This window comes from Flavobacteriales bacterium (assembly GCA_020635855.1).
GTDB lineage: Bacteria > Bacteroidota > Bacteroidia > JACJYZ01 > JACJYZ01 > JACJYZ01.
Genome location: JACJYZ010000003.1, coordinates 749,730 through 865,072 on the forward strand (window position 1 = coordinate 749,730; position 115,343 = coordinate 865,072).

Sequence of the window (115,343 nt, forward strand, 5' to 3'; positions counted from 1 at the left end):
ATCACGTCCCAGAAGGTGCTGTCGTCCACATGGGAAATATCCACCATGATGCCGAGGCGGTTCATTTCAGCAACCACTTTCTCGCCGAACGGACTCAGGCCGCTATATTGATGAATGGTGTCGTAGGATGAGTCGCAGATGAGGTTGGATTTGGAATGGGTGAGGGTGATGTAGCGGATGCCACGTTGATAAAAGTGCGTCAGGTTTTCGATTTTGTCTTCAATGCCAGCACCGTTTTCCATGCCCATGGCGAGGAGTACTTTTCCCTGGCCGGCGTTCTCGGTCACTTCGGAAACAGACTGCACCACCTTGAACTTGTCGGGATGGTCTTTTTGAAAGCCTTCCACCATGTCGATCAGGCTATCGGCCAATGCTTTTGCACCACCGGTTTCCTGGAGTTCTGCAGGGATATAGATGGACATGAACGGCACGTCGAGTCCGCCGGTCACGCATCGCTCGTAATCGAAGTCGCCTTTTTCCGTGCGTTTGGAAATATCTTCCCATTCTTCCCTGAGTCGGTAGGGCACGTCGATGTGCGTATCGGCGATGATGAATTTATGAGCCAGTGCTTCGGCTTGGGCGGTATGGTCCATAGCGGTGGTATCGGGTTGGGGATCGGTGGCTTCGTTGCCCTGTGATTGACAGCCGGCAACTGCAATGGCCATACCGAGCAGGGTGAAGTATGCGAAGTTTTTCATAGCGACGGGTAATGTTTCATGCGGGAGAAACCGGACGGAAAGTAGTGCTTTCCGGTGGGAATACAAAAGGGTGAATGTGGCAATGAGCCAATGAGAGAATTTGAAAATGGGATGGCAGACGTGAGACGTTGGATGTTAGATGGGCGCCATCATTCGTCATTCGTAATTAAAAAAAGAACGGCAACCTTGGCGTGTCACCGTTCCTTCGTTACAACCCTATGGCGCTTTCCTTGACGCTAAAATGGCAACCACACAGGTTGGTGAAAGTTCAGCTTGTCGGGTGCAGTGATGTAATGGTTGTTGAGTTGGCTATACGCTGAACTATGCGGATGCGCCGGCGGGAAGGCCCCGGGGTATTGGGTGATGCGTGGAACGGTTGACTTTTCCTGGCGGCATCATGTTTTCGTTGCGGTGCTTCATGGTTGTTCGGTTGAAGGTTTACTTATCGTTGTTTACAAGTCACAGCCCGGAATGCATTGTCCTTTCTTAAAGCGGAAAACAACTTCACTTATCAAAGTGCGCATCTCATTAAGTTGCCACCCTTAGCTGACCGGCACTCCGGGCCTGACTCGACTCTACAAGTATGTATGAAGCTGAACAGGAACAAGGGTGCGGCTGTATGGCTGCACGCTACGGCAACTTTGATCCCTCTTCGAATGGTTGCCGTGGTCACCCTAACCTTGGTTGTATCTGACCTGTTCCGGTACCGCTGCTATACAGATACGAAAGTATCCATGAAAAGAATCCAAACGAAAAAGTAATATAGATAAAATGATAGTCAGAAAGTTTGACATAGTGAAGTATTTGTCCTTAATTAGATTTGAAAAGTATGTGTATAAATGATATTCTAAAAGTGGATTATGGCAGGCAACCAGCATCTTTTTGACCTGATTCATTCCCTTACTCGGAATGAGAAGGGGTACATCCGGAAACAGGTAAAAGCACATGGAGGAGAGCAAACCAAGAATACCATGAAGTTGTTTGATCTGATTGATAAGCAACAAGCGTATGATGAACGGGTCATTCGCCAGGTATTTAAAAACACATCGCTGGCAGCGCATCTGGCGGAGGCCAAGTATTATTTGCAGAAACAGATACTGAAGAGCCTGCAGCAATTTCATTCCACCACTTCGGTGGATATGCGGTTGCTCGGGTACCTCCAGCAGATCGAAGTGCTTTCCAGCCGGGCCCTGTATGACCTCAGCCTGGCCACATGCCGCAAAGCACGGACTCTGGCGAGGAAGCACGAGAAGCATCGTTTTCTGTTATCGATACTGCACATGGAAAGAGACATCTACTGGAACCAGCAGGCGAATAAAAACATCCAGTCTTTGTTTCTGGAAACATATCAGGAGGAAGCAAAAGTGCTGGAAGCCCTTCAGCGACATCATGAGCTCAGCAAAAGTGCCCAATCGAACTACAATGCGTTCAAAGTGCACGGACTGGGTTGGTCCAAGGCCGACAAAGATCGGCTGAAAGAAAGCGTGCCCTTGTTTAAAAAGCTGCAGGCTAAATCGACATCATCTTTCGATAATTCCCGGGAGATCCATCATGGACTGCATACCTATTTCTGGATGAACAAAGACCTGATGAAAGCCTATGAGATCATTGCCAGTAGCATCGGGCAGTACCATCAAAACAAGGACCGTTTCGGGGACCGGTTGTTCCTTAAAAATTACCTTATGTTGTTGCATCAGTATGCATCAATTGCAGCCAAGCTGGGAAAATACACGGAGATGAACAGCGTGCTGAAGGACATGGAAGCCGTCCGGAAATTTATCCCCAAGAAGCAACTGACCAAAGATGTGATCAACCTGTTGAACCAGTTCTACTATGTCACAAAAACCAATTATCACTTACATACATGCACTTTCAAAGAAGGCGTGAAGTTTGTTCAGTTGTCGGAAACGCAGGCGTACCTGAGCCACATGAAAGGTAACATCGACCGATCTTTCGAAGTGGTGCTGAAAATGAACATTTGTGGATTGTATATGGGTGATGGACGGTACAAAGATGCCGTGTCGTGGAACTATGAAATTATCAATGGAAATTATGGTCGGTTGCGCAATGACCTCTATGCGCTGGCACGGATTCATCAACTTGTGATCCACTATGAACTCGACAATACGGACCTTTTGCAATCGCTGTTGACCTCCACCGGGAATTACCTGCGGGTCCGGAAATATACACTGAAATTCGAGCCAATTGTACTTGAACACCTGAGTGTTTTCAGTCCGACCCTTGCCCCGGCCGAGAAACAGAAACAATTCAAATCATTACGGAAAAAGCTGGCACCCCTCGCCAAAGACGAATTTGAAAAAATGGCGTTTGAGGATTTTGATTTTCTGGGATGGGTGGAGGAGAAACTGCATACAGCATACAGCAAGAGCAAGGGGGTTTAATGTGGCAATGTGCCAATGTGGTTATTTGAAAATGATGGATGTTAGATGGGTGCCATTATTTGTCATTCGTCATTCGTCATTCGTATTGCGTCACTCGTAATTTTTCCTGGGTTAACTTGCTTGCCCGCCGAAGCTTTAGCATAGGTGGGAAACTCGCCACTTGAGACTCCCTCCCGGGATACACCAATCCCCGCCCCTGCCTGCCGACGCAAGGGTCATCGCAATGGCAGGCAGGCCAGATCAAGTTACGACAATGTACAACATGAAGGGAGCGGAAGTGATGTTAGAACTTACTGGTGTAAGAAGGGGCATGAGAATGCGGCAATGGGCCAATGTGCGAATTTGAAAATGGGGTGATAGACGTTAGATGTCAGACGGGGCTATCATTCGTCTTTCGTTATTCATAATTAGCAAAAAGGAAACGGTAACCTTGGCGTGTTACCGTTCCCTCTTTACAACCGGCATGTTGAGTTAACAGACGCTATGAGAAGATACCGGGTTGTTATCGGGTATATTGTCGCGATTGTAGGTTTGTCTGCGCGCAGCATGTCTATTTCATCATTAGTTGAGCTACGGCGCTGGCATCCTTGCCGATTACCTTCACGAGGTAGAGGCCTGCGGGCGCATTCAGTGAGATATTAAAAGTGCCGGAGCCCTGATTGGCTTCCAGGCGTTCGAAAACTTTCTGACCGGTGACGGTGAACACTTCAATGGTTACCGGGCCTTCCAGGTGAGTGACCTCAACCCGGAATGCACCGTCAGAAACAGGGTTGGGGAACAACTTCACCCTTGACGGTGCGCATCGTAAGTTGTTCCCGCCCGTTGACATGCACTCCGGGTCCTGGTCTGACCCTACAAAAATAGTGGCGGCCGACCGCGGACTTGAACAGGATTGTCCCGTCACTTCCCAGTCGTAGAAATAGTAGTAATACCCGTTGCAGTTGTTGGCATCATAGGTGTTGCAGGTGATGGAGACGTAACCGGATCCATCGGTGTAGGGAAAAGAAATGCCTGTGCCCTTGTCGCGGTAAAGGTCGCCGTTGGCGGCTCCCAGGATTTTGTACCCTGTGCCGGCAGCGATGTCCCAGTTGAGCTGCACACGTTGTTCGCCTGCAGCCACGTTGCCCGTGAATGTTTGCAAAACGGTGCCTCCGCTATTGGTGAGCGTGATGGTTTTGTTGCCGGCGGTGTTGTTGTATACTTTCACCGAGGTCAGGTGGATGTCTGATTTGGCATCGAACACCAATCCTTCTTCTGTGGCGCTGTAGTACCCGCCATTGTCAGACACTGCATTGGCGGTGGGTCCGGCGTGATCCACAGGTCCCGATGCGGATTGTTCTTCCACATAGTAGGTGGTATTGGTTGTGGGCCTGGGTGAGATGGTAACCGGACTGCCGGTACCTACCACGGTACCGCCGGTGCCGCTGTCGTACCATACCAGTGTGCCGCTATAGTGGCCGGTAGCCGACAGTTCGGGTTGGCCGGCAGGGCACAGGGTGATGTCAGACGTGCCCGGTGCGGTGTTCATAACGGCAACGGTCACATAAGAGGTCTTGGTCTCAATGTCGCTTCCGATGCTGTTGGTGGCGGTGAGTTTCACCGTGTAGGTTCCCGGGGTGGCGTAGGTATGCACGGGGTTCTGGCTGGTCGAGGATTGCCCGTCACCGAAATCCCATTGCCATTGAGTTGGGGCGTTGGTTGAAAGATCACCGAAGGAGACGACGCCTGTGCAGGTTTCCTTGTTGACGATCTCGAAGTCAGCAACAGGAGCTTGGGTAACGGAGCATCCCTCGTCCAAACATGTTCTGCTGTCACGGTGCGCCTCTATCCGGCTCCGGGTGCCGCTTGTGACCGTGCGGTTGGTGGGAGCCGTTCCGTTGTTTCCGTAGATGCTGGGTGACATCATGTACTGGGCATTGTCCTGCACGTGTATGGCATTCCATGTGTGTCCCAGTTCATGGATCCAGATGCTGGCGTGTGCGTTTTGTCCGGTGGTGAAATAATCTTCCACGATGTTGTAGCCACTGCTGTTGCAGATGCCGGCAAACATGGAGTATCCGATGTTGCCCGTGTTGCTGCCGTCTTGTATGTTGCGGTCGGTCCAGAAGGTGGCCACGTCCCTGTGTGTGGCGGCGAAGGCATTGCCGGGGTTCACGATGTTTTCACCCCAGTCGCGGAACTCCCTCAGTACAGTACCTTTTGCACATGAGGGGTTCCCGCTTCCTTCCTGGCAACTCTCCGTGTTGGTGTCGGAGATGAATTCGTCTTTCACACATTCGTAGATCAATACGAGCTTGTATTCGATGTTGAACTCCTGTTCCCAGAAATCGGAAACCAGGTTCAGGCGGGCGGTGATCTCGGTTTCAGATGCCGTGGATCCGCCGATGCGGCTTTTGTACGGTTGGTCGTATGTCACGGCGATTTCCGTGCATTTGTTCACGGCCGCATGGCGCTGGGTATAGCTTTCGTCGGGCGCTTCCGATACCGATGTGCTGTTTTGTGTGCAGATGGATTTTTCGCCGGGTTTTACATCCGACAACCGGTATACCACGAACTGGTCCCGGTCAGCCGACGCTTCGAAATGCTGTAAGGGTTCGATGTACCAGGTGGTTTCCTCCTGCTGTACATATCCGGCCATGTAGTGGTCGCGGATGGTCATTACCACGCGGTTGTCTTTCGCATCCCCTTCATATCCGCGGTAGGTGAAGGCGGGTGTGCGCGGCATGGTCACAACGCCGAACCCGGTGTTGACCTTCATCTCATAGGAGGCAGACCGGATGTCATATACATGCAGGTGCAGTTCCCACTGTTGTTTTTCCAATTGGAGGTTGAATGACAGGGAGCCGTTGGGCGCCTTGTTCAACCGGGAGGCGATGGCCGGTACGTCCAGTTTGTAAACGGCGAAATCCCGGAAGGCTTTGCTCAGGGCGGGATGAACGTCCTGAATGCCCGGCAACCGGCTATCGACCACAAAATCTCCCCAAAATGCTGGTACGGATGGTTGGTTCTGCTGTGCATGTGAAACACACCAAAACATACCTGCGAGCATGGCAATGTATACCTTTTTCATACGCTTCCGGTTTAAGATGAACACTTGTTGATTGGCAAACTACACAGTTACGAAAGTACAGCATCGCGCATCCGGAAGAAAATAATAATAACTTTGAAATGATAAACGGAAATGCTATTATAGTGGATAAATGTCTATCTTTTAAGGCGAAAAAAGTTTAAGTGTAATGATAATCAGTATTGAAAACCATGCCGGCCAATCAACATCTTTTTGACCTGATCCGTTCCCTATCCCGCAATGAGAAGGGCTACATCCGCAAACAGGTACGGGTGCACGGAGGCGATGAAACACGCAACACCATGAAGCTGTTCGACCTGATCGACCGACAGCAGGTGTATGATGAGGAAGCCGTCCGGCATGCGTTCAAAAACACCACGGTGGCGAAACACTTGCCGGAAGCGAAGTACTATCTCCAGAAGCAGATCATGAAATGCCTGCAACAGTACCATTCTTCTTTAACGGTGGACATGAAGCTGCTCGGCTACCTTCAGCAGATTGATATTCTGTCGAGCCGTGCCCTGTACGACCTGAGCCTGGCCACATGCCGCAAGGCACGGAGCCTGGCGAAGAAGCATGAGAAATACAGGTTCATGTTGTCGATCCTGCACATGGAAAGAGACATCTACTGGAACCAGCAGGCGAACAAAAACGTGCAGGCGCTTTTCCTGGAAACCTACCAGGAAGAGGCGAAGGTGCTGGAGGCGCTCCAGGAGCATCACCGGTTGAGCAGAAGCGCACAGTCGAACTACAATGCATTCAAGGTGCACGGCCAGGGGTGGTCCAAGGCCGACAAGGAACGCATGGAAGAGCATGTTCCGTTGTTAAAGAAACTGCAAACAAAAGGAAGCGCTTCCTTTGATATATCCCGGGAGATCCACCACGGGTTGCATACCTATTTCTGGATGAACAAAGACCTGGTGAAGGCCCTGGACATCATCGCCACCAGTGTGAAGCAGTACCAGGAAAACAGCGACCGTTTCACCGACCGCCTGTTCCTGAAGAACTACCTCATCCTGCTGAACCAATATGCATTTGTGTCGGCCAAGCTGGGTAAGTGGGAGGTAATGGACAAGGCATTGAAAGACATGGAGTCGCTCCGCAGTACGCTCACCAAAAAGCAACTCACCCGCGATGTCATCAACCTGCTCAACCAGTTTTATTATGTGAACAAGACCAACGCCTTTTTGCAACGACGTGCATTCAAAGAGGGCGTGAAGTTCATCCGGTCCGACGAAGCACGCACATATCTCAACCACATGGAGGGAAACATTGACCGTTCATTTGCGGTGGTGTTGAAAATGAACATCGCCTCCCTCTACATGGGCAACCGACAGTACAAGGAGGCGTTGCCCTGGAACTATGAGGTGGTCAACGGAAACTATGGTAGGCTTCGCGGCGATTTGTATGTGCTGGCACGCGTTTTCCAGCTGGTGATCCACTACGAGATCGGGAATGAAGACCTCCTGCAGTCGCTGGTGAACTCTACCCGGAACTACCTGCGCAACCGCAAGCGCACGCTAAAGTTCGAGTCGTGTGTGCTGGAACACCTGAGCATATTCAGTCCGACCCTTGATCCTACAGAGAGACAAAAACAGTTCAAGGCGCTCCGGAAAAAGCTGGCGCCCCTCGCCAAAGACGAATTTGAAAGGGTGGCCTTTGAGGATTTTGACTTTTTGGGATGGATTGATGAGCATACAGCATACAGCAAGAGCAACAGTAGGAGCAAGTGAACATTCCGCCTGCCGGTATGATTCCGATGTGCGAACAGAATGCCGTTGCTCATCCCCAGGCTGCGCATAGGAACATGGGCGCCAGCCCGGCGTTCACCCCATTCTTCAAAGAGATTGTCTGACAGGGCGGTCTCTTTTTTTAAGTAATGATCGGGAGTTTCCGTTACCTCCACCTGATTCCGGTCTATCAAGAATCTATACCAGTTGCTAAATAAGAATGTCCGTATCCTAATACGGCCGGAATTACCCTGTTGCACCCCCTAGATTTGTCTTCATCAAACCCCTAAAACTTTAAACAAATGAAACTCATTGCAACAAAATTATCGGTGCTCCTGCTCTGTGCGTCTTAAAACAAATCCGGACAAAAGGCGATCTAATTTAAGTCATAGATTTAACATTTGCTGACGGTGGTATTTTCTTCTTTGTTTCATGGTTCTTTCTTTGATTTGTTTTCGTCTGGCCAGGATCTGTTTATCCCTGCCGAAGAATACGTCGGCAGGGGTGAGATTTTCCAGTGATTCATGGTATCTACGGTTGTTGTAATATTCAATGAACTCAGCCAGTGCCTGGCGCAACTCATCGGGTGAATAGTAGTTGTCCAGCTTGATCACATTCTTCATGGACTGATGCCAGCGCTCGATCTTTCCCTGGGTCTGTGGATGACGGACTCTTCCGCGCACATGCTTGATCTCTCTGTCCTGGAAGAAGTCAGCCAGGTCTTTGGCGATGTAACACGGGCCATTGTCGCTGAGTACTTTGAGAGACTGTGTGGTTTTGTCAGGAACCACACCGGTGATCTCAATGGCCTTATCGATATTGCGCTGTACGTCATCGGCTGCCATGTTGGTGCATAGTTCGGCATGGATCACGTAGCGGGAGTAATCATCCAGTACCGTGCAGAGGTAATACCATCCCCAGTGTCCCACTACTTTCAGGTAAGTGAAATCGGTCTGCCACATCTGGTTGACCCGGGAGGTCTTGTCTTTGTACTGGTTGGCAGCATGATCCACCACAAAGGCCGGTGCAGTGATCAGCCCTCTTTCTTTGAGAATGGCATGCACGCTGGACTCGCTGATATACCAGCCCCGGTGATCTACGATGTGCCAGGCCAGTTCTCTGGATGAGAGGTCTTCCATGTCCAGGGCCAGCTCTACCACCTCCTGGCGTTTCTCATCGGGGATCCGGTTCCACTGGCTTCTTGCCGCCCGCTTCTTGGGAGCCAGTCCTTCAAACCCTTCCCGCAGATACCGGTCGTACCAGTCATAGAAAGTCGCCTTGGGAATGTCCAGCTCTTTCAGGGTGGCCCGTACGCTCAGATCACTGTTTTCCACTATGGAAATGATCTCCATTTTCTCTGATTGACTGTATCGCATATACCGCTGCCTTTTTAAGCGTCCCCACTCAAACTTTTTTTTAGGACCCTATTCTGCAGGGTGAGCTCGGCGACCACTTCTTTCAGCTGGCTGTTCTCCTTGCGGAAATGATCCACTTCGGTGGTGTTGGCCTCTCGGAGGGTATCTCCTAAAAGCCGTTTCTTACCGGCTTCCAGGAAGTCTTTGCTCCAGCGATAGTAGAGGTTGGCGGCAATACCTTCACGGCGACATATCTCTGAAATGGATAGCTCGCCCTTGAGGCCTTCCAGTACGATTCTGATTTTCTCCTCAGCGGAGAACTTGCGGCGGGTCCTGCGTTTGATCTCACGGACTACCGCTTCGGGACTTTGATCTTTCTTTTTCATGTTTGGACTGTTTTTCAAGGTTCCGGTTTTTTACCTTGAAAGCTAGCTTTCAAGGTAAAAAACTGTGACTAAACTATTGTACCTTAACAGTCCGAATTTTGCTTACGCTGGACAGATGGGTCTCTTAAAATATCAACTGGTGCGGATGGACGGCGCAGCCATCGAGGCGTTCGTGAAAAGGAGCGGGGCCTCTTCGGATGTAGTGCTGGAACTGCCCGCAGGTGATGTGGTGCTGCACCTTCAGGCATATGATGTACGTTCAGAGAATTACAAATTCCGGGTAGGGCAGGCCGACGGAAGCATTGTGGAATACCCCCGGTCGGCGAACATTACTTATCGTGGCTATACCGGAAACGATGTGTCGGATGAGGTACGCGTCAGCATCTATAATCACAAGATGCTGGGGTTTTATCAGCGCAACGGTATCACGTATTATATCGAACCCGTGGCCAGCTATGATCCGGATGTGGAGAAGGATGTGTTCGTCATATATAAGGCATCGGATATGGACAAAGACCGACACATGTCATGCGCTGCGGAAACCCGGAACATGCCGTTGGGCCTGAAAGCGGCACATCCCGAATCCGTTTTGAAACAGGAAGCTTCTCCGTTGGCATGCAAAATGGTTGAATACGCCCAGGCCGCCAACTCCTCCCTGGTTTCCATATACGGAAGTGCATCCGCTGTGGAAAGTGAAATGCTTGCCGTCTTTAATGCGGTGGCAACCAAGTACAGCGAATCCTCGATCGACATACAATACAAATTGGTGGAGACCTATGTGTCTACCTCAACCAATACCAACATCGGGGAAGGCTATACGGATTGGTACAGCCTGAATGACCAGTTTGTTGCCTGGGGAAATTCAGGTGGTTTTTCCAACACGTTTGATGTGGCCAATTTATGGACCGATCAAAATTCAGCGGCGTATGTGGGTGCATCCTATGTGGGATCCATCTGTACGTCCAACCGGTACTCCACGTGTAAATGGAACAGCACCTGGTACCAGCACAACTTTGCCGAACGATGGTCGCTGCTGGCGCACGAGCAGGGGCATGCATGGGGTGCGTATCACACCAACACCAAGGGCGACATCATGTACTCCACACTGTATGACGTCAACGTCAACTGGGATGCCGTGACCATCTCATCCATTACCACATATAAGGCTTCGGCGTCCTGTCTCAGTTCGTGTGGAAACACCACGCCTGCGCCGGTAGCGGATTTCAGTAGCTCGTTGTCAGCTCCATGCAGTGGTAAAGTGAATTTTACAGACCTGTCGACCAATGCGCCCACTTCCTGGTTGTGGAACTTCGGTGATGGCGGTACCTCATCCGCCCAGAACCCTTCACACACCTACACGACGGCGGGCAAATACACGGTTTCTCTGAAGGCAACCAATGCCGGCGGATCCGATACCGAACAAAAGATCAATCATGTTACCATTGCGTTTGCGACTCCACCTACTACATCCGATGGGTACAGCTGTGGTCCCGGCATAGTAACCATGTCGGCAACAAGTACCAATGGGGGTGGATTGGAATGGTATGATCAGCCAACAGGTGGTTCGCTGGTTAATACGGGATCAACTTACAGTCCTAATTTAAGTGTCAGCGATACATTCTATGTGCAGGAAGTAGCCGGTGCAACAAGCGATCACATGGGGCCGGCGGATGAAACTTCCCTGGGAGCATCCGCCAGCAACAACTCCAACTACGGTATGTTTTTCGATGCGTTGACCGACTTCACCCTGAACAGTGTGCTTGTTCATGCGGATGGAGCGGCGAACCGCACCATTGAGATTCTGAGCGGCGGGGCTACGGGAACCGTGGCATATACCAAGACTGTGAACATCCCCGACGGAACGAGCCGCGTCAACCTTGGCTTCAACATCGTTGCGGGCAACAATTACTTCATTCATTGTAACAACACCACCTATGCGGCCAACATGTACCGGAACAATGCGGTTCCGGGAGGCACCTATCCGATTACATTGCCCGGCGTTGCATCCATTACGGGTTCCAATGTGGCCGGGTCGGAATTGTTGTATTACTATTTCTTTTATGACTGGGATGTGAGCTGGGCCGGTGGCTGCAGCAGCACCCGCTCCATGGTGGTAGCGAATGTGGGTTGTGTGGGTTCCGAGGAATTCTCCGATGCCCGCGTAAGCGTATACCCCAACCCGGTGAAACAGGGCCTGTATGTGCGGATCGAGAATGGTACGGTTCAGGAAGGACAGGTGCAGATCGTTGATGTACTCGGACGGGTGATCCGGGAGCAGTCTTTTTCATCTGCCCGGGAACGGTTGTCTTTCGATATATCCACCGAACCCGATGGTGTATACTTTGTTAAAGTCTTGAATGGAGACAAGTACTCCATGACGCGGGTGGTAAAGGTTCAGTGAGGAATGTGTTATCGTACATGGGAATGGTGATAGAGGCGCTTTTTCAACCTGACAGGGTCATTCATACTTAGAGGGTTCTGCTGTTCCCTGGGGGAATCCATGCCGCAAAACCATGCGACATCGGGTTCCCCTTTTTTTTACAGGTGGACCTGTGGGGCAGGATACAGCATACAGGATACAGCATACAGCATACAGCATACAGCAAGAGCATACAGTAGGACCGTGAGCTTTCCTGCTCCAAATTGTTTTTTACGGGGAGGGGCTATGATGTGAGGTTAGGCGAAGGTTTTACCTTCGTATGGCTATCCTATAGCATTCGCTATTAGAAAAGCACAACATGAGTTACTCACGATTATGGTTGTTCTGTGAGATTATTTTCAATGATCCCGGTGGGTAAAATAAATGCCCGCCATGGTCCTGATAAACGATGGATCATGGCAGGCATCATCTGAATTGGGTGTTGCTACAGCTGTTTTTTTTGCAATGGCGTCTAGCGAGCACATTCCCACTCATTTCCGATCAATGATTCTACGTGCCCGCTGTTGCTCTTGCTGTATGCTGTTGCTAATTGTTATGCGGGTTGCTTTGTGCCTTCCTGCATTTCCTTCACCCTTCGGTATTCGGGTTTTTCCAGATCGGCTAGGGTAGGGGCGGTAGGTACGGGTCCGCTGACGGCACATGCATCCCAGTATTCCTGTAGGGTTTTGTTTCCGACCATCTCATCCACGGCTCTGAAGGCTATCTGGGTATACACCTGGTACTTTCTTAAAACCTGGGACACCTTGGCCCTGCCAAAACCACCTTCGAATTCGCCGTACACCTTGGTTTCCATGTCACGGATCACATAAAACGTGCAGAAGCCCGGGTTTCCGACCAGCTTGAATGTTTTGGTTTTTTTGTCCATGGTCTCCCGTGCCTTGGTAACAATGGTAGAAAACTCCGTGGCTATTTCACCTCTGTAGGTAGCGCTTACATCCACGATGCCTTCAATTTTGGTGGCGGCGGTCAGCTCAAACGAGTTTTTGGTATTCAGCTTGTCGGTTTGTTGCACTGTGTATTTGTCCACTTCCACCAGTTCGTCGGTGGCGGCTTCTTCCATGGTGTTCAGGCCCAGGAAATTTTCGAATGAAACCACCCGGACGGCCACTTCTTCATTGACCGTACCATGGCGCAGGGCTGTGTTCATGTACTCATTGGCACGGATCAGGATGGGTTCGGCTCCTCCCTTGAACCTGGGGGTGCGGATAAAGGTGGAGGTTTTTGATGGATCATAACTAGCGGTGACCTTCAGTTCTTTCATGTCCCAATTGTCGTGGTACAGACCTGCGCCCCGTGGCCTGATGGCAATATCGGACACGCCGCCTATGTCTTTCTCGTAAAATTTGAAGACATTGGTTTGGTGGGGTTCGAAGTCGTCGCCCGGGCCATCCATCAATTGATATTCTTTCCAGGCGCCTTTGGTGCCGATCAGTAAGATCTCGATATCGGCATTTGTACCCTTGGCACCTGTGGTTACGGTAACTGTAAATGAAACTTCGCTCATGACTTTAATATGTATGGGTGAATAAATGAGAGGAGTGCCGAATGTACGTTTTTTTGATAAACATGCCCATTCTTTCCAAGCGCCAATTAGCTTCCCACAAGCCCGTCGCTAAAATTCGCGCCAACTACCCGTGGGAACACTGATGCCAGTTTGGGTATCACTACAACCGCGCGCCTTCCCGCCCCACCTCCGACCAATAATTCTACGTGACCGCTGTATGCTGTATGCTGTATGCTGTTGCTGTATGCTGTTGCTGTATGCTGTATGCTGTATGCTGTATGCTGTTGCTGTAACGGGATTACCTTCGGTGATCCTGGGGTGGGACCTGCAGTGAAGTAAAGGCCCGCCTTCGTCCTTCGTTCATCAGCACTATGGCGCGCACTGCCCGACCTCCGCGTCGCTACGGTCGTTTTTTGTTTTCAGGGTTCTGCCATCTCAAGCAAGCTTGGATGCTGGGAATGCGCGCCATTCGGCCTCATCCCTGGCCAATGATTCTACGTGTCCACTGTATGCTCTTGCTGTATGCAGTTGCTGGATAAGCCTGCACCCTGAAGTAAAGGCCCGACCTCCGCTACGCTACGGTCTCGCTTTTTGTTTTCAGGGTTCTGCCATCTCAAGCAAGCTTGGATGCTGGGAATGCGCGCCATTCGACCTCATCCCTGGCCAATGATTCTACGTGTCCACTGTATGCTCTTGCTGTATGCAGTTGCTGGATAAGCCTGCACCCTGAAGTAAAGGCCCGACCTCCGCTACGCTACGGTCTCGCTTTTTGTTTTCAGGGTTCTGCCATCTCAAGCAAGCTTGGATGCTGGGAATGCGCGCCATTCGACCTCATCCCTGGCCAATGATTCTACGTGTCCACTGTATGCTCTTGCTGTATGCAGTTGCTGGATAAGCCTGCACCCTGAAGTAAAGGCCCGACCTCCGCTACGCTACGGTCTCGCTTTTTGTTTTCAGGGTTCTGCCATCTCAAGCAAGCTTGGATGCTGGGAATGCGCGCCATTCGACCTCATCCCCGACAAATGATTCTACGTGTCCACTGTATGCTCTTGCTGTATGCAGTTGCTGGATAAGCCTGCACCCTGAAGTAAAGGCCCGACCTCCGCTACGCTACGGTCTCGCTTTTTGTTTTTGGACGCTATCATCTCAAGCAAACTTGGATGCTTACGTCCAAAAAACAAAAAGCCCCGCTATCGCAGGGCCTTTTACTTCAGGGGCGGAGAGAGGTTTACAAGTTTCGAACCAATTCATCAATGGGCTTCAGGAAATTCTTGAACGCGGCATCATTTAGCAGGCGGATCGGAGAGGTTCTTCTTTCATTGGTATTGTTTGCCAAATAAATATCCTGGCTTGAAAATCCCATCCATTGTCGGGTTCGTGTTCTGTCATTGACGTCAATGACGGGTTGCTGGCCTCCTCTGCCTGCTGTGTAATTATCGTGTGTCCAGCGTAAGCAAAATTCGGACTGTTAAGGTACAATAGTTTAGTCACAGTTTTTTACCTTGAAAGCTAGCTTTCAAGGTAAAAAACCGGAACCTTGAAAAACAGTCCAAACATGAAAAAGAAAGATCAAAGTCCCGAAGCGGTAGTCCGTGAGATCAAACGCAGGACCCGCCGCAAGTTCTCCGCTGAGGAGAAAATCAGAATCGTACTGGAAGGCCTCAAAGGCGAGTTGTCTATTTCAGAGATATGTCGCCGTGAAGGCATTGCCGCCAACCTCTACTATCGCTGGAGTAAAGACTTCCTGGAAGCCGGTAAGAAACGGCTTTTAGGAGATACCCTCCGAGAGGCCAACACCACCGAAGTGGATCATTTCCGCAAGGAGAACAGCCAGCTGAAAGAAGTGGTCGCCGAGCTCACCCTGCAGAATAGGGTCCTAAAAAAAAGTTTGAGTGGGGACGCTTAAAAAGGCAGCGGTATATGCGATACAGTCAATCAGAGAAAATGGAGATCATTTCCATAGTGGAAAACAGTGATCTGAGCGTACGGGCCACCCTGAAAGAGCTGGACATTCCCAAGGCGACTTTCTATGACTGGTACGACCGGTATCTGCGGGAAGGGTTTGAAGGACTGGCTCCCAAGAAGCGGGCGGCAAGAAGCCAGTGGAACCGGATCCCCGATGAGAAACGCCAGGAGGTGGTAGAGCTGGCCCTGGACATGGAAGACCTCTCATCCAGAGAACTGGCCTGGCACATCGTAGATCACCGGGGCTGGTATATCAGCGAGTCCAGCGTGCATGCCATTCTCAAAGAAAGAGGGCTGATCACTGCACCGGCCTTTGTGGTGGATCATGCTGCCAACCAGTACAAAGACAAGACCTCCCGGGTCAACCAGATGTGGCAGACCGATTTCACTTACCTGAAAGTAGTGGGACACTGGGGATGGTATTACCTCTGCACGGTACTGGATGATTACTCCCGCTACGTGATCCATGCCGAACTATGCACCAACATGGCAGCCGATGACGTACAGCGCAATATCGATAAGGCCATTGAGATCACCGGTGTGGTTCCTGACAAAACCACACAGTCTCTCAAAGTACTCAGCGACAATGGCCCGTGTTACATCGCCAAAGACCTGGCTGACTTCTTCCAGGACAGAGAGATCAAGCATGTGCGCGGAAGAGTCCGTCATCCACAGACCCAGGGAAAGATCGAGCGCTGGCATCAGTCCATGAAGAATGTGATCAAGCTGGACAACTACTATTCACCCGATGAGTTGCGCCAGGCACTGGCTGAGTTCATTGAATATTACAACAACCGTAGATACCATGAATCACTGGAAAATCTCACCCCTGCCGACGTATTCTTCGGCAGGGATAAACAGATCCTGGCCAGACGAAAACAAATCAAAGAAAGAACCATGAAACAAAGAAGAAAATACCACCGTCAGCAAATGTTAAATCTATGACTTAAATTAGATCGCCTTTTGTCCGGATTTGTTTTAAGACGCACATGCAAAACATTTACCCTATTCACATCACTATTGCTGTACTTATTGTTCTAGGAGGAATTGGCTTTACTACATTACAAGATGTTTTTAATCTGGACAGAATAAGAAAATTATTGACAAGGAAGAAAACGTCCTTACCATTGCAAAGTAAGATTGCTGTATTTTGTTCAGTATTGCTAATTGTTCTAGGGGCAATTTTCTTTTTTAGTATTGAAAAAGAGAATATTCTCTCCAATCAATCATTTTCAGAAAAAATTACAACTTCAATTTTTCAATCTATAACTGCGAGAACAGCAGGATTTAACACGGTTGATTTTGGTAGCTTAGGTTTGCTTTCCCTATCCTTGATTATGTTATTAATGTTTATTGGAGCCTCATCTGGATCAACAGGGGGAGGCATAAAAACATCCACATTTACAACCTTAGTAATCGCAGTGTTAAAAAGAAAAGAAAGACCAACCAATTATGGAAAATCTTTTCTTACCAAAATATTAGTTCAGAAGGCAGTAACAATAACTGTTTACTCACTAGTCGTTATTACAGTTGGTACTGTCATTTTAATGATTTCCGATGCTGAGAAGAAATGGAGTGATTTATTATTTGAAGAAATCTCTGCTTTTGGCACTGTAGGTTTATCTACTGGTATCACTCCGGATCTCTCATTAATTGGCAAATCAGTTATAATGGCGAGCATGTTTATAGGAAGAATTGGTCCTTTAGCACTTGCTTATACCCTGATAAAGTCCACAACATTTACCGAAGAGAAAGAAGAGCAGGGAATTATGATTGGGTAATTATTGCAGGAAACAATCAAAGGAAATAAAACTAAATATTTGTGTTACAAATGAATGAAAAATTAGAACAAAAACTACTATCAAAAGAAATCAAACCAACCACCATGCGGTTACTGGTGTTGCAACAATTGATGCAACGCTCCAGTGCAATAGGGTTAACTGAATTAGAAAATTTATTTGGTCAAGCAGATCGTACCACCTTGTACCGTACCCTCAAAACTTTTGAAAAAAACCACCTTGTTCATAGTATAGATGATGGAACCGGAGTTCCCAAATATGCCCTTTGCATGGAAGGTTGTGAATGTAAGCCAGAAGACCTTCATGTACATTTTCATTGTACTGTATGCAAAGAGACATTTTGTGTTACCCAAACCAGTGTACCAATGGTGCAACTACCCGTAAACTTTGAATTGGCAGAGATTAACATGGTCATAAAAGGCACTTGCGGAAACTGTAAAAGGTAACTTTGCAATACCATTGCACAAATTCATTTGTTATATTTGTCCCTGATGCAAATTATTAGGTCTGCCATATCGCTTTTTTTACTATTGGTTTATTCCATAAGTTTCGCACATGACCTGATACCTCATTGTCATTTTAGTGAAGCAACAGAAAAAATCGCAGCAGAACACGGAGAGCAACATCACCATCTGGAAAACCACAAGCACGCTAAAATTGAAGATTTAGATGATGATGATATCCTACATGAAAATCATCTGGATGACAGCTTGTTTGATTTTGTGGTTTGCCTGCTAAGTGAACTGGAGCATCCTGCATCTGATGCAGCACACCAGCATTATATTCCGGTAAACACGAATGATAATTCCAAAAACGAACTTACCAAAATCAAGTTGGTTGCTGTTCTTACAGTTGTATTCAATCTGTCCGCAGTTACCGAATCTCCCCTGCCGTTTGGTAATAATACGACCCTTGTCCTTCAAGTCCCGGACATTGTATCCTCCCCTCACAGAGGGCCTCCTTTTCTTTCTTGTTAAGCGATTGCTCCTGATTACTTCGGAGTAGCAGTCCTTTATACCTTTTCGGATTTCCGTAGAAGCATTGTTGTATTCCGTTAACAAGAAATTTATTCATTATGATTGATAAACTAATCGGATTTTCTATCCGTAATAAACTAATAATTGGCCTTATGGTAATTGGGCTGATTGCCTGGGGAAGTTATGCTGTTAAGCAGCTCCCCATAGATGCTGTACCGGATATTACCAATAACCAGGTACAGGTAATTACCGTAGCACCCTCCATCGCAGCACAGGAAGTAGAACGCCTCATTACCTTCCCGGTAGAAATTACAATGGCCACCATTCCAGGTATTGAAGAAATACGTTCTTTTTCAAGGTTCGGTTTGTCTGCTGTTACCATTGTTTTTGAAGACGATGTGGATGTGTATTGGGCAAGGCAACAGGTAAACGAACGCCTCACAGAAGCCAAAAATCAAATACCCAAAGGCATTGGAACTCCTGAAATGGCTCCGGTAACTACTGGCTTGGGAGAAATTTACCAGTATGTAGTTCATACCAAAGAGGGATATGAGGATAAATATTCTGCAATGGAACTTCGTACCATTCAGGATTGGATTATCAAGAGACAATTACTCGGCACACCTGGAGTAGCAGATGTGAGTAGTTTCGGAGGTTATCTCAAACAATATGAAATAGCCATTAATCCCGAAAGACTACGAAGCACTAATATCAGCATTGCTGATATTTTTACTGCACTGGAAAAAAACAACCAAAATACAGGAGGTGCATACATTGACAAAAAGCCCCATGCCTATTTTATCCGGAGTGAGGGAATGGTGGGAAGTATCTCCGATATTGAAAAAATAGTAGTGAAAACCAATCCTTCCGGTATCCCTGTCTTAGTGAGAGACATTGCTACCGTTCAATATGGAAGTGCGGTAAGATACGGTGCTTCTACCCGAAACGGAAAGGGAGAAGTCGTTAGTGCCATTGTAATGATGCTTAAAGGAGAAAACTCTGCGCAAGTCATTGCCGACATTAAAGAACGCATTGCTCAAATTGAAAAAACCTTACCCGAAGGTGTGGTGATTGAACCCTTTCTCGACAGAACCAAATTGGTGGACAATGCCATTGGAACCGTTTCCAAAAATCTTATTGAAGGGGCATTAATTGTCATCTTCATCCTAATTCTGTTCTTAGGAAACGTTCGAGCAGGATTGGTAGTAGCATCTGTGATTCCTCTGGCCATGCTTTTTGCCTTTGGTATGATGAACCTCTTTGGTGTATCCGGCAATTTAATGAGTTTAGGAGCTATTGACTTTGGGTTAATTGTGGATGGAGCCGTGATTATTGTCGAAAGTATTGTTCATCGCATAACCTCTAATAAAACACAATTAGCAGGTATCAATATACTCAGTCGGAAGCAAATGGATGAACAGGTCTATGAGGCATCTTCTAAAATAAGAAGTTCCGCTGCTTTTGGAGAGATTATCATTCTTATTGTGTATTTACCCATACTGGCGTTGGTTGGAGTGGAAGGCAAGATGTTTAAACCAATGGCTCAGACCGTATCTTTTGCCATCTTGGGAGCTTTTATTCTGTCATTGACCTATGTGCCAATGATGTCTGCTTTGGTACTCAATAGAAAAACAGAACACAAGCGAAACATATCTGATAAAATGATGGACTTTTTCCAACGTTTATACAGCCCGTTGATTCACCTGGCGTTAAGACGAAAATTAACGGTGATTAGTATTGCTATAACCTTGTTTGCCGTCAGTCTTTTCACTTTCTCAAAAATGGGTGGAGAATTTATCCCAAGCCTGGACGAAGGAGACTTTGCAGTAGAGACACGGGTAATGACAGGCAGCTCTCTTTCAGAAACCATAGAAGCAGCAACGAAAGCCGAGAAAATTCTACTGGATAATTTCCCTGAAGTAAAGCAGGTAGTAGGAAAAATTGGTTCGGGTGAAATTCCTACCGACCCCATGCCGGTAGAAGCCTGCGACCTGATGATAATTTTGAAAGATAAAGACGAATGGACAAGTGCCGAAACACGGGAAGAACTGGCGGATAAAATGGGCGAAGCCTTATCTGTTATTCCCGGAGTAACATTTGGGTTTCAACAACCCATCCAGATGCGGTTCAATGAACTAATGACTGGAGCAAGGCAGGATGTGGTAATTAAGATTTACGGAGAAGATTTGGATGTGCTGTCTGAATATGCAGGAAAGATTGGTAAGCTGGTCAATACTGTGAAAGGTGCAGAAGATTTATATGTAGAGCAGGTTACAGGACTACCGCAAATACAAATTCAGTTTAACAGGGATGAAATAGCCAAATACGGGCTGAATATCCAGGATGTGAATACGGTGATTGAAAGTGCCTTTGCAGGAAAATCTGCTGGGATGGTCTATGAAGGTGAACGCAGGTTTGATCTGGTCGTTAGATTGGATAAAGCACACCGGAGTAACTTGGAGGATGTGAGTAATTTATTTATCACCACTCCTGACGGACATCAAATCCCATTAAATCAGGTGGCGGAAGTATCTTTTAAAGTAGGGCCAAACCAAATACAACGAGATGATACCAAAAGAAGGATTACCATTGGATTTAACGTGCGAAATAGAGATGTAGAAAGCATTGTAGAGGAAATTAAAACAAAGGTGAATGATAACATTGATTTTCCGGCAGGATATTATCCTACATACGGTGGCCAGTTTCAAAACCTGGTCGAAGCAAGGCAACGTTTATCCATTGCTGTACCGGTAGCCTTATTGCTCATATTCATCCTGTTATTCTTTACGTTTAAATCCGTAAAACAATCCATCCTGATTTTTACCGCCATACCCTTATCCGCTATTGGTGGGGTCTTTGCACTTTATTTCAGGGATATGCCCTTTAGTATTTCAGCAGGTGTTGGATTCATCGCCTTGTTTGGTGTGTCGGTACTAAACGGCATTGTTCTAATAGCAGAGTTCAATCGACTAAAAGAAAAAGGCATTACTGATTTAAAGGAAAGGGTGCTGAAAGGTACGGAAGTCCGATTACGGCCTGTGTTAATGACAGCTTTGGTAGCTTCTTTCGGTTTTCTACCAATGGCATTGTCCAATTCATCGGGAGCCGAAGTGCAACGTCCATTAGCAACCGTAGTAATTGGCGGACTGTTTACGGCTACTTTTTTGACCCTCATTGTCTTGCCAGTATTGTATATCTATTTTGAAAAAGGAATGAAAAAAGTAAAAATAAATACCATGCTCTTACTGCTCGGAATCTTTCTTTTTCCAGTAATAAGTCAGGCACAAGGCGATAGTGCGCAAACTCTTTCTTTGGATGCAGCAGTCAATATGGCCTTGCAGAACAACCCGACTATAAAAGCTGCAAAGCAGGAAGTGGAATGGAACGAGCAAATGAAAAAAACCAGTCTGGACATTGGCAAAACACAATTCAACTGGCAGCATGGACAGTACAATAGTATTATCAACAATGACAACTACTTTGATGTCTCTCAAACCTTTGCATTTCCAACAGTTTATGCGAAGAACACCAATGTTGCTAATGCAAACATCAAAAGTAGTGAGTTGCAACAAGCGGTTACAGAAAATGAACTCGCAACCAAAGTCAAGTCGGTTTACTACCAGTTGGCGTATGCAAAAACAAACCAGAAGTTACTGTTACGATTAGATAGTATCTATGTGGATTTTGCCAAAGCTGCGAATCTGAGATACAAAACAGGTGAGAGTAGTTTACTTGAAAAAACCACTGCGGAAACACAACTTATGGAAATCAGGAACCGCTTAAAGATGGCTGAATCAGATGTGCAAATTTACTTTACCCAATTGAAAACCCTGTTAAATACTGATAACCCAGTTGAAATTGAGTATGAAGGGAAAATGGCAAAAAGGGGTTTAATGATTCAGTCGGATAGTAGTTCCTACAACAATAATCCGGGATTGGCTTATTTACAACAACAGATTAAAATACAGGAAGAACAGCAGTCGCTTCAAAAAGCGAAGATGATGCCCGACATAACACTTGGTTACTTTAATCAGTCGCTAATCGGCACACAGACCATCAACGGAACTGAACAGTATTTTGGTTCAAGCAATCGCTTTACAGGCTTTCAGGTGGGCATTGCCATACCGATATGGGTAAAACCCCAAATAGCCAAAGTACAAGCTGCCAAAATCAAAGCTGGAATTGCGGAAAGCAATTATGAAAGCTATCAGAAGAAGCTGGAAGGAATGTATCTCCAGGCAGTTCAGGAATACATAAAATATAAAAACAGCCTTGAATATTATGAAACCAGTGCGTTAGGGCAGTCAGAATTAATGCTGCAAAACGCAAAAAAAGGATTTAAAAGTGGTTCCATCGGATACTTTGAATATGTACAGGTAGTCAATCAAAGCATGGCTATTCAAACTGCCTGGTTGGAATCGTTGAACAGGTACAACCAGTCTGTTATTCAATTAGAATATCTGGCAGGAATAAAATAATTACAAAACGTAAAAAAATATAGAAATGAAAACAATCATCAATCACCATAAGGGCAGTTCATATAATTTATTGTTCATGATAATGATAATGAGCCTTGTTATTTTCTCCGGATGCAGTAATTCACAGGAAGAAACAGTTCAGCATACAGAAACAGAACACCATGAAGAAGAAACAGTTGTAGAGCTTTCGGAAGCTCAGTACAAAGTGGCAGGAATTAAAGTGGGTAATATAGAACAAAAAAACCTGAGCAACGTGCTAAGGGTAAATGGCGTAATGGATGCTCCCCCACAAAATCTGGTCAGTATTTCTGCTCCTTTGGGTGGGTTTGTTGTTAGCACAGAACTCCTGCAAGGTATGAAAATAAAGAAGGGACAAGTACTGGTAACAATGGAACATCCTGATTACGTTCAGTTGCAACAAGATTATCTGGACAAGAAAAGTAAGTTGGAATACCTTGAACAGGAATTTAAAAGGCAGGAAGAATTATACAAGGGAAATGTAAATTCCGGGAAGATCTTTCAGCAGGCCAAGTCAGATTATATCAGCATGAAGATACAGGTAAAAGGATTGCAAGAGAAACTGGCCATTCTCGGTATTGATGCTTCTAAATTATCAGAAGACAACCTCTCCAGAAAAGTGAAAATTTATTCTCCAATCAACGGTTATGTGTCTGCGGTAAATGTGAACATTGGCAAGTACGCTAATCCAACCGATGTCATGTTTGAGATTGTGAATACCGAACATTTACATGCAGAGTTAACTGTTTATGAAAAGGATGTGGTTAAACTAAAAATAGGACAAAAAGTACGGTTTACTTTACCCAATGACAATGGAAAAGAACGCATTGCTTCCATATATCTCATAGGGCGTAAAATTGATGCTGACCGCTCCGTTCGTGTCCATGCCCATTTGGAAAGTGAGGACACCGACCTGTTGCCGGGCATGTACATTAATGCTAACATCGAGATAAATGAGAATAAGGTAAATGCCGTTCCCGAAGAAGCCATTGTCATGTCTGAAGGAAAGCATTTTGTTTATGTGCTTAAAGGTGAACAAACCGAAAACAATGAAATGGTGTATCATTTTGAAATGATGGAAGTGCAAAAAGGCGTATCAGAAAATGGTTATTCCGAAATATCATTTGCGGACAGTTTAAATCCAGGTACTGTTCAATTTGTTACTAAAGGAGCTTTTTCATTGCTGGCTAAAATGAAAAACACGGAGGAAGATGAAGGAGGGCATGGACATTAATAGTTATGAGTAAAAGTTGTTGTAAAGAAGCATTGAGTAACGAGCAGAAAAAAATATCCTGGCTTGATAAATACCGTCCATATTTCCCGGCAGTATTCAGTTTTATTTTACTGTTGACCGGGATTATTCTGGAGCAAGTCCGACCGGAGATTTTTAAACAGGAATTGCAATTCCTGGTCTATGGTATCGCTTATTATGCCGTAGGCAAACCGGTTGTTTGGAAGGCTCTGAAAAAGCTCTTTACAGCCGACCTGTTCAACGAGTTTTTCCTGATGAGTTTAGCCACCATTGGTGCTTTTGCCATTGGCGAATATGCCGAAGGAGTTGCAGTCATGTTGTTCTATACCGTTGGCGAGTTGTTTCAGGAAGCAGCCGTAAACCGGGCCAAGCGTTCCATAGAATCACTTTTGAAATTGCAGGTAGAGGAAGTAACGGTGCTTAATAATGGCTCTACAACCGTGAAGCACCCCAAAGAAGTCGAAATAGGACAGGTAATTCAAGTCAAATCCGGTGAAAAAGTAGCATTGGATGGAGAGTTATTAACCGCACATGCCTCCTTCAATACCGCAGCTCTTACAGGAGAATCTGTACCCGATGACAAGAAAGAAGGAGATACTGTACTGGCTGGAATGGTGAACCTAAACAAGCTGGCAGAAATAAAAGTTACCAGTACATACGAAGACACCAAGCTCTCTAAAATCCTTAAACTGGTACAGGATGCCACTGCCAGGAAAGCTAAAACACAACGGTTCATTACCCGCTTTGCCAAAGTATATACCCCCATTGTGGTGTTTCTTGCCGTAGCATTAACCTTTCTCCCTTATTTCTTTGTAGAGGATTATATCTTTAACGATTGGCTGTACAGGGCACTTGTCTTTTTGGTTATTTCCTGCCCTTGTGCATTGGTGGTATCCATTCCACTCGGATATTTTGGTGGTATCGGAGCAGCATCGAAAAATGGTATCCTTTTTAAAGGCTCCAATTATCTCGACCAGGTAACACAGGTAGATACGGTGGTGATGGACAAAACCGGAACATTGACCAAAGGGGTTTTTGAAGTCCAAAAAGTTATATCACCCGAATTTAATGAAGAAAAGGACTTTCTTAAAATGGTAGCTGCATTGGAAGCTAATTCCACACATCCAATTGCACAAGCCATTGTTCAATTTGTAGGTGAGACTTATAAAGAGGTTTCGGTTTCTGAAGTTGAGGAAATTTCAGGGCATGGCTTGAAAGGAAAAATAAACAATGATGAAGTATTGGCAGGGAATGGAAAACTGCTCGACAAATTCAATGTGTCTTTCGACAAACAATTAAATAACCTTACAGATACAACGGTTTTGGTTGCCGTAAATGGAAAATATGCAGGCCATATAACCATTGCCGACACCTTGAAAGACGATGCCGAAAAAGCCATAAAAACATTACATCAAGCAGGTATTAAAGAGGTTATTATGCTGTCGGGAGATAAGCAGGCAGTGGTAGATAAAATAGCTGGTCAATTAGGCTTGGATAAAGCCTATGGAGGTCTGTTGCCGGAAGACAAGGTAAAGGAAGTGGAGCGATTAAAAAGCGAAGGAAGGCTGGTTGCCTTTGTAGGTGATGGGGTAAATGATGCTCCGGTTATCACAATTGCTGATGTAGGTATGGCAATGGGCGGACTGGGCAGTGATGCTGCCATAGAAACAGCCGATGTTGTAATTCAAACTGACCATCCTTCCAAGATTGCCACCGCAATAAAAATAGGAAAAGCTACGAAACGAATTGTATGGCAGAATATTGGGTTGGCTTTTGGTGTCAAGCTAATTGTGCTGGCATTAGGAGCTGGTGGCGTAGCTACTATGTGGGAAGCGGTTTTTGCAGATGTGGGAGTAGCGTTGTTGGCAATATTCAATGCGATACGGATACAGGAGATGAGATTTTAGTTCTATTTTAAATACGCCATAACCGCCAGCTTCAACTCAACATTGCCAGTTGGAGAATCGAGATCGGAATAATGAAAAATTACAAACGGTTGGGCTTGTCCGTCTTTTTGGTAGCGAACACCAATCATTTTTTGACCGTTATTTTCCTGAATGGATAGTTTTAGTATTTCAATCATAGCAATTGGGTTAATAGACTTCCGGTACACCTCCCGATAAAAGGGCTTTTACAGTTCCTAAAATTGCATTGGGTTTTGATTCTAATGCTTTGGCAAAAGTGCCCGGCCAGGAAGATGATGAAGCGTAACCTCTTCCATGAACATCACCGGTATAAATGTTGTCTCCAATATTTACAGGAAAAACAGTCATTTTAATATCAGCAATACCTGATGTTTGAATGGTTACCAATTGACCTATTCCACCGCCAGTTTTCACTACACCAATAACATCTTCGCTGTAATACAAATTGGTGGTCGTTACCGACAAAGGATTATTTTTCTCAATGATTACTACATCACCGGATTCCAAAATTTGAGCCGAACGGTTTGTTAGTTGAATTTCACTACCTCCAGTTCCACCACCCGGATCCGTACCACCAGTTTGCTCAACGATGGTTTGACTAGCCTTTACAAAGCGTTGTTTATTGATATACCTCATGCGTTCTGTGGAGATTGATAGTGTCCAGCGTAAGCAAAATTCGGACTGTTAAGGTACAATAGTTTAGTCACAGTTTTTTACCTTGAAAGCTAGCTTTCAAGGTAAAAAACCGGAACCTTGAAAAACAGTCCAAACATGAAAAAGAAAGATCAAAGTCCCGAAGCGGTAGTCCGTGAGATCAAACGCAGGACCCGCCGCAAGTTCTCCGCTGAGGAGAAAATCAGAATCGTACTGGAAGGCCTCAAAGGCGAGTTGTCTATTTCAGAGATATGTCGCCGTGAAGGCATTGCCGCCAACCTCTACTATCGCTGGAGTAAAGACTTCCTGGAAGCCGGTAAGAAACGGCTTTTAGGAGATACCCTCCGAGAGGCCAATACCACCGAGGTGGATCACTACAGAAAGGAGAACAGCCAGCTGAAAGAAGTGGTCGCCGAACTCACCCTGCAGAACAGGGTCCTAAAAAAAAGTCTGAGTGGGGACGCTTAAAAAGGCAGCGGTATATGCGATACAGTCAATCAGAGAAAATGGAGATCATTTCCATAGTGGAAAACAGTGATCTGAGCGTACGGGCCACCCTGAAAGAGCTGGACATTCCCAAGGCGACTTTCTATGACTGGTACGACCGGTATCTGCGGGAAGGGTTTGAAGGACTGGCTCCCAAGAAGCGGGCGGCAAGAAGCCAGTGGAACCGGATCCCCGATGAGAAACGCCAGGAGGTGGTAGAGCTGGCCCTGGACATGGAAGACCTCTCATCCAGAGAACTGGCCTGGCACATCGTAGATCACCGGGGCTGGTATATCAGCGAGTCCAGCGTGCATGCCATTCTCAAAGAAAGAGGGCTGATCACTGCACCGGCCTTTGTGGTGGATCATGCTGCCAACCAGTACAAAGACAAGACCTCCCGGGTCAACCAGATGTGGCAGACCGATTTCACTTACCTGAAAGTAGTGGGACACTGGGGATGGTATTACCTCTGCACGGTACTGGATGATTACTCCCGCTACGTGATCCATGCCGAACTATGCACCAACATGGGAGCCGATGACGTACAGCGCAATATCGACAAGGCCATTGAGATCACCGGGGTGGTTCCTGACAAAACCACACAGTCTCTCAAAGTGCTCAGCGATAATGGCCCGTGCTACATTGCCAAAGACCTGGCTGAGTTCTTCCAGGACAGGGAGATCAAGCACGTACGCGGAAGAGTCCGTCATCCGCAGACCCAGGGAAAGATCGAACGCTGGCATCAGTCCATGAAGAACGTGATCAAGCTGGACAACTATTATTCACCCGATGAATTGCGCCAGGCGCTGGCTGAATTTATCCGATACTACAACAACCGCAGGTACCATGAATCACTGGAAAATCTCACGCCTGCCGACGTATTTTTCGGCAGGGATAAACAGATCCTGGCCAGACGAAAACAAACCAAAGAAAGAACCATGAAACAAAGAAGAAAATTCCACCGTCAACAAATGTTAAATCTATGACTTAAATTAGATCGCCTTTTGTCCGGATTTGTTTTAAGACGCACACTTTTGGATCGCCTCACCCAACCCATCTGACACAAATTATCGATGTGGTGCACGACCGTTTTCCGAGATAGTTTAAGGTCGGAAGCTATTTGACCTTCTACCTCCCGGGTATATCCGATGAGTCCACTCGAATGGAATTGAAGCCAACAATAGATCCTAAGCGAGTTTATTGCACGACGCTTGTGTGCAACCTTGCATAGGGCAAGTGGTAGCTTGAGTGACAGATTATGTGCAGGGTGGGACATCAACAACCTATGACTCGATCTTCAAATCCAGATTGGCCTCGTCGCTTTCCATTAGGTTCATGGCGTGTTCAAGGTCATACAGATGGGTGCCGCCCATCTTTTGCCATTTGAGCAGGCCCTTGTTCCGGAGGGCTTTGATCTTGCCCTCGCTGATACCACCCAGGGCTTTTCTGAGCACATTGAGTTTAACCCACTTCTGTGGTGCCTTCTCGGGTGGGGTTCGGCTTGCCTGAATCTGTTGAAGAATTTCTTCCTTCACCGCCATCAGGTCTTCCAGGGTAATGATTTGTGTTGGCATTTTCTTCGTTTTGATTGGAATCTTTAAAATGTCTTATAACGCTTTGTTTTTTTTCACGAGGGTTGAGGGGATTTGAGTTTCCTGCATCCCATGGTCATGCGTTCTGGTCGCGTATTTTTGCATGAGTTCCTTCATGCTTTGCTTGATGCGATGGGGCATGAGCCGGGCGTAATGTTGCGTGGTCCGGATTTCGGAATGCCCCAGGACACGCTGAACAACCTCCATAGCCACCCCATTCGACAACATCAGGGTTGCAGCGGTATGTCGGGCCACATGGGTCGTGAGCTCCTTTGTAAACCCACACAGGTCCCTGATCTCTTTCAGGTAGGCATTGTAGTTGGCATTGGCGGGAACAGGCAACACGTTATCAATGCCTCGGATGGACTGGTACTCCCTATACCTGTCGATTATCTCAACCGCAGGTGGCGCCAGCGGGATGTTATACGGAATGTCTGTCTTCTGCCTCCGGTCAAGAATGCAATAGTCACCATCCATATCCCTCGAGATGTCATCGTAGGTGAGTTTCTTCACATCGGCATAGGCAAGGCCGGTGAAGCAACAGAAGACAAAGATGTCACGGATGCGTTCCAGTCGTTCGGTGTGTACCCTGACTTTGCGTAAAACGTCCAGTTCATCTTCATTCAGGTATACCGTATTCACCGGTTGCTTCTTGATCCTTATTCCTGCAAATGGGTTGGAGGTGGCCCATCCCAGGTCCATCGCATACATGAATACCGACTGGCAATGTGAAATATACTTGGCGGTGGTATTCGCCCCTTTCGGTGCAAACCCTCCTCCTCCCAGGAGGAAATAGTTGGCAAGCTCCTTAACATGCTGAGGCACGAATCTTTTCAGCGGAAGGTCATCAACCTGTAGTTTGGTCCGAAAGAATTCCCCGACCTGAATACGGATGGTTGCATACTTCTGGTAGGTAGCCCGAACACATTGACGTGTGTTTACCTTGACCAGGTAGTCGGCAAGAAGGGCGTCGAACGCTTCGAGGTAGGTTCTTTTTACCTGCCCCTTTTCGGTGAGGATGTTCTTGATGGTGGTGGGGGAGATCGGTCGGTTCTCTTCGAGCAACTCCTCAAAGATCTTCATGATCTTGTTGCGTATGGTCGCAATCTTCTCATTGATCAGTCGGATGCTCCCGGTGTCTCCATTCGGGTGACTGGCCATCTGGCGCTTCCGGTTCCAATGCTCTCGAAGGATCAGTTTGCCTATGGAGAACTCTTTGGGCTTCTGTCCGGCAATGGATATCCGGCAATAGATGGGTTCCAGGTTAGATGCCTGATTCCTTTTCCTCCCGTTGGGGTAGAAGTACAAAGTCAGCTTTTCTGATGATTCCATGTCTTTTGAGGTTTAAAGGGTTTGAAATGGATCTTCAAAACCTTCTATACCTCTTCAAAACTTTTGGAACCCTGATCTGTGACCAAAAGTGACTTTTTATTTTAGGTCACAGATTCGGACACGGATCAGATCGGATCAAACCATATTCACGGAAACAAAAAAGGCCCTTGAACAGGGCCTTTCGCTTGATTTGGTGGTGGTCTGAGGATTTTTGACGATCCTCTTTGCGGAGAGGGAGGGATTCGAACCCCCGGTACCTTGCGGTACAACGGTTTTCAAGACCGCCGCATTCGACCACTCTGCCACCTCTCCGGGGGCGAAAATAGTAAAAAAAGGAATCCGCAAATCATCGGGATGTATTTCTGTCCTTGTGATGGCAAGGGAATCGGTTGGTTAAAGGATGAAAAGAGGCTGTTAACAGCCAAGTTTGTATCTTGTTTCATAGATACACGCGGACCAATGTTGAATATGACCTTTTAACCCTGAATGCACATTTTGAGAATGAGATTACATACTTATTTGCGATTCGTATGCATAGCAATATGCTTTGCCGCCTGTCGCTCATCCAATAAAGATCTGGAAGGCACATGGCTGGCTGCATATAAAATCAATGATGGTGATAGTGCCATTGAGCACATCGGACCGTTTATCCTGGATTTTATGGGAGATAAAGTTGGAATTAAATCGCTGATGATACCCGCTGGTTACGAAGTGGACACCACCACCGAATGGTCTGCCTTTTCCCGCTTGGGGAATGAAATCCTGATCGGGAGTGACAGTGATACCACCCGGTTCTCCATTCAATCTCTTGACCAAACGTACCTGAAAGTAAGAATCCCACGGATGGAGAATGCAATGTGTGTTTTCATGAAACTCCCCGTTTCCGTGTCACCGTTGGTAGGTGACCTTTCAGGAAGAGCATTTGCCATAACAAATCAACGGGATGGAAAAAATGGTATGGTCGACTTTTTGCCAAACCAAAAGGCTATCTCTCTTTATGATTCTGAAGATGGCATAGATGTTTTGGATTGGGGTATTCAGTCGTTCCGGCAATACCAATTGATCACTATTAACTTTATGATGCAATCAGCATGGTTGCTTACTTCCATGCCGAACGGTACCTTGGTGATGATTCAATATGATGGTAAGATCCTTTTATCCGAGATCAACGAAAGGAAGGATACAACCGGTTTATGTGGAAACTGGGTGAACCACTCCGAAGACAGCATACCCCTTCCACCTATGCCCAATGGTGAACCGCTGGATCAAAGTCAATACCTGCGGATCGCTGAGGATTCTTTGTCTATTGTTCAATACGGGAAGCCTAAGACCTTTGCCTGGCGGCTAAGTTCTACGGGTGAATATATCTACTTTCCGGATAGGATGGTAGCGCATGATGGGGTATGGAAAATTGTTGAACTTGGGCCGGATCATTTAACCGTTCGGTGCGCCGTTTACCCCGCGAGCGGAGGGTACGAATGGCAAAATATAACTTATGGTAGATGACTCCTTCGGATTGCACTTTCTTCACTCTTTCCGCTCAAACCCATACCAGTTACACGTCATCCCATCATATACGAACGTTTCAATGAAGGTCAGCCCGACTTTGGTCAGCACCTTGTTCGAAGCGATGTTCTCCACATGGGCGGCCGCGTAGATCGCATCCACGCCGAGTACATCAAAGCCATACTTCAGTGACGCTACGGCGCACTCGAAAGCAACGCCTTTGCCCCAGTGTTTCCGGAGCAGCCGGTAGCCGAGGTCGTAGTAGTTTGTGTGGTTGTTGATGGGTTCCTGCTGCAGTTTGAGTCCGGCCCAGCCCAGGAAATCGCCCGAAGCCTTGTCTTCAACTGCCCAGCGTCCGATGCCGTTGTCCGTATACTGTTTGCAGATGAATTCGATGGTGGCTATGGCTTGTTCACGGGATTGAATGGGTTTGTTGCCCAGGTAGCGGTGCACCTCGGGGTCGGCATCCAGTTCGAACATTCCGTCTGCATCATCGGGAGTGAGTTCTCTGAAGAGGAAGCGTTCTGTTTCGAGGATGGTTTTCATGGTTCAGAACGCGGGACAACTGACAGTCCTATATTTCGCGCGATGGTTGCCCCGCTCGGAATACCGGTAATCACCGTCGGTTTCAATGGTGAACTTTAAATCTTTCTTTTCCGTTTGGCCGGGCGACAGACTCAGCAGCCATTCGACTTCGCCGGTCTCGTAGTCGATCGCTCCGTTGGAGATGTTCTCAAGTTCTACTTCTGCCGATTTGTTCTGGGAGATGGGGAACTGGTCGAGCAGGCGGTACCTGATAGGGAAGCTGTTGTTGTTCTTAACGGTGTAGGCAAACGCCATGGTGCTCTTTTGTTTCTTGAAGGTGCTTCCATCGCGTGTTGTGCTTTGGTTGGCAACCTCCTGCCGCTTCATGTATACGCTGTTGTCTTTGCCGATGGGCAGTAGCAGTGTGTCCTGTGCTTCGCTGAAGCGGATGATTGATTTGCCGATATTGGTTCCGTTGTAGGTGATGTCAGCTACCCCGTCAGCAAAGCCGATTGTGTCCCATCCCGTAACTTCCGCCGCAAGGTATGTTTCCGGGTCAATGCCGGGAAATCCATAATAGTAGAAGGTGGCGGGAAGGTTGACTGTGAGCATGGGAAAGCTGAATACGGTGCTGTTGGATTTCAGGGAGTAAGTGCCTTCCAGCTTACGTAGCTTCATCAATGTCGGTATGCGGATGTCCTGGTATTCGACTCCTTCCAACCGGTCGATCTGTCCGCCGGTTCCATCCTCTGCATTTGACTGGTCTTGTGCGGTAGGTTGCGGCCGGCCATAACGGTTCAGCACCCAGGGCTCTTCTGCCACAGGCAGGGTGGTGGGTGATTCCAGCGGGAAGGAAGAAGAGAAAGAGAGCGATACGTGTTCCCAGTTTTCCCCGGTCTGGCTCATGACCTTTGCGATGTACTTTACCTCGATTGAGGTTCCCGAAGAGCTGCTTGCGTTGATCTCGTAGGCCGGGCTCCACCCGATGCCGCCCACAACGTACTGAAATGCAACCTCGCCACGTACGGGAGTTGCTGCGGATATTGTCACCTTCAGGATGGCTGCATGTTCGTCACCCAGGTCGATATTCTCTAGTAGTTCCGCTTCTGAAATCTCTTTCTCCACCTGCCTCAGGTTGCGTTTCACCTCCAGGATCTTGTCGGAATAATACGTGATCATGCTTTCCAGGTCGCTCACTTCCTTCACAAAACCGGGTTCATTGAACTTGGTTTCCAGTAACTGCAGCTGGTTCTTCAGGGCATCCCTCCGGTCATTCAGCACCTGGCGTTCTTCATCGGTAAGCTTTCGTATCAGGGTTTTGTTCAACACCGTCAGGTCACGGTTTTGGAACTTCAGGGTGTTGAGTATCATCTTGGACGAGATTCCCCTGAAGGAGAGTTCCGTTACGCCGGCCCTGAGGTCAACTTGGGCGGTGCGGTTCACCATGGCGCCCGAATGATACACAGTAATGCGTTCGGCTGCGGATGATACGTCCGTTTCCGTGGCGTTAACAACAATGGGGGAGGCGAGTGCTATCAGGATGCAGCACGCCTTTGTAAAAACAGAGGTGGTTTTCATGGATGCGAAGATAAATGATCAGATGCACGTTCAGATATAAAGGTCCGGGAATTGATATATTCCATAAATCTACTTCCGTTATCCGAGGAATACGAGCAGGTGGTAGTGTGCAGTTGCATGGAGTCGTTTGCACGGAAGCTATGAGATAATCAACACCACACAGAATTCCTTCAGAATACCCCCTTATCTTTGAAAGCACGTTCCGATGCGGTGATTAGCCCCGCCCTTTTTTTATGCGTAAACTTGATTTTTCATTGATCGCCATGTTCCGATTCCTGCTTACCTGCACGCTTGCCTTATTGGCGGTTTCCGCATCGGCTCAACATACCTTTACCGCCATTGTTAAAGATAAATCCACCGGGGAAGCACTCCCCGGCGCCACCGTTTTGCTGAAAGGAACATCCAACGGCGGGGCAGCCGATGTGAATGGGAAGGTCTCCCTCACCGGTATTCCCTCCGGTTCGCAAACATTGGTGTTTTCCTATGTGGGGTATGAATCGCAGGAGAAGACTTACACGTTTCCTTTGGCATCCTCCCAGCCGGTAACCATTATGCTGACGGGAGGGGAGGAACTGGAAGAGGTGGTCATCTCATCCACCCGCACCAACAACCGCATCGAAGACATCCCCACCCGCGTGGAGGTGCTGGGTGCAGAAGAAATGCAGGAAGAGAACGGCATCGTGCCCGGCAATATGGCCAGCCTGCTCGGCGATCTGTCTGTGATTCACATCCAGCAAACATCATCCGTCAGCGGAAACATGGTGGTGCGCATGCAAGGGATGGACAGCAAGTACACCCAAATGCTGCGTGACGGACTGCCCATCTACGGCGGGTTTTCAGGTAACCTGGGCATTCTCCAGATTCCGCCGCTGGACCTGAAGCAGGTGGAAATCATCAAAGGAACCTCATCCACCCTGTATGGCGGTGATGCCATTTCCGGGATCATCAATTTCATTTCCCGCGATCCCGGGGAAGATCCCGAGCTGTCATTCACCCTCAACCAAACCACGCTGAACGAAACCAACCTTAATGCCTACTACGCGGCAAAGAAAGACCGCACCGGCGTTACGCTTTTTGCAGGTTCCAATCGGCAGCTGGCCACCGATGTGAACGGCGATGGACTGTCGGATGTGCCCGGACTTTCATCCATGCTCTTCCACCCGAGACTGTTCTTTGATCTGGGCAAACGCACCCATCTTAAAGTCGGACTGGCGGGTATGACTGAAGACCGCAAAGGGGGCGACATGAAGGTGCTGGAAAACCGCCCTGACAGCCTGCACGGCTATCTCCTGTCCAATATATCCCAACGGTATACTGCCGATGCCGACTTCACCGTACAAGCAGACAACAAAGCAATATGGACTTTCAAAGGGGCTGCCAGCTCACTGGAACAAACCACCACGGATGATGACACGACGTTCAGTGGTCGCCAGGTGTCATCCTATTCGGAGTTGAGTTATTACCTGCCGAAAGAAAAGCACGAATGGGTAATGGGCGGCAATGTGGTGTCGGAAGACTTCCGCAAACTGCCCGGAGATACCAGTTTGCTGGATGACTTTCGCTACGTTACCCTGGGCCTTTTTGCGCAGGACGATTGGAAGGTAATGAAAAACCTGACGGCGGAAATGGGATTGCGGACCGACTTCCACAACACCTTCGGTGCATTTTTCTTGCCGCGCGTGTCACTCTTCTGGAAGCCGTCGGATGTATTCAATATCCGGGCCAGTGCAGGTACCGGTTACAAGGCGCCCGACGTGTTCACGCAATCCACCTTTTCCGGAAACCTCAATAACATTGAACCGGTTGCCGGTGATCTGGCATCCGAAAACGCTTTTGGTACAAACATGGACCTCACCTACAACAAACTTTTTGACAACGGTGTGTCGCTACAGGTGGATCAGGCATTTTACTATACGAAGATCAACGACCCCATCGTGTCCACGCTCACCACCGCAAACCACATCCGGTTGGATAATGCACCGGGGTACCTGGAAAGCATCGGGACCGATTCGTATGTGCAATTGCATTGGAAGCAAATTGAATTGTATGCGGGATTCAATCATACCCTCGCACAAAATGTGGATAGCATCACAACACATATTCCTTACAGTCCGCAAACCAAAGTGTCCGGCACCTTCCTGTATGAACCCGGTGAACATTGGGCCATCGGAATCGAGTATAGTTTTGTGGGTGATCAATACATCGGACAGAACCAGGCGGTGGATCCTTATCATTTTGTGGCGACCATGGTGAGGTATCAAACCGGCAACTGGACGTTCGTGCTGAATGGCGAGAACATGCTCAATGTGCAGCAAACCGATTTCGCTCCCGTGTATTCAGGTTCCATCCGCCACCCTCATTTCAACCCGATCTGGGCGCCGGTAAGCGGAAGGGTGATCAATGCGGCGGTGGTGTACAAGCTGCGGTTGGGTGCATAAGTGGGAGGCCCTGTGAACCTGTGCGGTTCGGGGGTTAGATGATCCGGTATAATTTCACCACCACATTGTCAATCAGGAATGCTTTTCTGCCCGGATTCCAGATGTACATTTTCATTTGATCGCCGGGTTCGCGCACATGGGTGAGCTCCACGTGATAGGTGAACCGCTTCCAGGTTTGAATGGTTTCCGATGGGAATTCGTTGATGCGAAATGCATAATAGGTAAAGTTGGTTCCGCTGGTGTCTGTCATTTCAATGGTGAACATGGCCGAGGTACAGGCCCAGGGGGTGAGTTCAAACCGGTCCAGAGCGATCTCTGCGTAAATGCCACGGTCACCCAAGAATGTGGAGTCGGCTTTCAGGTCGATGCTGAAATTGTATTCCCGGTTGGTATAGTCACATACCCGGTTGTGTTCAGCGCCATGGTCGATGGTATATGGTGTACCAAAGTAGGGGTATGTTCGCTCGAAGTCGTTACTTGCTTCCAGGATGGGTTCCAGGTGGGCTTTGTAAGGAATGATGTCTTCATTGCCACCCAGGCAGTAGCGGTAGCGGGCTGCGGTCTTGAGAAAAACATACCTGTATTTTGAAAAGTTCATGTCCCACGCCGAAAGAATGCCCGTGTGATACTGGTAATGTTGCAACAGGTTATAGCCGGTTAACAGCACCGCTGCCGACCATGCCGTTGTTCTTTTCCACCTGCTTAATTCCTGGAAGGCAAATGCCAGTGGCAGCCCAGCCAATGCGTAAAAGTCGATGAAGGCACGGTGCCCGAATGAAGGACCGTAGTACCAGTTCCACTAGGAGCTGATAACATACGTGATGGCCAGGAAGAACACCGCCAGGTTGATGGCTTCAAACCGGTTCCGTTTCATCCAGAGCCATGTTCCACACACGGATAATAGCAGGAGAGGTGTATATATGAAGAGCCCTTTTCGGAGTCCGAACAACACCCTGAATGGAGCGGGGTGAAGCCAGTCGAATCCTTCGTTGGGGTAGCTCCATACGATCCATTGCCCGCTTTGGTAATGCCAAAGTCCCATTTGAATGCTACCAATGGCGAAAACGATGATGCCGGTAAGCAATACATGCCGGAGGCGGATACCTGAAATACGCTGCTTCAGGTTATGTGCGGATTCTGCGAGAAAGGGCAGGGCGAGGAGCACCACGCCATTCACCGGGCGGATCAGTACAACAATGGACCACCAGAGTGCTGCATAATACAGGTATCGCTCACCACCGGTGGTCATGCCCTTTTTGCTGTGATACAGGAACACAGCAACGAAGCACCATGAGTATATATGCGACCAGGAAGGGTGAAGGGTAGCGTATGCCAGCAGGTTGGTGCCTACAGCCATGAATATCAGCACAGCGATTCGGGTGAGTGTTCTCATCCTGTAGAGTTGCAGCAGGCGATCCAGGGAGAACAACCCCAGCAAAAAATAAAAGATGCCGCCTATGCCGATGGCTTTCTGATAGGGATCGGAGTAACCGTCTTCTTCCAGGTGAGATAGGCGTGCCATGATATAGCCGGCTCCGAAGAAGGGCAACATGGCCATGGCTGTTCCTGCCGGGTACTTGATCACACCCTGGCCATTCACATCATAAATGAAACGCTCATCAGGTGCTTCCTCCCCGAAAGTGTGCGACAGGAAAATGTCAGGGAGATACTTATAGTAGCCCTTCCCGTCACTTGCAACGATGCGCATGTGTCCTTCCGTGTCATGATCACGCCATACGTAGCGGTTCACCCCGGCCAGGCAAAGTAAACCGATGATGAATATGACAAGGGTGGATTTCACAACGGGAAAATACTAAAAGTGAGCATACAGCATACTGCATACTGCATACAGCAACAGCATACAGCATACAGCAATGGGTTGATGTATCAAAACCGAATCGTTATCGCTATTCACTGTACATCCCAATGACGTTTGTTGAGATTACCACCCTGTATGCTGTTGCTGTATGCAGTATGCTCTTTTTGCATCACATCATCCCCCTGGTTTTAATTTCCAGGTAATGGTTGATAACGGTGGTCGATAATTTTAGCGGGTCGCACATCATGGCATGAATTCCCTGGCGTTCGAATTCGCGGATGATCTGTTCTTTTTCCATGATGAACTTCCGCGCCATGGTGTGTTGGTAGATGTCTATGATGGTTTGTGATTCGGATTCGCTGTATGTTTTCAGCTCGGTATTCTCAAAGAACATCACCACCAGCAGGTGTCGTTTGTGGATCATCTTGAGGATGGGAAGCACCCTGTTCATGGCATGAACGCTGTCGAAATTGGTATAGAGAAAGATCAGGCTGCGATTGGGAACATACCTTCGGATGTGCAGGTACAGGTCTTCGTAGTTGGATTCGCAATAGTTGTATTTCGATTTATAAAGGGCATGCAGGATCTTTTTCAACTGGGTGGAAGAGCGGTCGGCTTTGACAAATGTATCGGCCTGGTTTGAGAAAGTGATCAGACCGGCCTTGTCGTGTCGCTTCAGCGCAATGTTGGAGAGGGCGAGGGAAGTGTTGACGCCGTAATCGAACAGCGTAAGTCCATTGAAAGGCATCTTCATCACACGCCCTTTGTCGATCACGGAATAGACTTGCTGTGAGCGTTCTTCCTCGTAGCGGTTCACCATGAGGGAGGTGGACCGGCTGCTGGCTTTCCAGTTGATGTTGCGCGGATCGTCACCCGCCACATAGGTTTTAAGCTGGTCGAATTCGTAACTCTTGCCAATTCGTTTCGATTTGTTCTCGCCCTGCAGCACCATTTGTCCGGTGACCGCCAGTTCTTCCTGTTTCATCTGGATAACCGACGGGTATACGGTCACGTCCGTATCCGCATGTGTGGTTTCTTTTCTGGATGCCAGTCCGATCCGGGTGCGCACGAACACCCGGATGGCGCCGAACCTGTATTCACCCCGCACGGTGGGGCGAAGCATGTACGACATTTCCTTTTCTTCTTCATCGGCCAGGGATGTCTTGATCAGCATGTCGCGGATGTTGAACTGGTAGGGCACCTCATCGATGATCTCCAGCCGGAGTTTCAGTTGCGACCGGTTCTTTAGTTTCATTCGAACCAGGTTGTTGTCGCTCAATGAAAATATACCCGGCATATGTCGTGATACTTCCACATTGCCCGATTTGCGGTACAGCAAGAACAGATCAGCCAGGAAAAACAGCCCCACGACTCCGAGCAATCCGAAAGAGACCTTATATAAGGGTCCGATCGTGAACGACAGCAGGAACAGCAGGATGATCGTTCCCATGATGAAAAAGAAACGATTGGTCAGATACAAGGCACGTAGGGCGCGGATCACCTGGGAACTTCTATGTTGCGGATGATATCGCTGATCACATCCATGGTGGTAACTCCTTCGATTTCTTTTTCCGGCGCCATGATGATGCGGTGATTCAGAACGGGATGACACACGGTTTGTATGTCGTCGGGCGTAACGAAATCACGGCCGCGAATGGCGGCGATGGCTTTGGATGTTTTCATGATGGCCAGGGATGCGCGTGGTGATCCTCCCAGGTACAGGTCGCTGTTGTTACGGGTTTCGTAGACGATCTTCGCGATGTAATCAAGCAAATCATCTTTGATGTGCACGGACTCCACAAGCTTCATGCATTTCAGGATGTCGTCCGATGACGCCACTGCCTTGATGTCTTCCAGTATCTGCATGTTGAAATCTTCCCGGAACCTTTTGAGGATCTTTGATTCTTCCTCCAGGTTGGGGTATCCCACGATCAACTTGAACAGGAACCTGTCGAGCTGAGCTTCGGGTAGTTTGTAAATCCCCTCATGTTCCACCGGGTTCTGCGTGGCGATGACAAAAAACGGCAGGGGCAAAACACGGGTCACACCGTCAAGGGTGATCTGTCTTTCCTCCATCACCTCGAACAGGGCCGACTGCGTTTTGGCCGGGGCACGGTTGATCTCATCAACCAAAACCAGGTTGGAAAACAAGGGACCTTTCCTGAATTCAAACTCGGACCGCTGCATGTGAAAGATGTTCGTTCCGATGATGTCAGACGGCATCAGGTCGGGTGTGAACTGGATGCGGGTGAAATTGATCTGCATGCATTTTGCGATCAGTTTTGCAGTGAGTGTTTTGGCCACGCCGGGAACACCCTCAATGAGGATATGCCCTCCTGAGAACATGCCGGTCATGATCAGTTCGATGAGTGGGTCGTTCCCGATCACGATGTGCTGAATCTGTTCCTTCACCCGTTGGAATACCGTGCCTACAAAATGATTGCCATTGCCGGCGCTTACGGTATGCGGTGCATCAGTCTGAGTGGTTGTGGGCTGCGGTGCAACGCCATCGGCTTCCTGGTTCGGATGAGCCGGTGCGGGGTTGTTCGGTGTGGTGTTTTCTTCCATTACTTGCAGTTTTTATAGAAATGTTCGATTGCCTGGTTGAGTTTTGACAGGTCGTCAACGTACGTACCTGATTGGCCATACCGGATGGCAAAAAGATGTTTGTAGATGCGGTCAACGTCTTTAACGGACAGTCCTGAGCGTGTCGCCACCTGTTCCACCAGTGGCTTCCGCTCCAGCTTCGTGTCAATCCTGTACCGGTTGCGGAGATAGTTGTTGAACAGGAGAATGATCTCTTCCGCCATGAGTTTCGGACTTCCTTGCTGGAAATACAGGGTGCCCACCGCTTTTGCATATTCGATGGATGCATTGTTGTTTGCCGGAAGGATGGGGATGACCCGTTGGCGGCGTTTGGATCCGAAGAACAGGTAAAGCAAGATCAAGCCGCAGGTCATGTACCAACCCGTTTTCAGTGAACGGTGTGAAAAGAGAAAACGCAGCGGGTTGGTTGTGTTTGTTGCATCGCCTGAGTTGTCGCTGGGATTGTGACTGATGCGATCCCAGTATATCCGGTCACTTTTCAGGTATCCGAGTACCCGCTCCGTATAACGGAACCCATCTTCGGTCAGCAGGTGGTAGTTGGTGAATATGATTGGATTTGTATGCAGGTAAATGTAACCCTTTCCATAGGGGAGGCGAACGAAATTCACGAATTGCCGGTTCTTGAATTTGCCTAGAATTTCTATCGGATACGATTCGGATATGAACTCCGTGAAATCATCAAATTCTATGTAGTTCCAATCATAGTAGACAGGACGTGATATCTCAAGGTGCGTGAACCGGCAACTCTTTTCATGCCGGTAAGCCGCATCGGTGAACCGTATGTCTATGGAGGTGTCCCTTTCGGCAGAATACAGGATTTGGTCAGACGGTAGGTCTCCGAATACATGCCTGAGGAATTCTTCCGGGTAGGTGTTGGTTGCAAGGAACACGTCATTGCCCTTGTTGACATATGACAACAACCGGTCGGTGGCAAGGGAATCCGTGAAATAGGAATAGCCGATGAATACATAGGATGTGTTGCACGCGGATGTATCCACATCGCGCGTAACATTTTGCACATCCCGCACGGTATAATCTTTTTTGATCCATTCATGTAACACTTTGGTGGCGTAGGGTTGGTTGGCAGTATCATCATAGCTTTCATGCCACTGGTACTTGGGCGTGAATTGCCGGATGAAAAGAACAAACAACACCACAACGGCCACGACCACGCCCGCGATCACCACGGCCAGAATGCTACTTCTCTTCATGGCCGGTTTGGGGTTGGATGAATGCATTGTACAAGAGGCTGAGCGCTTCGTAGCCTTCTTGGGTTAACGGATGCTCGCCGTACCAGATCCGCTCGTAGCTCAGGATGATCTCCCTGAAACGTTCTTTCAGTTGCCCTGAACGGAGTTCCGAGTGATACTCCCAGTTGGTTTTGTCTTGCTTCCAGGAGATCAGCTCCCGGTTGGCCAGGTGTTGGATCACCATCAGGAAATGAATGCGCAGGGCAAACGGGAAGTTCTGTTCGTTCAGGGCTTGTTGAAGCAGGGTGTTCAGATCTACATCCGGCAGGTTGGCTTCCGCTTCAAGGATGGTATCGATGCTCAGGTCCTGCTTCTTCAGAACGGGGTTGTTATTGAGGTTGACAAGAACACGGAATAACAGAATCAACAGCAAAACGATGACCATCCCGTAAAGGACATATTTCAAAAAACCGAAATTCCATTTGATGGAAGGAGTTTCCATGTGTGGTTTCCGGGTGGACGGTTTGTTTTCCGGTAGCTTGATGTTTTCCGAGTAATCAACACCCCGGGTGACCTTTTCCCATGAGGTCCGTGTCAGGCTGGGAGCGCTTTTCTGTTGGGCCCATCCGGGTACAAACAAGCCCAAGAGCATCAAGAAGAAAAACAGGAGTAGGAGCCGTGGTCTCATTTGGCCCGGATGTTTTTTATCCTTGTGATCAGGTCGCCGGCCTCAAATGTTTCCTTCAGCGAAAAGTACAATATCACGCACAAGCTGGTCATCATGTAAATGGAGGTAAAGAACGAGAACGAAACCACAAATGCGGATGTGCCGTTGATGAAAGCCTGGGCCGACGCATTGGAATTCGACACCCCCCATACGAGGTTGGGAATAATGTACCGTTTGAATATCCATTGGTTGATGGCAAGCATTCCTCCGGTGATCAGCGTTACCCGGAACATCAACCCGAAAAACTTCACCCAGTCCTGATGCAACAATGTACCGGTTTGTTCGGCTGCCTTCCATGGTGTGGTTCTTTGCCAGCTGGAAACAAAAATCATGGCAAGGAAGAAGGGGAGCACCAGGAATGCGATCAAGTGGGTCCACATCATGTCCATATAAAGGAGGGCGGAGAAAAGCAGGATGCTCATGAAGGTCATCAGCAACAGCCGGATGAAAGGAGGTTGAGGATGTTGCTTCAGATCGGGGTCTGTGGTTGAAAGGAAACTGAGCGTGTGCCGGATGGACAGGGGAATCAGCATCACCAGACATGCTCCCACCCAGGTGCCCAACAGGGGGAATTCCAGGAAGCGCGTCAGGTCCCGCAGGTAGAAAAAGGGCATCTCATTGTATTGCACCCTGCCGAACAACCCCAGCGGGTTTATGGCTACGAGGCATGCGGTAGACAAAGCCATCAATCCAACGGGCCAGAAAAAGCACGCAAACCGACGGTACAACATTTGACACCCGGTGGCAAAGATCTGCATGCCGGTGTAGATTCGGGCAGACTTGAAGTTAACGGGTGCTTCTTCAATGTCGGGTACTTCCGTGAATTCCGATGCTTCGGTAGATCTTGCCAGCTTTCGGGGGTACCAGAAAAAATATGCGATGACAAAGGCGAAGCTGAGTAGGATAAAACCGAAGCGGATTGCATCCGGGATGTCGGTATGGCGGGTCAGAAAGCTTTCGATGAATGCGGCCAGGATCACCATGGGAGTGATGCCGATCATGATTTTCATGGCTTGCCGTGCAGACACACGAAAGGCCAGAAAGCGCGAATAAGTTCCGGGGAACAGGATGCCTTTGCCGAGGGTGAGTCCGGCACCGCCCGACATGATGATGGTCGATATCTCAAGTGTGCCGTGTGTCCATATGGAAAGGAACGACTTCCAGAAAAGGTCACGCTCGATGAAGAAGTATTGGAATACACCCACCATCACACCGTTGTACACCATGATGATGAGCGAGCCGAGTGACATGAATATGCCGAAAATGAAAGTTCGGAAAAGAACAACCAGGTTGTTGAATGCGATGCTCACAAACATTTCCACGGGCTCAGCCGAGGCATAGATTCCCATGGGGTCTTTTTTCTCTATGTTGTTTTTCGTAACGGATACGTAATCGGATCCCAGGATGTCGGCGGCGAAAGTCGGATCATGCCAGCTGGTAACAACCCCCAGGGTGAAACATGCCACGAAAACCAGGAAGGATACAAGCATGGGGCGCCTGCATGCATAGAACGTACGCGGCAGATCACGCCGCCAGAAGTTGATCATGTTCCGGAAAGTGAACCTCTGGTTGTTGGTGATCTTTCCGAACAATACCCGAACCACGCCGTTCAGGTACTTGGTTACCGAACGGCTGGCATAGAAGGTCTGGGCATACGACAGGTCATCCGTGATCTGAACAAACAGCTTGCTGACCTGGTTGGGGTTATTCTGATTGCTTTTCAGACCCTGCTCGAAAGCCTGCCATTTTTCTTTATTTTGCTGAACGAATTGTGATTCTTTCAATGTATACGCGATTCAAACAGGGAACACAAAATATGAAATATTATGATGGAAACTTATGGCTGACATAGAAATTACCACAGACCAGAATGTGACCATCAGCTATGTGCCCGCAAGTGTCATCAAGCGGTTCGCTGCTTTGGCCTTGGATGTGATCATTTATGCCCTGGTTGTGGGCATCCTGTTTATTGTTTTGGCTGCCCTGGATGTGAATCCCAAGTGGATCTTTCTGTGCGTGGTGTTTCCCATTGTGTTCTTTTACAGCCTGGCTTTTGAAGTGTTTAACAATGGGCAATCCATCGGGAAAAGGGCCATGCAGATTCGGGTGGTTCGTCTTGACGGAAGGAAGCCCACGTTGATCGACTACGTGATGAGGTGGTCTTTCCGGGTGCTTGATATATATGCAAGCCTGGGAGGGATGGCGGTGCTTTTCATCAGCGTTTCTCCCCGTTCACAACGTCTCGGGGATGTGCTGGCCAATACGGTTGTGGTGGAGAGCGGGAAACAGGAACGAATGAACATATATAATTTACAGAACCTCGAAAAGGAACTTGCTTCCTATACACCCCAGTTTCCACAAATCATCCGGTTGTCGGAACAAGACATGCTCGTGGTGCATGAGGTGCTGACAAGATTCCGCAAGTTTCCGAACTACGCCCACCGAATGGCATTGGAACTAACCGCGAAAAAAATCGAACATGAACTGAACATAAGGGGGCCGGAAAACAAACAACTGTTCCTGCAGATCCTGATCAAGGATTACGTGCGTCTGTCCAGGTGATTAACGGGCGTTCACCACATAGGTATTGGTCCATGTGTCATGCCATCCCCGTGCCGTATTTCCAAGGAATGAGAAAGGTTCGAACGGAACAAACCGGCTGAGCGAACGCAGAAAAGCATCTTTTGTAGAAGGCTTGTTGCCATACTGATCCACCACTTTTGTGCCGGTTACGAACTTTCCCAAAGTGCGTCCGGCAGCGGCTTCAAATACGGTATAATAAAGGGGGTAAACCAGGTACATGCTCATGTAAAGCAGCGGTGTTTCAGCGTCCAATCCTGTTGCCAACAGGACAACGGTCAGGATGATGACGGAGAAATAAATCGCGATGGTGTCAATGATGTAATTAAGGAAACGCTTGCCGGCGCCTACGGGTTTTGGTGGTTCGGGTGTGTGCGTCTTAAAACAAATCCGGACAAAAGGCGATCTAATTTAAGTCATAGATTTAACATTTGTTGACGGTGGAATTTTCTTCTTTGTTTCATGGTTCTTTCTTTGGTTTGTTTTCGTCTGGCCAGGATCTGTTTATCCCTGCCGAAAAATACGTCGGCAGGCGTGAGATTTTCCAGTGATTCATGGTACCTGCGGTTGTTGTAGTATCGGATAAATTCAGCCAGCGCCTGGCGCAATTCATCGGGTGAATAATAGTTGTCCAGCTTGATCACGTTCTTCATGGACTGATGCCAGCGTTCGATCTTTCCCTGGGTCTGCGGATGACGGACTCTTCCGCGTACGTGCTTGATCTCCCTGTCCTGGAAGAACTCAGCCAGGTCTTTGGCAATGTAGCACGGGCCATTATCGCTGAGCACTTTGAGAGACTGTGTGGTTTTGTCAGGAACCACCCCGGTGATCTCAATGGCCTTGTCGATATTGCGCTGTACGTCATCGGCTCCCATGTTGGTGCATAGTTCGGCATGGATCACGTAGCGGGAGTAATCATCCAGTACCGTGCAGAGGTAATACCATCCCCAGTGTCCCACTACTTTCAGGTAAGTGAAATCGGTCTGCCACATCTGGTTGACCCGGGAGGTCTTGTCTTTGTACTGGTTGGCAGCATGATCCACCACAAAGGCCGGTGCAGTGATCAGCCCTCTTTCTTTGAGAATGGCATGCACGCTGGACTCGCTGATATACCAGCCCCGGTGATCTACGATGTGCCAGGCCAGTTCTCTGGATGAGAGGTCTTCCATGTCCAGGGCCAGCTCTACCACCTCCTGGCGTTTCTCATCGGGGATCCGGTTCCACTGGCTTCTTGCCGCCCGCTTCTTGGGAGCCAGTCCTTCAAACCCTTCCCGCAGATACCGGTCGTACCAGTCATAGAAAGTCGCCTTGGGAATGTCCAGCTCTTTCAGGGTGGCCCGTACGCTCAGATCACTGTTTTCCACTATGGAAATGATCTCCATTTTCTCTGATTGACTGTATCGCATATACCGCTGCCTTTTTAAGCGTCCCCACTCAAACTTTTTTTTAGGACCCTATTCTGCAGGGTGAGCTCGGCGACCACTTCTTTCAGCTGGCTGTTCTCCTTGCGGAAATGATCCACTTCGGTGGTGTTGGCCTCTCGGAGGGTATCTCCTAAAAGCCGTTTCTTACCGGCTTCCAGGAAGTCTTTGCTCCAGCGATAGTAGAGGTTGGCGGCAATACCTTCACGGCGACATATCTCTGAAATGGATAGCTCGCCCTTGAGGCCTTCCAGTACGATTCGGATCTTCTCCTCTGCGGAGAACTTGCGGCGGGTCCTGCGTTTGATCTCACGGACTACCCCTTCGGGACTTTGATCTTTCTTTTTCATGTTTGGACTGTTTTTCAAGGTTCCAGTTTTTTACCTTGAAAGCTAGCTTTCAAGGTAAAAAACTGTGACTAAACTATTGTACCTTAACAGTCCGAATTTTGCTTACGCTGGACAGTGGATGCGGATGCGTCGGGTGTTGCTTTCGGTGTGAACCCTGTTACTGGTAACCGCCGGGAAAAAGTGGTGTCTGCTGTGTATGGCCTCGGTGAAGGATTGGTGTCGGGCGCCCTGAACGCCGACTCATTTGTGCTGACCGGTCAGGGGATTCAATCCAACGTGGTGGCGAAGGACCGGGCAATGATGCAGGACCACGTGAACGGGGGTACGGTTTGGGTGGATGTGGATGAAAAGCGCAGGGAGAAACCCAGCCTCAATGATGCCATTCTACGTGAGTTGAATACGATCCTTCATCAGCTCGAAAAGAAATGCGGCGGGCCGCAGGATGTGGAGTTCGCCGTGAAGAACGATGTGCTTTACCTCCTGCAGGCAAGGCCGGTATCCGCTGTTTCAAAGGAAGAATACACCGTATGGGACAACAGCAACATCGTGGAATCCTACCCGGGTGTCACCACACCGCTTACATATTCCTTTATCACCAAAATGTATGAGGCAGTGTACCGCCAGTTCGTGCATTTGCTGGGTGTGCCGATGACTACCATCGACAAGCATGCACATGTTTTTGCCAATACGCTGGGCCTGGTTCGCGGACGCGTATATTACAACCTTCTCAGCTGGTACAAGATGCTGGCCATGGTGCCGGGCTACTCCGTGAATGCCGCCTACATGGAAACCATGATGGGGGTGAAACAACGCTTCGAACTCAGGGAAGACTACCGGATGGGTAAACAGCAGGCGTGGTTCCGCATCGGCCTGATGGTGGTGAAAATGATACGCCTTCAGATGCTGCTGCCCGTGCATCGCCGCCGGTTCCTGAAGCACCTGGATCATACCATGCAAACCTACCTGCAGATGAACCTGTCGGCCATGACACTTCCCGAACTGAAAAAGGCATACCTGGGTTTTGAACATACGTTGGTGACGAAATGGAAGGCGCCGCTGACCAATGATTTTTTTGCCATGATCTGGTTCGGTATCCTTCAAAAGCTGACCCGGTCATATGGTATCTCCGGCAATCCCAATATCCACAACGACCTGCTGTGCGGAAGCCACGACATTATCTCCACGGAACCCATTCACATGGCTGTGGCCATTGCGGATGACATCCGTGCAAAACCCGATGCCATAAGTTGGTTCGGAGCAACATCCGCCAAGGAGATTTGGGATGGACTTCAGTCGGGGCGTTATCCGGAAATCCTGCGTGCATTTGAAACGTACATTCAAAAGTTCGGCGACCGGTGCGTGGGAGAACTGAAATTGGAAACGGTGTCGTACACACAGGATCCTTCCCGCCTGGTTCAGGTGGTGCAATCCTATCTGGCCAACGGCATCAGCGGGGCATCCATGCGGAAGCACACCGACCCCGAACTCCGGTCACGCGCGGAAGATCAGATGAACAAAGCGCTGTCCGGACATCCAGTGAGAAAGTGGTGGTTCGGTTTCGTGCTGAAACGTGCCAGGGATCTTGTCAGCAACCGCGAGAACCTGCGCTTCGAACGCACCCGCGGCTTCGGTATGGTTCGCAGGATCATGCATGCAATCGGTTCTCGAATGACGGAGCTGGACATGTTGGCTTCGCCCTCGGATGTTTTTTATCTGTCGCTTGATCAGGTGCTCGAAGCCTGTGACGACCCGAAGAAAAAAAATCTCAAAGACATCATCTCAGAAGCAAAGGAAGCCTTTGATGCCTATAAGCGTCAACCTCCTCCGGCCGAGCGTTTCCATAGTTACGGTAATGATTTCAGCGACCGGAACATCTATTCCGAAGAAGAGGAAGGAGCCGCCGAAGGAGACCTGCAGGGAACCGGTTGTTGTCCGGGTGTCGTTAAAGGCCGCGTACGCGTGGTTGCCGGTCCGGATGAAACCCACAGCCTTAATGGCGACATCCTGGTTACGTCCAACACCGACCCCGGTTGGGTGACCCTGTTCCCAACCGCATCCGCGATTCTTGTGGAAAGAGGAAGTCTGTTAAGTCATTCCGCCATCGTATCCCGCGAAATGGGTATTCCCTGTATAGTTGGCATCACCGGGCTATTGCGCGCCCTTTCCACCGGTGATGTTGTGGAAATGAATGGAAGGGAAGGCACCGTTCGCATCATCAGCAAGCATGGAGAAACAACTGCATAACATCGACCACAGTTACCTGCGTTATGCCAACTGCTGGGAAGATGCGGATGTGCTGCTGGCGGCTTTGTCGCCACAGCCGGGTGCCAGAATCCTGTCCATCGGTTCCGCTGGCGACAACAGTTTTTCTCTCCTCACATCAAATCCCGAAAAGGTGGTGGCCGTGGATGTGAATCCCGTGCAGCTGCATCTGATCGAATTGAAGAAAGCTGCATTTGAAGTTTTGGAGCATGCGGAGTTCATCCGTTTTCTCGGATTTGTGCCGGCGAATGACCGCCTGCAATGGCTGTCAAAAGTGTCGGCTGCGATGCCGGAACTCAGCGCCCGGTATTGGCGGCAAAAGACAGGGCTGATCGATGCCGGTATCATTCACGGTGGAAAGTTTGAGCGGTATTTCCGCATCTTTCATTCCAGATTGTTGCCGTGGATTCATGGAAAGGAAAGGGTGGAGGAATTGTTGACGCTCAAATCATCCGAAGCACAGGAACGTTTTTATGTGGAGAAATGGAACAGCCGACGATGGAAGGTTTTCTTCAAATTGTTTTTCAGTCGCGCCGTGATGGGTAAATTCGGTCGCGACCCGGCCTTTTTCAAAGAGGTGAAAGTGCCTGTGGCCACTGCGATTTACGAAACGGCCGCCCGCCACCTCAGGAAAGCGGAATGCGCCGACAATTACTTCCTCAGGTACATCATGCGGGGTACATTCGGCGATCAGCTTCCGCATTATGCACGCCGGGAAAACTTCGATGCCATCCGCAACAACATTTCACGTATCAGTACCTGGCAGGGATTGGCGGAAGTATGTGCCGACATCGATGATTTTTCCCATTTCAACCTGTCCAATATCTTTGAGTACATGTCCACACCCGTATTCAAGGAAGTGGCCACAAAACTGGCCAACGGATCCCGCGCCGGTGCTACGTTTGCGTACTGGAACCTGATGGTGTCGCGTGGACTGGCGGATGTGTTACCGGATCGTTTCAGATCGGATACACAACGGTCGGAAGAATTGCATCGGGTCGACAAAGGTTTTTTTTACCGGCAACTGCACATCGACAAACGGATATGAACAACAACCTGCTGCATGTGGCGCTCCTGGCATCCGCTTTCCTGTTGCTTTTTGCGACTGCCGAGTTGCTGTACCGGGTATTCAAGGTAAAGGCGGAAGTCACCCGAAAAATGGTACACATCGTCACCGGTTTGCTCACGTTGCTGTTTCCGCCATTCATCGATGGTCACTGGTGGGTGATGGCCCTCTGCGGTTCGTTCTTCCTGATCCTGGCCGTGAGCATGCGCACCGGATGGTTGCCTTCCATCAATGCGGTGGATCGCGTCACGCGTGGCAGCCTGCTGTACCCGGTGGTGGTCTACGGATGCTACCTGGCATATGCGCATCACCGCGACATGACGCTCTACTACATTCCCATCCTTACCCTTGCCATTGCCGACCCTATGGCGGCATTCGTGGGAAAAACATTTCCCAGGGGCAGGTACGTGTTGCTCGGGCATGCAAAGACGCTCAGCGGAAGCTCTGGGTTTCTGGTCGCTGCTGTCCTGGTGGCAGTGGTTTCTTTCCGCATCACTACAGAACTAACTGTGTCGGCAATGATCATACCGGCATGTGTCATCGCGGTGGTTTCCACACTTGCGGAAGCTGTGAGTCACAAAGGATACGACAACCTGTCGATCCCGGGTGTGTCCCTTGCCGCACTCTGGCTGATCCGTTACTTTTTTCATATGGTATGACCAACAAAGAACCGGTACTGACCCTTCCCAACGTGTTGTCGTCGCTCAGGCTGATGGCCTTTCCGGTACTGATGTACCTGGCATTTTCGGGTATGGAAAGATGGTTTGCCATTGTGTTTTGCTCAGGCCTTGTGACGGATATTCTTGATGGATGGATCGCACGTACGTTCAACATGCGTACGTCCCTCGGTGCGAAACTGGATTCCCTGGCCGACATCGGTATGTACATCGCGGCCTTCACCGGTGTGTACCTGTTCAAGTGGGAAACCCTTGGTACACACAAACCGATGCTGGTGCTTTACCTGATCCTATATGTGGGAAGCCAGGCGATATCCTTCATCCGTTTCGGTAAACATCCCACCTTGCATTTGTATTCATTCAAGATCGGCGGCTACTTGCAGGGGATCTTGTTCTTTACCTGGTTTGCATCCGGGTTATATGTGTGGTATTATTATGTGGCGCTGAGTTGGGGCGTGCTGGCTTGTGTGGAGGAAGCGGTGGTGCTGATATGGTTGCCGGCCTACCGTTCGGATGTGAAAGGATTGTATTGGTTGATGAAGGAAAAGAAGTGATGGTGGAACGGGTCATAGCAGCACTTTTGGTCTGTACTGCCCTGGGTGGATGGGCCGTCAGACGTGTGGCGGGGAATGATGTGGACAATGCCCGGCAACATTGGACCAAATACCTGGTTTACCTGGCGCTTGTGGTCATATGGGTGACAGCCATCCTGCTTGATGGGGCTGTTTACCTGGCGGGTGGGATGGTATTGGCGGGCTTTTTGGAGTTCATACACGCAACCGTCAACAACAAGCCTTCTGTTTTTAAAGCCATACCGATGTTGTTGCTCTTTGGCTTAGCATCCTCTTGGTTAGTGGATTTTGTTTCGCATGCGCCGGTCGATTACATCCTTACGGTTTACACAATGGTGGTGGTTATGGATGCTTTCAGCCAGCTATCCGGTCAACTCTTCGGCCGGCACAGAATTTCGAATATCAGTCCGAACAAAACATGGGAAGGACTTGTTGGCGGATACCTGGCTACCTGTGTCGCATTTTTTGTGATGACATGGAAGCTGGACGTTGCCCGCGGTTTGAAGCCGGTGTATGAAATGGATGCACGTTTGTTCTGGAACGGACTGGCCTTTGCCCTGCTGCTTTGCCTGTTTAGTTTTGCCGGCGACATGACCGCTTCCTGGTACAAGCGGGTGTGCGGCATCAAAGATTATTCAAGCCTGCTCAAAGGCCAGGGCGGTGTGCTCGACAGGTACGACAGCCTGCTGGCCATGGGAATGTTTTATCAATGCGCCGTATACCTCGATCTATGTCCGCACTTTCCATCCTGACATGCCGCCCCGGTGACCCGGCGTTCTACAGGTTCCTGCAGGTGCCGGGGAATGTGTATCCCGATCTGAAAGAGCGCATGCCATTGCTGCATGCACCCGACCTGAAAAATGTACACGTTGCATGGGTGGCGATGCAAGGGGGGCAACCCGTGGGGCGACTGGCATTCTACCTGAACCCGGCTTTGAAATATCAGGATGGGCCTGCGGCATGCATCGGAAGTTATGAATGTGTAGATAATCCGGAAGTGGCGTTAATGTTATTGAATGACGCATCGCAACTGGCAAAGGATGCCGGTTGTAAATGGCTGATCGGACCGATGGACAGGTCGACATGGAACGGGTACCGCTTCAGTACAGATCACAGCCATCCGAATTTCACCATGGAACCTTATCACCATTTGTATTACAACGACCAGTTCCTGGCCAACGGTTTCGAGGTAATCGGCGAATATGTCTCGAACCTGAGTGAAGACCTCACGGTCAACCTGGAGGCGCACGAGCAGGCCCGTGCGCAATACCTGCAGGCCGGTGCACGAATCCGGCATATGGATATGTCGCGGTTGACGGAGGAATTGGGTCGGGTTGCTGACCTTTGTCTTGAAGCGTTCTCCGGTAATTTCCTGTATACGCCCATCACCCGCGAGGCCTTTGTGCAAAAGTACCTGGCTGTAAAAAACCTGATTGACCCGGAATGGGTATGGCTGGTGGAGGATGAGCAGGGAATGTTGCAGGCTTTGTACTTTGCGGTGAAAGACCACCTCGACCCTTTGAACCAAACCATCATCGTAAAAACCGTGGCCAGAAGGAAAGGCAGTCCGTTCAAGGGCATCATCCGTTTCCTGACATCGGAACTCAAACTGCAGATGCAAATGACCGGACACAGCCGGATGGTGCATGCGTTCATGTACAGCGACAACACCTCCGCGGATATTTCCGGGGACTTTGCAGGGAAACCATATAAACGTTACGCGTTATACGCACGGTCACTCAAAGGATGAAAAACATCGCACAACTCTTCCTGGAAGCCGCAAGGAAGTATCCCGATCATGCGGCCATCATTCAGGGCGACCGCCAAATCAGGTATGACCAACTGGCCGAACAGGTGCGTTCCACCGCTGGCTATTTCCGCAAGAAAGGCATCAAACCCGGCGACCGTGTGCTGGTGTTCGTGCCCATGGGCATCGACCTGTACAGGATTGTTCTGGCACTGTTTTACATGGGGGCCGTGGCGGTATTCCTGGATGAATGGGTGAGCAGGGAGCGACTTGCTTTGTGCTGCCGGATGGCAGATTGCAAGGCATTTGTTGCCGGTGGAAAGGTGCGGTTTCTTGCGCGTTTTATACAGCCCGTTCGCAAAATTCCCATCTGGATCGGTACATCTGTTCCATCCGCACCGGCGGTTGACATGAAGGAAGTGGATGAAAGCACGTCCGCCCTGATTACTTTTACCACAGGCAGCACCGGTATACCCAAGGCAGCTGATCGCACTCACGGTTTTCTTAAAGCCCAGTTCGATGCCTTGCTGGAAGAAATCAATCCGCAACCGGGTGATGTAGATATGGTGGTATTACCTGTCGTGCTGTTGGTGAACCTGGGCGTGGGATGCACATCCGTGATCGCACCATTCAATGCACGCAAGCCTGAAAAAATGAAGCCGGATGCCATCGCCGGTTGGATCGCTAACCACCATGTGAACCGCATCATCGCATCTCCATATTTTATTGATCGATTGGCCATGTGGATGCTGGACAACAAACAAACCTTTTCGTCCGTGCAACGGATCTTCACAGGAGGTGCACCGGTATTTCCTCTGCAGGCGCAAACCATCCGTCAGGCATTTCCGGATGCCGGCATCCGCATCGTATATGGTTCCACCGAAGCCGAACCCATTGCCTCGGTAGGTGCCGATGAATTGCTGTCGGAAGGGAGGGTGACCGATGGTTTGTATGTGGGGAAGGTGTTTCACCGCACACAGGTAAGCATCATCGGAATATGGAACAGGGAGATCACAGTTTCGGATGAGGGACAATTGAAAGTGTTGGAAGTTCCCCCGGGTAAGATCGGGGAGATCATCGTAAGCGGTCCGCATGTGCTCGACAGGTATTACAGGAACGAGGAAGCGTTCCGAAGAAACAAGATCATGGTGGATGGAAAGTTATGGCACCGCACCGGCGACAGCGGATATCTGGGTGAAGATGGGAGGCTGTACCTCACCGGAAGATGCGAACAGATCATCCGGTACGGAGAAAAAATATATGCGCCGTTTGTGATTGAGGAAATGCTGGGTAGGATGGATGGTGTGGAACTGGGTACGATGCTGCTTTCGGAAGAACAACATCCGGTGGTTGTGGTGGAGTTGAAAAAGGGTGCAGATGTACAAAGGGTGGAGGAGGAAGTGCGCAATGGAATTCCCGACATGGAGCGCATGCAAACAGTTGCCAAAATGCCCCGGGATCCGCGGCATCATTCCAAGATTGATTACGAGAAGTTGAGAAAGATGGTGAATGGTTAATTGCTATCCTGCTTCAGACCCAAAACGCCATTCATGGTCTGCATCCCATCTGCTGATATCTGCAGTCTATGGTCTACCATCTCACATCTAATGTCTACAGTATAACATCTAACTTACCCCAATCTTAACTTACCTTTGCCCATCCCTTAATACAGATCTAAGCCTGTTTGCAGAGCTTTTCGGGCGATGGAATTCCAGCACTACCACGGCGAAACGCTCGTGCGTTAAATGTTTCAGTCGTTTGGCAGCCGGCACGCCACATACTCCGTAGAATCTTCTCGGCGGATTTACCAAGTCATAACATCACGACCACGAACACGTCATTGCCCACTTCCAATTTTGGCAGCGGAAAGAAGATTCTTTTCATGAACCCTAAACAAAACCATTTATGAAAAAACAGTTGACCACATGGTTGATGGGCATGTCATCCTTGTTGGCCTTCCAGCAGGAAAGTCAGGCCCAGATTACCTTGCTGCAGGACTACGAGAACGACGTATCGCCTGCTATCGGAACCTTTCAGGGTATCGACTACCGTGAATCAGGTTTCTCCGCTCTGTATCCCATCCCGGGTACGAACGGAACCGAGTTCTGGACATGCACCGACCGCGGTGTGAACATCGATGCAGCCAACGCAAACCCTGCCGGCTGCCATCCCGAGTATGACAAACTGTATGCGTTTCCGGCATATGCACCGAAGATCATTCGTCTGCGCCTGAACGCAAGCGGAGCGTTGGATGTTCTCCAGGTGCTCCCCATGAGACGCCCCAACGGCACCCCCGCCACAGGCATCATCAACCCGACCGGCTTCGGCAGCACGGCCGCTGAATTGCCCATTAAAGATACCGTGCAGGATTGTGCCAACTTCAACCTGAAAGTGGTTGCCAAGGATGTATATGGCATCGACTCTGAAGGCGTCATTGTTGATAACGACGGTAATTTCTGGATCTGCGAGGAAGGTGGTCCGGTTGTCTGGAAACTCAACAAGAACGGTGTGGTGTTGCAACGCTTCACCCCGTATGCGAATCAACCCGGCGCCGAGCCCATCGACATCGCCATTGACTCGGTATTCAAATACCGCCGCAACAACCGCGGTTTCGAAGGCATCGCACTTTCTCCCAACGGAAAGATCTATGCCATCATCCAAAGCCCCATCCTGTATCCCGATGCAAGTACCGGTGAAAACACACAGGTGCACCGCATCCTGGAGATCGATCCCCAAACCAACGCAACCCGCATGTTCGCCTACCTGAACGACGGTGAGATCGGCAGCGGTTCCAACAAGATCCGTCTGAAGGATTGGAAAATCGGTGACATGGCCGCCATCAACGACCACGAATTCCTCGTGCTCGAAGCAGCAGCCCGCGGTACCTCCGACATCAAACGCATGTACAAGATCGATATCAGCGCCGCTACCCCGGTGCATTCAGGCCTGTACGGCGGTCAAACCCTCGAACAGCTTGTTGATGCCACCGGCCTTTCCAGTAACGGCATTACCCCGGTTGCCAAAACCCTGGTGATGGACCTGCTCGCCAACGGATGGCCCGCCGACCTCGACAAAGCCGAAGGCCTTGCCATCATCAACGACAGCACCATCGCCATCGGTAACGACAACGACTACGGTCAGGCGTCTCCCGACGAAGACGGTATCGCCATCGCAACCGGTAAGAAGAGCCACGTGATCACCTTCCGCCTGAGCGGCAGCGATAAACTCGCCGGCTATGTTGCTCCTTCTACCGATCTGCTTGCCGACGGTCAAACAGGCCCCAGCACATTCACCACCCCTTATTTGCAATCTTCCATTGCTCAAGGCAAATTCACATCCATCCTCACAGCAGGCGATGTGGTTGGCGGATACAAAATGGTGGGTATTCCCGATGGAACAGGTGCATTTGACAATGGCGACGGAACCTTCACCCTGCTCGTGAACCACGAGATTTCCAAAGGCGGTGGTGCCGTTCGCGCACACGGCTCAAACGGTGCTTTCGTATCACATTGGATCATCAACAAATCGGATCTGAGCGTGGTAAGCGGCGGCGACCAGATGCAGAATGTGAAACTGTGGAATGGCAGCGGTTACGATGCCTACAATGCAGGTAATCCTTCTGCACTCGCCAGCTTCGATCGTTTCTGCTCTGCCGACCTCGCAGCTCCTTCTGCTTTTTACAACAGTGCATCCGGACTGGGAACCGAAAACCGCATTTTCATCAACGGTGAAGAAAGCGGAACCGAAGGTCGCGTAATGGGCCACATTGCAACAGGTTCGGAAGCAGGTACTTCTTACCAACTGCCTTACCTCGGACGTGCAGCATGGGAGAACGTGGTTGCAAGTCCGTACGCCAGCGACAAAACCGTTGTTGGTGGCATGGATGACGGAACCAGTGGACAGGTACACTTCTACATCGGTACCAAAACCAACACCGGCAGCGACATTGAAAAAGCGGGTCTGACCAACGGTAATTTTTACGCCGTGAAGGTGGACGGACTTCTTTCCGAAACCAGTGCATCCGTACCTGTCCCGGGAACGGCCTTCAGCCTGGTGAACCTCGGACAGGTGCAGAATACTTCAGGTACTGCGATCAACACCCTGTGTGACAATGCAGGTGTTACGCACTTCCTGCGCCCCGAAGACGGTGCATGGGACCCTTCCAATCCAAATGATTTCTACTTCGTGACCACCAACAGCTTCAGCGCACCCAGCCGCATGTGGAGGCTTCGCTTCAGCGACATCAACAACCCCGAACTGGGCGGTACAATCGAAGCCGTACTGGATGGAACCGAAGGTCAGCACATGTTCGACAACATGACCATCGATAAGTACGGTCATGCCCTGTTGCAGGAAGATGTGGGCAACAATGTTCACATCGGCAAAGTGTTCCAGTACGACATCGACACCGATGTACTGACAGAAGTAGGTCACCACGACCCGGCCCGCTTCCTGAACGGTGGTCCCCTTTACCTGACACAAGACGAAGAGTCTTCAGGTGTGATTGATGCCCAGGATATCCTCGGCGGAGGCATGTTCCTGATGGTGGTACAAGCCCACTACAACATTCCCGGTGAAGTGTACCAGGGTGGTCAGCTGCTTGCCTTCTACAATCCCGACAGCGAACAGGATTACTACTGTGCACATGCCGGACTGGGTGTGGATGCCGGTGCCAACCAAGCCGTATATGTTGGGTATTCACCGGAAGAATGTGCCGATCTTACCGCCAGCATCTCAGGTGGTGCTGCACCATACAGTGTTGAATGGAGCACAGGAGAAACCACTCCTGTCATCAACGTGTGTCCGGTCAGCGGAACTCAATACAGCGTAACCGTTACCGAAGCCCGCGGTTGCACCGCCAGCGATGACGTAACCGTTTGCGCTACGGACGTAACCTGTGGCAACAACGGAAACAAAGTGGAAGTATGTGCCACCACCACGGTTCATGGCCAAGTGGTTTGCCACAAAACCCTGTGCATAGCAGCTCCCGCCGTGGATGCACTGCTGGCTCACTCGGGTAACTCTAACACCACCTACAGCCTCGGTGCTTGTGATGAAGCAGGCGAGTGCGAAGATGGTGGCGAAGCCAAAACCATTTCAGGCGACTTCGGTCAACTGTCTATGACAGCTGAAGAAGCCAACCTGATCTACGGCGAAGGTTCATTTGTACTGTACCCGAACCCGGTTGCCAACGCTTCCGCTATTTCCCTGGTCGTTTCTGACGTCCTGGGAAGCCAGGCGGATGTGACCGTGACCAACGTTCTCGGTCAGGTGATGCTGCACGAATCATGGACGCTGAATGCAACCGTGCAACGTGCCCTGAACCTGGGCGGCAACGTACCTGCGGGCACCTACATGGTAACTGTGAAAACAGAAACCAGCCAGATCACCCAGAAACTCGTGATCAAATAAAAGTGAATGGATAATGAGATTACGGGCGCCCCGTAAGGCGCTTATGACTAAACCCTCCTTCGCCTGTGCGGAGGAGGGTTTTTTGTTATGGATGATGGGTTTAATGACACACGTATGCTGGAATAGAAATAAGGATGTGTATCTTTTGCCGATGGATGTATTATAACTTCGGAACTGATTCATCATATGGTGCGGAAGATTTTTCTGTTTTTGTTTCTGTTGATGGCTGTTTGTGCATGGGCGCAGGAAGCGGAGGATGGCCCTCTTTATTACAAACTCGCCGATGCGGTGCGCATCCCGCAGCATGTGCGTTACCTGGAGATCGAGCCTGACGCAGCCTCCTTCCGGTTGCTGCGAAACAACAGCCAGGCACTAAACCGCGTGGAGCATATCCGGTTCACCGGTCAGGTACAGGGGCCCCTGTTGCAGCGTTTGGTGGATGAGGCCGCCAAGTTGCCCAACGTGACCGAGGTGATCTTTCAGGACAACAACCTGAAGAAAATGCCCGACATGTACGGGGAAATGTACCCGTCGCTGCAGGCGCTGGTGATCTCGGGAAGTCCGGATATGGACTATGAGTCCGCCATGCGAAACCTTGCAGCGATGAAGAACATCAGGTCGCTGCATCTTGATCAAAACGAACTGGAGGAGCTGCCGAAAAGCATGGGCAGGTTATCCGGCCTGGAAACCCTCCGCATCACCAACAACCCCGAGCTGGATGCCAGCCAGGTAATCGGGGTGCTCACAAAGCTGGACCGCCTGTCGAGCCTTTCCCTCCCGCTCAACAACATCTCCGAATTGCCCGAAGACATCGGAAAACTCAAACACCTCAAGGAGCTGGATATCCGCAACAATTTCATTTCTGAATTGCCAGACCAGGTGGGAAAACTCGACAGCATGTCGCGCGTGCAAATGGAAGGAAACATCCTGGTGGATCCCGTGAACGATGCGGGTAAGATGGCAAAGTTGAACATCCGGTACCTGTCGCTGAATGATGATCTGTCGGATGAAGACAAGGATAAAATCGCCGCCCTCTTCCCGGACGCGGAACTGGTATTCAAATCGGATCAGCCCGATCCGGAAGAAGAACCCGAACTCCTGCCACAACCTGAGGAAAAAGAAGAGAAAGAAGATGGTGTGATCCGGATCGCACCTGAGAACTTTAGGGTGTACTCAGAAGCTTACCTTCGCTACCCTGCCATCTTTTCGCAACTGTATAACATAGCGGCGTTCGATACCACATCATTTCAGGAAAGGTATCTGGATACCAACTACGTGAACACCGTTAGGTTCATGCTTCCGCCCTGGCTGAATGGCGACACGAAAAAGATTAGACGGCAGAAAAGGAAATTCATGGAAACGCAACCCGGGAGTTTTGTGTACCTGAAGGCGGATGCCAAGGGAAGATACTGGACAAACAAAAAACTGCACTTCCAGATCGCCGGAAGCGATGCCCAATTCGCGGCTACACGCATGGGTGAAATGCGGGCGTTTACCGGTATGCAGTGGGTGGTGCACGACCAGATGTCGCAGCGTGTTTTTAAAAAGCGGTTCGCGAAACACAAACGCTGGAACGATGTACGGCTGTACTACCTGCCTTCTGAAAAACTATTCACCCTTGAGTTGAAATCGTTCTCGGGCTTCGAACGCCTTACTGTTTACCCGATATATGGCGGTGTGAACACCCCAAAAACGAGTGCTGAAAAGCAATACGACAAGCGGTTCGGAAAGTATGCTATATACCTACGGAAAAGGGAAAATGCATTTATCCAATCCCAGCTCACGCAAATGGCAAGACTGGAAACCTGGCGGGCACAGGCGGTCAGGGATGCCTGGGATGCGCTCCGTATGTACATGAGCGATGAAGAGAAACTGATGTCGAAGGAAGAATGGCTCGCTTACTACGACCGCGTGATCGCCAACGAAAAAGTGGCGCTGGGCAATGGCGCCGCCAACGGCGTGAATTTCTGGAGAAGCATGCAGCTTGATGGCTATGGGACGATGGTGCCGAGGGCCACCTATGATAAATCGCCGGTGAAAATCATTCAGTATAATGTGGACCTGCAGGATGAAAATGGGAACGTGCTTCCCGTGAAAAGCATGTATGTGGTACGGAAAGAAGAACGGCAGGTATCCGTTCGTCCGGGTTCACTCGGACTGTCACCCGAGCAGATTTACCTGGAAATGTCTGTCCCCTATGTGATCGTGGCCGAACTGCGCAACGGCGACCTGGTCACCTCGGGTGTGTTCACCAACTTTGACCTGCGCCAGGACGTCAGGAGCCAGGTGGTGCGCGTGAAAACATTCGATCGGAAACTCTATAACATCGCCCAGGTAAGACAAGCGGCCGGACTTGAATAACCGCGGTTTTGTGAACTTGTATCTTTTTTGTCCCCCTGTATTATATGTGTGTAAGTTCAATATGGAATGAACAACAACCCGCAATACCACTTTACAAAAGACCAACTCCGGAAGGAGGTTGCTGACATCCATGCGGCCCGGAAAAATCCCGCAAAGTTCGAAGTGCTGTACAAACGGTACTACGAACAGATCATGCGGTTCATTTACCAGCGCGTGGACTCCAGGGATGTTGCATCCGACCTCACCTCGCAGGTGTTCCTGAAAGCCATGATCAACCTGAAGAAGTATACCGACAAAGGTGTGCCCTTCGCATCGTGGTTGTACAGGATTGCACTCAACGAGGTCAGGCTGCATTTCCGCGACGACAAAGCTGCACATGTGGTGAACGCGCGAACCGAACACCTCGTGGGCATGATCTCCGAAATGGAGGAAGAAGCCGACGACAACCAGGTGGAACAATTGGTTAGCGCCATCGACAAGTTGGATGATGCCGACGTGGAGATCCTTGAGCTGCGTTACTTCGAGCAGCGGTCTTTCAAAGAAGTGGGGGAGATTCTTGAGGTCACCGAGAACAATGCCAAGGTGAGAACCTATCGCGTGCTGGACCGGCTCAGGGAGGTCATGCAGGTGCAAATACACACAAAATGACAAAGCGCAAAATACAGATCAACCGCCCCGACCTGTCCCGCGAAGATGCCACGAAGGACATGAACTTCTCCAAGGTGATGAAGAGCTACAAGGCACTCCGTCCGTTCTACAAAACCTGGCAGTTCATGGCCGGCGGAACGGCGCTGGTGGTGGCCATGCTCGCCCTCACCCAGCTTCCGGTGAAACAGAAAGAGGATGCGCAGGTTCGAACCGAAGCAACATCTGCGGTATCAGCGAACGATTCAATGAACGCTGTTGCAGCAACGGAAGTCACGCCCGGAAAGAAGCCGTTTGTGAATCCGCCCTTCCCGGATTATGACATCCCTTACCAGAAGTTCAATGTGATGGCAGACAAGGCCTGTAAGCTCACTTACAGCAAAACCGGTTCGGAGATCATCATTCCGGCCGGTGCGTTCGTGGATGAAAAAGGGACCCCCGTGCAGGATAACGTGGTATTGGAATACAGGGAGATGCATGACGTGGTCGACTTCTTCGTGAGCGGCATTCCCATGACCTATGACACCCTCGGTGAAACACGGCATTTCGAGTCGGCTGGTATGCTGGAGGTACGTGGCTGGCAGAACAACAAACCGGTGTACCTGGCACCCGGAAAGGAAATGAAGGTGCTGATGGCGTCGAGGGACGACCGCGAAATATTCAACAGGTACCACCTGGATACCGTGGCCAAGAAATGGGTGTGCGACGGAAAGAGCAAGGTGATTCCGTGTGAGAAGAAAGTGGAACAACCGGCGAAGGTGGAAGAAAAGAGCAGGCCGGTAGTTAAGGAATTGTTTCGGGCAGAAGCAGAGGAAGTGCCTGTAGGCTCACCCCTGCCGGTATACCCCCAAGCGGCAAACCCGTCCCAGCAAAGATTTAAAGTGGATGTTGACCCGACGGCCTATCCCGAACTTGCATGTTACAAGGGGCTTTCCTTTGAGGTCAGTGCACGCGACCGTTCTTTTGATAAGAAATGGTTTGGTGTGAACTGGACGGGAATGGAACTGCAGAGAAGCGATCCATCTTCCAATTTGTACAACCTGGCTTTGTCTCGACCGGATACATCGGTGCATGTACTGGTTAAACCTGTTGTGGATGCGGAACATCTGGATGAAGCAATGGCCACATATACGAAGCTGAAAACAGAACGCATGAAGGATGTTCAGGGGGATGGGAAGCAGGTAAAAACGTTCAATGAAGCGCAGGAATCATCCCGACCGGAAATTGCCGTGGCCGACAGGGTGATGGAAATGGGCTATAAGGTGGCCGGAGTACGACCCATTGCCATTCCGCAAATGGGCATTCATAACTGTGACTTCCCCGCGCCATTGCCCCGGTTCCCGGAGGTCAGGGTGAAATCCAATGCATGCACGGTTGCCGCTGCATATAAGGACGCTGATGGCGGAGGCGCCTTGAAGAAAGGAAACGTCTTCCTGGCCAGTACTGAAAAAAACCAGTTGATCGATTACGGTTCCGGCAATGTGATCGTATTCCGGAGAGATGCTGACAACATGCTATGGACGATCACGGGCGACGGCAAGCTCGCGATCTATTCACCCGAAGAATTTAAAACGGTGGAAAAAGGCGCACGCAATCACACCTTTGTGCTCACCAAATATGAAAGCATCCGTGACGGACTAGACAAACTCCGGGAGATGATTGCCGAATAAACTTGCTCGTGTAAGATTTGACATGTAATATAAACTTTATATAAAAAGAAATAAATAATTTGTTGTTTTAGAATTTCCATTGTACGTTTGCGGTGCAGGTTAGGTCCTGCGTCATTTCCGTGTGAGGGCAACGGCAATGCGCCACAGACAGGTTTGTTGTGTGGGGTAGTGTTTCAGATACTCTCAACCTCCCCATGTGCATATCAAGGAAAGAATTTATTACAAATTTCCCCGATGTCCTGTCTGCTCCGACCCTGCGAGCGGATGCCGAAAAGCTCACAGAGTAGGCGACATTCAAATCTCTATTGTTCAATGAAACGAATATCATTTGCTGTATGGCTGGCGTGCGGACTGCTCTCCTGCACGAAAGAAAGTCAACAGCCTGTCGCATCCGTGAAACAAGATGTAAAGGACGCATCGGTGGAATTGAACCCGGTGCTGGAAGGCAAAGTGGGGTTGTGTATTGAGTATGGATACCACCTGTATGGAGGTGAAAATGATTCTAACCATTGGTTCTGTGATCCTGGTACACCTCAGAATTGTGCGAAGATTATCCCTTGCAGCGCCATGCCCACCAACAAAACCGATAAAGCGGCGCTCAATGATGTGCTGGAAAGGTTCGTGAAGGCTCACCAGAACCGATCGGTGACGAAGTTCTTCCGGGAAGACAACTGGCAAACCCTTTTCCCGAGCCTGAAGGGTCAGGCATCCTTGCTCAGCCGGTTGCAGAAAGGGGACGTAGTGTTCCGCTCGGTGAAGAACCAAAACGGACATGTGGTGTTCATGGCAGAACCCACACGTGTGCATGGTGTGCAGGGCGAAGCACTACCGGCCAACCTGGTGCTGGAAGTGGATTTGTGATGAAAGGTTGAGGGGATGTAGGGACGCAGCCGTATCTTCGGACTTTTCACCTCCGTGCGGCTGTGTCCTTTTTTATATTCAAAAGATACATCATGCGCATTACCGTTATTGTTTTTTTATTCCTCCTCGCTGTAGCCACGGGTTGTTCCCACCGCGGGATCCAACTGGTGCCGGTAAAAACCATTCGCACCGGTGAGGCCGGTACACCGGTTTTCTTCAGCGGTGCATATAGCCATCTGAAAGAGGGTGAATACTGGATTTACTTCGATCCCGATAGGGATGCTCTTCGGTACATTCCATTGAAAGGAGATTCGATTGCAGACACGCCTCTGGACAGCCTACCGGTTGTGGACCGCACACCTGAAGGACTCGCGTTCTACGTACACAACCTTGATTCCATTTTTGCATTTCCCCACCATGAAAAAACAGTGTTCCTGATCAATCGGAACGGAGAGATCCGGAACCAATGGGTCATCGACCGGCCACTGCCGTCGGGTGAAACAAACTACAGCGTTTTGTCTATTTGGTTGGCACCTATGGTTTATAGAAATGAACGCTTTTATATGACGGGCATTCGTAACAGTGGCTCTGTTCGAACACCGGATGGACTTAGCAAAACGTACGATGTGTCGTCGGATCTGTCCATAGATCTTACCCGCACACCTTATGTGATCCACAACAGCACCGGCATGTGGCCTGCCATCTACCGCAAGAATTATTGGGATGACTCCGTTCCGCAAAGATGTGTGGACCATCGTGGGAATGTCATCTACAATTTCTCGGTTACGCCACAGGTGGATGTGTACCGGAATGATTCCTTGGTTTTTTCTGGCCAGGCGAAAAGCAGGTACCTGAAGAAAGAGAGACAGCCTTATGATCTCGACAGCATCGGAAATTTTGTGTACCTGAAGCGCTACTATGTTGAGCAGCCTATATATAAAACTATCGTGGAAGATCCTTACCGAAAGCTGTATTATCTACCGGTGATTCTAGGAGGTGATTATCTTGACAGTGATGGATTGATCCGGAGGTCCACTGACAATCCCTGGTCGCTGATCGTAATGGATACCACATTCCGTGTTGTGGATGAAGTGTTGATGGATCCCAGAAGATATGGCCGCATGGTGGTGCCTACCCCAGAAGGCGTGATGTTGAATACCAAAGATGGAACCGATAGCCTAACTTTTACCGTATTCAAACTGCAAATGCCATGAAGTCTTTAATCGTCACTTTGGTCGGTATGGTATTCCTGCTCACCTGCAACGATGCACCTGAGAAACCGAATAAGAACACAGAGGTGTTCTCCAATTACCTCCGGAATCAGTTTCAGACCGAATTGCCGGAAACGCCGCATCGCTATCTACTGCTGCCTGCCATCTATTGTAAGGGTTGTGTGCAAAAGTACTGGATGGACCTGACCCAATGGGGTGAAACAAATGACCACAACCTCATCACCATCATCACCACCCAACCGAAAGCCATTCCCGATAGCATCTCACAACAGTTCGAAACACGCGTGGACCGCTCCGGGATGCTGGACCGCCTGCCGCTTCGGGTGGCCAACCTCACCATCCTGAAAAGCGAAAACAGAAATGTGTATTCGGTGTTTTCGATACCTACGACGGATACGACATACGTCGGGAAGTTGTTGGAATGACGGATTGTTTTTTACCCGTTGTGTGTGATTCTTTACATGGGTAATCATATATTTGTTGAATATGTCGTAGTCGATGAAAAAGAAACGTCCTGAGATTTTAACATTGCTTTTGTTAGTCGTAAGCGGTTTGCTGATAACCGGAAAAGGATTCGGGGCAATGAATGGCGCCTATACGATCAATCAGGGTGCGCCGGCATCCGCAACAAATTATATGTCCGTCAACTCAGCCATGTCCGATCTTCAGTTCGGATGGCGCTCGGATGGTGGACCTGTTAACGGGCCTGGTGTTACTGGGCCGGTCACATTGCGTATCGTTCCCGGTTCTGGGCCCTACTATGAGCAGGTGAGCGTGTCCTTTATACCTGGTACTTATCCAAATGTACCGGTTCGACTAACAGGAGGAGCCACATACGAAACCATTGAGTTTACACCTGATAGTGTTCCAGATAAGCACGTGATAAAGCTTTCCGGTGTGATGAATCTTATTCTGGATAGTCTGACCATCCGGAATGGCGCAAGAACGTCCGGGTATGGTGTGTGGATCACCGATAATTCCGATAACAACACCATTCAAAATTGCAGGATCGAACTAGACAGTATATCCACCTCAGCCGGCTTGATGGGAATAGCCATGATTTCAGCTAAGGGCACCCCAGGGTCTAATGGCAGCGGTAATGTAATAAGTGGGAACGAAATTGTTGGGGGTTACAAAGGAATTGTATGCAACGGCAAAGGCACCACCGAGCATGCGCAGAAAAATCAAATTTTAGGGAATCGAATATACCAAAGCACCAATTCAGGGATAAGCCTATCCTATCAGGATGCTACATTGGTGTCCAGCAATGTCGTGCACTCTGAAAGAGATCCGTACGGAGGCTTAAGAGGAATAGAGATTAATTCTGGCGATAGCGTCGTCGTGGAGAAAAATGAGGTGGTGATTAGTGGCTTTATGGGGATCATAATCGCCAATGTAAATATTGGATTACCTAAAAAAACCATGGGTGCGATCGCCAGGAATAATATGGTCGTGCTGAACAGAAAAAAAGGCTACCAACACTATAACGCCCCAAATGGTTATGGGTTTTATTTATATAATTCAAATATTGTGGGTGTCGCTCACAATTCGGTTTCCTTTTCGCTTTCGGATGCCGGTAGAGGTATTTGTGTGGAAAAAGGTAGTGATTATGATATACGCAACAACTCCGTCTACATGCCCGAGGCGTATAATGGGTATGTGATATACACCGACTCTATGTCTCGCATAAAGGTGTTAGACTACAACAATTACTATGTAGCAGGTCGAGCCCGGCATTTCATGTACCTAGGCAATGAATACTTGGATACCAATTATGTAGGCGTTGGTGGATTTAATCTGCATTCCAAAGTCGGGAACCCCTATTACCTGGATCCGACCCGGGATCTGCATACCTATTCATTGGATCTGGATGGGGCCGGTGATCCAACCGTAGGTGTTGGTGAAGACTTTGATGGTGAGGTAAGGCCGAATTCGCCATCAGGTTTTCCGGATATCGGCGCCGATGAATATATGCCTCTTGCCATCGATGCCCGGGTCATAAAACACCTGACCCCGTTGGATGCAATATGTCCTGACGACAATGTGGTGGCCGTTGTGATTGAAAACATGGGCACAAACCCATTGAACAATATCAACATCACATCAAATATCACGGGTGCATCCAATGATGTTATTTCTGCCAACTATTTCGGGCCACTGCCTTCACATAAAAAGGATACCTTGTATGTGGGTGCATTTAACCCCGGATCGGGTGGGAAGGTTCAGATAGAAACCTATTGTTCTGTTTCAGGCGATCAGTATTTGAGAAATGACACGATACGCGACAGCGTCTTGATCAATCCAATCCCCCCTCAACCGGTCATTCTGAAGGCAGATACAACTTGCGAAGGAGGCCAGGTGGAACTGGTTGTTTCAGCATCCGCGGATAGCTACTGGTATGATGCTGCTTCGGGAGGGAATCTGGTGTATGTGGGTGATACGTTGAAAACGGATACCCTATCGGCTAATCAGTCATTGTATGTGGAAACACGGTATCAAAAATTAGGTTCTTTAACGGGTGGTTTGGGAGGTACACCCCTAGGTTTCCGCGGAATCATGTTTAACGTGACAGCATACCAGGATGTCACAATTGAAAGCATGGACCTTAATTTGTCAAAAGCTACTGGTATTGATGTGTGGATCAACTATCGTGACGGTGGGTATCAGGGTTTTGAGTCCGATAGTCACGCTTGGAATGAACTGGGTGTTGTGCGTGTGGATGGGATGGGTCAGGGACTCCCCACACATTGTTTGCTTCCCAGCACCTTGTCAATTCCGGAAGGACATACGTACGGTATTTACATAGATGTTGGCCCGGAATTCAACTATGGCAGCAAAGATACGGTGGTGTCAAATGAATCTATTTCGATCGACTATGGGTTGTCATTAGGGTTGTTATTCAAACAATTCGGGGTTCCCCGGAATTTCGATGGAACCATTTACTATACCGCAACCAGCTGCCCTTCTCCAAGAACTGAAGTTCCGGTTAAGGTGTATAAGCAACCTACACCCGATCTCATTGATAGCGTAAGTTGTGGCCCCCTTCTTCTTGATGCGGGTTCCGGAAACGGTTTTGAGTACATCTGGTCGAATGGCAATACGAGCCAGAAAAATGAGGTTATCGCCTCGGGGAAATACCTGGTGACCGTTACCAACGGTGAATGTACAGCGACAGATTCAGCTGTCGTTACGGTAAACCCGGTTGATACCATTCACGTGACATGGTTCAATGATTCATTGTTTGCCACCAAGGGGAGTTGGGTCAGCTATAAATGGTTTGTGGATGGTTTTGAGTTGACAGGCGTGAATCAAAATCACATACGGGTTACTCAAGATGGCCTGTACGAGGTGCTGGCTACGGATGCAAATGGTTGTACGGATTCCGATACCATCCGCGTATTGGGTTATGTTCCGGTTGTTAGTTTGGGTGATGAGATCGGACTACACATCTATCCCAATCCCAATAAGGGTGTGTTTCGTTTGGAATCCGATATTCGGGGTGCAACCCGTGTCAGAATTATCAATGCATTCGGCCAGGTAGTGCTGGAAAAACATGTGCAAGGAGCACGGCAAGAGTTTGATCTCTCTGGTTTACCCAAGGGCGTGTACGTATTGCAAATCGGCACCGAATCTTTTGCCAGGATGCGTTTCCTGATTCAGTAATGATGGGTTTATTTGGAAGGAGATAGACTTAACTGTGGCTGACAGGCACGCTGGTGTTGGCGTGTTGACGTCATGCAAACCACAATTCCAGACCTTAATTGACTTCTTTTGCGCCGGTTATCAACTGACCTGACAATAATCATCCGTCAGCATGTTGTAGGTCATTCATTCCCGTAGCCGGTCCCCCGACATTCGTTCTGCTTTTTCAAATCCCACCCCCATGAAAAATCAGGATCGCTACATCCTCCCGTTTGAAAACATCAACCTTGAAAACCTGCCGCAGGTGGGTGGAAAGAATGCGTCGCTCGGTGAAATGGTTCAAAACATGAAGCAGGCCGGCATCCGTGTGCCGGAAGGATTTGCCGTTACCGCGTCTGCCTTCTGGGATTTCCTGGATCACAATGTCATTCGTGACCGGCTGGAGGAAGTAATGGGTTCGCTGGACACAGCTTCTTTCGCCAACTTGCAAGACGTCGGCAGCCAGGCGCGTGAGCTTGTGCTGTCCGGAGAAATACCGCCACCGCTGGATCACGCCATCCGTGCGGCATACCGACAGCTGGTCGGCAACGATACAAACCTTTCAATGGCGGTTCGCTCCAGCGCAACGGCGGAAGACTTACCGAACGCCAGCTTCGCCGGTCAGCATGAGAGTTACCTGAATGTGCAGGGCGAAGAGGAATTGCTGATTGCTTACAGAAAATGCCTGGCATCCCTCTTTACCGATCGTGCCATCAAGTACAGGGTGGATAATGGATTCGGGCAAATGGATGTGGCCTTGTCGGTCGGTGTACAGAAGATGGTCAGAAGTGATAAAGGTGCATCCGGGGTCATCTTTACCCTCGATCCTGAAACCGGTTTCAGGGATGTGGTGGCCATCAGCGGAATATGGGGACTCGGAGAAAACATCGTGCAGGGAACCGTTGATCCGGATGAGTTCGTTGTTTTTAAACCCTCGCTGCAACAAAACAAGAAAGCTGTGATCTCTACCAAGCTGGGAAAAAAGCAAAAAACGATGGTGTATGCCGGAAAGGGGGCGGGCAAAGAAATAACTACCCAAAACATAGAAACTTCTCCTGATAAAAGGGTGCAGTTTGTACTCTCGGAAAAGGAAGCGGAAGAACTTGCACGTTGGGCGGTGCGCATTGAAGACCATTACGGTAAACCGATGGACATCGAATGGGCCAGGGACGGATTGACCGGTGAATGTTTTGTGGTGCAAGCGCGCCCTGAAACCGTACATGCACAAAGCCGGAATTCATATCTGATCCGTACATACCGGCTGAAAAAAGAAGGAACAGAGCTGACCCGGGGAACCGGCTTGGGGAATAAGATTGCCAGTGGCCGTGCAAGGGTACTGAAGAGTCCGGCGGAAGCAGATAAGCTTCTGGAAGGAGAAGTATTGGTGACGGATCTCACCACCCCCGACTGGGATCCGGTGATGAAAAAAGCATCGGCCATCGTGACCAACAAAGGTGGCCGTACCAGCCATGCCGCAATTGTCGCACGGGAGCTCGGCGTGGCTGCGATCGTGGGAACCGGTGATGCCACCCGGGTGATAAAGGATGGTGATGAGGTGACCGTATCATGCACCGGCGGGCAGACAGGTATTGTTTACGCAGGCATCCTGCCTTGGGAAGAACATACTGTAGACACCAGGGAAATTCCCTTGCCGGGAATAAAGGTGATGCTGATCCTGGCCGATCCCGACAAGGCCTTCGGATATTCGTTCCTTCCCAACAACGGTGTGGGGTTGATGCGTATGGAGTTTGTGATCAACAACGCCATCCGCATTCATCCGATGGCATTGGTTCGTTTCAATGAACTGGAAGATGCCGGGGCGATATCAAAGATCAATGCGTTAACCGCCGGTTACAAAAAAAAGGAAGATTACTTCATTGAAAAGTTGTCGCAGGCTGTGGCAACCGTTGCTGCGGCCTTCTATCCCAAAGATGTGATCGTGCGCATGAGTGATTTCAAATCAAATGAGTATGCCAACCTGATCGGAGGTCACCCATTCGAACCGCACGAAGAAAATCCGATGATCGGTTTCCGTGGCGCTTCCCGGTATTACAGTCCGCTCTACAAAGAAGGTTTTCGGCTGGAGTGCAAAGCCATGAAAGTGGTGCGTGATGACATGGGCCTCACCAATGTAAAGCTCATGATTCCCTTCTGCAGAACACCTGAAGAAGGAAAGAAGGTGGTGGAGGTGATGGCTGAATCCGGACTGAAACGCGGAGAGAACGGCCTTGAGATTTACACCATGATCGAGATTCCCAGCAATGTGATTGTGGCGGAAAAATTCGCGGAGGTGTTCGACGGGTTTTCGATCGGGTCGAACGACCTGACTCAGCTGACCCTGGGCCTCGACAGGGATTCGGCGCTGGTGAATGCCTTGTTCAATGAGAACGATGAAGCGGTCAAACGATTGATATCACAGGTGATCAGAGCCGCCAAAAGTGCGGGAACGCCCGTGGGTTTGTGCGGTCAGGCGCCCAGTGATCTTCCTGATTTTGCCGGCTTCCTGATCGGTGAAGGGATCGATAGCATCTCTTTCAATCCGGATGCTTTGATCAAAGGCATTCGCAACATACATGCCGCCGAGCACCATTCGGTTGCTTCCGGCACGAAACAAAAAGAACCCATTTAATGAACCCACATAACTAGATCTCACATGGAAAAAATATTTAATAACAAAGTAGCCCTGGTGACCGGCGGAAGTTTCGGCATAGGCAGGGCAACCGCCATTGCATTTGCAGAAAGGGGCGCCAGGGTGGTGATCGCCGACGTAATGGATGATGGTGATACGGTTCAACAGGTCAAAAATGCGGGATCCGAAGCGCTGTTTGTGAAATGTGATGTGTCGAAAGACGCCGATGTGGAGAACCTGGTGGCCCAGACCGTAAAAAAGTTCGGTAGATTGGATTTTGCTTATAACAATGCCGGGATTGAAGGTGTACAGGCGCCGACATCGGAATGCACCGAAGAAAACTGGGACCGTACCCTGGGAGTGAACCTGAAGGGCATCTGGCTGTGTATGAAACATGAGGTGCCCGTGATGCTGAAAAACGGAGGCGGGGCCATCGTGAACTGCGCATCCGTCGCAGGACTCGTGGGCTTCCCGGGCATGCCGGCGTATGTGGCATCGAAACATGGTGTAGTTGGTCTTACCAAAACTGCAGCGCTGGAGTATGTTAAGCAGGGAATCAGGGTGAATGCAGTTTGCCCGGGCGTGATTCATACACCTATGGTAGACCGGATAACAGGGCACGATAAGGTGGCCGAAAAGCAATTCGCTGACATGGAACCTATCGGTAGAATGGGAGAACCGGGTGAAGTGGCGCAGGCTGTTGTTTGGCTGTGTTCCGATCAGTCGTCATTCATTACGGGTAACGCATTGGCCGTAGACGGTGGGTGGATTGCACAGTAAAAGACGAATGTGAGGTGTGAAAATAAAAAAGACCTCCGGGAGGGAAGTCTTTCAATGGTTATTGGTCGTATGATGGTTTTACAAGATCATGCAGTAAATGGTTGAGGCAGCCACCAGCAGGTACATGAATGCCATCAGCAAGTTGTTGCGCATGCGCACACGGCTGGTTACCCGGAAATGCAATGCAAGCGTCAGCATAATCAACACAATCACGGATGCATAGATCTGCAACAACGTCTCGCGTTCAGGTCGTGCTTGGATTATCTGGAATGTCGCCAACAGGCAACTGAGTCCGAACAAATAGGACGACAATAGGTGTTTATACAGGTAAATACCAAAAATCTTCATAGCTCCACAAATATTAAATCCAAAGGTCGATAAGTTCCTGCTTTAGGTATGGATACGTAGGTAGCGTTGCTTTGGTTATAAGATTCTGCGAAATAAGGCCCTTCTTCGGTGAATGGCAGTTTATTTCTTCTCAACGAAGGTGAACAGGTAAAGTGAACTGTTCGAGGAACCTACATTACCTTGTTGTGAACATGCGGGTGGATGCATGTTCAAAGGAATTGTAGCGGGTCTGATCCAGGATAGCCGGAAGGAGAAAAGGGAGGAACGGATGTTTTCGTGGTGCTATTTTTTCATGAATGCATCGAATACCTTTCGGAACTTATCGTGTTCTTCTGCCATCGGGTTATGGCCGCTGTTCTCAAACATCACGAATTCAGCTTGCGGCATGTACTTCTTGTACTGGATGGCGTATTCAGGAATGGCCACGAAATCATAACGCCCGAATAGCAAGAGGGTAGGCGCCTTGACCTCTTTCAATCGCTTTCTGTAGTCAAGATCTATCATTTGTCCTCCGACAAAAAAGTCGGCATCGCGCCCGATCAGGGTATAGTATACATCCGTGTTCATCATGTGATCGGGAGCCATGTCGGGTTTTCTTTCCAGTTTTTTCCTGTTGTGCATGTCGTGAATGTACATGAAACCGGTTGGGATGCTTCCATACACGTCCATAAATACAGAATCGCTGGAAACATAACCTTCGTGTCGCAATGAATCCACTTTGGCCCATTTCTCCGGGAATTGCGTCTGGCAAAGGTGGTTGTAGCTGTCGCAGTTGGCCTGCCACATTTCACCGCTGTGGAAGCCTGCAGCAATCACCAGGCGTTTCAGGTGATCGGGGTGTGCCAGGGCATATCCCTGGGCTACTACGGTTCCATAAGAATGTCCGAACACCGTCCATTTATCCAGGTGCAAGGCTTCCCTCAAAGCTTCGAGGTCGTCGATGTCTCTTTGGATGCTGTACTCGGAGGGGGATTTCGCTCTTGCGGAATACCCCCGTCCGAATGCATCAAAAAAGATCAGCTGGTACTTGTCGGCCAGGTCTCCCATGTACAATTGCATGTAGTCATGTGAATTGCCCGGACCTCCCGGGATGAACACGATCGGGTCACCTTTGCCCATCACCTCCACATACAGGCTGTCGCCGTTGATCAGCATCTTGTGCCCGCCATTTTCCCCCATCTGAGCGAGAGAAACATTAGAACCAAGAAGAAATGAGGCCAGGCCAAGTAGGGTGGAGCGAAGCAAAAAAGTGAGGTTGTTCATTTGTGTCGTGTATTCGGTTGAGGTTCCAAAATAGGATTCCTGATTGAAGACTCAAAACATTACTTGTAAGCCTCCATGTGAACGTTCTTAACGGCCCGTCCGGAGGGGTCGTTGGCGTTTCGGAAGCTTTCATCCCAAGCCAGCGCCTCAGGTGTACTGCATGCCACGGACGGCACGCTGGGTACGGTGGAGGCTGCTGCGTCCGATGGAAAATGTTCGGTGAAGATGGTACGGTAATGGTACTCTTCCTTGCTCATCGGAGGGTTGATGGGGAAACGGAACTTGGCATTGGCCATCTGTTCGTCGGAAACCTTTTCTGCCGCTACCTGTTTCAATGTGTCAATCCAACTATAGCCCACACCATCGCTGAACTGTTCCTTCTGTCGCCATGCAACGCTTTCCGGCAGGTAATCTTCAAAGGCCTTGCGTACCACCCATTTCTCCATCCGATCTTTGGTGATCATCTTATCCTTGGGGTTGATGCGCATGGCTACATCTATGAATTCCTTGTCAAGGAAGGGCACACGTCCTTCCACACCCCATGCCGCCAGCGACTTGTTCGCACGCAGGTTGTCATACAGGTGAAGTTTGCTCAGTTTGCGAACGGTTTCTTCATGGAAGGCCTGTGGGTTCGGGGCCTTGTGGAAGTACAGGTATCCGCCAAACAATTCATCGGAACCTTCACCGGATAGCACCATCTTTACACCCATTGATTTGATCGCACGGGCCATGAGGTACATTGGAGTGGATGCACGGATGGTGGTTACATCATAGGTCTCGAGGTGGTAAATAACATCCCTGATGGCATCCAGTCCTTCCTGGATGGTGAAATGAATTTCGTGGTGGATGGTGCCGATGTGGTCAGCTACTTTCCTTGCGGCGGCAAGGTCGGGGGAGCCTTCCAGGCCCACTGCAAAGGAGTGGAGTTGTGGCCACCATGCATCCTGTTTGCTGTCGCTTTCCACCCGCTTGGAAGCGAATTTCTTAGCAATTGCAGAGATAACCGAGCTGTCCAGTCCGCCCGACAACAACACACCGTAGGGCACATCGGACATAAGCTGTCGCTGAACGGCCTTTTCCAATGCATCTCTCAACTCTGCGATATCTGTCTTGTTGTCTTTTACCGTATCATAAGATTCCCAGTCGCGGGTATACCAGCGCTTGGGTTTGTCGTCTTTGCTCGACAGGTAGTGTCCGGGAGGAAAGAGTTCGATGTGGTTGCAGATACCTTCCAGGGCTTTCAGTTCCGAAGCAACATAAAATTGTCCGTTCGGATCATGGCCCATGTAAAGTGGGATGATGCCCATGTGGTCACGTGCGATCAGGTAAGAATCGTTTTCTTCGTCATACAGGGCGAAGGCAAAGATGCCGTTGAGGTCTTCAAGAAAATCCACACCCTTGTCGCGGTAAAGGGCCAGAATAATTTCGCAATCGGATTCCGTACGGAAGTTGTAGGGATTCTTCAGCTGGTTCCGCAGCTCTCGGTGGTTGTAGATCTCACCGTTTACGGCCAGTACCTGTTTGCCGTTTTCACTGAAAAGCGGTTGTCTTCCGGAGGTCGGATCAACAATTGCCAGGCGTTCATGTGCCAGCAGCGCACGGTCACCGTAGTACATGCCCGACCAGTCGGGACCACGATGCCGAATGCGCTTGGACATTTCCAAGACCTGGGTACGTAATTCCTGCGCGTCTTGCTTCAGGTCAAACACACCAATAAATCCACACATTGTATTGAAATTTGTCTGCCCCGGCCGCCAGCCGGCGGTTACGGCAGACGAAGGGGCGGGTTCAGAAAACACCATTATTATTCACAACGCAATTATTGTTTGCATTGTAAATACCTTCATTGCCGCTATTGAAGAATGGTTCCATGGCTAATCGCAGCAAAGATAGAAAACTAACTCATACCGGTCCATGGCTTGCAAATTTTTTTTATGTGATCATTCCGGATGCAACGCTGCGTTGAAATGTGTATCTTTACGTTACGTTACCGTGTCATATATTGATTCACCCTCCTTTGTGTTCCGGATGCCCGCATCTTTTTCGTTCTAAAAACTCCAAGATGATGAAGCGACATCTGTTCATACTCATGTGTTGTATCGGTATCACCACTTCTGCCGGTGCGGCTGGCCTTGAAGCATTTCTTTCCTACGCCACTTTTTATTCACCCGAACAGGGGCCGTATGTAGAGACTTACATCATGATCAACGGATCAACGGTTGCCTTCTCAAAGGGTGAAGACGGCCGGTATCGTGCGCAGGTGGAAATTGCATTGGATATTCTGAAAGGAGAGGAGCATGTGTATACCGACCGGCATGTGTTGGTAAGTCCTTCCATTTCGGACGCCACCGCTGAAAACCCGAATTTCCTTGACCAGCACAGGGTGGCCCTTCCCAATGGGCAATATGTGTGTCGGATCAGCCTGAAGGACCTTGATCGGGATGGAAATGAAATACAGCAAGACTTCACCCTCGATATAGGGATTTCGGAAACGGATGCAAGCTTGTCTGATCTGGAGATGGTGGAATCCTACGAAAATACCATTGGCCCCCCGGGAAGTTTCAGTAAAAGCGGAAAGGACATCATCCCATTTCCCATGGAGTATTTCGGAGCCCCCAATGATAAACTCATTTTCTATGCCGAAGCTTATCGCACGGATACCCGTTGGATGGCAGGGCAAAAATTCCTGGTCAGGTACTACATCGAAAGGTATGAAAATGAGCAGCCGATGAGTCAATACAGTCGGTTCGTGAAAATGGAAGCGGCTCCGGTGAATGTGGTTCTCGGGGAGTTTCCATTGAAGGATCTTCGTTCGGGTAACTACAACCTGGTCGTTGAATTAAGGGATACGGCGAATCAACTGGTGTTGCAGAAGAAAAAGTATTTTCAAAGAAGCAACCCGGCTTCCACGGCCAGAACCGGGTACGGCCTGGATGCGAGTGAGACCTTCGTGGCATCCATTGGTGGTGGAGATACACTGATGGAATGCATCCGTTGTTTGTATCCCGTCTCGCAGGATTTTGAGCTGCAATTCGCGGAAAATGCAATGAAAAGCAACGATGAAAAGCTGATGCGCAATTACTTCTACGGTTTTTGGGTTGATCGCAACCCTGATAATCCGGAGAAGGCCTGGAATGACTACAAAGCACAGGTTTTACTTGTAGATAAGATGTTCGGTACCAAGTTGAACAAAGGATATGCAACCGATCGAGGTAGGGTGTACCTGAAGTATGGTGCCCCCAATTCCGTGTCGAAGGAAGACAGGGAGCCTTCCGCATATCCCTATGAAATATGGCATTACTACAAGTTGCAGAACCAAACCAACCGCCGGTTTGTGTTCTATAACCCCGATCTGGTAACGGATGAATTTGTCCTGTTGCACAGCGATGCCCGCGGGGAGATTTACAACAGCCAGTGGGATGTGGAAATTCACCGGAGAACAAGCCCGGTTCCTACCCATGATGACCAATCTGTAGAAAAGCATTTCGGCGGCCATACCAAAGATTTGTATCGTTCACCCAGATGACAGCTGGCTATTACCTGATCCTCTTTTTTTGCTATTCGATTGCTTTGTTGCCGCTGCCTGCAAGGAAAGCCCTTGCCAGCCTTGTTGCATTTTTTCTTGGTTATATAGTACGTTACAGGCACGGCGTGATCCGGCGGAACCTGGAGCATGCACTTCCTGCTATGGAACGCAGAGAAAGATCTGCGCTTCAGCGGCGCATCTACCGGCACCTGGGTGACCAATTCCTGGAAGTGATCTCTCAACTGCACATCACCCGTAAAAACATTGCCCGGTATTGTACGGTTACAAACCCTGAGGTGCTTGCCAGGTATTATGCGGAAGGTAAAAACATTGTGGCCGTACTCGGCCATCATGGAAACTGGGAGTTGGCGTCCATTGCACTGAGTCACTTCGGGCCTCATCAGGCGGTAGCCATATATAAGCCGTTGTCAAGCCATATCTCCGACCGGCTATTTCATAAAATCCGATGCAGGTTGGGCTTGCAACTGGTAACCATGAAAGACACCATGCGTCATTTCACGTCTAAGCACGAACGCCCGCATCTGACTATTTTTGCCGGAGATCAGAGTCCGATGAAAAGCGAGATACAACACTGGTGCCGGTTTTTGAATCAGGATACGCCTGTATACCTGGGGGCTGAAAAAATAGCCAGGAAGTATGATATCCCTGTGCTATTTGTGGAGATGATCCAGGTAAAGCGCTTCTGCTACAAGTTAACATTACATAAAGTTACCGATCATCCGAAGGAAGAACCTACATTTGCCATCACAAATCATCATACCCGTATGCTGGAGGAAGCGATCATGCGCCAGCCTGAACTGTGGCTATGGTCACATAAGAGATGGAAGCATAGCCCTGAGCACGCACATTCCCAGGTATAGGGTGATAGACAGATGGATCAGATTGCCATAGTGATATTGAATTGGAACGGGTGCGGGTTGCTCTCCAGGTTCGTTCCCGGGATTGTTGCCCACAGCGACGGTGCCCGTGTGGTGGTGGTGGACAACGGCTCTACGGATGATTCAGTGGCCTGGCTGAGCCAACACCATCCGTCTGTGGAGGTGATTCGTCACAAACAAAACCTGGGATTCACCGGTGGCTACAATGAAGCGCTTAAGCATGTTCAGGCCAAGTATTATGTGATCCTGAATTCAGATGTTGAGGTTACGCCCGGGTGGTTGCAACCCATGCTGGAGTGGATGGAAACAGAGGATCGGTTGGGAGCGATTCAACCCAAACTTCTGGCAGAAAAGCAACGCCACCTTTTCGAATATGCCGGGGCGGGAGGAGGCTTCATTGATAAGTACGGTTTTCCGTTTTGCAGGGGGCGTTTGTTTCAGGATATTGAAGAAGATCACGGTCAGTTCAATGATCGTCGAGAGGTGTTTTGGGCCAGCGGTGCATGTATGTTCATCCGCTCGGAAGCCTTTCATGCCGCCGGCGGTTTCGATAGCGACTTTTTCGCACACATGGAAGAGATTGACCTGTGCTGGCGCTTGAAGCGCATGGGGTACGCCATTGGTTATTGTGGGAGTTCAACGGTGTATCATATGGGTGGAGCTACATTGATCACCGGCAGCCCGCGTAAAACCTACCTGAATTTTCGGAACAACCTCTGCATGCTGTTTAAGAACCTTCCTGAAAAGAAATTTGCACGTACCCTGATCATCAAGATGGTGTTAGATGGTATCGCCAGTATCAGGTTCCTCCTCGAAGGGCATGGATTGAGTTCTTTGGCCGTGCTGAAGGCGCATCTTTATATGTATGGCCACATGAGGATGCTGCGATCCAAACGCAATGAACTGAAACGTCAAGCGAGCGTGAGTGAGGTGTCCAATGTGTATGGTAAAAGCATTGTTTGGACACACTATGTGATGCGCAAACACCGGTTTGATGAATTGGAGGCGGGCCGGTTCCGGGCGCCTGCAGAAGAAATCAGCTTGTCTTATTGAGAAAACTTTCGATACCGAGGCGGTAGGAATCCATCCCGAATCCCACGATACTTCCTTTGCATACCGGTGCTATAAGGCTCTCATGGCGGAATGGTTCGCGGGTATATACATTGGAAATGTGAACTTCAACCACCGGTGCCTTGATGGCGGAAATGGCATCCCTGATGGCCACGGAGGTGTGGGTGTATGCACCGGCATTGAGGATGATGCCATCCAGCGAGAAACCGGCTTCCTGGATAAAGGTTACCAATTCACCTTCCACGTTGCTTTGATGGTAAGTGAGTTCAATCTTTGGAAATAGCTTCCTAAGCGCTTCCAGGTAGTCTTCGAAAGTTTGATGACCGTAAACTTCCGGTTCCCTTTTTCCCAGTAAATTGAGGTTGGGTCCGTTGATGATGGCAAGTTGCATGGGGGCAAATTACGAAAATGCGGTAAACCTGCCTTACGGTTGTAGGTGTGAAACGAGAAAAGGGAGGGTATCAGAAAATAACGACTTCCTTTTTCTTGGCAGTCTGCTTCTCTTTTTCTTCTTCGCCACGGATCGTTTTGGTTTCATACTCAGCCTCGATCAGGCTCATCATCATCTCCTCTTCTTCGCCTGATAAACCGATGTACTGGATATTGCCGATCTGTCCCGACTTGGTTATTGTGGATGCATGTTCCTGTGCCTGTTCCGGAACAATGTATTTGATTTCCTCCCCGAGTCCGGCGTCGCGGAACCCATAGTAGGCAACTCCACCCGAAACCAAAACGGTGGCTGCAACCAGTGCTTTGATCTTTGTCATCCCTGAAGACAGCTTTAATGTGGACATGAGAATGTGATGCTGAGAAGCACCCCAAATGTAGGATTTTGGACAACCAATACCAAAATTCCATAGATAAAAGTTATGAGGAAGTATGTTGTTGCAGGCGAACAGATTGCATAACTTTGTGGAAAACCCTTTGATCGACATGAAAGTTTTGGTACTGGGAGCCAGCCTCAAATCTGACCGTTATTCATACAAGGCGGTTGAACGCTTGCGTGCCGCCGGTTATGAAACTGCGGCGGTGGGTATGCAGACAGGAGCCATAGGAGATGTGGAAGTACTGACCGGTAGGCCTGAAGTGCCTGATGTGGATACCATCAGCCTGTATGTCGGACAAGCACATCAACCCGAATGGTATGATTACATCTTCTCTCTCAAACCCCGCAGAATTATTATGAACCCGGGGACGGAGAACCCCGAGTTGATGCAAATGGCGGCGGAAAGAGGTGTTGAAACAGAAATGGCCTGCACCCTTGTGCTGCTGGCCACCCACCAGTTCGGAGGTCCGGAAAAAACGGTTTAACGTGGGGGCTTGGGGAAGATCACTTCCACCCCGGTTGAATCCTGACCGGCCTCTACGATCCATGCCGGCATGTCTTTCAATACTTTTTCAATGCGCTGACGGGCACCTTCCTCGGGCGTATCCTTCAACTCCACATTTTTTACATGTCCGGTGCCATCCAGCGTCAGCCAGGCGTGGAAAGCACTTGTGTTTGCCCGGTATTTGCCGTTTTCTGCCGCATCCAGGTGATCCCTGAGGTAGTTCTGCAGGGCTTCCTCTCCGCCGGGGAATTGAGGATAAGCTTCCCCCTTGTTGAATGTGTCGGCCCTATTCATATACCCTTCCATTCGTGCACTTTTGTCGGCTATTGGTGCGTCATCCGGTTCAATAGCAGGGGCCTTGGCTTTGCGTTCTTTTGTACGCCCTTCCTGAGATTGATCGCCGTATACAGCTTTATCTAACTTTTCCACGGGAACAGAATCGGTCGTTTCAAAAATTTCGTCCAACCCTCCCAGCAAGGGTGTATAGTTATACTTGACATCATCCTCTTCTTCATGTTTCATTGGAGCAGCAGCGGGAGCCGTCTTTACATCCTGTGGAGCAGCCATTGCATTGCCTGATGCATTCTTTTTGATCACTTCCTGGTCGTTCAGATCAGCAGTGACTTTGAATGCTCCGAAAGCTTCTTCTGGCTTCGTTGCTTTCTCTTCCACAACTTCGGTTTCTTTCAGGGATCGGGTGTCGGTGCCGTTGTTGTTGGTCACCGCAAATGTTTCCTGGTCTTCGTTCAATTGGTTGGAGTCCGTTTCTATGTTTGCTTTCTCCCTCATTGGTTCGGGCGGGTTAGAACGGAAGGTCGTTTCTTTCTCCGGCGTGGTAACCGCCAGGTTGTTGGCATCACCACCGATATTCCCGAGGAGATAGATGGTGGTAACGGATGTCACGGCGATGGCCAGGATGGCTGCTGCATATCGCAACCAGTTGCGTTTGGGTTGTGCGGGAGGTTGTGAAGCGAGTCCTTCGGCCAGCCGGTTACCGATTTCCGATAGGGCCCCGTCCGGGTCCTTCAGCATGGCCAGTCCTTCGGTGATGTCGCGGCACATGTCGCAATTCACCAGATGGCGCTCCACGGCATGGGCTGCCTCTCCTTTCAATTCACCGCGGGCATAGGCTTCCAGCACTTCATGTTCGGGGCATGATGCATCCTGCTGCCAGAGTTGTTGTATGTCGTTGCTGTTCATGGTCCTGTTCCCAGCAGGATGGCCAGGTTTCTTTTTCCGTTTTGAATATAGCTCTTCACCTGCTTCAGGTCGAATCCGGTTGCATCTGCCACCTCCTGGTAAGACTTCTTTTCCAGGTAGAAGAGTCGGATGCACTTTTCATGCTCCGGCTTCAACTGTTTCAATGCGGCTTCCAGATTGGTGAGTTTCTTTTCAAGTTCTCCTTTTTCATTGGGATGCAAAACTTCGGGAAGTTCCATAAGGCTGGGGTTGTTTTCAGGGTCCGATGTGGTCCTGACTTCCTTCCGTTTTCTCATCTGCATCAGGCAATGATTCTTTGCCAGTATGTACAGCCAGCTTTTGAGATGGGTGACCTCATGCCGGCGGATCTTGTCACCCAACGTCATGAAAATGTCCATCACGGCATCTTTGCTTTCTTCTTCATCTCTCAGGTATTTCATACAGACGCCCAGCAACAGTCTTCCGTGGCGGGCGAACAGTTCACCAATCGGTGCCTGATCTTGACCCGAGCGGATGGCATCCAACAACTCGGCGTCGCTCAATCGTTGCAGAAGTCTGACATTACCTGATGGCATAAACGAAGGTACGGATTCGAAAACATTCCAAGCATTGAATTCGGAATTTGGAAAACGAAAAGTATTGATATGTAGTGTTTTGAGTAGGTTTGATCCAGTGAGAACGGTGAATTATCAATACTTCCAATTTTGCATTTTACCCCTCCATGTTAGGAAATTATTATCTTGCGGTACATTCTACGGAAACTATGGGTAAGGCTATCAAGATCGTTCTGGGTTCGTTTCTGGCTGTTCTGTTTATTTTCGCCGTGATCACACCATTTGTGGAAACCAAAAGGAAGGTGGTTCGTTCGGTGGACATCAATGTGCCTTCTGAAAAAGTATTTGAGCAGATCAATGTTCCCAGGAACTGGTTGAACTGGACATCTGCTGACAGCCGTTGTCCGGATACAAAGTTTTACTACAGCGGCAATGTGGAAGGTCGCGACGCCAAACTGAGTGCCGAAAGCAAGACTTGTGGCAATGTTAGTTATCAGATCACCAAAAGCACGGTGAATGAGATTGTGGCTTTTGACATCAACATTGAAAACTCCGGTATGCTGGGCAAAGGGTCCATTACCATTGATCCTGCTCCTTCAGGGGGTGTAAGGGTTGATTTTATCAACATCTGGGATCTTGGCGACGTTCCGTTTTACAAAAGACTTTTTGCCGTGATGATGTTTGATTCGATGGTGGGCGGAGACCTTGAGCACAAGGCACAGGGCTTGAAGGCCTTCTGTGAATCTGCATCTCACTGACCTACCGGCCAGCGCGCGGCGGGCACCGCATTCCAATCGGCAAATTCACCTTTCTTATACTTGATGTATCCGGCCATGGCAATCATGGCTGCGTTATCTGTACAGAATCCGAATGCGGGGATGTATGTATTCCAATCCTTTTCCTGCGCTCTTTCCTGCATTTTTTTCCTCAGGTACGAATTGGCCGATACCCCGCCTGCTATGGCCACATGCCGGATGCCCGTTTCCTCAGCGGCTTTTTCAAGTTTCTCTAACAAAATCATGGTGATGGTGTGCTGAATGGAAGCACAAAGGTCGGCCATGTTTTCTTTGATGAATGCCGGGTTTTTTCCCACTTCAGATTGCAGAAAATACAGGATGGATGTTTTGAGCCCGCTGAAGCTGAAATCAAACCCTTCCACACGCGGATGAGCGAATGTATATGCTTCCGGGTTCCCTTCGGCGCCGTACTTGTCCAACAATGGCCCGCCGGGGTAAGGCAGGTCCAGCATGCGAGCGGATTTATCAAATGCCTCTCCGGCGGCATCGTCAAGGGTTTGCCCGATCACTTTCATGTGGTATCCTTCCTCCACCAGTACCAATTGCGTATGACCTCCGGAAACGGTCAGGCACAGGAATGGAAGGGGTGGTATCGGGCTTCCGTCGCGGATGAAGTGCGCCATCACATGGGCCTCCATGTGGTTCACCGTAATCATGGGTTTGTTCAGTGCAAGCGCCAGTCCCTTGGCAAAAGACACGCCCACCAGCAGAGATCCTAGTAAGCCTGGCCCCCGTGTGTAAGCGATTGCATCCACATCCTTTAATTGTTTACCTGCAGTTTTCAGCGCGGTATCCACAACAGGGATGATGTGCTGAAGATGGGCCCGGGAAGCCAGCTCGGGCACTACACCTCCATATTGTTCATGTACTTTCTGACCTGCCATGATGTTCGACAGGATCTTGTCGTTCACCGACACGGCCGCCGAGGTATCATCGCAGGAAGATTCAATCGCAAGCAATGTCACGTCTTTCATGGGCCAAAGGTATGAAATGGACCGGTGTTGTGGCCCTGTAACATACAGGTAGCGGCGAATTATATTCCTACCTTTATGGTGTTCGTTATACATGGAATGAAGAAGCGACTTCGAAAATGGTTGATCGGGCTGGTGTTGGTGCCGCTGTTGTTGCTGCTCGGGCTTTATGGCGCCCTGAGGAGCCCGGTGGTTCAAACCTGGCTCGTGCAGCAGGTGGCTTCAAAACTTTCGGCAAAAATTGGTAAACGTGTGGCCGTGGAAGGAGTGGATGTCACTTTCTTCACCGGGGTGGTGCTGGAAGGATTGTTCATTGAAGACCAGGAAGCCGATACCCTTGCATACATCGGACGGCTGGAGCTCCATATCGGAGATATCAACCGTCACGAGAAGCTGATACATCTCACCGATACCCGCCTGGAGAACGGGATTATTCGGTTGCGAAGGTATGAAGGACAGGAGCAGCTGAATTTTCAGTTCATTCTCGATTCACTGGCCCGCCCGAAAGACACCACCCGGCAGGAAGGCTGGCGACTTGCATGCCCCGACTACCATTTGAAAGACGTGGATCTCGTCTACCGTGATCTGAACAAATACCGCCCCGATTCAATCGGAGGATTCAATCCGGCAGATGTGCACCTGCATCATCTCAACCTTGGGATGGAAGATGTGAATAGCGTAGAGGATACGCTTTCAGCGCGCATCCGGTATGCTTCTTTCAGTGATAAAAGTGGCTTCAGGCTTGATTACCTGTTCAGTGAGCTCATACTGGCACCCAACAGATTCGTGCTTGGTCGAACGGAGGTGAGAACACCCGGTTCCTTTATTCGTTGTGATGCCGAAGTGGATTTCAAAGATCTGAAGGAACTTCAGGAATTGGCGCCCTCACTTAAACTGAAAGCTGATTTGCAACCCTCGAAAATTGAGGCTGCAGATGTGGCTTACTTTGTTCCCGATTTATGGGGCATCCACCAAAAGATAGAGTTGGCAGGGAACGTGTCCGGCAGGATATCCAATATCAAAGGCAGGGATCTCTCCGTGAAGCTTGCGACCGGAACATCCTTTGAAGGGGATGTTAGTCTCAAGGGTTTGCCTGACATGAAAGCTACTTTCATGCACATCAGCGTGAGTCGTTTCGTGTCTGACGCAAAGGATCTTGCAACCCTTCCGATTCCTCCGTTTTCAAGTGGCAAAAGATTGACCCTCCCAGCCTACTTCTCGCGTTTGGGGAGGTTTACATTTTCAGGCGACTTTACGGGATTTGTTAATGATTTCGTTGCCTACGGAAAACTCAGCACGGCCATCGGGAGCGTATCTACCGACGTTGCCCTGAAGAACCAGGAAGGGGTGGAGTACAACGGGAAAGTCAAAATGAACAGGTTCAACGTAGGGCGCTTTTTTGATGTGGCCGAATTGGGCGAGGTGAGCATGAACGTGAATGTGAACGGTCGCGGGTTCGATAAAGATCATTTGAAAACGAACATGAAGGGAGAGGTGAGTAGCCTGGAGTATAAACAGTATCAATACAAACAATTGGCGCTGGAGGGTTACCTTGAGAACAGGTTGTTCGAAGGACGGTTCCAGGTGAAAGATGACTTCATAGATATGGATTTTGACGGACGGATCGATTATCGTGGTAGTCAACCCATATTCGATTTCGCAAGCAACATCCGCAAAGCGAGCTTCCACCAACTCCACCTGGTGCCGGATGCGTATGCCATGGAACTTCGCGCGGTTGCCAACATCAACATGGTGGGTGACCACATCGACAAGCTGGAAGGTGTGGTCAAACTGAACGATACGCATCTTACCAAAGACTCGGTTTCACTGGATCTGGGTGACTTGGTGCTAAAGACCGGCATCAACGACGGAAAACGAAACATTGTGCTGCAATCGGATCTGGCCGATCTGGATGTAACCGGTTCCTTCAGCATCGCTGATATGAAAACATCCCTCATGCAAACCATAGGCAAATACCTGCCTTCCATGGATGGCGAATCCGCCGGCAGGAAAACCGGAGTCCAGGATGTGAGGTTCGAAGGTGAATTAAAGAACCTGCAAGACCTGGCCTACCTCTACTTTCCTCAATTCGCACCGGGAAAAGGAACCCGGTTTCGCGGCGCCTACAACAGCGCTCAGCCCTACCTGGCCTTTCATATGGATGCCAAAGATGTGGATGTGTCAGGAAGAAAAATAGATGGAATGATGATCGATATGGAATCACAGGACTCCGGCATCTATGCCCAGATCAACTGTGATACCATTCACATCTTGCGGAAACTTGGTGCAAGGCAATTGCACTGGGAGGGATTGGCCAATGCCGATACGTTGGATTATCAGCTCACGTGGGACAACCTCGACTCCGGTAGCTATAAGGGAAATGTGTCCGGTACGCTGGACTTTACCGCATACCCGAAGCTTGCACACGTGTTCCATAATACCGAGGTAACATTCTATGATACATTGTGGACAGTGGCACCTGGAAATTACCTCGTGGTAGATACCGGTGTGATAGAAGTGAGTCATATGGAAGTGAATTCCAATAGCCAGTCCCTGAAGGTAAATGGACGCATATCCCGCAACCCTTATGACAAGCTGCTTGTGGGTTTTGATGACTTCGATCTGCGCAAAACCGATCCGTTCCTGGAAGGAAAACTGATCAACATCAAAGGTGTGATCAATGGGCAGGCTGCCCTATCCAATCTCTATAAAAATCCTGTGATATCAAGTAACATCGAATTCCGCGGGTTGCGAATCAACGACCAGGAAGTGGGAGACGGGGTGGTGAACAGCGATTGGGATCCCGAGGGGGAGAAGGCCATACTGAAAGGCCGCTTTGCAAGGAACAACATTCCTTCCGTGGAATTTGCGGGAAACTATTTCCCCTTCGAAAAAGAAAATGTGCTGGACCTGGACATCAATATTTCCCATATCCGACTTAATCTGTTCAAAGATTATGTGAACGGATTCGTGTCGGATCTGAACGGTGTGGCTCGCGGACAACTGCATATAGGCGGCAACTTTGTAGATCCGAAAGTGAACGGTGATCTGGAATTGCTGCACACTGTTTTCAATGTGAACTACCTGAATACCCGCTACAACTTCGGAAGTACCCTTCGCTTCACGGATCATTGGATCGAGTTCGACAGCCTCGTGCTGTACGATTCGTTTCATGGAAGCCGCGCCATCACCTACGGACGCTTTTTTCACGATGGCTTCCGCAACTGGGGACTCGACCTCAGCATGGATCTGCAAAACTTTTATTGTCTGAATACCACCGCGCGCAACAACAGTTTGTACTATGGGCAGGCATATGCAACCGGCCTGGTAAGCGTGCGAGGCAGCGTCAACGACCTGACGATTGATATAGCGGCAAAGCCAGAGAAAGGTACCCAGATCAACATTCCACTTGACAACCCCGACGAGGTGAGCGAAAGTGGGTTTGTGATGTTTATTGATCCGAAAAAGGATACCCTTGTGGAGAAGAAAGACTACCATGTGGACCTCAGTGGAATTCAGCTGAACATGGATCTGGAAGTGACACCTGATGCTGAAGTGCAGTTGATCTTTGACGAGAAGGTAGGGGATGTGATGAAGGGAAGAGGTAACTCCAACCTGAAGCTGGAGATCAGTTCGAGGGGTAAGTTCAACATGTACGGTACCTATGAGGTGACCGATGGAGATTATCTCTTTACGCTACAGAACGTGATCAACAAAAAATACAAAGTGGAGCAGGGTGGAACGATCATCTGGAATGGAAATCCGTACGATGCCGAACTCGATCTGAAGGCGGTGTACAATGTTCGGACTTCGCTGTCTGATCTTTTCCAGGATACATCACAGGTATACCGCAAACGGGTGCCAGTGAACTGCGACATGTTCCTGACCGGGAAATTGTTGTCCCCGGAGATCCGCTTCGGGGTATCATTGCCCAATAGTCCGGAGGATGTCAGAAGCCAGGTTAGCAGTGTGCTGAACTCCGATGAGGAAGTGAACCGGCAGGTGTTCAGCCTCCTGATGCTGTCACGATTCACCAATCCGGGTCAGTACGGATCCGGTGTGTTGGGTTCGCAGAATATGTTTGAACAGGGAGCCGGCAACACCACCAGTGAGTTGTTATCCCACCAGCTCAGTAACTGGATCTCGCAACTGAGTGATAAGTATGACATCGGTGTGAACTATCGCCCGGGCGACAAGCTCACCGATGAAGAACTCGAAGTGGCCTTGTCGACCCAGTTGTTTCACGACCGTGTGCAGGTGGAAAGCAACGTGGGTTATGCCGGCAACCAGCACTCCAATACCTCCAGGGTTGTAGGTGATTTCAACGTAGAGTACAAGGTGCGGGAAGATGGTAAGTTCAGGGTGAAAGCCTTCAACCGCTCCAATGATTTCGATCTCCTGAGCAATGAAGCGCCCTACACACAAGGCGTGGGTTTGTTCTATAGGCAGGAATTCGATCAGTGGAAAGGCTTGATGAGAAAGATCTTTTCCAAAGGATCGAAAGACCAGGAAGAAAATGACCAGGATGCTGCGCCTGCGCCTGAGAAGGAAAATGAAACGCCGGATCAGCAGTGATGAGAGGTTGTTAAGTTTGCCTGTGGATTGTGGCGTTCCGATGGAACGCTTTTTTCTTTATTCAGCGTTATTATTCCACCAATGTGCTGTTCCTAACGGAACAGGCATGTGTCCAAGCAAATTGCCATGCCGTACTTTTTGATTGTTCCGTTACTGACTTGAATCAGCTACGACGGAACCGACAGATGTCAAATGAAAGCCGGATGCTGTGCTCCATCGGAGCATCACATGGGTGGAACGATAACAACAAAGATGATCGCGCGTGCCGTGGGTACGCTACGAGTCATTGCGCAATCGAATCGAATAGAAATCTCTCGTCGTATTCTATCTCAAATCTTGTTAATAATTCGATGTACTCTTCACGGAAGCTTCTTTTCCTATGATGATCCTCCTGATTCTTGATGTACCCGATAATATTTGGAAGATCCGATTTGGCATAGGAAAAAGCTCCAAAACCGTTTTGCCAGGAAAAAGACCCTGGTACATACTTGTTCTCATTGATCCACTTTGTTGATTCAACCTTGATCTTCTGAACAAGCTCTGATAATGAATGGGTAGGGCGCATGCCAAATAGCAGGTGAATGTGGTCCGGCATGCCATTGATGATGATCGGCTTGTGATGATGGTTCTTAAGTATGCCGGATATGTAGGCGTAGAGTTTATCCTTCCAAACGTCTTCAATCAGATATTGTCTGTGTTTGACTGCAAATAGCGCATGGATGTGAATTTGGGAATACGAGTTAGGCATTGCGTTTTTTTGCAATGTTAGACAATCGCACCGCTTTGAGGACGTTTCAGGCAAGTTTGAACATCACATTCTCCGGAAAAAGTTATGCTTCTCGATTGTGACGTTCTTATGGAACGCTTTTTTCTTTATCCAAAGTTCTTCTTCCACCAATGTGTTGTTCCTAACGGAACAGACGTTTGTCCAATGAAAGTACAATGCCGTACTTTTTGATTGTTCCGTTACTGACTTGGATCAGCTACGACGGAACCGACAGATGTCAAATGAAAGCCGGATGCTGTGCTCCATCGGAGCACCACATGGGTGGAACGATAACAACAAAGATGATCGCGCGTGCCGTAGGTACGCTACATCCCTTACGACAACGTCACCACCAAATCATCTGTATTCACCAGTGTGCCTTCCTTCAGGTGCAGCGATTTGATTTCTCCCACGGCGTGCGCTGTTACCGTCGTTTCCATTTTCATCGCTTCGATCACGAACAGCGGCTCGTTCTTTTTAACCGGCTGACCTTTCTTCACGAATATCTTGGAAAGCAGTCCCTGTAACGGTGCGCCCACCTGCTTCGCGTTGTCGCCATCGATCTTCGGGTTTTCCGCTTTCTCGATTTTCAGCGAGCGGTCGAGGACGTCCATGTTGCGCGTTTGTCCGTTCACCTTGAAGAAAACGGTTCGTTTGCCTTCGGCATTTGCCGGGCCTACCGACAGCAATCGAATGATGATTTCCTTTCCTTCCGCGATCTTGATCACGCACTCTTCGTTCAGGTCCATGCCGAAGAAAAAATTCTTGGTAGGGATCTTGGCCATGTCGCCGAACTGGAGGTGCATGTTATAGGTTTGCTCGTATACTTTGGGGTAGAGCATGAACGAAAGGAAATCGGTGAACGCCAGTTCGCGGTCGAACTTCGGTTGGAACCGTTTCAGGAAGGCATCGAACTCCGCCTCCAGGTCGATCGGTTTCATGTGTGCATTCGGCCGGTCGGTGTAGGGTTTCTTTTCCTTCAGGATGATCTTCTGGAGTTTTTTCGGGAAGCCGCCTACCGGTTGGCCGAGGTCTCCTTTGAAGAAGTTCACCACGGATTCGGGGAAGTTGATGGTGTCGCCCTTTTCCAGTACTTCTTCTGCAGTCAGTTCATTGGATACCATGAACAGCGCCATGTCACCCACCACCTTGGAACTCGGTGTCACCTTCACGATGTCTCCGAACAGGTGATTCACCTCTTCATATACTTTGGTGATCTGATCGAACTTGTCTGCCAGTCCCAACGCCCTTGCTTGCGGCTTCAGGTTGGAGTACTGTCCGCCCGGGATCTCATGTTTGAACACGGCAGCGGTTCCTGCTTTTAGTCCGGACTCAAACGGGTAGTAGTACTCACGGACAGTTTCCCAATAGGATGAGAATGCATTCAACGAATCCATGTCGAATTCATGGTGGCGTTTGTGATCCCTCAGGATTTCCACCATGCTGTTGAAGTTGGGTTGCGATGTGAGACCCGACATGCCGCCGAGTGCTACGTCCACCACATCCACACCGGCTTCCACCGCCTTGAGGTAGGTTGCGGGTTGGATGGAAGAAGTGTCGTGCGTGTGCAGGTGAATCGGAAGTTTTACGGTTGCCTTCAATCCTTTGATCAGTTCGGTGGCCGCATAAGGCTTCAGCAGGCCGGCCATGTCTTTGATTGCGATGATATGGGCGCCGGCATCCTCCATTTGCTTGGCCAGCTTCAGGTAGTAATCCAGGTTGTATTTGCTGCGCTTCGGATCGAGGATATCGCCTGTATAGCACATGGCGGTTTCAGCCAGGCCGCCGGTACGTTTCCTTACATACTTGATGCAGGGCTCGATGTTCTTCATCCAGTTGAGGGAATCGAAAATGCGGAATACGTCGATGCCCGTTTCCCATGACTTCTCCACGAAAGCCTCGATGAGGTTGTCCGGGTAGGCGGTGTAGCCTACGCCGTTCGAGCCCCTGATCAGCATTTGCAGCAGGATATTGGGTACCGCCTCACGGATCTCCGCCAGTCGCCTCCACGGGTTTTCATTCAGGAAGCGCAGGCACACGTCGAAGGTGGCGCCGCCCCATACTTCCATGGAGAAAGTTTGCGGATGATGCTTGGCGTAGCTTTCGGCGACCTTGATCATGTCGTAGGTGCGCATGCGCGTGGCAAGCAGCGACTGGTGTGCGTCGCGGAAAGTGGTATCGGTATAATGGATCTTTTTTTCCTTGGCCAGCCATTCCGAGAACTTATCGGGACCCAGTTTGGTGAGTATGTCTTTGGTGCCTTTCGGGTAGGGGGCGTAAGGATCGAAATCGGGCACAACCGGCTTTTCGAATTTCTTGGTCTTGTCCACGAACTTCACATCCGGGTTGCCGTTCACCACCACTTCGGCGAGGTAGTTGATGGCTTTGGTGGCGCGGTCCTGCCGCATGTTCAGGCGGAAGAGTTCCCTGTGGTCGGCGATGAAGTTTACCGTAGCTTTTCCTTCTTTGAACACCGGGTGTTGCAGGATGTTTTCAAGGAACTGCATGTTGGTTTTCACGCCGCGGATACGGAACTCCTTCAGTGCGCGGTCCATCTTGCGACAGGCGCCGTCGAGCGTGCGCGACAGGGCCGACACTTTCACCAGCATGGAGTCGAAGAACGGACTCACCTTTGCGCCTTGGTACACCGATCCCACGTCGAGGCGGATGCCGAAACCGGCAGCGCTGCGGTAGGTGACGATGGTGCCGTAATCGGGTTTGAAATCGTTGGCAGGATCTTCGGTGGTGATGCGGCACTGGATGGCATAGCCGGAAACCTTGATGGACTCCTGGCTTGGGATTTTGATCTGTTTGTCGGAGAGCTTGTACCCGCCGGCCACGAAGATCTGGGTTTTGATCAGGTCGATGCCGGTCACCATTTCGGTCACGGTATGTTCAACCTGGATGCGGGGGTTGACTTCGATGAAGAAGATGTTGTAGTCCTTGTCGACCAGGAATTCCACCGTACCCACGTTGTTGTATCCAACGGCGCGTGTGATGCCGGTGGCGTACTGGTACAGCTTCTCTTTCACGTCCTGGGGGATGCCGAAGGAAGGCGCCACCTCAATCACCTTCTGGTAGCGTCGCTGTACGGAGCAGTCGCGTTCGAACAGGTGTACCAGGTTGCCGTGGCGGTCGGCGGCGATCTGGATCTCGATGTGTTTGGGCTGATCAACGAACTTTTCAATGAAGACCGTGTCGTCGCCGAAGGCATTGCGTGCTTCGCGACGGGCTTCCTCAAAGCCTTTTTCCAGGTCTTCCTTCACACGGATCACGCGCATACCGCGACCACCGCCACCCGCTGCGGCTTTCAGCATCACCGGGTACCCGATTCTTTTGGCTTCATCCAGGGCGACCTTCAGCGAGGTCAGGTCTTTCTGGCTGCTCTGGATGATGGGGATGTTGTTCTGTTCGGCGATCAGTTTGGCGCTGATCTTGTCTCCCAGTTTTTCCATCACTTCCGGGTCGGGACCGATGAAGATGATGTTGTTTTCGCGGCACTTCCTGGCGAAAGTGGCGTTTTCGGAGAGAAACCCATAACCGGGGTGGATGGCATCCACCTTACACTTTTTCGCCACCCTGATGATCTCATCAATGTCCAGGTAGGGTTTCAGGGGCTCGTGATCGGGACCGATCTGGTAGGATTCATCCGCCTTGTACCGATGCTGGGAATACCGGTCCTCGAACGTATAAATCGCAACGGTTTTCAAACCGATCTCCACACAGGCACGGAATACACGGATGGCAATTTCGCCACGGTTGGCAACGAGCACTTTTTTGATCTCCATTAGGGGGCTTTGTTAGGGAGTGTTAGAGTTAAAGGGTTCTGTTTTTCAGTGAGTTATTAAAATTGGGAGAACAAAAAAACCCCGGAGGTTTACGTCCGGGGTTTGATGGTATTTCACGGGGAATGTTATTTTCTCTTTTCCTGGATCCGTGCCTTCTTTCCCGTCAGTTCGCGGAGATAATACAGGCGTTTCCTGCGTACCTTACCATGCTTCGTTACTTCCACCTTATCAATAAAAGGAGAAGCAATCGGGAAGATACGTTCAACACCCACGCCGCTTGACATTTTGCGAACGGTGAATGAGGCAAGCGGACCATGTCCTTTGCGTTGCATAACCACGCCCTGATACTGCTGGACGCGTTCTTTTCCGCCTTCGCGGATTTTATAATGCACGATCAATGTGTCGCCTGCCTGAAATTCCGGCAGTTCGGCTTTCGTATTGATCTGGTTTTCGATTTTATTCAACAGGTTCATGACAACATGATGTTTACGAGTGCGCAAAATTAACGCTTTTACTTGAATAAACAAGCACTATTTGAAGTCGATACGAATTTTTGTTTCTCAGCTGCGAGGGTTGATAGTGCGCCATTGATAAAATGCCCCGGCAAAACGGATAACTACGGTACAATCAGCTTGCTGTAGCTGGCGCCGTATCCGCCCCAGATACCCAGTCCGCCTTCCACATTGCTCATGATGCGTGTGGGCATGCCGAACGGATTGCCTTGGTTGTTCTGGTCGCTTTCCAGCGTTGTCCAGAAATCATAATGGGGCCGGTCGATGCTGCACCACTTCACCTCGATGGTGTCGCCGTGCCAGAAGTAGCTGTAGGTATCATTGTTAATGGTGTCGTTGCGGTCCTGGCCACGGGGCAGGGCGAACTCCACCGCCTGTCCTTCCAGGAAGCTGTCGTTGAACACCGATGCAAAGTAGCCCGGGTAAAACGGCTCGCTGTTGCGTTTGGTGAAGTACCGTGCGTAGTTGGCTTCACCGGGTACATCCTTGAAACGTACCTGCAGCACCACCAGGCTGTCGTTGTCCTTGTCGGGATGTGGCAGCCACCAGATCGAATCCAGCGGAACCGGGGTAGGGATGGTGGTGGAAGCCGTGAGCGTCTTTCCTTCGGCCTGAACGGTCAGGTCATACGTTTTGCCTACTTCACCTTTATATACGCCATAGAGGGATGGGGGTACGCTGTAGAAGCGGTAGTTGAAGTCGCCGATGGGAACTGAATATTCCTGTAGCTCGATGGTGGTGTCTCCATTGTCAAGCGTTACCTGGGCGCCCTGAACAAAGCTCTTCTGAAGTTTGGATACGTCGATGGTGGCGAACACCGGCAGGCTTTTGGTCAGCGAAACCACAGGAACGGAATCCTGTTCGATGTAGCCGTAAATCACGATGTCTTCATCGCCCTGCGGCAAATCCAGTGAAATGGTCTCATCACATGCAGTCAGGAACAACATGAAGCCACCGAGAATGATATGTATAAGGTTTCTTCTCATTAGAATTTGAAGTTCCATGATACGGATGGCAGGATAGGGAAGATGTATACTTTCTTGGCGGTTACTTTGAAATCGCCTTTTATTGGGTCGCCTTCATTGGCGATGTAATAGAAGAACGGATTCTTTCGGTTGTATACATTGTAAATGGAGAAGGCCCATTCGCTGCTGAATTTCTTTCCTTCCTTTTTCTTGCTGTGAAGGATGGCGCTAATGTCCATTCGGTGGTAAGGCTCCATGCGGAAGCCGTTTCTCGGTCCGTACTTCGTGGCCAGATCGGTTCCGACCAGGTAATACCTTTCGGGCATCGTGGTGGCCTGGCCGGTGCCATATACGAACACGCCTGAGAATGTCCATCGGTCATTCAGTTTGTAGGATCCCACCACGGACAGGTCATGGGTGCGATCGAACCGGGCGGGGAATTCATTTCCTTTATTGATGTGTTCAAAGGTGCGCGCGGTTTTGCTCAGGGTGTAACCGATCCATCCCTGTGCTTTTCCGGTGGCTTTTTTCAGGAACAGTTCCATTCCATAGGAGTAGCCATCGCCGTATGTGAACTCGTATTCAATGTCGCGGGTACTCACATCGCCGGTGTAGGATTCATTGAATTCGATCTGGTTGCGCAGGTTCTTGTAGTACAACTCCACGGAAGTCTCGAACATGTTGTCTTTGAAATTCCTGAAATATCCGCCTGAGTATTGTGTGCCTTTCTGCGGCTTCACCAGGATCGAGCTCGGCACCCATATATCCATAGGTAGGGTGGTGTAGGAGTTTGATACCAGGTGTACGAACTGGTTATTATAAGTGAATCCTGCTTTCAGCGAGGAGGTGCTGTTCAGTGCATAGCGCAGGCTCAGCCTGGGTTCGAGCCCCCAGAAGTCCGCCACTTTCTCGCCGCCTCTGAACCGGGTGGAGTCGATGGGGGTGTAGTTGTTGTCGAACTCGTATAGAGTGAACGGTCCTTTCTGGATGAAGTACGCACCGCGCAGACCGGCATTCACTTTCAGTTTGTCGGTCAGGCTGAAATCGTCCATCACGTACAGGGCGGTTTCATGCGAGTACTTTTTTACCACGTTTTCCGCATTGAATCCGCCATCGGTGTCTTCAATTTTGATGGTGCGCGGACTGAAGATATGGTAGGTGTAGTTGTAGCCGAACTTGATGTTATGGTTGATGTTGGGGTAGTAGAAGAAGTCGGTCTTCTGGTTCCAGTCTTTGATGCCGCTGGCAAAGGTAGTGGTGAAGTTATCGAACCCGGCATCGATCTTGAAATCGTAACTGTTGTAAATGCCCGACATGTTCATGAAGAGCTTGTCGTTGAAGAGGTGGTTCCAACGCAACGTGGTGGTGGCGTTACCCCAGTTGATGTTGGCTTTGAGGCGTCCGTCTTCCACGTTCACATCAAAGATATCCCGCCCGAAATAACCGCTCAGGTACACCCGGTCTTTCGGCGTGATCTTGTAATTGACTTTGGCATTCAGGTCGTAAAAGAAATAGGGTATGCCACCCAGTTCAGTATTCTTGAGGAAGGGTTTGGAAAGTACATCCACATATGTGCGACGTCCGCTGATGATGAAAGATGCGTCATTCTTTTTGATGGGACCCTCCAGTGTCATTCGGGAAGCGATCAGCCCGATTCCGCCTTCGCCGTGGTACGACTGGTTGTTACCGTCTTTCATGTTGATGTCAAGCACCGATGAAAGTCTGCCGCCGTAGTTGGCGGGCATGCCGCCTTTGATCAGCGTGGTGCTTTTGATGGCATCTGCGTTGAACACGGAGAAGAACCCGAGCAGGTGGCCTGCATTATACACGGTGGCCTCATCCAGCAGGATCAGGTTTTGGTCGGGGCCACCTCCGCGCACATAAAAACCGGTGCTGCCTTCGCCTGCTGATTGCACGCCCGGCAGGAGCTGAATGGTTTTTAAAACGTCCACTTCCCCGAAAACAACCGGTAACGTTTTGATTTCATCGGTTTGTAGTTCCACCTTACCCATCTCGGTGCTTTCCACATTTTTATCCTTGCGTTCAGCGGTGACTACCACTTCGTCGGTGGTGATGGAAAAAGGTTTGAGTTTAATATTGATCTTAAGGTCCTTGTTCAGAACGATCTTCTGGGAAATCTGCTCATAACCCATATAGGATGCCACCAGGTTATAGGTGCCGCTTTCCAGCGTGAGGGAGTAGAAGCCGTAAGTATTGGTGGCGGTCCCCTTCATTACCTCCTGAATATATACGCTGGCGCCGGGAAGATCTTCTCCGGAAACTTCATCCGTTACGTGACCGCTTACGGTGAATTTGACCTGCTTGCCTTGCGCCCACGCACCAGTTATGCCTGTGAACAGGATGCCGGTAATGATCAGGGTCAGGATTTGAAGCTTTCTACACATGGCTGCAAAGGTAACATGTGGCGGCAGAATTTGTTCGGGATTAACAAAAATTAAGGATAAAAGAGGAAGGACGAATTACGAACGACGGATTACGAATGATGAATGGGAAGAACTTCCTCCGGTCGTGTCAGTGCGCTGCGCGATCAATAGCTCCCTCCGGTCGCGTAAATAAGCTACGCTGTCAATAACTCTCTGCGGTCGTGTCAATGAGTTTAGCTGTCAATAGCTCCCTCCGGTCGCGTCAATGGTTCCGGTCTATATTGACTATTGACCAGTGACCATTCATCCTCATCAAAACGAATACGTCTGGTGAGGTTCGGGAATGTGCACGTGCGGAAAGCCGTGCTTCTTGAGCGTATTCTTCCAATGCTGCATGGCCTCCGGATTGCCGTGAACCAGGAACAGATCGTGAACACGTTGGGCATCCTGGCACGAAAGGTATCTCAGCATTTCTTCATAGTCGGCATGTGCGCTCAGGGAATCGATAATCCTGACTTCCGCGCGTACCTCGTATTCTTCTCCGAAAATGGTCACCTCCCGGTCGCCGGCCCTGAGTCGTCCCGCCAGAGACGTGGGCTCGGCATACCCTACAAGCAGGATGGTATTGGCAGGGTCGCCGATGTTGTTTCGGATGTGGTGTTTCACCCGGCCGGCTTCGGCCATGCCTGATGCGGATATGATGACGCAGGGTTCCTTCAGGGCATTAAGGGCCTTGGAGTCGTCGATATTACGGATGTATTTCACCTTGTCGTATCCGAACGGGTCGGGTCGGCTTTCCACAAAATCCTTCACGCGATCGTTGAGGCAGTCGAGATGTTTCCGCATGATCTGGGTGGCATCGAGCGAGAGCGGACTGTCAATGAACACCTTGATGTTGGGAAGCAGACCATGCAAATCAAGTTTGTTCAATGTATACACGATCTCCTGGGTGCGGCCCAGGCTGAACGCGGGTATGATGAGTTTGCCCTTTTTGGTACCACACGTTTCCAGTACCGCGTTCAGGATGTCCTGGCCGGCATGTGCCAATTTTCCATGCAGGCGGTCGCCATAAGTGGATTCACAGATGATGATGTCGGCTTGCTCGAATGGACTGGGATCTTTCAACAATGCCGTTTCATACCGTCCGATATCGCCGGTAAATGTGAGATGGGTGGTACGTCCGGTCTCGTGGAAGGTAATGGAAATGGCGGCACTGCCAAGGATGTGTCCGTTATCGGTCAGCGTAAAGGTTGTATGTCGGTCGATGGGGGTAGGGGTGTTGTACGGAACCGTCCTGAAATGGGGGAGGCACCGCTTCACATCATCCGACGTATATAATATATCAATCTCCGCCTTGCCCTGCCGTTTCTTTCGTTTGTTAACGAACTTCACGTCGGCTTCCTGGATGAAAGCGCTGTCTTCCAGCATCACTTCACACAGGTCGTAAGTGGCGGGCGAGCAAAAGACCTGGCCCCTGAATCCATCCTTAACCAGCCGGGGAATCAGGCCGCTGTGATCAATGTGCGCGTGGGAAAGCAGCACCACGTCTATGGTTTCCGGGTTAAACCCCCATTCGCGGTTCAGCCGGTGGGTTTCGATGCCCATGCCCTGGTACATGCCGCAATCCAGTAAAATGCGTTTGCCGTGCTCGGTCGTGATCAGGTGCTTGCTGCCTGTCACCGTTTGCGTGGCGCCGTGAAATGTGATCTCCATGTGGTGACGAAGTTAATAAACAACCAAATAAAACGACTGTTAATCAGGCATAAAGACAGAAGGTGATGAAACCTTCGGAAACTTTAATCACTTTTTTTACCTTTGCCGCTGGTTGACGCTTTCTAATAGATTTTTTTTTGGCAGTGATGCATGCAGTTGATCACTGTCTCAACGACTTTTTTTAAAACAAAAACCCTTCATTATGAGGAAACTATTCTCCTTGGGGATTGGACTGCTTCTTTTTGTGCCCTTTGCCAAAGCGCAGGTAAAGGCAGATTTCTCAGCCCAGCCCCTTAACACGTGCAACGGATTCGTGCAGTTTGCAGATTCCAGTACAGGTGGTGTTGTGCAATGGACATGGGATTTCGGCGACGGAAGTCCACTTTCCAATGACCAAAACCCAGCGCATAACTATGCAGCCAACGGTAGCTATTCGGTGAGCCTGGTGGTGTTCGGTATCGGTGGTGAAGACACCCTGACCCGATCCAATTACATCACCGTTAACCGTCCGGCACCGCCGATGACTACAAACGATACGGCCATGTGCGGCGGTAATACCGGCGTCATGCTTACAGCTACCGGCCACAACGGCGGCAAGCTGGTATGGTTTGATCAGTTGTATGGCGGCAACAACCTCGGAACCGGTGATACGCTGAAGACCTCCATCAGCAAAACCACTTCCTTCTTTGTTGAAGAAGTTGAAATGCAGGCCCCGCAGCATGTGGGTGCTCCCGCCGATACCATCGGTTCAGGAGGCAACCACACCGAACTGAACTTCGGTCTGTTGTTCGATGCCTACTCTGCATTCATGCTGAGATCGGTGACCGTATATGCCAATGGCGACGGCGACCGCATCATTCAATTGCGTGACGGCCCCGGCGGTACAGTGCTTGCTTCACGTAACGTGAGCCTGGTAGATGGTGAAAACCGCGTGCAGCTTGATATCATGGTGAAACCGGGTACGGACTACTTCCTTCAGGTAGGTGGTGTTCCCAACCTGTTCCGCAACAGCAGCGGTGCCAACTACCCCTATACCCTGAACAACGTTCTTTCCATCACCCGTTCCAATGCGGGTGGAGCTTCCAACTACAATTACTACTATTATTTCTATGATTGGGAAGTGGAAGCCATCGGTTGCATCAGCGAACGCGGTGAGGCCATTGCCTACCTTGCAGGTCCTCCTGCACCCGATACGTTTGATGACACCGTTTGCGCCGGCGGCGGAATGGTTCATCTGAAGGCAAAAGCCAACAACGGCGGTGACCTCAACTGGTACGATGCGCCTACCGGTGGCAACCTGGTTGATACAGGCATGACCCACACGGAGAACATCACCTCGGATGTCACCTATTATGTTTCTGAACTGATCCGCTCTGCAGCAGTGAAAGTCGGACCGGTGGACAATACCTTCGGAAACGGAAGCAACTACAATACAAACAGCAACCTGGGACTGATCTTCGACGTGATGGCGCCCATGACCATTCGCTCGGTAAAGGTGTATGCGAATGGTACCGGAAACCGCACCATCAATGTATACGATGGTCCCGGTGGTACCCTGCTGAAAAGCAAAACCGTGATGGTGCAGAACGGCCAAAGCCGCATCCAACTCGACTTCAAGTTGGATCCGGGTACAGACTATTACATCACCACCCTTTCTCCCCAGAACCTGTTCAGAAACAGTTCAAATCCATCTTATCCATACGAGATCCAGGACCTGGTATCGATCAAAGGGTCGAATGCCAGCCAGCCGATGGATTACTACTATTTCTTCTATGATTGGGAAGTGGAACCCGCTGCATGCGAAAGCGAACGTGTACCCGTACATGGCATCGTGCGCAAAGGAAACCCGCTGACCCTGGCTTCCAACTTTGTTTCTCCCAAATGCTACGGCGGTAACGACGGTTCAATTGATCTGACCGTTTCCGGCGGAAGCGCCCCATATGCATTCATCTGGAGCAACGGTCAAACCACCGAAGATGCCTCGGGCCTCACAGGTGGTAAATACACCGTTACGGTAACAGATGCCAACGGCTGTTTTGATACCCTTTCAACAGTGGTGACCCAGCCTGCCGAAATCAAGATCTCCGCGATCGTGATTGATGCGACTTGTTCCAACAACGATGGACTGATTGATGTTTCGGTTTCCGGTGGCACACCCGCATACACCTATTTGTGGAGCAACGGTGCCACCACCCAGGATGCCGGTTCTCTCGGTGCAGGATCTTATTTCCTGACCGTTACCGATAGCCGCGGTTGTACCAATGTATACCAGGGTGTGGTCACCAACCAGAACGGTCCCAAACTTGCAAGCCAGGTGACGAAGCCTTCCTGCTTCGGCAACAATGACGGTAGCATCGACCTGATGGTAACCGGCGGAACACCCGGCTATACCTATACATGGAATACCGGTGCCACCACCCAGGACATCAGTGGCCTCGCTTCCGGCTCTTACACGGTAACCGTTACCGACTCGGCCAATTGTGTCGGTCTTGCCCTGATCAAGGTGGAAGATCCGCAACCGTTGGATCTGAAGATCGACGCCATGGAAGCATCCTGCTCAGGTTCTTCCGACGGCCAGTTGATGGTTTCGGTAATTGGCGGAACCCCGGGATACAGTTATGAGTGGAGCAATGGTGATACCACTGCGACCACAGACGGATTGACACCCGGTTCTTACACAGTGACAGTCACCGATGCAAATGGTTGTTCTGAATCAGCAGTTGGTGTGGTAAACACACCTGCTCCGATCCATACCACCATGTCTTCTACCGATGAGTCTTGCCAACCGGCACATGACGGTACGGCCAAGGTGGTTATTTCCGGTGGCATTCCTCCCTTCATGTTCCAGTGGGATGACGCAGGCAGCCAAACCACGCCTGAGGCAACCGGACTGGAAGCTGGCATGTACCATGTGGAAGTGACCGACAGCAACGGATGTAAAGTGGTTGATTCGGTTGAAGTGGCTCAGCCCGGCGTAACCCTGGCGACCAGCGGTACCAATACCACCTGTAACGGTGGCATGGACGGCAGCATCGACCTGACGGTTGTGGGTGGAGCAGCACCTTACTCTTATGAATGGAGCAATGGTGATTCCATCCAGGATCCGACCGGACTCCCAGCCGGAACTTACTCGGTAACTGTAACCGATATGAATGGTTGCAGCGCCACTGCAAGCGAAACCATCAGCGAACCCACCGCACTTGTGATCAGCAGCTCGGTATCCAATCCTACCTGCGGTAACAACGACGGATTGATTGATATCTCCGTAACCGGTGGTTCTCCTACCTATACTTATCTGTGGAGCAACGGCAATACCACACAGGATGCCGGTAACATCGGTGCAGGTGCCTATACGGTAACCGTAACCGATAGCAAAGGTTGCTCTACCGTACATAAGGAAACCCTGAGCAACCAGGGCGGTCCGGCTCCGCTGACGCCCAGCTCAACCATGGTTACCTGCCATGGTGGCAACGATGGTACTGCTACAGTATCTACCAGCTCCGGCACACCTCCTTACACGTTTTTGTGGGAAGACGGTCAGACAGCTGCAACTGCAACAGGATTGTTCGCAGGCGATGTACATGTAACCGTTACCGATAACGCCGGTTGTGTGGCCTTCGGTACGGTAACTGTAAACCAACCCGATTCGATTCAGCTTGCCGCCAATATTACCAGCGCTTCATGTGCCGGTGAAAATGACGGTGCCATCGATCTGTTGGTTTCCGGTGGAATCCCCGGACATTCGTTCATGTGGAATGACAGCACCACCACTGAAGATCGCAGCGGACTTACGGCCGGTGTTTACACCGTTACCGTAACCGATGCATTGGGTTGCTTTACCGTTGATTCGTTCGAAGTGGGTGAACCCACTGCAATTGCGCTGAACATCAACAAACAGGATGCTTCCTGCACAGCAACATCGGACGGTGCCGCCAGCGTGACACCAACCGGTGGAGTTGAGCCTTATTCCTACCACTGGAGCACAAACTCAACGGATTCACTGGTGACCGGCCTCGCAGCCGGAACTTACTCGGTGACTGTAACAGATGGCAACGGTTGTACCTCTACAGCGAACGTGACCATTCAGTCGCCCAACATCATTCTGGCAACCAACGTATCTCCGGTCAGCTGCAACGGCGGCACCGACGGATACATCGACCTGACGGTTGCCGGTGGTGTAGGTCCCTATACCTATGATTGGAGCAACGGTGATACCACCGAGGATATTTATAACCTGCCCGCCGGCACGTATACCATTACGCTGACCGACGCTAACGGCTGTGAGAAAACAACCTCGGAAACCATCATCGAACCGACCCTGCTGCAGATATCTGCCGTAGTTACCGAGCCAAGCTGTGGTAACAACGACGGTCTGATCAATATCACCGTAACAGGCGGAAGCCCTTCTTATACCCATAAATGGAGCACCGGTGCTACCAGCCAGGATGCAGGTAACATTGGTGTGGGTAACTACACGGTAACCGTGACCGATGCCAATGGCTGTACCCTCACCCATAACGAGGATGTAAGCAACAGCAGCGGTCCGGGTAACCTGACCGTTACATCCAAGAGTGCAACCTGTCATGGCGACAGCGACGGTATGCTGAGCGTATCTGCTGCCGGCGGTGTACCTCCGCTGACCTACATGTGGAATACCGGCGCCACCACCGATACCATCACCGGTGCTGCCGGCGACTACATGGTGGTTGTGACCGACAGCAATGGTTGTCAGTCCATTGCTTCTGCCAAGATCATGCAACCGGATCTTCTGGTTCCGACGCTTGATGTAACCCAGATCACATGCAATGGCGCGGGTGACGGTAAGATCGTGGTAACCACCAATGGTGGAACATCACCCTATACCTATCTGTGGAATAACGGTGCCACAACAAAAGACCTGAATGGTCTTTCCGTGGGCATGTACGCTGTAACTGTAACGGATGCCAACGGCTGTATGTCTGCGGATTCTGCCGCTGTCATTGCTCCGGTGGCTATCTCGCTCACCACCACCGTGCATCACGCCAGCTGCAATGGCAACAGCGATGGCAGCATCACCGTGAATGTAAACGGAGGTACTGCTCCCTACACGTATCTGTGGGATGATGCTTCCAATCAGACTACTGCCACTGCCACCGGTTTGGGTGCGGGTACATACCATGTGACCGTAACGGATCAGGGTGGTTGCTTCAAAGTGACACAGGCGGTCGTGAACCAACCGAACATCACCGTTGCACTGAGCTCAGTGCCAGCTGCATGTCATGGTTCTTCCGACGGTTCTGTTGATCTGATCGTGGTAGGCGGTACCGCACCTTATGCCTTCAACTGGAGCAACGGTACTACTACCGAAGACCTGAACGGTGTGCCTGCAGGTACTTACTATGTAACCGTTACCGATGCAAACGGCTGCTCCGAAACCGGCAGCGAAACCGTTACCGAACCCACAGCGATTACCATCACGGGTAACGTGAGCAATTCCAGCTGCGGAAGCTCGAACGGTTTGATCGATGTGTCGGTAAGCGGCGGTTCTCCGGGTTATACCTACCTGTGGAGCAACGGTGCTACCAGTCAGGATGTGGGATCACTCTCAGCCGGACTGTACACGGTAACCGTTACCGATGCTTCCGGTTGCACGGAAACATTGACCAAGGGTGTAAGCGATCAGGGCGGACCGTTCCTGGCGACTGCGCCCATCGATGTGACCTGTCCGGGCTCTGCCGACGGAGGCATTGACCTGACCGTTGGCGGTGGTGCTGCACCTTACTCTTTCATGTGGAGCAATGGCGCCACTACGGAAGACCTTACCGGTCTGACTGCCGGTTCGTATGGTGTGACCGTAACCGATAACAACGGTTGCAAATCCACAGAGAATGTGCAGGTGAAATCACCCAAACCGGTGAAACTGAACATGAGCGCAGTGAACGAAAGTTGCTACAATTGCGCAGACGGTTCAGCCACGGTGGGTGCATCCGGAGGTACGCAGCCTTATACGTACCAATGGAACGATGCCAATTCACAAACCACAGCTACCGCCACAGGCCTGGTGAGCGGCACATATTACGTGACCGTAACCGATGCCAATGGTTGTACGGGAATGGATTCTGTGATGGTAGACTTCACTGTGGGTGTTCATACACTGGTTGTAGATCACACCGTGAACCTCTATCCGAACCCGACCCGCGATGTGGTATACATGAGCGGAGAAGGTCTGAAGGATATGTTGTCAGTACAGATCTTCGATATGGCAGGCCGCATGATTGATGCGCCTGTATCAGAAGACCATGTAATGAGTCTTGCCAACTACCAGAGCGGAATTTACCTGGTGAAGGTCAACTTCGGTGACCAGAGCTACAAAACATTCCGCATCTACAAACATTAAGGTTTTATCACCTTTCATACGAAGCCGGCCATCCCGAACAGGATGGCCGGCTTTTTTTGTACATTTCCTGAACGCAACAATGAACCGGTCATGATTGAAATCAAAGGCATGCCTCCGAACATGAATGCCGCTACCCTCCGCCGTGAACTGGATCGTGGCGCCCGATTTGTGCAGTACCAGTACTGTGTTTCCATTATCCTCATGACCTTCAAGAGAGGCACTGATCTGTATTATATTCCACCTGGGGAGTCGGCTGTGGTAAAAGGCTTGCCATGGACATTTCTCTCCCTTGTACTGGGGTGGTGGGGGATTCCCTGGGGGCCAATCTATACGATCGGATCACTGGCCAGCAACCTGACCGGAGGAAAAGACCTGACCAATGACATAGGCGCTCACCTGATATCCACTGCCGCTGAAGAACAGGCACTGACAACAATTGACGCAACCGGCACCGCTCAATAGCAATTGGTGCAGCAAACGGTCAGGCCCATCGTCTTTCCCCAAATTTATCTTTCTTTGTTCCCCCCGGTGTGAACAAACCCCAATGAACCATGAAAGATTTTCGATTGTACCTGTTTTGTGTCCTGTCCTTGTTTGCGCAAACCGGATGGGGGCAGGATGTTTCATCCTCCAGAATCCTTCAGGATCTGCAGCGATTAAATACGGTGGGATCTGTGTTGTATGTTGCCGCCCATCCCGACGATGAGAACACCCGCCTGATCGCTTACCTTGTGGGCGATATGCACCTGCGTACCGGGTACCTGAGCATGACCCGGGGAGATGGTGGCCAGAACCTGATAGGCACCGAAAAGGGTGATTACATGGGATTGCTCCGCACCCAGGAATTGCTCGAGGCACGCAGGATTGATGGGGGAGAACAGATGTTCACCCGGGCAGTGGATTTCGGATATTCCAAGTCGAGTTCGGAAACCCTGGAGAAGTGGGACAAGCAGGCGATCCTTTCGGATGTGGTGTATGCGATCCGAAAGTTCCGGCCCGATGTGATCATCACACGTTTTCCTACACCGGATAGCAACTATGGCGGCCATGGTCACCATTCATCATCCGCCTTGCTTGCCAGGGAAGCGTTCGACCTGGCTGCAGACCCGAAAGCTTTTCCGGAACAATTGAAATACGTTCAGACCTGGCAAGCCAAGCGACTCTTGTTCAATGCCAGTTCCTGGTGGAATGAGGACATCGAAAAACAGGCAAAAGACAATCCGGCGTTCGTGACCGTAGACATCGGTGCATACAACCCTTTGCTCGGGATGAGTTACAATGAAATTGCCGCGCTCAGCCGCTCCATGCATAAAAGCCAGGGTTTCGGTGCTGCCCGTGTTCGTGGAAGCCAAACCGAATACCTGCAACATACGGCGGGTGATATGGCCAAAGGATCATTGATGGATGGGATCGACACAAGGTGGTCCCGGATGGAGAACGGAAAAGCCATTGGTGAGATACTGGATCGTGCCATTCGGAATTTCAATCCGCAGGATCCATCTGTGATCCTCCCCGACCTGGTTGCTGCCTACAAGTTGATTGATAAAGTGAAGGATGCCTATTGGCGTTCCTATAAGCTGGCACAGGCACGTGATCTGATTCTGGCTTGTGCCGGAGTGTATGCCGATGCCGCTTCAGACAACTATGCCGTGGCGGGTGGAGAAGGTGTGAACGTGAAGGTGTCGGTGATTGCGCGTACCGGTGTGCCGGTGAAATGGCAGCGTCTTTCCATGGCTGCCAATGACACCACGCTGGGTGTTGACCTGGCCTTCAATGTGGCAAAGGATGTGAACGTGCGGGTGTTGATGCCCCAACGCGAACGCGATCAACCCTACTGGTTGCAAGGTGCGCATGATGATGGTACATTTCGTGTACCATCACAGGAATGGATCGGACTGCCGGAAAATCCTGCTACCCTCACGGCATCAATTGATCTGGTTGTCGGTGGTCTGCCGTTAACAGTCGATCGCCCGGTGGTATACAGTTGGACGGATCGTGTGGATGGAGAACGTATTAGACCCTTGCTTGTGGCACCACAGCTCACCGGGAACTTTTCGAATACCTCTTTTGTTACACCGGTCGGGAAGCAGGTGGATGTGACCCTCAACCTGCGTTCATGGGACCAGCAGGTGGTGGATGGTACGGTAACACTTACGCTGCCCGAAGGCTGGACATCCGAACCGGCATCTTATCCTGTTCGCCTCGATAAGTACGGGGCGGAATCCCTTGTGCGATTCCGGCTTACACCTCCGGCTGTATCTTCTGTGGGCCGGATCCAGGCTATGTGGAGTTCGCACAAAGACCGACTCTTACACAACCTGTACGCGGCGGATGAAGTGAACTATACCCACATTCGACCCCAGCTCGTGTTTCCGCTCAGCCAGGTAACAGCAACAGCGGTGCAGTTGAATACAAAGCCATTGCGCATAGGCTATATCATGGGACCGGGCGATGATGTACCCGCTACCCTTACCCAATTGGGATATAAGGTGGAGATGTTGGATGAGCATGCGGTTGGCAACAACGACCTGTCAAAATACGATGTGATTGTAACAGGCGTAAGGGCCTTCAATACCGAAACATGGCTGGCAGGCAAGAAAAAGATGCTGATGAAATATGTGGAAAACGGCGGCCGGATGGTTGTGCAGTACAACACCAACGGTGGTATCGGCGACAACGACCTGGGACCTTACCCGCTTCACCTTTCACGTGATCGCGTGACCGTGGAAGAAGCTCCTGCGCATATCATCGAACCCCGCAACCCGATTCTTGACCGACCCAACAAAATAGCAGATACGGACTTCAACGGATGGGTGCAGGAACGCGGTTTGTATTTCGCCGATCAATGGGATGCACAATACAAACCTGTGGTGGGATGGCACGATCCGGATGAGGAAGAGAAAACCGGTGCCCTCCTCGTTGCCAAGTATGGCAAGGGGACGTTTATCTATACGGGTATATCTTTTTTCCGCCAGCTGCCCGCTGGTGTGCCTGGTGCCATTCGCTTGTTTGTGAACCTGCTTTCCAATGAAGAAGGAAAAAAATAACGTAGAGATTGAACAGGTGTCATCCGAGGCGAACTGGCGTTTGCGCTATGCCGCCGTATTGGCTTTTGAAGTGGTTCTGATCATTTTGTTTTATCTGATAACCCGCATGTACCAATGAGCATTTGGGACTGGGCAGTGATGCTCGCCACGTTGCTCTTTATTGTTATATACGGCACGTGGAAAACACGGGGAAGTCGCAACCTGTCCGACTACATTCGTGGCGGTAAAGACAAGGGGTGGGGCATTGCCCTGTCGGTGATGGCTACCCAGGCCAGTGCCATCACATTCTTGTCAACACCCGGTAAGGCCTATACGGATGGCATGGGCTTCGTGCAGTTTTATTTTGGTTTGCCGTTGGCCATGGTGGTGATATCTGCCGTGTTCATTCCTCTTTATTACAAGTTAAAGGTCTACACCGCCTACGAATTCCTGGAAGGCAGGTTTGATGTGCGTACCCGCCTGCTGACGGCAGGGTTGTTTCTGGTACAGCGCGGACTGGCGGCAGGCATTACCATTTATGCTCCGGCCATCATCCTGAGTCAGATCCTGCATTGGGATCTCAATATCACCATCCTTTTCATCGGTGTGCTGGTGATCATCTATACCGTATCCGGCGGAACGTCGGCGGTGAGTCAGACACACAAACAACAAATGGCGGTGATCTTTGCCGGTATGTTGATTGCGTTCGTTCTGTTGGTGCAGTACCTGGGTGAATATTTGTCGTTCCCCACCGCTTTATCCCTCGCCGGAAAGCTGGGTAAAATGGAGGTAATCAACCTCGATCTCGATCCGGACAACCGATATACATTGTGGTCGGGATTGCTGGGGGGATTTTTCCTGCAGTTGAGTTATTTCGGTACCGATCAGTCGCAGGTGCAACGTTACCTTTCGGGGAGGTCGGTAACCGAAAGCCGGTTAGGCCTTATGTTCAATGCCATCCTCAAGATCCCCATGCAGTTTTTTATTTTGCTGATCGGCGTGTTGGTGTTCGTTTGCTACCAATTGCATGAACCACCCCTTCATTTCAACAAGCAGAATGAGGAGGCGGTATTGGAAAGCGCATCGGCGGCACCTTACAGGGAATTGCAGGCCGACTTCTCCGAACTTCATGAAGACAAGAAAACGGACGTGCTCAACCTCGTGCTGCAACTGGAAGAAGGCCGTGAACATCCGAATGTGGATCGGGTGCAACAAGACCTGGCGCAGGAAGAAGTGCTGCGTGCGCGTGCGGATTCGTTGATTCTGTCCGTGAACCCCACTGCTGAAGTGCGCGACAACGACTACATATTCATCACCTGGGTGCTGTCTTTTCTTCCGGTAGGCCTGGTAGGCTTGCTGCTGGCGGTGATCTTCTCTGCTGCCATGTCAAGCACTTCCGCCGAGCTGAATGCATTGGGATCCACAGGAACGGTAGACGTGTACAAGCGTAAGATCAGAAGAGATGCGGATGACGGCCACTACCTGAAGGCCTCGCGTTGGATCACTTTTCTGTTCGGTGTGTTGTCGATTATATTTGCCATACTGGCCTCCCTGTTCGATAACCTGATAGAAGCCGTGAACATCCTTGGATCTTTGTTTTACGGAAGCATCCTGGGTATTTTCCTGGTGGCATTTTTCTTCAAAGGGGTGGGGGGGCGCGCGGTGTTTCCTGCGGCATTGATCTCCCAAGGTCTGATCCTTGTACTGTTTTACCTGAACCGAACGGGGCAAATGGAGATCGCCTATTTGTGGTACAACCTCATTGCACCTGCGCTGGTGATCGGAATTTCGTTGTTGTTGGAAAGAGGGATGAAAATAATTAGGAATTAGGAATTAGGAATTAGGAATGGACGGGATGGTAACGGATACTGATTTCAGTTGGGTATTCTTGTGGTATCCACATCCGGGTAATACGTGTTACACCTAAAGTCTAACATAGGGCATCTGTCACCCGGGGCGCACCAATCCCCGCCCCAATTCAAGTTAGCAATACGATTCATGCGGAAGGAGCGAACATCGTGTTTGATCTTACCCATGTATGAATAGGCATTCTTTCTTCCCACATCCCGCGTCTAATATCTATCGTCTCAACATCCATCTCCCTTTGGCACACCCCTTGCATCCTGTTTTTTGGAATACAGGCTCCGATATGTAAATTAGCCCGTCGTTCAACCAAATCAAGCGTCTATGAAACGTGTAAGCGTAGTGTGTGTATGTGCATTGTTGTGGCTGCCGGTGCTGTCGTCCCGGGCCAATCCCATTCGGGATACGGAAGGGGCACCCAACCGGAACCAGGTCATGGAGATAGATTTCTGTGAAAATTTCAAACAAATTATCGAAGCAGCCAAAGCGGGATTCAATGCGGTGCGGGGGGAGCAAACGACCAAGAAGATCTCCGGCGCTGACCGCCCGTACCAGTTTTGCACCGTGGAGTTGTCCGCCACATACAAGGGCTACATCGGTATGAGCGAAACCCATCCGTCGTATGAAGTGTTCTTTGAAACGGAAACGCTGCCGAAGATCACCGACAAGCTGAAGAAATCCTATGAAGAGGTAGTCGCAAACATCAAAGCGTGTTTGCCGGAAACAGAATGGACCATTGTGGAAAAGGATGCGTCCAATGACATTTACCTGGAAGGAACCGATTTCAAAAAGCTCCAGGTGATGCAGAAGGAAGTGGATGAGAACGGGAACCGCATCGTGATGGAGGTGAACATGTACCGCCACGGCACTGAGAACAAACGGGTGGTGGAGTTGAAGATTGAGGGGATTGGGGTGCCAAAAGGAGAATAGATTTTTGTAAGTTTTTTTTGCTGATGGACCTCCCGGTTAACCGGGAGATCCGTGTTTTGAGGGGTTTCCTGCCGGGGAATTCCGATGTTCCCGCTTTGTCCTATATTGCGCAAAAATCCAAGGTCATGGCAGACGAAAAATACCACGCACCCCCTGAGGTACAAATAGAGATCGAAAAGCAAAAAACCAAGCGGTTTACCAGCATGCTGATCTTTTTCGGCATTCTGGCGGTGGTATCCTTTGTTGTGATCTTCCAGATGGTGGGCCCCAAAGGAAAAGGCGGCAAAGGATCCTTCAACATCGACATTAAAAAAGGTACGTTCAGTTTTAATGTGGATCAACCGATTGTGGAGCAGGCCAAAACCGCTACCAAATCCGTGGAGGCACCATCGGGTGAACGGTTCGAGTATACCACCGGCAGCGTGACCCGTGACCAGATCCACGAGTTTGATGAAAGCGGGGTCCAATTTTTTCCGGACCGTTTCACAGGAAAGAACCTGGTGAATGAGGCGGCCGGTTTCGTGGTGTATGCCGACCATCCGAATGACTGGCACGTGACCTACAACCAGGCGGGCCTGGATGATCCGCTCACACCCATTAATACATTTATGTACAGCGACGGCAGCCACATGAATGTAACCAAAGAGTTCAATACGGGTGGGATGAACCTGGAACAATACGTGGAAGCATCCATTGATAATCTTTTTGCTGCGCAGTTGATCACCGAGGAACCTTATGTTTCCTACTCTGACGATTACAACACTGCATTCCTGACCTTTACCAACCAGTACACCAACGGTGTTTCATTCATGAAAATCATCAAGGGTGGCAACCAGTTCCTGGTGGCATCCGCCAATTACAATTTTTCCATCACCCCCAAACCGGTTCAGGAAGACCTGGTGAACATGGTGTCAGACATAACCCTGATAGAATAATACCGGTCAGTTAATCACATAAAAAAGCCGGCGTCCCAGAAGGAGCCGGCTTTTTGTTTGGAATATTCGTGCCTGCTTATTGCTTGAAGCTGATGATGATTGACGCACAACCACTGATCTTGGCTTCTTCCGCAGCTTTCTCTTCCGGTGTTTCTTTCTTGAGGCTGTCGGGAAGTGTGTCGTTTGGGTCAACAATGTTGCCACGCTCTTCCACTTCCTGGCCGGCAAAGTGAAATTTCAACTGGCAGGTGATGGTGGATTTGAATTCAAGGTCCCACACGCGTGCATTCTCAAACTGCTCGTTGTTGAACAATATGTTGCCTTTCGGGTCGGTGATGGAATACACGATGGGTGCATCGGCAAGGTCTGAACAGGTAACGATGCGGTACGTGGTGCCGCCGTAAAAGGTAACAGTGTATTCTGCCTGCAAACCGCCGGTCAGGAATTCACGGTACTGTTGTCCGTCGCTGATGTATTCCGGAGATGCGAATTCCTTGTAACAGGGAACCTCCAGGTCTTTGTATGATCTGCCGTCGTTGCACTGTGCCATGGAAGCTGTGGCGGTGAAGCCAACGAGGGAGAGGATAATAAAAATGCGTTTCATTGCAATGGATTTAAGTTGATAGTGGGATGCTCATCAGGAGATCAGCTTCCGGCGAAGGTCTTCCAGGTATGTGATGATGCGATCAAGGTTTTCTTGCTGGATCCCTTGCTGGTTCGTGCTGTTGATGACCGACTTTTTACCGCCGGCATCGTGGGTGCTTTCCACAAACGTGTAATTTGAATAGGCCTGGTTGAATTCCTGCAGGACGTATTGCAGGGTGTCAATGGCATTGGCGAATTCAGGCTGATCTTCCCTGGAGAAATTTCCGCCGGCCACATTGAGCAGGTTCTTCAGGGTGGCACCCTGGGATGCGATGCAGTCGAGCAACATGGCATCTTTCGTTTTCTGGTAGGCATTCAAAGCACAGTGCATGCTTTCGATCCAGGCACCGCAAGCGATCATGGCCGCTGCATCCGTGCGTTCACCTTTGTCCAGCAATTCGTCACACGATTTGTACGCGGTGGCAACGAGGTTCATCAAAGCTTCCTTATTACCTCCACCCTTGAGCGCACTCATCAGGTCTGATCCGAAGGCAGCGGACAAATCCAACTGTTCGGCCAGCTTACCGGCAGCGCCCATGTATTCCATGGCCGGTTGTGATTGGTTGAAGGCACTGGCATATCCCGCATCTGCACCGTAGATGCCCAGGTTGATGGCCTGCTGGAATACAGTGGTGTATTTGCTTGCATCTGCCGTGTTGGTCAGATTGGCCTTGTCAAACGCAACCCCTGATTTTTGGATCAGGTTGGTCATCTGGATGGCCGAAGGAATTACCACCAGTTTGTTATCCACTTTGAGCAGACCTGAGTTTTCCGTTACGGTCTTTTCTTCTTCCGGCATGGTTTCAACCGGCTTTGCGTCGTGACCGCAGGATGCCAGCATCGCTCCGCATGCCACAAGACCGTGCAAAATCAATAGTCGGTGCGAATATTTCATTTGTTTAGTTTTTAGATCGACGAAGGTACAAAAATATGAATAGCACCTGAAAGGAGTTTTGTACTGTGTTCTTCCATCTTTGCAGCGGGTGATTTTCTTTGGTTCCAAAGCCCATCTTGTGAGGTTTTGGGATCTCGGTGGAATGTATATTTTTGTGGACGATGTCACGGATTCTTCGCCATACCACACGATGTATTTTATGGATGTTACTTGCGCCATTGTCAATCGCATGGGCACAAGAGGAGGAAACCATTCCAATGTCGGAAGTCACCGATGCCGGTACGCAATATGCCGACGGTATACAGGTGTACGACCGGTTCAATGAACGAATCGGCGGTGACTCATTGAGGTATTGCAACGGAAGGTTGTGTGACGGGTGGGTGGAAGATTACCACAGTAACGGCAAGCTGAAGCACCGCGGGTATTATGCCCAGGGCAGGTTGATATCCGTTTATTTCAATTACTATGAGTCCGGACAGCTGGAAAGGGAATTCCACACCAAGGGGGATAATGCGTCTGAGATGACCAGCTATTATAGCGACGGACAGGTTCACTCAAAAATACGTTACAAAAATGGTGAACCCCTGGAATGGGAAGAGTACTATTCCAATGGAAAGCTGGAGTTTCAGGAAGTGAACCACCGGAGTTTCGAATACCACATCGTCAACAAGTTCTTTTATGAAAGCGGTTTGCCCCAATCTGAAATGGTGCTGGTTGACAAGAAAAAACTGATCTTCGACAAACGGGAATACTACTCCGATGGCAAAGTACAGTTGGAAGGGCAGGTGCGTTACAGCAAGGACGTATCGGATTATGTGAAAGTAGGAACATGGAAGGCGTTTGATGAGAAAGGGGCCATGGTCTCCGAAGATCAGTATGACAACGACGGAAGGTTGAAGTCAAAGCCTTGATGGCATAATCCCGTACAAATCCCATTCACATCCCGAGAAAAGTTTAAAGGGAGGGCACCCCGTTGTGTTCCGGAAATGATGCAGTCTTTTATTCCCAGATTAAAAAAGTTCGGCGCGCTTGTGCTACGTTCCGTACGTGGAGAGGCGCTTGATTTTACCCAAGGCAACATCAGCGCTTCCATACTTTTGCTGGCCATTCCCATGATTCTGGAAATGATGATGGAGTCCACTTTTGCTGTGGTCGATATCTATTTTGTGAGCCGCATCGGTGTGGATGCTGTAGCAACCGTCGGTCTGACAGAATCCATTCTCACCTTGGTTTATTCCCTGGCGTTCGGTTCCAGCATGGCTGTTACGGCCATGGTGGCCCGGCGGGTAGGAGAAAAGAACCTGGGCGATGCCTCCCGAACCGCCATGCAAGCGATATGGTTAAGCCTTGGGTTGGCCAGCGTAATCAGCGTGGCGGGTCTCTTTCTCGCGGAAAATATATTGTTGCTCATGGGGGCAGAACCGGGCATGGCCCATGCCAATGCAGGGTATACCAGATGGATGTTGGGAGGAAATTATGTGATCATGCTGATCTTTATGCACAACGCCATTTTCCGAGGCGCGGGCAACCCGTTCCTGGCGTGGTATGCGTTGGGCATCTCCAACGGACTTAACATCATCCTGGACCCGATGTTGATTTTCGGTTGGGGACCTT

At 49.9% G+C, this 115,343-nt stretch carries 77 protein-coding genes, 1 tRNA gene and 4 pseudogenes (2 of these 82 cut by a window edge); 46 read left to right on the top strand and 36 right to left on the bottom strand.

The window, feature by feature from the left end; all coding sequences use genetic code 11:
• Positions 1 to 698 carry the 5' portion of a membrane dipeptidase gene (locus H6585_11575; protein MCB9448973.1) on the bottom strand. It extends 562 nt beyond the left edge of the window, so 698 of the gene's 1,260 nt are visible here — the first part of the coding sequence; it begins with the start codon at positions 696 to 698; its stop codon lies off the left edge, out of view.
• Between the two features lie 860 nt (positions 699 to 1,558).
• Between H6585_11575 and H6585_11580 the strand changes: the two genes are divergently transcribed.
• A complete protein-coding gene (locus H6585_11580) occupies positions 1,559 to 3,100 on the top strand; it encodes a hypothetical protein (protein MCB9448974.1) in 1,542 nt (513 codons plus the stop codon).
• Positions 3,101 to 3,650: 550 nt separating this feature from the next.
• On the opposite strand, the gene H6585_11585 is transcribed toward H6585_11580, so the two are convergent.
• Positions 3,651 to 6,170: a T9SS type A sorting domain-containing protein gene (locus tag H6585_11585; protein ID MCB9448975.1), complete on the bottom strand. Its 2,520-nt coding sequence runs from the start codon at positions 6,168 to 6,170 to the stop codon at positions 3,651 to 3,653.
• 188 nt (positions 6,171 to 6,358) lie between these two features.
• On the opposite strand from H6585_11585, the gene H6585_11590 reads away from it, so the two are divergent.
• Positions 6,359 to 7,900 (top strand): hypothetical protein, encoded by a 1,542-nt coding sequence (locus tag H6585_11590; protein MCB9448976.1) that lies wholly within the window; start codon positions 6,359 to 6,361, stop codon positions 7,898 to 7,900.
• 383 nt (positions 7,901 to 8,283) lie between these two features.
• Here the strand turns inward: H6585_11590 and H6585_11595 are convergent.
• Positions 8,284 to 9,638 (bottom strand): annotated as a pseudogene (locus tag H6585_11595) (IS3 family transposase).
• A 115-nt stretch (positions 9,639 to 9,753) separates the two neighbouring features.
• On the opposite strand from H6585_11595, the gene H6585_11600 reads away from it, so the two are divergent.
• Positions 9,754 to 12,039, top strand: a complete 2,286-nt coding sequence (locus H6585_11600; protein MCB9448977.1) for a PKD domain-containing protein — start codon at positions 9,754 to 9,756, stop codon at positions 12,037 to 12,039.
• A gap of 571 nt (positions 12,040 to 12,610) precedes the next feature.
• Here the strand turns inward: H6585_11600 and H6585_11605 are convergent.
• Positions 12,611 to 13,582: a hypothetical protein gene (locus H6585_11605; protein ID MCB9448978.1), complete on the bottom strand. Its 972-nt coding sequence runs from the start codon at positions 13,580 to 13,582 to the stop codon at positions 12,611 to 12,613.
• A gap of 1,555 nt (positions 13,583 to 15,137) precedes the next feature.
• On the opposite strand from H6585_11605, the pseudogene H6585_11610 reads away from it, so the two are divergent.
• The 7 genes and pseudogenes from H6585_11610 to cadA all read left to right on the top strand — a co-directional run bounded on the left by H6585_11610 (position 15,138) and on the right by cadA (position 25,978).
• Positions 15,138 to 16,492: pseudogene (locus H6585_11610) on the top strand (IS3 family transposase).
• A gap of 44 nt (positions 16,493 to 16,536) precedes the next feature.
• Entirely contained in the window at positions 16,537 to 17,328 is a 792-nt protein-coding gene (locus H6585_11615; protein ID MCB9448979.1) for a hypothetical protein, read from the top strand.
• Between the two features lie 50 nt (positions 17,329 to 17,378).
• Positions 17,379 to 17,792, top strand: a complete 414-nt coding sequence (locus H6585_11620) for a transcriptional repressor (GenBank protein MCB9448980.1) — start codon at positions 17,379 to 17,381, stop codon at positions 17,790 to 17,792.
• A 45-nt stretch (positions 17,793 to 17,837) separates the two neighbouring features.
• Positions 17,838 to 18,323 carry a hypothetical protein gene (locus H6585_11625; protein ID MCB9448981.1) on the top strand — a complete coding sequence of 162 codons (486 nt, stop codon included), beginning with the start codon at positions 17,838 to 17,840 and terminating at the stop codon, positions 18,321 to 18,323.
• A gap of 98 nt (positions 18,324 to 18,421) precedes the next feature.
• Complete coding sequence (locus tag H6585_11630; protein ID MCB9448982.1) at positions 18,422 to 22,801, top strand: CusA/CzcA family heavy metal efflux RND transporter; 4,380 nt, start codon at positions 18,422 to 18,424, stop codon at positions 22,799 to 22,801.
• Positions 22,802 to 22,826: 25 nt separating this feature from the next.
• The gene (locus H6585_11635) at positions 22,827 to 24,053 is read left to right on the top strand and encodes an efflux RND transporter periplasmic adaptor subunit (GenBank protein ID MCB9448983.1); all 1,227 of its coding nucleotides are present in this window, start codon (positions 22,827 to 22,829) and stop codon (positions 24,051 to 24,053) included.
• Positions 24,054 to 24,058: 5 nt separating this feature from the next.
• Positions 24,059 to 25,978: a cadmium-translocating P-type ATPase gene (gene cadA / locus H6585_11640; protein MCB9448984.1), complete on the top strand. Its 1,920-nt coding sequence runs from the start codon at positions 24,059 to 24,061 to the stop codon at positions 25,976 to 25,978.
• Between the two features lie 2 nt (positions 25,979 to 25,980).
• Here cadA and H6585_11645 read toward each other — a convergent pair whose 3' ends face one another.
• Together H6585_11645 and H6585_11650 are read right to left on the bottom strand one after the other, a co-directional pair.
• Entirely contained in the window at positions 25,981 to 26,154 is a 174-nt protein-coding gene (locus tag H6585_11645) for a hypothetical protein (protein ID MCB9448985.1), read from the bottom strand.
• Positions 26,155 to 26,164: 10 nt separating this feature from the next.
• Positions 26,165 to 26,632, bottom strand: a complete 468-nt coding sequence (locus H6585_11650; GenBank protein ID MCB9448986.1) for a DUF2190 family protein — start codon at positions 26,630 to 26,632, stop codon at positions 26,165 to 26,167.
• A 135-nt stretch (positions 26,633 to 26,767) separates the two neighbouring features.
• On the opposite strand from H6585_11650, the pseudogene H6585_11655 reads away from it, so the two are divergent.
• Positions 26,768 to 28,122 (top strand): annotated as a pseudogene (locus H6585_11655) (IS3 family transposase).
• A 297-nt stretch (positions 28,123 to 28,419) separates the two neighbouring features.
• On the opposite strand, the gene H6585_11660 reads toward H6585_11655, so the two are convergent.
• The 3 genes from H6585_11660 to H6585_11670 all read right to left on the bottom strand — a co-directional run bounded on the left by H6585_11660 (position 28,420) and on the right by H6585_11670 (position 30,372).
• Positions 28,420 to 28,710 (bottom strand): DNA-binding protein, encoded by a 291-nt coding sequence (locus tag H6585_11660; protein MCB9448987.1) that lies wholly within the window; start codon positions 28,708 to 28,710, stop codon positions 28,420 to 28,422.
• 33 nt (positions 28,711 to 28,743) lie between these two features.
• Positions 28,744 to 30,060, bottom strand: a complete 1,317-nt coding sequence (locus H6585_11665) for a tyrosine-type recombinase/integrase (GenBank protein MCB9448988.1) — start codon at positions 30,058 to 30,060, stop codon at positions 28,744 to 28,746.
• Positions 30,061 to 30,287: 227 nt separating this feature from the next.
• Positions 30,288 to 30,372, bottom strand: a tRNA-Ser gene (locus tag H6585_11670).
• A 189-nt stretch (positions 30,373 to 30,561) separates the two neighbouring features.
• On the opposite strand from H6585_11670, the gene H6585_11675 reads away from it, so the two are divergent.
• Positions 30,562 to 31,566, top strand: coding sequence for a hypothetical protein (locus H6585_11675; protein MCB9448989.1), 1,005 nt, complete (start codon positions 30,562 to 30,564; stop codon positions 31,564 to 31,566).
• A 21-nt stretch (positions 31,567 to 31,587) separates the two neighbouring features.
• On the opposite strand, the gene H6585_11680 is transcribed toward H6585_11675, so the two are convergent.
• Positions 31,588 to 32,112 (bottom strand): GNAT family N-acetyltransferase, encoded by a 525-nt coding sequence (locus H6585_11680; GenBank protein ID MCB9448990.1) that lies wholly within the window; start codon positions 32,110 to 32,112, stop codon positions 31,588 to 31,590.
• 3 nt (positions 32,113 to 32,115) lie between these two features.
• Positions 32,116 to 33,669 carry a DUF4139 domain-containing protein gene (locus tag H6585_11685; GenBank protein ID MCB9448991.1) on the bottom strand — a complete coding sequence of 518 codons (1,554 nt, stop codon included), beginning with the start codon at positions 33,667 to 33,669 and terminating at the stop codon, positions 32,116 to 32,118.
• A 233-nt stretch (positions 33,670 to 33,902) separates the two neighbouring features.
• Here H6585_11685 and H6585_11690 point away from each other — a divergent pair, with 233 nt between their 5' ends.
• Positions 33,903 to 36,107, top strand: a complete 2,205-nt coding sequence (locus H6585_11690) for a TonB-dependent receptor (GenBank protein ID MCB9448992.1) — start codon at positions 33,903 to 33,905, stop codon at positions 36,105 to 36,107.
• A gap of 34 nt (positions 36,108 to 36,141) precedes the next feature.
• Here the strand turns inward: H6585_11690 and H6585_11695 are convergent, their stop codons facing one another.
• From H6585_11695 to H6585_11725, 7 genes are all read right to left on the bottom strand, one after another.
• Positions 36,142 to 36,849 (bottom strand): hypothetical protein, encoded by a 708-nt coding sequence (locus tag H6585_11695; GenBank protein ID MCB9448993.1) that lies wholly within the window; start codon positions 36,847 to 36,849, stop codon positions 36,142 to 36,144.
• Positions 36,850 to 36,906: 57 nt separating this feature from the next.
• Complete coding sequence (locus tag H6585_11700) at positions 36,907 to 37,908, bottom strand: hypothetical protein (GenBank protein MCB9448994.1); 1,002 nt, start codon at positions 37,906 to 37,908, stop codon at positions 36,907 to 36,909.
• Positions 37,909 to 38,095: 187 nt separating this feature from the next.
• A complete protein-coding gene (locus H6585_11705) occupies positions 38,096 to 39,376 on the bottom strand; it encodes a DUF58 domain-containing protein (GenBank protein MCB9448995.1) in 1,281 nt (426 codons plus the stop codon).
• Between the two features lie 47 nt (positions 39,377 to 39,423).
• Positions 39,424 to 40,494, bottom strand: a complete 1,071-nt coding sequence (locus H6585_11710; GenBank protein MCB9448996.1) for a MoxR family ATPase — start codon at positions 40,492 to 40,494, stop codon at positions 39,424 to 39,426.
• Positions 40,494 to 41,744 (bottom strand): DUF4350 domain-containing protein, encoded by a 1,251-nt coding sequence (locus H6585_11715; GenBank protein ID MCB9448997.1) that lies wholly within the window; start codon positions 41,742 to 41,744, stop codon positions 40,494 to 40,496. Before H6585_11715 ends, H6585_11710 begins: the two co-directional genes overlap by 1 nt.
• Entirely contained in the window at positions 41,731 to 42,411 is a 681-nt protein-coding gene (locus H6585_11720; GenBank protein MCB9448998.1) for a DUF4129 domain-containing protein, read from the bottom strand. Before H6585_11720 ends, H6585_11715 begins: the two co-directional genes overlap by 14 nt.
• Complete coding sequence (locus tag H6585_11725) at positions 42,408 to 44,234, bottom strand: stage II sporulation protein M (protein ID MCB9448999.1); 1,827 nt, start codon at positions 44,232 to 44,234, stop codon at positions 42,408 to 42,410. The genes H6585_11720 and H6585_11725 overlap by 4 nt, the downstream gene beginning before the upstream one ends.
• 55 nt (positions 44,235 to 44,289) lie before the next feature.
• On the opposite strand from H6585_11725, the gene H6585_11730 reads away from it, so the two are divergent.
• Positions 44,290 to 45,012 (top strand): RDD family protein, encoded by a 723-nt coding sequence (locus H6585_11730; GenBank protein MCB9449000.1) that lies wholly within the window; start codon positions 44,290 to 44,292, stop codon positions 45,010 to 45,012.
• Here H6585_11730 and H6585_11735 read toward each other — a convergent pair whose 3' ends face one another.
• Both H6585_11735 and H6585_11740 read right to left on the bottom strand, forming a co-directional pair.
• Entirely contained in the window at positions 45,013 to 45,441 is a 429-nt protein-coding gene (locus H6585_11735; GenBank protein ID MCB9449001.1) for an RDD family protein, read from the bottom strand. It lies immediately after the preceding gene.
• A gap of 5 nt (positions 45,442 to 45,446) precedes the next feature.
• Positions 45,447 to 46,801 (bottom strand): annotated as a pseudogene (locus H6585_11740) (IS3 family transposase).
• Between the two features lie 114 nt (positions 46,802 to 46,915).
• On the opposite strand from H6585_11740, the gene H6585_11745 reads away from it, so the two are divergent.
• The 17 genes from H6585_11745 to H6585_11825 all read left to right on the top strand — a co-directional run bounded on the left by H6585_11745 (position 46,916) and on the right by H6585_11825 (position 72,396).
• Positions 46,916 to 49,045: a phosphoenolpyruvate synthase gene (locus tag H6585_11745; protein ID MCB9449002.1), complete on the top strand. Its 2,130-nt coding sequence runs from the start codon at positions 46,916 to 46,918 to the stop codon at positions 49,043 to 49,045.
• Entirely contained in the window at positions 49,026 to 50,111 is a 1,086-nt protein-coding gene (locus tag H6585_11750; protein MCB9449003.1) for a DUF3419 family protein, read from the top strand. The genes H6585_11745 and H6585_11750 overlap by 20 nt, the downstream gene beginning before the upstream one ends.
• Positions 50,108 to 50,788 (top strand): phosphatidate cytidylyltransferase, encoded by a 681-nt coding sequence (locus tag H6585_11755; GenBank protein ID MCB9449004.1) that lies wholly within the window; start codon positions 50,108 to 50,110, stop codon positions 50,786 to 50,788. The genes H6585_11750 and H6585_11755 overlap by 4 nt, the downstream gene beginning before the upstream one ends.
• Positions 50,785 to 51,360: a CDP-alcohol phosphatidyltransferase family protein gene (locus H6585_11760; GenBank protein ID MCB9449005.1), complete on the top strand. Its 576-nt coding sequence runs from the start codon at positions 50,785 to 50,787 to the stop codon at positions 51,358 to 51,360. Before H6585_11755 ends, H6585_11760 begins: the two co-directional genes overlap by 4 nt.
• Entirely contained in the window at positions 51,297 to 52,130 is an 834-nt protein-coding gene (locus H6585_11765) for a phosphatidate cytidylyltransferase (protein ID MCB9449006.1), read from the top strand. Before H6585_11760 ends, H6585_11765 begins: the two co-directional genes overlap by 64 nt.
• Positions 52,109 to 53,128: a hypothetical protein gene (locus H6585_11770; GenBank protein ID MCB9449007.1), complete on the top strand. Its 1,020-nt coding sequence runs from the start codon at positions 52,109 to 52,111 to the stop codon at positions 53,126 to 53,128. Before H6585_11765 ends, H6585_11770 begins: the two co-directional genes overlap by 22 nt.
• A complete protein-coding gene (locus tag H6585_11775) occupies positions 53,125 to 54,642 on the top strand; it encodes an AMP-binding protein (GenBank protein MCB9449008.1) in 1,518 nt (505 codons plus the stop codon). Before H6585_11770 ends, H6585_11775 begins: the two co-directional genes overlap by 4 nt.
• A gap of 388 nt (positions 54,643 to 55,030) precedes the next feature.
• A complete protein-coding gene (locus H6585_11780; protein ID MCB9449009.1) occupies positions 55,031 to 58,537 on the top strand; it encodes an esterase-like activity of phytase family protein in 3,507 nt (1,168 codons plus the stop codon).
• Positions 58,538 to 58,723: 186 nt separating this feature from the next.
• Positions 58,724 to 60,898: a leucine-rich repeat domain-containing protein gene (locus tag H6585_11785; GenBank protein ID MCB9449010.1), complete on the top strand. Its 2,175-nt coding sequence runs from the start codon at positions 58,724 to 58,726 to the stop codon at positions 60,896 to 60,898.
• A gap of 66 nt (positions 60,899 to 60,964) precedes the next feature.
• Positions 60,965 to 61,546, top strand: coding sequence for a sigma-70 family RNA polymerase sigma factor (locus H6585_11790; GenBank protein ID MCB9449011.1), 582 nt, complete (start codon positions 60,965 to 60,967; stop codon positions 61,544 to 61,546).
• Entirely contained in the window at positions 61,543 to 63,213 is a 1,671-nt protein-coding gene (locus H6585_11795) for a hypothetical protein (GenBank protein MCB9449012.1), read from the top strand. The genes H6585_11790 and H6585_11795 overlap by 4 nt, the downstream gene beginning before the upstream one ends.
• A gap of 312 nt (positions 63,214 to 63,525) precedes the next feature.
• The gene (locus H6585_11800) at positions 63,526 to 64,074 is read left to right on the top strand and encodes a hypothetical protein (protein MCB9449013.1); all 549 of its coding nucleotides are present in this window, start codon (positions 63,526 to 63,528) and stop codon (positions 64,072 to 64,074) included.
• 92 nt (positions 64,075 to 64,166) lie between these two features.
• A complete protein-coding gene (locus H6585_11805; GenBank protein ID MCB9449014.1) occupies positions 64,167 to 65,288 on the top strand; it encodes a hypothetical protein in 1,122 nt (373 codons plus the stop codon).
• Entirely contained in the window at positions 65,285 to 65,731 is a 447-nt protein-coding gene (locus H6585_11810) for a hypothetical protein (GenBank protein ID MCB9449015.1), read from the top strand. The genes H6585_11805 and H6585_11810 overlap by 4 nt, the downstream gene beginning before the upstream one ends.
• A 73-nt stretch (positions 65,732 to 65,804) precedes the next feature.
• Entirely contained in the window at positions 65,805 to 68,969 is a 3,165-nt protein-coding gene (locus H6585_11815; protein MCB9449016.1) for a T9SS type A sorting domain-containing protein, read from the top strand.
• 220 nt (positions 68,970 to 69,189) lie between these two features.
• Positions 69,190 to 71,616 (top strand): phosphoenolpyruvate synthase, encoded by a 2,427-nt coding sequence (ppsA, locus tag H6585_11820; protein MCB9449017.1) that lies wholly within the window; start codon positions 69,190 to 69,192, stop codon positions 71,614 to 71,616.
• 24 nt (positions 71,617 to 71,640) lie between these two features.
• Positions 71,641 to 72,396, top strand: a complete 756-nt coding sequence (locus H6585_11825; protein ID MCB9449018.1) for an SDR family oxidoreductase — start codon at positions 71,641 to 71,643, stop codon at positions 72,394 to 72,396.
• Positions 72,397 to 72,474: 78 nt separating this feature from the next.
• Here the strand turns inward: H6585_11825 and H6585_11830 are convergent, their stop codons facing one another.
• From H6585_11830 to asnB, 3 genes are all read right to left on the bottom strand, one after another.
• Positions 72,475 to 72,744, bottom strand: a complete 270-nt coding sequence (locus H6585_11830) for a hypothetical protein (protein MCB9449019.1) — start codon at positions 72,742 to 72,744, stop codon at positions 72,475 to 72,477.
• Between the two features lie 282 nt (positions 72,745 to 73,026).
• Entirely contained in the window at positions 73,027 to 74,007 is a 981-nt protein-coding gene (locus H6585_11835) for an alpha/beta fold hydrolase (GenBank protein MCB9449020.1), read from the bottom strand.
• Between the two features lie 59 nt (positions 74,008 to 74,066).
• The gene (gene asnB / locus H6585_11840) at positions 74,067 to 75,734 is read right to left on the bottom strand and encodes an asparagine synthase B (GenBank protein ID MCB9449021.1); all 1,668 of its coding nucleotides are present in this window, start codon (positions 75,732 to 75,734) and stop codon (positions 74,067 to 74,069) included.
• Between the two features lie 335 nt (positions 75,735 to 76,069).
• Here asnB and H6585_11845 point away from each other — a divergent pair, with 335 nt between their 5' ends.
• From H6585_11845 to H6585_11855, 3 genes are read left to right on the top strand one after another with little or no spacing between them, the layout of a single operon-like run.
• On the top strand, positions 76,070 to 77,533 hold the full coding sequence (locus H6585_11845; GenBank protein MCB9449022.1) for a GWxTD domain-containing protein: 1,464 nt from the start codon (positions 76,070 to 76,072) through the stop codon (positions 77,531 to 77,533).
• Entirely contained in the window at positions 77,530 to 78,414 is an 885-nt protein-coding gene (locus H6585_11850) for a lysophospholipid acyltransferase family protein (protein ID MCB9449023.1), read from the top strand. The genes H6585_11845 and H6585_11850 overlap by 4 nt, the downstream gene beginning before the upstream one ends.
• A gap of 12 nt (positions 78,415 to 78,426) precedes the next feature.
• On the top strand, positions 78,427 to 79,485 hold the full coding sequence (locus tag H6585_11855; protein MCB9449024.1) for a glycosyltransferase family 2 protein: 1,059 nt from the start codon (positions 78,427 to 78,429) through the stop codon (positions 79,483 to 79,485).
• Here the strand turns inward: H6585_11855 and aroQ are convergent.
• Both aroQ and H6585_11865 read right to left on the bottom strand, forming a co-directional pair.
• The gene (aroQ, locus tag H6585_11860) at positions 79,469 to 79,894 is read right to left on the bottom strand and encodes a type II 3-dehydroquinate dehydratase (protein MCB9449025.1); all 426 of its coding nucleotides are present in this window, start codon (positions 79,892 to 79,894) and stop codon (positions 79,469 to 79,471) included. The two genes, H6585_11855 and aroQ, sit on opposite strands and share 17 nt — an antisense overlap.
• Before the next feature lie 70 nt (positions 79,895 to 79,964).
• Positions 79,965 to 80,297 carry a hypothetical protein gene (locus H6585_11865; protein MCB9449026.1) on the bottom strand — a complete coding sequence of 111 codons (333 nt, stop codon included), beginning with the start codon at positions 80,295 to 80,297 and terminating at the stop codon, positions 79,965 to 79,967.
• 139 nt (positions 80,298 to 80,436) lie between these two features.
• On the opposite strand from H6585_11865, the gene H6585_11870 reads away from it, so the two are divergent.
• Positions 80,437 to 80,814: a CoA-binding protein gene (locus tag H6585_11870; GenBank protein ID MCB9449027.1), complete on the top strand. Its 378-nt coding sequence runs from the start codon at positions 80,437 to 80,439 to the stop codon at positions 80,812 to 80,814.
• Here the strand turns inward: H6585_11870 and H6585_11875 are convergent.
• Both H6585_11875 and H6585_11880 read right to left on the bottom strand, forming a co-directional pair.
• The gene (locus H6585_11875) at positions 80,811 to 82,034 is read right to left on the bottom strand and encodes a hypothetical protein (GenBank protein ID MCB9449028.1); all 1,224 of its coding nucleotides are present in this window, start codon (positions 82,032 to 82,034) and stop codon (positions 80,811 to 80,813) included. The genes H6585_11870 and H6585_11875 overlap by 4 nt on opposite strands.
• Positions 82,031 to 82,609: a sigma-70 family RNA polymerase sigma factor gene (locus H6585_11880; GenBank protein MCB9449029.1), complete on the bottom strand. Its 579-nt coding sequence runs from the start codon at positions 82,607 to 82,609 to the stop codon at positions 82,031 to 82,033. The genes H6585_11875 and H6585_11880 overlap by 4 nt, the downstream gene beginning before the upstream one ends.
• A 188-nt stretch (positions 82,610 to 82,797) precedes the next feature.
• On the opposite strand from H6585_11880, the gene H6585_11885 reads away from it, so the two are divergent.
• On the top strand, positions 82,798 to 83,346 hold the full coding sequence (locus tag H6585_11885; GenBank protein ID MCB9449030.1) for an SRPBCC family protein: 549 nt from the start codon (positions 82,798 to 82,800) through the stop codon (positions 83,344 to 83,346).
• Here H6585_11885 and tsaD read toward each other — a convergent pair.
• Positions 83,340 to 84,359, bottom strand: coding sequence for a tRNA (adenosine(37)-N6)-threonylcarbamoyltransferase complex transferase subunit TsaD (tsaD, locus tag H6585_11890; protein ID MCB9449031.1), 1,020 nt, complete (start codon positions 84,357 to 84,359; stop codon positions 83,340 to 83,342). The genes H6585_11885 and tsaD overlap by 7 nt on opposite strands.
• A gap of 96 nt (positions 84,360 to 84,455) precedes the next feature.
• Between tsaD and H6585_11895 the strand changes: the two genes are divergently transcribed.
• Positions 84,456 to 88,931, top strand: a complete 4,476-nt coding sequence (locus H6585_11895) for a translocation/assembly module TamB (GenBank protein ID MCB9449032.1) — start codon at positions 84,456 to 84,458, stop codon at positions 88,929 to 88,931.
• A gap of 283 nt (positions 88,932 to 89,214) precedes the next feature.
• Here the strand turns inward: H6585_11895 and tnpA are convergent, their stop codons facing one another.
• The 6 genes from tnpA to H6585_11925 all read right to left on the bottom strand — a co-directional run bounded on the left by tnpA (position 89,215) and on the right by H6585_11925 (position 99,059).
• Positions 89,215 to 89,679: an IS200/IS605 family transposase gene (gene tnpA / locus H6585_11900; GenBank protein MCB9449033.1), complete on the bottom strand. Its 465-nt coding sequence runs from the start codon at positions 89,677 to 89,679 to the stop codon at positions 89,215 to 89,217.
• 353 nt (positions 89,680 to 90,032) lie between these two features.
• Positions 90,033 to 93,485 (bottom strand): pyruvate carboxylase, encoded by a 3,453-nt coding sequence (locus tag H6585_11905; GenBank protein ID MCB9449034.1) that lies wholly within the window; start codon positions 93,483 to 93,485, stop codon positions 90,033 to 90,035.
• Positions 93,486 to 93,610: 125 nt separating this feature from the next.
• Positions 93,611 to 93,958: a 50S ribosomal protein L19 gene (rplS, locus tag H6585_11910; protein MCB9449035.1), complete on the bottom strand. Its 348-nt coding sequence runs from the start codon at positions 93,956 to 93,958 to the stop codon at positions 93,611 to 93,613.
• Positions 93,959 to 94,101: 143 nt separating this feature from the next.
• Positions 94,102 to 94,983, bottom strand: a complete 882-nt coding sequence (locus H6585_11915) for a DUF4249 domain-containing protein (protein MCB9449036.1) — start codon at positions 94,981 to 94,983, stop codon at positions 94,102 to 94,104.
• On the bottom strand, positions 94,983 to 97,367 hold the full coding sequence (locus H6585_11920; GenBank protein ID MCB9449037.1) for a TonB-dependent receptor: 2,385 nt from the start codon (positions 97,365 to 97,367) through the stop codon (positions 94,983 to 94,985). Before H6585_11920 ends, H6585_11915 begins: the two co-directional genes overlap by 1 nt.
• Before the next feature lie 291 nt (positions 97,368 to 97,658).
• On the bottom strand, positions 97,659 to 99,059 hold the full coding sequence (locus H6585_11925; protein ID MCB9449038.1) for an MBL fold metallo-hydrolase: 1,401 nt from the start codon (positions 99,057 to 99,059) through the stop codon (positions 97,659 to 97,661).
• Positions 99,060 to 99,261: 202 nt separating this feature from the next.
• Between H6585_11925 and H6585_11930 the strand changes: the two genes are divergently transcribed.
• From H6585_11930 to H6585_11960, 7 genes are all read left to right on the top strand, one after another.
• Entirely contained in the window at positions 99,262 to 105,435 is a 6,174-nt protein-coding gene (locus tag H6585_11930; GenBank protein ID MCB9449039.1) for a T9SS type A sorting domain-containing protein, read from the top strand.
• Between the two features lie 90 nt (positions 105,436 to 105,525).
• Positions 105,526 to 105,897: a hypothetical protein gene (locus tag H6585_11935; GenBank protein ID MCB9449040.1), complete on the top strand. Its 372-nt coding sequence runs from the start codon at positions 105,526 to 105,528 to the stop codon at positions 105,895 to 105,897.
• Between the two features lie 89 nt (positions 105,898 to 105,986).
• A complete protein-coding gene (locus H6585_11940; protein MCB9449041.1) occupies positions 105,987 to 108,482 on the top strand; it encodes a PIG-L family deacetylase in 2,496 nt (831 codons plus the stop codon).
• Positions 108,463 to 108,600, top strand: coding sequence for a hypothetical protein (locus H6585_11945; GenBank protein ID MCB9449042.1), 138 nt, complete (start codon positions 108,463 to 108,465; stop codon positions 108,598 to 108,600). Before H6585_11940 ends, H6585_11945 begins: the two co-directional genes overlap by 20 nt.
• Positions 108,597 to 110,291: a sodium:solute symporter gene (locus H6585_11950; GenBank protein ID MCB9449043.1), complete on the top strand. Its 1,695-nt coding sequence runs from the start codon at positions 108,597 to 108,599 to the stop codon at positions 110,289 to 110,291. The genes H6585_11945 and H6585_11950 overlap by 4 nt, the downstream gene beginning before the upstream one ends.
• Positions 110,292 to 110,648: 357 nt before the next feature.
• The gene (locus tag H6585_11955; GenBank protein MCB9449044.1) at positions 110,649 to 111,254 is read left to right on the top strand and encodes a hypothetical protein; all 606 of its coding nucleotides are present in this window, start codon (positions 110,649 to 110,651) and stop codon (positions 111,252 to 111,254) included.
• A 125-nt stretch (positions 111,255 to 111,379) separates the two neighbouring features.
• On the top strand, positions 111,380 to 112,189 hold the full coding sequence (locus H6585_11960; GenBank protein MCB9449045.1) for a hypothetical protein: 810 nt from the start codon (positions 111,380 to 111,382) through the stop codon (positions 112,187 to 112,189).
• Positions 112,190 to 112,265: 76 nt separating this feature from the next.
• Here the strand turns inward: H6585_11960 and H6585_11965 are convergent, their stop codons facing one another.
• On the bottom strand, positions 112,266 to 112,793 hold the full coding sequence (locus H6585_11965; GenBank protein ID MCB9449046.1) for a hypothetical protein: 528 nt from the start codon (positions 112,791 to 112,793) through the stop codon (positions 112,266 to 112,268).
• A 33-nt stretch (positions 112,794 to 112,826) separates the two neighbouring features.
• Entirely contained in the window at positions 112,827 to 113,729 is a 903-nt protein-coding gene (locus H6585_11970; GenBank protein ID MCB9449047.1) for a hypothetical protein, read from the bottom strand.
• 161 nt (positions 113,730 to 113,890) lie between these two features.
• Here H6585_11970 and H6585_11975 point away from each other — a divergent pair, with 161 nt between their 5' ends.
• Both H6585_11975 and H6585_11980 read left to right on the top strand, forming a co-directional pair.
• Positions 113,891 to 114,640, top strand: a complete 750-nt coding sequence (locus tag H6585_11975; GenBank protein ID MCB9449048.1) for a hypothetical protein — start codon at positions 113,891 to 113,893, stop codon at positions 114,638 to 114,640.
• Positions 114,641 to 114,718: 78 nt separating this feature from the next.
• Positions 114,719 to 115,343, top strand: partial view of an MATE family efflux transporter gene (locus H6585_11980; GenBank protein MCB9449049.1) — the start only. 779 nt of this gene lie beyond the right edge of the window; only the first 625 of its 1,404 coding nucleotides appear in the window; the start codon lies at positions 114,719 to 114,721; its stop codon lies beyond the right edge, outside the window.

Bases quoted from the DNA above. Each gene is read 5' to 3' on its own strand.
- H6585_11580 (MCB9448974.1), top strand. From the start codon at position 1,559: ATGGCAGGCAACCAGCATCTTTTTGACCTGATTCATTCCCTTACTCGG.
- H6585_11585 (MCB9448975.1), bottom strand. From the start codon at position 6,170: ATGAAAAAGGTATACATTGCCATGCTCGCAGGTATGTTTTGGTGTGTT.
- H6585_11590 (MCB9448976.1), top strand. From the start codon at position 6,359: ATGCCGGCCAATCAACATCTTTTTGACCTGATCCGTTCCCTATCCCGC.
- H6585_11600 (MCB9448977.1), top strand. From the start codon at position 9,754: ATGGGTCTCTTAAAATATCAACTGGTGCGGATGGACGGCGCAGCCATC.
- H6585_11605 (MCB9448978.1), bottom strand. From the start codon at position 13,582: ATGAGCGAAGTTTCATTTACAGTTACCGTAACCACAGGTGCCAAGGGT.
- H6585_11615 (MCB9448979.1), top strand. From the start codon at position 16,537: ATGCAAAACATTTACCCTATTCACATCACTATTGCTGTACTTATTGTT.
- H6585_11620 (MCB9448980.1), top strand. From the start codon at position 17,379: ATGAATGAAAAATTAGAACAAAAACTACTATCAAAAGAAATCAAACCA.
- H6585_11625 (MCB9448981.1), top strand. From the start codon at position 17,838: ATGCAAATTATTAGGTCTGCCATATCGCTTTTTTTACTATTGGTTTAT.
- H6585_11630 (MCB9448982.1), top strand. From the start codon at position 18,422: ATGATTGATAAACTAATCGGATTTTCTATCCGTAATAAACTAATAATT.
- H6585_11635 (MCB9448983.1), top strand. From the start codon at position 22,827: ATGAAAACAATCATCAATCACCATAAGGGCAGTTCATATAATTTATTG.
- cadA (MCB9448984.1), top strand. From the start codon at position 24,059: ATGAGTAAAAGTTGTTGTAAAGAAGCATTGAGTAACGAGCAGAAAAAA.
- H6585_11645 (MCB9448985.1), bottom strand. From the start codon at position 26,154: ATGATTGAAATACTAAAACTATCCATTCAGGAAAATAACGGTCAAAAA.
- H6585_11650 (MCB9448986.1), bottom strand. From the start codon at position 26,632: ATGAGGTATATCAATAAACAACGCTTTGTAAAGGCTAGTCAAACCATC.
- H6585_11660 (MCB9448987.1), bottom strand. From the start codon at position 28,710: ATGCCAACACAAATCATTACCCTGGAAGACCTGATGGCGGTGAAGGAA.
- H6585_11665 (MCB9448988.1), bottom strand. From the start codon at position 30,060: ATGGAATCATCAGAAAAGCTGACTTTGTACTTCTACCCCAACGGGAGG.
- H6585_11675 (MCB9448989.1), top strand. From the start codon at position 30,562: ATGAGATTACATACTTATTTGCGATTCGTATGCATAGCAATATGCTTT.
- H6585_11680 (MCB9448990.1), bottom strand. From the start codon at position 32,112: ATGAAAACCATCCTCGAAACAGAACGCTTCCTCTTCAGAGAACTCACT.
- H6585_11685 (MCB9448991.1), bottom strand. From the start codon at position 33,669: ATGAAAACCACCTCTGTTTTTACAAAGGCGTGCTGCATCCTGATAGCA.
- H6585_11690 (MCB9448992.1), top strand. From the start codon at position 33,903: ATGCGTAAACTTGATTTTTCATTGATCGCCATGTTCCGATTCCTGCTT.
- H6585_11705 (MCB9448995.1), bottom strand. From the start codon at position 39,376: ATGGGAACGATCATCCTGCTGTTCCTGCTGTCGTTCACGATCGGACCC.
- H6585_11710 (MCB9448996.1), bottom strand. From the start codon at position 40,494: ATGGAAGAAAACACCACACCGAACAACCCCGCACCGGCTCATCCGAAC.
- H6585_11715 (MCB9448997.1), bottom strand. From the start codon at position 41,744: ATGAAGAGAAGTAGCATTCTGGCCGTGGTGATCGCGGGCGTGGTCGTG.
- H6585_11720 (MCB9448998.1), bottom strand. From the start codon at position 42,411: ATGAGACCACGGCTCCTACTCCTGTTTTTCTTCTTGATGCTCTTGGGC.
- H6585_11730 (MCB9449000.1), top strand. From the start codon at position 44,290: ATGGCTGACATAGAAATTACCACAGACCAGAATGTGACCATCAGCTAT.
- H6585_11750 (MCB9449003.1), top strand. From the start codon at position 49,026: ATGGAGAAACAACTGCATAACATCGACCACAGTTACCTGCGTTATGCC.
- H6585_11755 (MCB9449004.1), top strand. From the start codon at position 50,108: ATGAACAACAACCTGCTGCATGTGGCGCTCCTGGCATCCGCTTTCCTG.
- H6585_11760 (MCB9449005.1), top strand. From the start codon at position 50,785: ATGACCAACAAAGAACCGGTACTGACCCTTCCCAACGTGTTGTCGTCG.
- H6585_11765 (MCB9449006.1), top strand. From the start codon at position 51,297: ATGGTTGCCGGCCTACCGTTCGGATGTGAAAGGATTGTATTGGTTGAT.
- H6585_11770 (MCB9449007.1), top strand. From the start codon at position 52,109: ATGTCCGCACTTTCCATCCTGACATGCCGCCCCGGTGACCCGGCGTTC.
- H6585_11775 (MCB9449008.1), top strand. From the start codon at position 53,125: ATGAAAAACATCGCACAACTCTTCCTGGAAGCCGCAAGGAAGTATCCC.
- H6585_11780 (MCB9449009.1), top strand. From the start codon at position 55,031: ATGAAAAAACAGTTGACCACATGGTTGATGGGCATGTCATCCTTGTTG.
- H6585_11785 (MCB9449010.1), top strand. From the start codon at position 58,724: ATGGTGCGGAAGATTTTTCTGTTTTTGTTTCTGTTGATGGCTGTTTGT.
- H6585_11790 (MCB9449011.1), top strand. From the start codon at position 60,965: ATGAACAACAACCCGCAATACCACTTTACAAAAGACCAACTCCGGAAG.
- H6585_11795 (MCB9449012.1), top strand. From the start codon at position 61,543: ATGACAAAGCGCAAAATACAGATCAACCGCCCCGACCTGTCCCGCGAA.
- H6585_11800 (MCB9449013.1), top strand. From the start codon at position 63,526: ATGAAACGAATATCATTTGCTGTATGGCTGGCGTGCGGACTGCTCTCC.
- H6585_11805 (MCB9449014.1), top strand. From the start codon at position 64,167: ATGCGCATTACCGTTATTGTTTTTTTATTCCTCCTCGCTGTAGCCACG.
- H6585_11810 (MCB9449015.1), top strand. From the start codon at position 65,285: ATGAAGTCTTTAATCGTCACTTTGGTCGGTATGGTATTCCTGCTCACC.
- H6585_11815 (MCB9449016.1), top strand. From the start codon at position 65,805: ATGAAAAAGAAACGTCCTGAGATTTTAACATTGCTTTTGTTAGTCGTA.
- ppsA (MCB9449017.1), top strand. From the start codon at position 69,190: ATGAAAAATCAGGATCGCTACATCCTCCCGTTTGAAAACATCAACCTT.
- H6585_11825 (MCB9449018.1), top strand. From the start codon at position 71,641: ATGGAAAAAATATTTAATAACAAAGTAGCCCTGGTGACCGGCGGAAGT.
- H6585_11830 (MCB9449019.1), bottom strand. From the start codon at position 72,744: ATGAAGATTTTTGGTATTTACCTGTATAAACACCTATTGTCGTCCTAT.
- H6585_11835 (MCB9449020.1), bottom strand. From the start codon at position 74,007: ATGAACAACCTCACTTTTTTGCTTCGCTCCACCCTACTTGGCCTGGCC.
- asnB (MCB9449021.1), bottom strand. From the start codon at position 75,734: ATGTGTGGATTTATTGGTGTGTTTGACCTGAAGCAAGACGCGCAGGAA.
- H6585_11845 (MCB9449022.1), top strand. From the start codon at position 76,070: ATGATGAAGCGACATCTGTTCATACTCATGTGTTGTATCGGTATCACC.
- H6585_11850 (MCB9449023.1), top strand. From the start codon at position 77,530: ATGACAGCTGGCTATTACCTGATCCTCTTTTTTTGCTATTCGATTGCT.
- H6585_11855 (MCB9449024.1), top strand. From the start codon at position 78,427: ATGGATCAGATTGCCATAGTGATATTGAATTGGAACGGGTGCGGGTTG.
- aroQ (MCB9449025.1), bottom strand. From the start codon at position 79,894: ATGCAACTTGCCATCATCAACGGACCCAACCTCAATTTACTGGGAAAA.
- H6585_11865 (MCB9449026.1), bottom strand. From the start codon at position 80,297: ATGTCCACATTAAAGCTGTCTTCAGGGATGACAAAGATCAAAGCACTG.
- H6585_11870 (MCB9449027.1), top strand. From the start codon at position 80,437: ATGAAAGTTTTGGTACTGGGAGCCAGCCTCAAATCTGACCGTTATTCA.
- H6585_11875 (MCB9449028.1), bottom strand. From the start codon at position 82,034: ATGAACAGCAACGACATACAACAACTCTGGCAGCAGGATGCATCATGC.
- H6585_11880 (MCB9449029.1), bottom strand. From the start codon at position 82,609: ATGCCATCAGGTAATGTCAGACTTCTGCAACGATTGAGCGACGCCGAG.
- H6585_11885 (MCB9449030.1), top strand. From the start codon at position 82,798: ATGGGTAAGGCTATCAAGATCGTTCTGGGTTCGTTTCTGGCTGTTCTG.
- tsaD (MCB9449031.1), bottom strand. From the start codon at position 84,359: ATGAAAGACGTGACATTGCTTGCGATTGAATCTTCCTGCGATGATACC.
- H6585_11895 (MCB9449032.1), top strand. From the start codon at position 84,456: ATGAAGAAGCGACTTCGAAAATGGTTGATCGGGCTGGTGTTGGTGCCG.
- tnpA (MCB9449033.1), bottom strand. From the start codon at position 89,679: ATGCCTAACTCGTATTCCCAAATTCACATCCATGCGCTATTTGCAGTC.
- H6585_11905 (MCB9449034.1), bottom strand. From the start codon at position 93,485: ATGGAGATCAAAAAAGTGCTCGTTGCCAACCGTGGCGAAATTGCCATC.
- rplS (MCB9449035.1), bottom strand. From the start codon at position 93,958: ATGAACCTGTTGAATAAAATCGAAAACCAGATCAATACGAAAGCCGAA.
- H6585_11915 (MCB9449036.1), bottom strand. From the start codon at position 94,983: ATGAGAAGAAACCTTATACATATCATTCTCGGTGGCTTCATGTTGTTC.
- H6585_11920 (MCB9449037.1), bottom strand. From the start codon at position 97,367: ATGTGTAGAAAGCTTCAAATCCTGACCCTGATCATTACCGGCATCCTG.
- H6585_11925 (MCB9449038.1), bottom strand. From the start codon at position 99,059: ATGGAGATCACATTTCACGGCGCCACGCAAACGGTGACAGGCAGCAAG.
- H6585_11930 (MCB9449039.1), top strand. From the start codon at position 99,262: ATGAGGAAACTATTCTCCTTGGGGATTGGACTGCTTCTTTTTGTGCCC.
- H6585_11935 (MCB9449040.1), top strand. From the start codon at position 105,526: ATGATTGAAATCAAAGGCATGCCTCCGAACATGAATGCCGCTACCCTC.
- H6585_11940 (MCB9449041.1), top strand. From the start codon at position 105,987: ATGAAAGATTTTCGATTGTACCTGTTTTGTGTCCTGTCCTTGTTTGCG.
- H6585_11945 (MCB9449042.1), top strand. From the start codon at position 108,463: ATGAAGAAGGAAAAAAATAACGTAGAGATTGAACAGGTGTCATCCGAG.
- H6585_11950 (MCB9449043.1), top strand. From the start codon at position 108,597: ATGAGCATTTGGGACTGGGCAGTGATGCTCGCCACGTTGCTCTTTATT.
- H6585_11955 (MCB9449044.1), top strand. From the start codon at position 110,649: ATGAAACGTGTAAGCGTAGTGTGTGTATGTGCATTGTTGTGGCTGCCG.
- H6585_11960 (MCB9449045.1), top strand. From the start codon at position 111,380: ATGGCAGACGAAAAATACCACGCACCCCCTGAGGTACAAATAGAGATC.
- H6585_11965 (MCB9449046.1), bottom strand. From the start codon at position 112,793: ATGAAACGCATTTTTATTATCCTCTCCCTCGTTGGCTTCACCGCCACA.
- H6585_11970 (MCB9449047.1), bottom strand. From the start codon at position 113,729: ATGAAATATTCGCACCGACTATTGATTTTGCACGGTCTTGTGGCATGC.
- H6585_11975 (MCB9449048.1), top strand. From the start codon at position 113,891: ATGTCACGGATTCTTCGCCATACCACACGATGTATTTTATGGATGTTA.